The sequence below is a fragment of the Arthrobacter sp. K41 genome (assembly GCF_059089645.1).
Genome location: NZ_JBNHEW010000010.1, coordinates 1 through 83,496, shown reverse-complemented (window position 1 = coordinate 83,496; position 83,496 = coordinate 1). Strand labels below are relative to the sequence as shown.

Below are 83,496 nucleotides of genomic sequence, written 5' to 3'. Positions count from 1 at the left end.
TCCGCTGCGGCGAACCAAGCTCCACCGGATCCTCATCGGTGAGGTATGCCAGCTCCGAGTGCGCGGCGAGGTCGATACCCCGCATCTCGTCCTCCGGCTTGATCCGCAGGCCAACGATGCGGTCCAGGATCTTCGCCAGGATCCGCGTGATGCCGAAGGAGTAGGCGAGCACCGTCACAGTCGCCAGCGACTGGACACCGAGGAGTTCGACGCCGCCGCCATAGAAGAGTCCGTTCACTCCGTTGGGTGCTGCGTCAGTAGCAAACAAGCCAATCAGCAGGGTGCCGAGTATTCCGCCCACCAGGTGCACGCCGACGACGTCGAGCGAATCGTCATAGCCCAGGCGGAACTTCAGTTCGATCGCAAGGGAGCAGACGGCCCCGGCAATGGCGCCGATGGCCACCGCCCCAAGGGGACTGACAGCGCCACAGGCAGGCGTAATGGCCACCAGGGCGGAGATCAGGCCGGACGCCGCGCCCATGCTGGTAGCTGCGCCGCGGCGCAGGCGTTCAACCAGGGCCCAGGCAAGGAGGCCGGCAGAAGCCGCGACGGCGGTGTTCAGGAAAACCACGGACGCGGACTGGCCTGCAGAAAGCGCGGAACCGGCGTTGAAGCCGAACCAGCCCACCCACAGCAGCCCGGCTCCGATGAGCACCAGAGGTCGGCTGTGCGGCTTGGCGTGCTCTACCTTCGGCCACCCTGAACTCTTGCCCAGGACCAATGCCAAGGCAAGGGCGGCGGCGCCGGCGTTCATGTGGACTGCGGTACCGCCGGCGAAGTCGATGGCCTTGATGCCGTTCGCGATCCAGCCGCCGGTCACACTGCCGTCGGCCGAGGAGAAGGCGAACACCCAGTGCGCGATGGGGAAGTAGACGATGGTGGCCCAGATGCCGGCGAACAGCATCCAGGCGCCGAACTTCATGCGGCCGGCGGCTGCCCCTGCCACCAGAGCGGTGGTGACGCACGCGAAGAAAAGCTGGAACGCGGCAAAGAGGACCACCGGGATGGAAGCGCCCTCATCCGCCGGGAGCAGTTGCGCCATGCCGGGGAACTCGGTGACGTCACCAATCAGTCCCAGGCCACCTACCGAGTTTCCGAAAGCCATCGAATAACCGAAAAGCGCCCAGAGGACAGCCACCAGGCTGGCGCCGCCGAAGCACATCATCATCATGTTGAGAATGCGGCGCGACCCCACCATGCCCCCGTAGAACAGGGCCAGGGTGGGGATCATCATGCAGACCAGCGCCGAGCTGGCCAGAATCCAAGCGACATTTCCCGAATCCATGGGAACCCCTTTCGTGATGCGAAGAGAGAACGGAAGTTGCCGTCAGAGCCGCCCCGGAGGAGGGACGCGGGTCCGGTACCACGTGTAGCGGAGGGGCGGCTATTGCCGTCGTGCTCCAACTGTATGGCGGCCATTTTTGGGCAGGTTTCCTGCGCGTTAAATGGTCGTTTCAGTCATTCACCTGGCAGTTTCAGGAGTCACGGTGCTTGCAGGTGCTGCGCCGGCCGTTTCCGAGATGGCCCGGACTATGCTGGGGAAAACCCAGACAGTCCCGCCGCGCCGATAGCCTCCCCGCCACCAAGGAAAAGGAAGTATCCGTGAAAAACGAGCAGCCACCCGGACAGCCAATCCCAGCCACTGAGACAGCGGAGGCAGAAAAGGGGACTGAAGGCGCCCAGGAACTGCGGGTCGGGGTGGTGGGCATCGGCTGGGCGGGCCAGCAGCACCTTATGGCCTACGCTTCGCTGCCGGGCGTGAGGATCGTGTCGCTGGCAGGGATGGAGCAGGAACTCCGCGGTTCGCTGCAGGCCGAGTACTCCATTCCGAACGCCTTTGCGGACTGGGAGGAGATGCTGGAGCACGGCGGCCTGGACGCGATCAGCGTGGCAGTGCCCACCTTCCTGCACGCACCTATCACCGTCGCCGCACTGGAACGCGGACTCCACGTGCTCAGCGAGAAACCCATCGCACGCAACGCGGCTGAGGGCCGGGCAATGGTTGACGCGGCGCGGAAGGCGGGGCGCGTCCTGGACGTCGCCTTCAACCACCGCCGCCGCGGCGACATCCAGGCACTCAAGGGCGTGATTGACGACGGCGGCCTGGGGCGGCCGTACTATGCCAAGGCATCCTGGCTGCGCCGTTCGGGCATCCCGACGCTGGGCAGCTGGTTCACCAACCCGGAGCTCGCCGGCGGCGGACCGCTGGCGGACATCGGCGTGCACGCGCTCGATTACGCCCTGCACCTTCTCGGCGAACCCAAAGTAGTGGCCGTGTCCGCCGCGACCCACTCAGAACTGGGTCCGCAGGGGCGGGGCGGCGGAAGCAAGTACTCCGCGTTGGCTTCCAGCCACGCTTTCGAAGTGGAAGACTTCGCGTCCGCTTTCCTCCGCCTTGAGGGCGGCGGGACACTGCTGATTGAGGCGAGCTGGGCCACCTATCGCGAAACCGATGACCTGTTGGACTTCACGGTGTACGGGACCGACGGCGGGGCCGAGCTCAAAGTGCAGGGGGCACCTTTCCCGCCCGTCGGCCAGCTGCGGGTGTTCACGGAAAAGGACGGTGAAAGCGCCGATTACGTGCCGCCGGTGCTGCCCGGCCGCGCCCATGACGGAGTGGTGGAGGATTTTGTGGCAGCCGTGCGCGGCGGGCAAGCAGTCTGGGAGGAGCATGACGGCTCCCTGGCGCTCTACCGGGCACAGATCATCGACGCGTGCTACCAGTCCGCGCTGGAGCAGAGGGAGGTTCGTCTCTAATGAACGGCAAACTGAAAATCCGGGTGTGGAACGAGGGCGTCCACGAGGCCAACAACGAGCCGTCCCACATCGGTGAGATCTACCCTGACGGCATCCACGGCGCCATCGCCGCCGGTCTCCGCTCCTACTACCCGGAAGCAGATATTACGACGGCGGTCCTCGCCACCGACGATGAGCACGGCCTCGACGAGGAGGTGCTTGCGGAAACGGACGTCCTGCTCTGGTGGGGGCATATCGCCCATCACGAGGTGAGCGACGCCGTCGTCGAACGCGTCCACCGGCACGTGCTCGGCGGGATGGGGCTGATCGTGCTCCACTCGGGTCACTTTGCGAAGGTGTTCACCAGGCTGCTGGGCACCAGCTGCTCACTGGCCTGGCGCAACGACGGCGAGCGGGAGCTCGTGTGGACGGTAAAGCCGTCGCACCCCATCGCAGAGGGGGTGGACAGCCCCATTGTCATCCCGGAGCAGGAGATGTACGGCGAGCTGTTCGACATCCCGGACCCGGACGACCTGATCTTCATCAGCTCCTTCGCCGGCGGTGAAGTGTTCCGGTCCGGCGTCACCTTCACCCGCGGTAAGGGCCGCATCTTTTACTTCAGTCCCGGCGACCAGGAATACCCGGTGTACCACCACCCGCAGATCCAGCGGGTCCTGGCGAACGGCGTGCAGTGGGCGGCCCAGCCCGGCCTGCACCGTTCGGCTCCGGAAGTGACCAACCCCGCACGGGACTGGTTCGAGGAGGCATGAGGTTCCAAACCGTGCTGCCCGGCAGCTCCTAAAATAGCGAAGCATGACTATTCCCCCGGAAGTTGATACCCCGGAAATCCTGGTGGACGTGGAGGTCCTGGACCGGAACATTGACCGGATGGCCCAGGCAGTCCGGGCCAAGGGCCTTGCCTTGCGGCCGCATGCCAAGACCCACAAAATCCCGGAGATAGCGGCGCGCCAACTCGCTGCCGGTGCAGTGGGGCTGACAGTGGCAACCATCGGCGAAGCGGAAGTTTTCGCATCGGCCGGGGTTGCAGGACATCTTCATCGCCTACCCCTTGTGGCTGTCGCAGGGAAAGGCCGCCCGGCTGGCGCGCCTGGCGGAAAAGGTTACGGTCGCCGTCGGCGTGGACTCCCCGGCTGGCGCCGCCGCGCTGGGAGCCGCCCTGGGACACGTCGCGGAGAACGTCAGCGTGCTGGCGGAGATCGACAGCGGCCACCACCGCAGCGGGGTGGTGCCGGAAGCCGCGGCTGCGGTGGCGGTGGCAGCCTCCGGCGCCGGCCTGCGGGTAGCGGGTGTGTTCACCTTCCCGGGCCACAGCTACGCCCCGGGAATGCCGGCCGAGGCTGCGGCGCAGGAGCAGGCAGCCCTGAGGCGGGCGGCAGAGGCACTTGCCGAAGCCGGGTTCGAGGCGCAGGTCCGCAGCGGTGGATCCACCCCCACAGCGCTGCTCACGGAAGAGTCCGCTGCCACCGAGGTGCGTCCCGGCGTCTATGTTTTTGGTGACGCCCAGCAATTTGAGCTTGGCCGGTGCGCCCTGGAAGACATCGCCCTTACCGTCGCCGCCACCGTGGTCAGCCACCATGACACTCCGGCGGGAGCCCCTGCGCGCTTCATTATTGACGCCGGCAGCAAGATCCTGGGCAGTGACCGTCCATCCTGGGCAACTGGATTTGGCCGGCTGATCGATCACCCCGATGCCCGCATCACTGCCCTCTCGGAGCACCACGCCACCGTGGAATGGTACGGCCGCTGGGCACCACCGCCCATCGGCACCCGGCTGAGGGCCATCCCCAACCATGTGTGCCTGGCGATCAACCTCGTGGATGAGGTCGCCGTCGTAAAGCAAGGACAACTCGTAGGCCGGTGGAGTGTGGCTGCCAGGGGCAGGAACCGATGAGGGGTTCCCGCTAGATCAGCCCCTGGGCCAGCATCGCGTCGGCCACTTTGACGAACCCGCCGATGTTGGCGCCGAGCACGTAGTTGCCCGGGTCACCGTACTCCTCCGCGGTGGACGCGCAGCGGTGGTGGATGCCCACCATGATTTCGGTAAGCCGCTCCTCCGTATGCTCAAAGGACCAGGAGTCACGGCTGGCGTTCTGCTGCATCTCCAGGGCCGATGTCGCCACGCCGCCCGCGTTGGCCGCCTTGCCCGGACCGAACAGCACACCGGATTCCTGGAACACTGCCACGGCGCCCCGGGTGGACGGCATGTTCGCACCCTCGCCGAGGGCGAGGAGCCCGTTGCGGACCAGCCGGGCGGCAGCATCGCCGTCGAGCTCGTTCTGGGTGGCGCAGGGCAACGCCACGGTGGCGTTTACGTCCCAGACTGTGCCGCCTTCGACGTAGGAGGTGCCGCCGCGGCGTTCGGCGTAGTCCTTCAGGCGGCCTCGTTCCACCTCCTTCACCTCGCGGAGCAGGGCCACGTCAATGCCGGCCTCATCCACCACATAACCGGACGAGTCCGAGCAGGCCACCACTGTGGCACCCAGCGCCTGAGCCTTGGCAATCGCGTTGATGGCCACGTTGCCGGAGCCGGAGACCACAACTCGCTGGCCATCAAAGGACGTGCCCCGCGTCTTCAGCATCTCCTGGGTGAAGATCACGGTGCCAAAACCCGTGGCTTCGGGCCTGACCAGCGAGCCGCCCCAGGAGATGCCCTTGCCCGTGAGCACACCGGACTCGTAGCGGTTGGTGATGCGCTTGTACTGGCCGAAAAGGTAGCCGATTTCGCGTCCGCCCACCCCGATGTCGCCGGCAGGAACGTCTGTGTATTCGCCGATATGGCGGTAAAGCTCGGTCATGAAGGATTGGCAGAACCGCATGACTTCGCCGTCGCTGCGGCCGCGGGGGTCAAAGTCGGAACCGCCCTTGCCGCCGCCGATCGGCATGCCGGTGAGCGCGTTCTTAAAGATCTGCTCAAAGCCAAGGAATTTAACAATGCCAAGGTAGACGGAGGGGTGGAACCGCAGGCCGCCTTTGTACGGTCCCAGGGCGGAACTGAACTCCACCCGGAAGCCGCGGTTGATCTGCACGCGTCCCGCATCGTCAGTCCATGGGACGCGGAAGATAATCTGCCGTTCCGGTTCGCAGAGCCGCTCCAGGATGGCCGCTTCAAGAAATTCGGGGTGCCTGTCGTGGACCGGCCCCAGGCTTTCGAATACCTCTGTAATGGCTTGGTGGAATTCCGCCTCGCCGGGGTTACGGGCCAGGACCGTGTCCCTGATGGCCTCCAACCGTGCGTCCATGAACTATTCCTTACTGGGCCTGGTACGGGACGGCGAAGCGAGGCAGCGCTGTCCCGGTCTGGGTTTCGACTTATCCGATTACGACTTGAGCCCGTTAGGAGAGCACCCGAGCCCACGGCTAATCTCCATAATGTGATCATAAAATTCCGCTTTATGAAACCCGCAGCGGTTGGGCCTGAAGGCGAGGGCGGGTTCTGATGCCGCACATATGCCTCCTCCTCTCCGGCGCCGCACTGCTGGTTAATGGCCTCGCCCTGCTGGGGCACCTGCCGCGCCGCGACGCGGCCGTGCTGAGCCTGGTGGTGGGCTCCATCCAACTGGTGCTGGCCGTCGTTTTCCTGGCTGAAGGCGGCCCTGCCGCCACTTTGCCCACCGCAGCGGGTATGTTCCTGTTCGGCCTGACGTACGTCTACGTGGGTTTGGACGTCCTGCTGAACCTGGGCTCGAAGGGATTGGGGTGGTTCTGCGGCATGGTTGCGTTTGTCGGGCTGCTGCTGGCCGTTTCCTGGCGTGGGACTGATCCCTTGCTGGCCGTATTGTGGCTGGCGTGGGCAGTTCTCTGGGCCTTGATGTTCGGATCAATGGCTTTGGAGCTGGGACGCCTGGAGCCGCTCATCGGGTGGGCCTTGGTCCTGGCCAGCCCGGCGACTGCCACGGTCCCCGCTTTCCTTGGCCTGGCGGGGATCTGGCCCCAAACCGTTGAGGCGGCCTGGCTGGCAGCGGTTGTCCTGGTAGCGCTCTTTGCATCCGCATTGGTTCTGGCGCGTCGTGGAGCCGCTGCCCCGCTCGCGCACAGTGCCGCCCGCCGTGGCATACTGCCGTAACCAGTGCCTGCCGGATCAGCCGGCCGGATTGCGGAAGGGGTTAAGCAATGCAGGAATCCGTCGGCGTGGACGAAACGGCGCGGCAGCACGTCGTCCGCGCACTTGCAGGAGCGCCCCTCACCGCAGGAGCTGACTTCGAGCAGCGGTTCCACCGGCACTTTCCTGACCTCTGCCGCCTTTTCCACTCGCTGTACGGCTCCCGCGCCGACTGGCTGGACCAGCTAACGGCGCTGGTCCTGCAAAGCGCCCGCTCCTGGCAGGAACGTCCGGAGGAGCTGAAGGTCCTCGACGCCGAACGGGAGGCCAAAAGCGGCTGGTTCCTGTCCAACGACATGCTGGGCGGGGTCTGCTACGTGGACCGGTATGCGGAAAGCCTGGAAGGAGTCCGCGCCCGCATCCCGTACTTCAAGGAACTCGGGCTCACTTACCTGCACCTCATGCCGCTGTTCCTGGCCCCCGAGCCGCACTCGGACGGCGGCTACGCGGTCTCCAGCTACCGCGACGTGAACCCGAAGCTGGGAACGATGGAACAGCTGCGGTCACTGGCCGCCGAGCTGAGGGCGAACGGCATCAGCCTGGTAGTGGACTTCATCTTCAACCACACCTCCGACGAACACGAGTGGGCCAGGCGCGCCGCAGCCGGCGATCCGGAATACAGCGGCTACTACTGGATCTTCCCGGACCGGACCATGCCGGACGCCTACGAGCAGAACGTGCGTGAAATTTTTCCCGAGAACCACCCGGGATCCTTCATCCAGATGGAGGACGGGCGCTGGGTCTGGGCCACCTTCCACACCTACCAGTGGGACCTGAACTACGCCAACCCCGCGGTCTTCCGCGCCATGGCCGGCGAGATGCTGTTCCTGGCCAACCAGGGCGTGGACATCCTGCGCATGGATGCCGTGGCCTTCATCTGGAAACAGCTCGGCACGCCGTGCGAAAACCTCCCGGAAGCCCACACCTTGCTCCAGGCCTTCAACGCGGTGTGCAGGCTGGCTGCCCCGTCGCTGCTGTTCAAGTCCGAGGCGATCGTCCATCCGGATGAGGTGGCGCTCTACATCGACCCCGCTGAGTGCCAGATCTCCTACAACCCGCTGCAGATGGCCCTGATCTGGGAATCCCTGGCTACCCGCGACGTCTCACTGCTGGCACAGGCACTGGAGCGCCGCCACAACATCCCCGAGGGCACGTCCTGGGTGAACTACGTCCGCAGCCACGATGACATCGGCTGGACATTCGCCGACGAGGACGCCGCAGAACTGGGCATCAACGGCTACGACCACCGCCGCTTCCTGAATTCCTTCTACGTCAACCGCTTCCCCGGCAGCTTCGCCCGCGGGGTTCCTTTCCAGGACAACCCCAAAACCGGTGACTGCAGGATTTCGGGTACGACGGCGTCGCTGTGCGGCATGGAGGTCAGCCCGGCTGAGGCGGTGGAGCGGATCCTCCTGGCCCACTCGATTGCCTTCAGCACAGGCGGGATCCCCCTGCTGTACCTGGGCGACGAGGTGGGCCAGGTCAACGACTACGGTTACGACCGGGAGGAGGGCCACGAAGCTGACAGCCGTTGGGTCCACCGGCCCCGCTTCCCCGAAGAGCAATACGAGCACCGGTTGGACCCGTCCACTCCGGAAGGTGCCATCTACGCCGGCATGAAACGCATGATAGAGGTCCGGGCAGCCACTCCTGAGCTGGCCGGCACCCGGCTGATCGACTTCGCCACCAACAACCGCTCCGTCCTGGCCTACCAGCGGCCCGGCGGGCCTACCCTGATTCTGGCACTTGCCAACTTCAGCGATGTGCCGCAGACCCTGCCGCCAGAAACCTTCGCACGTTACTCAGCTGCCGCCGTCGACCTCCTCTCCGAGGCCGTGCTGCAGCTGGACGAAGGCGTCACGCTCCTGCCACGGCAATACGTCTGGCTGCGCGTCACCTCCATCTGAGCGCCTCCCCAACAGGCCCTGGCGTTTTGACGCTCAAAAACGACACTTAGCGCTGCCAGTTGGGTCTGCAGGTGCGGGCCGTGAAACCATACGGATCATGCCTCAAAAGATTGCGTACCAGGGTGAGCCCGGCGCCAACTCCAATATCGCCTGCCAGCAGATGTTCCCCGGACTGGAAAGCGTGCCGTGCGCGAGCTTTGAGGACGCCTTCGAACTGGTGTCCGGCGGCGAGGCGGACTTGGCCATGATCCCCATTGAGAATTCGATCGCCGGCAGGGTGGCGGACATCCACGTTCTGCTGCCCCAGTCCAACCTGCAGATTGTGGGCGAGTTCTTCCTGCCCATCCACTTCGACCTGCTGGGCATCCCGGGCAGCACCATCGGAGACGCCACTGAAGTCCACAGCCATATCCATGCCCTTGGCCAGTGCCGCCGCCTCATCCGGAAGCACGGGCTCAAGCCTGTCATCGCCGGTGACACCGCCGGTTCCGCGCGCGAAGTCAGCGAGTGGAACGATCCCCGCAAGCTCTCCCTCGCTCCCCCGCTGGCCGCCCAGATCTACGGCCTGGAAGTGCTGGCCTCACGGGTGGAGGACGATCCCTCCAACACCACCCGGTTTGTGGTCCTTGCCCGGGAAACGGAACTGCCGGGACGGGACGAACTGCCCGGGCCGGCAGTCACCAGCTTTGTGTTCCGTGTCCGGAATGTCCCTTCCGCCCTGTACAAAGCTCTGGGCGGGTTCGCCACGAACGGCGTGAACATGACCCGGCTCGAAAGCTACATGGTGGGCAACGAGTTCGCGGCCACCATGTTCATGGCCGACGTTGAAGGACACCCCGAGGACCTGCCCCTGAAGCTGGCCCTCGAGGAACTGGACTTTTTCACCACCGAGGTGCGCGTCCTCGGCGTGTATGCGGCCGCCGAGTACAGGACACGTCAGACCGTCAGCGGCTGATCTGCTGTGTGGCGCGGCTTCAGCAGGGGCGCGAAAAATTCGCCCAGCTCAACCGTTGCCGACAGCGGCAGCACGTTCGCCACGTACTGGTCCGGCCGCACCACTACCACCACGCCGCCGCGGTCCAGGCCGCGCAGTTCGAAGATGTCGGCGGCCGGATCCGTGGCGTACACCTTTTCGTAGTCGGTCAGCTTGAACGGGCCCACCTGCGGCTTGAACACCGCGGGAACTGCGCCAATGTCCACGGCGGTGTGCGGCTGCTGGTAAATCACCTTCACGTCGAACCAGGCGTCAGGATCAGCGTCCGACGGCGTTACGGCCAGCGGCGATTCCGGCGAGTCCGCGAGCCACCCGGCAAAGTCAGCCACACCTGTTGCCTCCCCCGCCGGCGCGGCGTCGGCGAAGACATAGATCCGCCACCTGCCGTCCGCCGTGGCGTGGTGGCCCAGGTGGATCGGGTTGGTGTCACCCACCCGTACAACGGGAGCGGACTTGAAGCGCTTGCCTACTGGGAAGCCGGTGGCCAGCTCTTGGTGGTGTGCGGTGCCCACCAGCATGGACGGCGCGTATTGGGTCATGAATCCGGCAGGGAATTCGGCGGTGCGGACGTAGAAGTCCTCCAGGTCCGAGGGGTTTTCGAACTCTTCGGGCTTCTTGGCCATCATGGCGGACCACTCTTTGTCGAAGTCGATGAGGTTCCTGGCCACCACCTGCCTCTCCTGGGAGTAGGTGGCCAACAGGCTTTCGGGGCTGCGGCCTTCAAGGACGTGACCCAGCTTCCAGGCAATGTTGAAACCGTCCTGCATGGAGACGTTCATGCCCTGGCCGGCCTTGGCACTGTGGGTGTGGCAGGCATCCCCGGTGATGAACACCCGCGGGGTGCGGGTGCCGCGGCCCTCCGGCAGGACATCGTCGAACCTGTCGGTAAGGCGGTGGCCAACCTCGTACACGCTGTGCCAGGCGACGTTGCGGACATCCAGGGTGTAGGGGTGCAAAATGGCGTTGGCCTTGGCGATGATCTCCTCAATGGTGGTGTTGCGCACCGCGTGGTGAGTGGCGGGGTCTACCTGTCCCAGGTCCACGTACATGCGGAACAGGTGCCCGCCTTCCCGGGGGATCAGCAGGATGCTGCCCTCGGCGCCCTGGATGGCGCACTTGGTGCGGATGTCCGGGAAATCGGTGACGGCGAGGGCGTCCATGACGCCCCAGGCGTGGTTGGCGGCGTCACCGGCGAGCGTACAGCCGATGGCCTGGCGCACCTTGCTGCGCGCGCCGTCGGCTCCCACCACGTATTTGGCCCGCACGATCCGCTCCTGCCCCTCGTTGGGACCGGCTGTCTGGAGGAGGGTCACGGCGACCGGGTAGTCGCCGCCGTCGGTGACCTCCAAACCTTGGAATTCGTAGCCGTAGTCGGGTTTCATCCGCGTAGGTGAATTGGCCATGACCTCGGCGAAGTAGTCCAGCACACGGGCCTGGTTGACGATGAGGTGCGGGAACTCGCTGATGCCCATCTCGTCGTCAATGGTGCGGGCGGTCCGGATGATGTTGGAGTGGTGGGCCGGGTCCGGCTTCCAGAAGGCCATCTCGGTGATCCGGTAGGCCTCGGCGATAATACGCTCGGCGAAACCGAAGGCCTGGAATGTTTCCACACTGCGGGCCTGGATGCCATCGGCCTGGCCGATTGCGAGCCGGCCGGGACGGCGCTCGATGATACGAGTGGTGATGTTCGGAAACTGGGAGAGCTGTGCGGCGGCGAGCATTCCTGCCGGGCCGGTCCCGACGATCAGCACGTCCACTTCGTCCGGAAGCCCGGCGGGGCGGTCGATGCCGACGCCGGCGGCGGGCTTTATCCGCGGGTCTCCGGATACATAACCGTGGTGGTGAAACTGCACGAAATTCCTCACTTCATTGTGCGGCTGTTCGGCCGGAAGGTTGTTCGATAATGGAATTTGTATTTCCATATGAGAAAAGCTGCTGCCGACCAACACTGTACGCCACGTGTGATGTGGACGACAAGGAAGCTAAAACGAGGCAGGGCGAAGGGGGTTGACGGGCCGCTCTTGGGAAGCGATAGTGATCGTATACGATTTCGTACTGATCAAGGAGACGTTTTGAAGCAGGTCCATGGGGACACCTTGGCAGCAGCACGGAAAGTGATCGCCGTCCATATCAACTACCCCAGCCGCGCCGCCCAGCGGGGGCGGACTCCGGCCCAGCCGTCCTACTTCCTCAAGCCCCCAAGTTCTTTGGCCGTGACCGGCAGCACAGTAGAACGTCCTGCCGGCTGCGAGCTCCTTGGCTACGAGGGTGAGATTGCCCTGATCATCGGCAAGGCTGCGCGCAGGGTAGGAATCGAGGACGCCTGGAGCCACGTCGGGGCCGTTACCGCCTCCAATGACCTCGGTGTCTATGACCTGCGCTGGGCGGACAAGGGCTCGAACCTCCGTTCCAAGGGCGGCGACGGCTTCACCCCGGTGGGCCCGGCACTGATCCCGGCAGACGCCGTCGACCCCGCCCAACTGCGCATCCGCACCTGGCACAACGGCGAGCTGGTTCAAGACGACTCCACCGAGGACCTACTCTTCCCGTTCGCCCGCCTGGTGGCGGACCTGTCCCAGCTGCTCACCCTCGAAGAGGGCGACATCATACTCACCGGCACCCCCGCCGGCGCTTCCGTGGCCAAACCGGGAGACGTCCTGGAGGTGGAGGTCTCCGCAGGGGACCTCACCACAGGCCGCCTGGTCACCCGGGTGGAGGAAGGCACGACGCCGTTCGCGGACTTTGGTGCCGGCCCCAAGATTGATGACGTGCAGCGGGAAGAGGCGTACGGTTCCCGCGAAGCTGCAGGACTTCCTGCACCCGCCAGTGTTCTGACTCCGGAACTGAAGGCCAAGCTCGAGAGCGTCGCCACCGCCACCCTGTCTTCCCAGCTGCGCAAGCGCGGACTGAACAACGTGAGCATCGACGGCCTGCAGGCCACCCGGCCGGACCGGCGCGTGGTGGGCCTGGCCCGGACCCTGCGTTACGTGCCCAACCGCGAGGACCTCTTCAAGACCTACGGCGGCGGGTTCAACGCCCAAAAGAAGGCCATCGACTCCGTCAAAGAAGGCGAAATCCTGGTCATGGAAGCCCGCGGCGAAAAAGGCACCGGAACCGTGGGCGACATCCTCGCCCTCCGAGCTCAGGTCCGTGGCGCCGCGGCCATCATCACCGACGGCGGCGTCCGGGACTACACCGCCGTCGCCGGGCTGGACATGCCCACGTACTTCGCCAACCCGCACCCCGCGGTGCTGGGCCGCCGCCACATCCCCTGGGATACGGACATCACCATCGCCTGCGGCGGCGCAACGGTTCAGCCCGGTGACATCATCGTGGCTGACTCGGACGGCATCCTGGTGATCCCACCGGCGATGGCGGAGGAACTGGTGGATGACTGCATCCAGCAGGAAAAGGAAGAAACCTTCATCTTCGAGATGGTCCGGCAGGGCCACAGCGTGGACGGCCTGTACCCGATGAACGCGGACTGGCAGGCCAGATATAAGGAATGGGAAGCACTCAACCTTCCAGCGGAACAGGCATCTGATGACTGAAGCAGCGCTGACCCGCCTTCCGGTGGCCGCCGTCGGCAGCAAATCCCAACAGGCCTACGAAGCAGTGAAGGCCCGCATCGTGGAAGGAACGTACACCCCTGGGTACCGCCTGGTCCTGGGCAGCATCGCCAAGGACCTCGGCTTCAGTGTGGTTCCGGTCCGAGAGGCCATCCGCCGCTTAGAGGCCGAAGGGCTGGTGACGTTCGAACGGAACGTCGGTGCAACCGTAGCCGGCATCGACCCCACGGAGTACCTCTACACGATGCAGACCCTGAGCATCGTGGAAGGGGCCGCCACTGCGCTGTCCGCCCCGTTGATCGATGCAGAGGCCATCGCCCGTGCCCGTGCGGTGAACGAGGAGATGCGGGAGTGCCTGGACCACTTCGACCCTGTCCGGTTCACCCAGCTGAACCGGGACTTCCACAGCGTCCTGTTCGAGCAATGCCCCAACCCGCACATCCTGGACCTGGTGCACCGCGGCTGGAACCGGCTGGCAGCAATACGGTCCTCCACCTTCCGCTTCGTTCCCGGCCGTGCGCATGACTCGGTGGACGAGCACGAGGCCCTGCTGAAGCTCATCGAAACCGGCGCCGACGCCGACACCATCGAAAAGGCGGCGAGGCTCCACCGCTCCGCCACCCTGGACGCCTACCTTGCCCAAACCAAACACATTTAGGACTTCAATGATGACGACCTCAACAGAGACCTCCAAGCACTACGTTCCTGAAGACCTTCCCACCCATATCCAGCACTACATCAACGGCCAGTTCGTTGACTCCGTGGGCGGTAAGACCTTCGACGTCCTGGGCCCTGTCTCCAACCGGAACTACGCCACTGCCGCGGCCGGCCAAAAAGAGGACATCGACCTCGCCGTCGCCGCCGCCCGCGAAGCCTTCGTCAACGGCCCATGGCCGAAGATGAAGCCCCGCGAACGGGCCCGCGTCCTGAACCGGATCGCTGACGCCGTCGAAGCGCAGGAAGCACGTCTGGCTGAACTGGAAACTTTCGATACCGGCCTGCCGATCACCCAGGCCAAGGGCCAAGCCCTGCGCGCGGCCGAGAACTTCCGCTTCTTCGCGGACCTGATCGTGGCCCAGTTCGACGACGCCATGAAGGTCCCCGGCTCGCAGATCAACTACGTCAACCGCAAGCCGATCGGCGTGGCCGGCCTGATCACGCCGTGGAACACCCCGTTCATGCTGGAGTCCTGGAAGCTCGCCCCGGCGCTGGCCACCGGCAACACCGTGGTCCTCAAGCCCGCCGAGTTCACCCCGCTGTCCGCCTCGCTGTGGGCCACGATCTTCAAGGACGCGGGACTGCCCGACGGCGTCTTCAACCTGGTCAACGGTCTCGGCGAGGAAGCAGGCGACGCGCTGGTCAAGCACCCGGACGTGCCGCTGATCTCCTTCACCGGCGAGACCACCACCGGCCAGACGATCTTCCGGAACGCGGCTGAGAACCTCAAGGGCCTGTCAATGGAGCTCGGCGGGAAGTCCCCTTGCGTGGTGTTCGCTGACGCAGACCTGGACGCCGCGATCGATTCGGCCCTGTTCGGGGTCTTTTCACTCAACGGCGAACGCTGCACCGCCGGTTCCCGCATCCTGGTCGAACGCGCCATTTACGACGAGTTCTGCGAGAAGTATGCCGCCCGCGCCAAGAACATCGTGGTGGGTGATCCGCACGACCCCAAGACCCAGGTGGGCGCCCTGGTCCACCCGGAGCACTACGAAAAGGTGGCCTCCTACGTGGAAATTGGCAAGTCCGAAGGCCGGCTCCTGGCCGGCGGCGGCCGCCCCGAGCACCTGCCCGAAGGCAACTACATCGCACCCACCGTGTTCGCCGACGTCTCCCCCGAGGCCCGGATCTTCCAGGAGGAAATCTTCGGACCGGTCGTCGCCATCACCTCGTTCGAAACCGACGACGAGGCCCTGGCTCTCGCGAACAACACCAAGTACGGCCTGGCCGCCTACATCTGGACCCAGAACCTGACCCGGGCGCACAACTTCTCGCAGAACGTCGAAGCAGGCATGGTGTGGCTGAACAGCCACAACGTCCGCGACCTTCGCACCCCGTTTGGCGGCGTCAAAGCCTCAGGCCTGGGCCACGAGGGCGGCTACCGCTCCATCGACTTCTACACCGACCAGCAGGCCGTCCACATCACCCTCGGCACCGTCCACACCCCAAAGTTCGGCAGCATCGAAGCCTCCGCCGCCAACGAAGGCTAACCACCCAACCAGGCCCTGGCAGCCCAAGTAGCTCACATTTGTTGTCGTTTTGAGGCTCCAAAACGACACCTACTGCGAGTCAGTTGGGTCCCCACAAACCTACTTTCGAAGAAGAGAGACCATCATGACCAGCTTTGTTCCCACCCCTTCTGTTACGGCCCCGGATATCGTCCGTTGTGCCTATATGGAGATCGTGGTCACGGACCTCGCCAAGTCCCGCGAGTTCTACGTGGACGTCCTGGGCCTCCACGTCACCGAAGAAGACGAGAACAACATCTACCTGCGTTCCCTGGAGGAGTTCATCCACCACAACCTGGTGCTGCGCAAAGGACCCGTCGCCGCCGTCGCAGCCTTCGCCTACCGGGTGAAGTCCCCCGCCGAGGTGGACGCCGCCGAGGCCTACTACAAGGAGCTCGGCTGCCGGACCAAACGCCGCAAGGACGGGTTCACCAAGGGCATCGGTGACTCCGTCCGGGTCGAGGACCCGCTGGGCTTCCCGTACGAGTTTTTCTACCACGTGCAGCACGTGGAACGCCTCACCCAGCGCTACGACCTCTACTCGGCCGGCGAATTGGTCCGCCTGGACCACTTCAACCAGGTCACCCCCGACGTCCCCCGGGGCCGGGCGTACCTGGAGGACCTCGGCTTCCGGGTCTCGGAGGACATCAAGGATTCCGACGGCGTCACCTACGCCGCGTGGATGCACCGCAAGCAGACGGTCCACGACACCGCCCTGACCGGCGGCAACGGCCCGCGGATGCACCACGTCGCGTTCGCCACGCACGAGAAGCACAACATCATCCAGATCTGCGACAAGATGGGCGCACTGCGCATCAGCGACCGGATCGAGCGTGGCCCGGGTCGGCACGGGGTGTCCAACGCGTTCTACCTCTACATCCTGGACCCGGACGGGCACCGCATTGAGATCTACACCCAGGACTACTACACCGGCGACCCCGACAACCCCACCATCACCTGGGACGTCCACGACAACCAGCGCCGCGACTGGTGGGGCAACCCCGTCGTCCCGTCCTGGTACACCGAAGCCTCCCTCGTCCTGGACTTGGACGGCAACCCCCAACCGGTCATTGAACGCGAGGAAAAGTCCGAAATGGCCGTGACCGTGGGTGCCGACGGCTTCTCCTACACCCGCAAGGACGCTTCGCCGGACGGGGACCGGACCGGTTTCAAGCTGGGGGCGCAGCTGTAGCCATGCTCGATGCCCAGACGATTGAGGCCATCGCGGACGAACTGCTGGAAGCCGGCCGCACCCGCACCCCCGTCCCCCGTTTGACAGCCCGGTACCCGGAGATGACCGTGGAGGACTCCTACGCCGTCCAGCAGTTGTGGCGCCGCCGCAACGAAGAGGCTGGCCGGGTCCTGGTGGGCCGCAAGATCGGCCTCACGTCCAAGGCCATGCAGGACGCCACCGGCATCACCGAACCGGACTACGGGGCTATCTTCGATGACATGGTGCTGGAATCCGGCTGCTCCGTGGAGTGGGACAAGTACACCCATCCGCGGGTGGAGGTTGAGCTCGCCTTTGTCCTCAAGGACGGGCTCAAGGGGCCCGGCGTCACCATTTTCGATGTCCTGAAAGCCACCGACTATGTGGTCCCGGCCCTCGAGATCCTCGATTCGCGGATCGAGATGGAGGGCCGGACCATCGTGGACACCATCTCCGACAACGCCGCGATGGGCGCCATGGTGATCGGCGGGAACCCGGTGAAGCCGGACGCCGTGGACCTCCGCTGGGTCTCGGCCATCCTCTACAAGAACCAGACCGTGGAGGAAACCGGCGTCGCAGCGGGGGTCCTGGACCACCCGGCCAACGGCGTCCACTGGCTGGCGAACAAAATTGCCGCGCACGGGGACTCGCTCAAAGCCGGGGACATCATCCTCGCCGGATCCTTCACCCGCCCGCTCTGGGTCTACAAGGGTGACACCGTCCACGCCGACTACGGACCCCTCGGGAGTGTCACATGCCGCTTCGAATAGAACCCACCTTCCGCGACGCCCTCGCTGAGCAAAAGCAAAAGGGTCAGGCAGGCCGTCCGCTGGCCGGGATGTGGGTCTGCTCCGGCAGCCCACTCATTGCAGAACTGTGCGCCGGATCCGGGCTGGACTGGCTGCTGGTGGACGCGGAGCACTCCCCTAATGGGCTGGAATCCATCCTCGCCCAGCTCCAGGCCACCCATGGTTACCCGGTCCACACCCTCGTGCGGCCGCCGGTCAACGACACCGTGATCATCAAGCAATACCTGGACCTCGGCGTGCAGAACCTGCTCATCCCCATGATCAACTCGGTGGCCGAGGCAGAAGCCGCTGTCGCGGCCACCCGCTACCCGCCCGAAGGCATCCGCGGCGTTGGTTCCGCCCTTGCCCGGGCCGCCCGCTGGAACCGGGTCCCTGGCTACCTCGCCCGAGCGAATGAGACCATCAGCGTCACGGTCCAGATTGAGTCGACGACGGCGGTGGACGCGGTCGAGGACATCCTGAAGGTCGACGGCGTGGACGCCATCTTCGTTGGCCCGTCGGACCTTGCCGCATCCATGGGCCTGCTGGGACAGCAGGAACACCCCGAGGTGCGTGCCGCCGTCGAACACTGCCTATCTGCTGCCAAAGCCGCGGGCAAACCTGCCGGCGTCAACGCCTTCAACCCCGACACCGCCCGCCACTACCTTGCCAACGGCGCCAGGTTCATCCTGGTGGGCGCCGACGTCGCGCTCCTCGCCCGAGGCTCCGAGGCCCTCGCCGCCCAATACATCCAGCAAGCCGACGGCGGCACCCCCGCCAGCTACTGAGCGACCGCCTTTGGCAAAGAAGCAACCCGCATTCATGGACAGTAATGCCCCCACCATCGGGGGTGGGGGCATTACTTGTGTGGTTGTGCCGCGTTCAGCTAGCCGATCAGGGTGCTGATGAGCCGGAAAGACAGGGCGAAGATGGCGATGAGGCCGATGGCTCCGAAAAGGTTTTGCCACCACTTGTTGCGGAGGTCGCCCATGACGGCGGTTTTGTTGGCCATGGTGACGATCAGGACTCCGAGCAGGGGTGCGATGAGGACTGTGAGGGACTGAGCGATGACGATCAGGCCGACGGGTGAGGACTGGAATGAGAGGGTGATGATCAGGCCGAAGGCAAGGATCGCTGCGGTAAAAATGCGCGCTGCGGGGGATCCTGCTTTGGCACCGCGTCCGATGGCGTCGGAGAGCATGGTACCGCCTGCGGTGGCGTTGGCGATCATGGAGGAGAACGCTGCTCCGGAAAGTCCCAGGGCGAAGAGCATGGCCCCGGTGGGGCCGGCCAGCGGGGTGAAGATGGAGGCGAGGGCGTTGATGGTCCCGGCCTCGGCCCCGGTCTTTCCCAGTACGGCGGCGGCGACCATGATGACCAGGGCGGTCATGATGCCGGGGGCGACGATGCCGGGGATGGTGTCAACGAGGGTGATGTCCTTGTAGTCGGCGCGGGTGCGGCGGTGTTCCTTGATGCCGTAGGAGGTGTAGAAGGCGGCGTTGATGGAGAAGTTGGTGCCTACGAGGGCAATGATGAGGAGTTCGCTTCCGGCAGGCAGGCTTGGGACCATTCCTTCGAGGGACCGGTACCAGTCGGGCTGCGCGACGACGGTGCTGGCGATGAAGGCGATGCCCATCAGGACAACGATGACCAGGAGTGCTTTTTCGACGATGCCGTAGACGTTTTTGAAAGCCAGGACGATCGCGACGGCGATGGTGCAGACAACGGTCCACAGGACCGGGGAGCCGCCGAAGATCAGTGACAGGCCGAGGCCGGATCCGACGGCGTTGCCGACGGAGAACATGAGGGTGATACCGAAGACGCCAAAGCCTGCGAGCAGGCCGACCCATTTGCCGAGGTGGTCCTTGATCGAGGAGATCAAAGAGACGGGGGTGGCGATGCCGAGCCGGACGCTCATGTCCGTGAAGAAGATCATCAGGATCGTTGAGACTGCGATGACCCAGACGAGGCTGTAGTCGAACCGGCTTCCGGCCTGCACGGCGGTGGTGAGGTTTCCGGGGCCGAACTGCCAGGCTCCGACGACGAAGGCCGGGCCCATCAGGGCAAGGTACTGCAGGAAAGTCCGGTGCTTCTTCGCGGCCGCGGGGGCCTGGTTTCCTTGCTGGGTTGCCATCTGTTCTTCCCTGGTTTCCTGGTGGGTGATGGTCTTATTCTGCTGCTCGCGCATCGGCGAGTCCTCCTTATACAGCGACACTGCTGGGGGCGTCATTGGCCCGGGACGGAGAGTGAAAGTTAGGGCACGGGTGGCGGGCCAGGGGCACGCCACCCGTGAGGACCCGTAAGGGTGGAATCAGGCGCTGACGGTGACCTTGCCGATGTTGGCGGCAGCGAAGGCTTCGGCAATTTCGGTTTCGGCGCCCTCGGGCAGGGGCAGGAGCGGGGTGCGCACCGTGGCGTGGTCAAGAATGCCGCGGTTCACCAGGCCCCACTTCAAGGCGACGGTGCCTTCCATGTGGGACCCGCGGTGGTAAACGTTCTTTGTCACGGGGAGCAGGCGCTCATGGATGGCGTGGGCACGCTTGTAGTCCTGCGCCTTGCCGGCTTCGATCAGTTCGACGAGCAGTTCGGGGGCGATGTTGCCGTAGCCGACGAGCAGACCGTCGACATCGAACATCGTTGGCAGCAGGTATTCGTCGTGGCAGGACAGCACCTGCAGTTCGGGGTACGCGGCGCGCAGTGCGGGGATCTCCGTGTACCACCGGCGCATGTTCCGGACACCGTTCTTCGTGGCAAAGACGCCCTCCTGGCCAGCGATCTCCAGCTGAGTGTCCAGGTTGTAGCTCGCCTTGGTGTTGTCCGGGTACTGGAACAGGATCAGCGGCAGACCGGACTCTTCATAGATCTCCTTGTAGCGCGTCTGCGGCGCGCCGTCCTGGTATCCGAAACGCAGCCACCCGTGCGAGGGGTAGACCAGACCGGCTGACGCGCCGGCCTCGACAGCTTTCTTTGCCTCTAGGGCCGCGGTCTTGTTGCCCTCCTTGGTGATGCCCGCCACGACCGGCACGCGGCCGTCGGTGGAGGCAACGAACGCGCGGATAACGTCAAGCTGCTCCTCTTCAGTAAGGAACGTGCCTTCGCCCGCGTGCCCCAGGACGACGAGGCTCTTAACGCCTTCAATCGAACCGAGCCACGAGCCAAGACGCTGGATCGCCGGGTAGTCGATAGCGCCATCTTCGGTGAACGGGGTGATAGGTGCGGGGCTGAGTCCGCGGAGATCGAGTGTCATTGCAGCTACCTCTTGTCTTCATTGATGGTCGGCAGTCCCGCTGTCATGAGAACGTTTGCGGGAACGTTTTCAAGTTTGCACGTGTCGCAGCTCACTGTCAAGAGAACGTTTGCAAGTCAGGAGGATTAGAGTGTCTGTTACACCCTTGCTGAAGAGGAGAACCCTTATGGATCCGGCCGCCACCGGCACTGTCGTCACGCTGAAGGACGTCGCAGCGGCCAGTGGCGTGAGCATTTCCACGGCCAGCCGCGCCCTGGATGAAAGGACCACGTCTCGCTCAGCAGCTGCAGCGAACGTCCGGAAAGTGGCCGAGGAGCTCGGTTACCGGAGGAACTCCTTCGCCTCCAGCCTGCGCCGCGGCGAAACCCGCACCCTGGGCGTCCTTGTCCCCCGCTTGAGCGACACCGTCATGGCCTTGATGTTCGAAGAACTCGAGAAAGCCGCATCCTCCCGCGGCTACTTCGCCATGGTTGCCACCAGCGGAGATGACCCTGACGAGGAACGCAGCGCAGCCGAAACCCTGCTCGACCGCAACGTGGACGGATTGATCCTGGCCACGGCCCGGCTCGACGACAAACTCCCCCGGCTCCTGCGTGAACGCCGGGTAGCGCATGCATTGGTACTGCGCACCGACGGCATCAGCCCATCCGCCCTCGGAGACGACGAAGTGGGCGGCTACCTCGCCGTGCGCCACCTCATCGACCTCGGACACCGCGAGATCGCTGTCGTCACCGGCCCTGACTTCACATCCTCCGGGAAAGCCCGTCTCGCCGGCGCCCGCAGAGCCATGGAAGAAGCCGGCATCAAACCGGCCGACAAATGGCTCATCGCCGCAGGCTACGGCATCGAAAACGGCTACACCGCCGGCGAAACACTCCTTAGCGCTGGCCATCGTCCCACAGCGGTCTTCGCGGCCAACGACAACATCGCCATGGGCGTGATGGCGGCAGCACACCGCAACGGCATCACCATCCCCGAAGACCTCGCACTGGTCGGGTACAACGACACACCCCTTTCGGCGCGGCTGCCCACACCCCTAAGCTCCGTCCACGTTCCCCTGGACCAGATCGCCGCCACCGCCATCGACCTCATCGTCAACCCCGCAACCGAACCCCTCATTCGGCGATCCATGCCTACCCTCATCCCCCGCCAATCCAGCGGAACACCCAAGCACTAGTCCACTTCCCTGCCTGCGCCGTCGATCTGCAGGATCTAGTTCCGACGAGTTTGGTGACCTCGTAAGTGTGGCCGGCCGCACGGAGTCGCTGTATGAGCACGTTGCCGAGTGCAGTGGCCGGTGTCAGTGACCCCTTCGCGGTTGGCAGCCGGTCACTGTCGAGGGCTAGAGCGAGTGCAGTCTCCCCTGCCATGACGGCGGTGGCGGCATAGCCGGGATCACCGGGGCCGGCAGCAATTGCCTGGTAACGGTGCCCGTCTTCGGTGCGGGCGGTTACCTGGGAGTGGAACCAGCCTGCGCGCTGCGTGCTGATGCTCGGACCTGCACCTGGTGCCGGCAGCCAGCGGTCGAGCACCCACCGGGTGGGCGGGAACGCCATCGCGCCCGTAAATGCCCGGAGCCCCAGTGCTATTGCCTTGGCGGCAACCGCTCCTGCCCGTCCTCCGGCCACCCCCATCACCTCGCCGTACTGAAGGGAGCGGCCGTAGGCCCAGCCCTGCAATGCGTTGCTGCGGCGCACCATCCGGGTGTTGAACGGGGCCATGATGAAAGGCGCGGTCCAGGTGCCGTCATCGCAACGGCGCACAGGACCCGCGTCAGGAGGCTGTTGTATCTCCGGCTCCCGTGCCCGGTCAGGGCTTAGAGCGAAGGGGTCTGCGGCCAATGACCTCAGGGCGGGGCTCGATCGCATCGCGTCGAGCTGCCCGCGCATCGACTCGAGCGTGCCTCCGCTGATGCCGGCCTTGGCCCTAGCAACTAGTTGAACCTGGAGCAGGCCGCCAGCGCCGTCGGCTTCTGCCGCCTGATGAAGCAGCAGTACGGCGAGGTCGGACGGCACGGAGTCATAGCCGCAGGAGTGCACAATCCTGGCCCCGCTCGTCTTGGCCAGGGCGTCGTAGCGATCGATCGCCTCCCGGATGAAGGACACCTCACCGGCGAGGTCGGCGTAGTGAGTACCGGCCCGTGCGCATGCCTCCACGACGGGTAGTCCGTGTTTCGCGTATGGACCGACGGTTGTGAACAGCACACGGGTGCCCGCGGCGAGGGCCGCGATAGTGTCCCCGGCCTCCGAGTCAGCTTCAATAAGGGCCCATCCGTGCGCCGCTTCCGGCAACTGCGACCGAACCGCCTCAAGCCTGGGTTTGGACCGGCCCGCGAGTCCGACCCGCATACCTGCCGGTGCATGCTCTGCGACGTAGGCGGCGATCAGCCGGCCAACGAACCCTGTCGCTCCATAGAGAACGAGGTCATGTTCCCGAGGTAAGTTTTCCATAACTGCAGCCTTTCACGGCGGCAACTCCAGGCCGACACCCGGCTCCTTGCTTGAGTCCCCGCAACGGGGACAATTCTCGTAGTTTATCCACGGCTACTGCTGCCAAGGAGCTACCCCAACGGCTCCTATTCCCCGCCGTAGATAGCCCGAATTGACCCCAATCATGAACGGGTCGAAACCGCCGCCGATTCCGGCCGCGTTGTCAGTAAGCACTTGTTTGCCTGACCGAGACAGCCTGACAGAAGGTCCATTATCGACGCTTCTATGTCTGTCAAGCGGGCGGGAAACGGGTGCGGACGCGGACCAAGTTGTCGCCTGGGGCGGCTTAGGTGACCACGAGCCGCCCCACCCACCAAATTCCTCAGCAAAGGACTTTCAACATGAACGACGCAATCCGCATCTCCAGCCCCGCCGACATCCTCGGTTTCATCCCGCACTCCCTCGGGTTCGTACCGCGGGAATCCTTTGTGTTCCTAACCCTGCGGGGCAAGACGCTGGGCGCCACACTGCGGGTCGACGCCCCCGCGTTCGCGGAACCCGCCGGTTTCGCCCGCTCCCTGGTGGACTACCTCGCACTGGACACTCAGGCCACGGCGGTGCTGCTGGCCATCTACACGGCCAGCACCCCCCGCCCGGACAGCCCCGCCCCTTCCACGACCACGTCGAGGGCGTCATCGAGGCACTGGACAGCGCAGGTACCCCGCTGCAGGACGCGTGGCTGGTCACCCCGTCACACTGGCAGAACCTGCTGTGCGACAGCGACGCCGGGTGCTGCCCGCCCGAATCACTGGAAACCATCACCGACAAGCAACTGAACGCGGAACTGGTGTTCCGTGGCAGCAGCTACCAAAAGACGCCCGGCACCAGCTACGCACCGTTCGCAGGCCCGGCAGACAGGGAACGCTCCCACCCCCGCAACCCAGTCGGGGTCAACGTTGGCGCGAAAAAGCGGCCTATGTGGGGCTATATGCATCCTGCTGGTCGGCAAGGGCTCGTGACCGCCTGTAGAAAGTCGCCCGGGACATTCCCAGGTCCCTGGCAACCTGCGCCGCGGGCTCGCCACCTTTAACCAGGCGGACAGCATTCTGAATCTGGCTATCAGTGACCCGGCGGGGTCGGCCGCCAAGGCCGAGGCCAGCCTCGCGACGCTTGTTAATGGAGTCCGTGACACGTTCGCGCTTGATCTCGTGCTCCATCTGCGCGAGGGCGGCCATGATCGTGTACAACATTGCGCCCATCGGTGTTGCGGTGTCGACGTCGCCACCGCCCAGGTTCAGCACCCGCAGACCGGCGCCCCTGCCGCGGAGTTCATCGGCGAAGGCGAGCATGTTTTGGGTGGATCGACCGAGCCGGTCCAAAGTCGTGATGACGAGAGTGTCACCCTGGATGAGCGCGTCGAGTGCCCGATCGAACTGTGGTCGCGAAGCACGCGCCCCGGAGACTCCCTGGTCGATGTATAGGTTATCGGGTCGAACGCCGCGGCGAGTAGATCTGCCTGTTGCCGGCCGGTGGACTGCTGCCGTGTCGAAACGCGTGCATAGCCAATAAGTTTCGACACGCCTGCCTCCGAATGTGTCTCGTAACTAATGATTAGTATGCCGATTCCACCAAGGGGTTTCGAGACATAGTTATGAGAATGGCCTGGTGCTGGGAAAGCCATGTGATTCCACAGGAACCAGAACCTGCGAACGCTTTGCTTTCCTCAGCCTTGGGACGCCCCGCATCTCAAGGGTTTTGAGACGGTAGGAACTTGGAGTTTGGGTCGGGCAGCGCCTCGCGCCTCCCCTAACCACGATCAACCTGCAAAACCCTTCGGGGGAAGGTGTCGGTGTCGAGGGCAAGACGGTCGTTCCTGGCGGCGGGATATGCCTTCTTCGCAGGTGGGCTCGCAGCAGGGATGGACATCAGCGAAAAATGGGAATTGGCGGGTGTCCCGTCTACAGTCCGTTCTGGAAGCATCCAACTTAGAGCTACAGCACGTCTAGCTCATGCAAGTCGGGTTACTACTCGAGAATTTAGTTACAGGATGATTTTGTAATATGAAAGAGATGCAGACTTTTCCGTCGTACTTCCGTTTCTTCCGCGCAGCTTGGGCCCTGTGGGTGATGGCGTTTATTTTTGCGGCAGGGATATTTTTCTCCACCTTCTCATTGACTGGTGGCTCGAACGGTTTCGAAATCGGCATCTTACTCGCCGCCGGCATCCTCGGGGGCGGCTTAATTCGGGGACTCGTCCGAGAAAGTTGGGTCACCATAATTTTTGTCCTCACTGTCGTCGCGGCAGGCTTCCTTCTTGCGCAGTTTCCTGCGCCTTGGTCTAAGCTCTGGCCAGTGGTAGTTCCCGCAAGCGCAATTGGCGTGATGGTCGGTAACATCATTCGCCTCGGACTACTTCACAGTAAACAGAGGACGCCCCGGGACGTGTGGGTTGTCAGTGGTGTCGAGGTGCCGCCGACCGAGACAGCGAAGGCATCGTCACTGGCGGCGCTTTCGTCTTGGGACAGCGCTGAGGCGGGGCGTTTCTTTGTCGGACGTAGTGATCGATTGTTTGAGGCTATGGGAAGTCCTGCGACGGGTTTCATCGTGCACTGCACGGCTAATTCTCAAGACGAGAGTGCGTGGCGGGTGTTGGGCTTAATGAAGGGGAAAGCAGAGTCTGAGATTTTCATTCCTACGGGTCCTGCGTTCGCACCTAGCGGCGTTGTCGTCGATCTGGACACAGCAAGTTCCGCTTTGCGGGGATTTTTCCACTACCGGGGCCCTGATCCGGAGCTTTCCTGGACCTCAGGAAATACAGTACTTGATCTGAAATTCGGCTAGGCCCTGACGAGCGGCCCTTTGCTATACCCGGACCGGTGACGCGAGTATATCCGCAGTGAGGTTGCGTTTTGATGCGCGGAAGCCGTTCAAGCGACTGACCATGACTGCCATTCGACCGCGAACCCACGGTGCTCGTTGAACGGTGAGAGAATGCTGGGCCTCAAGATCGACGTCAAACTCGACTCACTTTTGAGATGCCGTGAGAGCGTCCTGCATTAGTGTCCGTAAGTCGACCGGCTAACGGGCACATCTCGATTGCGCCTTCGTGCGCTGATCACAACATGAGGGCGAGCGGCAAGGGAGGATGTAGGAATGAGTTCACAAATGCCGGTTGCCGTCCGAGCCGCGGCCTCATGGCGGAGGCGTCGCTGGTTGAAGAGTCGTTACCGCAGCATTCGGTATGACGCGCGATTCGCCGACGGACGCGAGGAGCACGGCGTCGATTTGAACGCCGTGCTTCAAGGATCCCGCTTCCCCGCGGACTACTGGTCCACGCGGAACGGCGCGGACCTGGCCTGCCCAGAAGAAGGCACCGGGCTATGGGTGGACTATCCCTATGGTCGGCCGCTCTAGCGAGCCAAAATAAAGAACCAGTGCCCGGTGAAGTATCCCCTTACGGGCACTTAAAACCTTCTACTGGCCGAGGCGACGTGTCTCATACTCAGGCGTCTCAAATCCCTAGGGATACGAGCCAATTAACTAGATCTTGACGTCGCACTTGCATTTTGCAAGTATGAGCCGCATGAGCCTTTTCATCACCTGCCCGGTCGAGAGCGTTCAGCGCTCGACAGCCTTCTATACCGCCCTCGGCTGGACCCTCAACCCGGAAATGTCCGATCACAACGTGTCATGCTTCGCGATCGCGCCCGAGCAGTACGTCATGCTCGGCAGCCGCGAAATGTATGCGAGCGTCGGCGGCGCCGAGGAGCTCGTCGGCGGACCCGACACCCCCTCGAAGGTCACGGTCTCATTCGACCTCGGCAGCCGTCAGGCGGTCGACGAGCTCGTCGAACGCGCCGGTGCCGCCGGCGGGCGGATCGGTGATACCGACGATTACCCCTTCATGTACCAGCGCCAGTTCGACGACCCCGACGGCTACCACTACTCGCCGTTTTGGATGAAGCCGGACGACGATCCGACCGAGTGAGCGATCTCGCCGCGGCCCTCGATATCGTTGGAGCGCGGTGGGCCTTGCTCATCGTGGAGCGGCTGCTCAACGGGCCGCAGCGCTACGGCGACCTGCAGCGCGACCTCGGAGTGCCGACGAACATACTCGCGACCCGCCTGCGCGAGCTTGAGACCGCCGGTGTACTGTCCCGCCTGCCCCTCCGGCACAACACCCGGGCCTACGCGCTGACCGATCGCGGGCTCGCCTTGCGTGAGGCGATCATCGCGCTAGGACGCTGGGGCAGCGATGAGGCCTAGGCGTGGCGCGGAATCGCGATACGCTCCGACGAGTTGGCTGGGCTCTGCCCCTGCAACATTTTGGTGGGCTGGATCTATAGAGGCGTAAAGGGTGTTGAGCTGACGGGAGAGGATTCGGGCAAGGTAGCGCTTGAGGGATCTTCGAATTTCCCGGTAGCCACGGCCTTCTTGAGTGCGTTTGGCAACGTACTCCCGCGTTTCGGGATGGTGGATCATTCTCGTCATGGTGATGATGTGCAGGGCACGATTGAGTCGCCTGTCACCGCCTCTGTTGAGCCTGTGCCGGACAGTGTTACCACTTGAGGCCGGCAGGGGATTCACCCCTGCCAGTGACACGAAGGCAGCTACGCTGCGAACCCTTCCTGGATGCGACCAAGCTGTCAGGACGGCAGCGACTGAAACGGCCCCGGCGCCCACCATCTCCAGCAGCGGGGCGGCGGGACTTTGCTGTATCAGCTCAGTCATGCGTTTCTGATTAGCAGCCAGCTGAGTGGTCACTTCGAGAACGCGGCGCGCCAACCGAATCGCTTCCTCCCGCGCAATCGCTAGTTCCATCTGCTCCTGCCTTTCCCGCCATCTGGTGATCGTGTTGATCTGGGCGGGGACCAGAGGTTTACGGGCATCGATTCCAAGATCATGTGCCCGGAGGAGGGCAATAAGTGCATTGACATTCATTGTTCGTTCCCGCGTCAGTTGATCCCGGGCTGCACTCAGGATCCTGAGCCCGGCACGGGTTCCTTCATCCCGTCGCGGAACCCGTAGTTGGGACTCCTCCAAGCCCAGGACAGCGGCTCCGATGGCTGTGGCGTCCAATGGGTCCGATTTGCCCAGCCCTCGACGGCCTCGGGCGTTCATACGTGGAGCTTCGGCGACGTTGTCACCGGCGTCGGTTATTGCCCTGGTCAGACGGGCTCCATACGAGCCGATACCCTCAACAGCCCACGAACGGGCGGGTCTGCGCAACGATAGTCAACGCGGCCACCCTCCTTTCTTTCGAATGGACAAGACAAGTCGCAGCACGACCGGCGCCGGACCTGAGAAGAGTCACTTCGAGGCAAAACTGTGATGAGCCACAACCTCAGAGGCTGGGCAAGCTTCTAATCAAGCCACCGACGTGGGAAAGATCAACGCCGACCGCTCCACCGAGCGCGGACAAATCGGGGGAAACGCACCCTCAAGGGCAATTGTTTTTTCGAGTCACGCGCCGGGCAGAACGACCGGCATCAACACTGCCAGCTAGTCCCAGACCAGCCACGTAAAGATTCACAGGCGTTAAAGGGGGCGAGTAGAAGTAGAGGACCGTCCCAGTCAGTCTTTTAGTGTTTGCGCAGTTGAGCAAACGCAGTCATAACTCGGCCGATACAGCAATACCAGCAACCCGCTCGGCTGCAACAAACACGTCCGATCACCGAAGGAGTAAAGACCGCCCGCTCAACTGCAGTCAGTCAAGCAGCGCTACGCCGAACTCAGCGACGACGGCCCGCAATTCCCTGAGGTAGCGCTGCGCTTGGTCGGTAAGTGGAATCGCGGCGTGGCCGATCCAGCCGATCTCGATGCGTTCGTCGACGTCGAGCGGGATGGCGACGATCTCCGGGTCGAGCTGCCCGCTGATGATGCCTGTCGAGATCGTGTAGCCGTGGAGCCCGATCATGAGGTTGAAGATCGTGGCACGGTCAGAGACCCGGATCTCCTGCTTACTGGACAAGGTGGAGAGAATCTCCTCGGCGAAGTAAAAAGAGTTGTTCGCACCTTGATCGAAGGTTAGCCGCGGCAAGCCGGCGAGATCGGCGAGAGTCGCACGCTCTTTTGAGGCGAGCGGGTTGTTCCGTGAAATGAAAATGTGCGGTTTGGCGAGGAAAAGCGGAGTGAACGCGAGCCCGGATTCCCGGAGTAGCTTGTCGATGATCTTCCGGTTGAAATCGTTCCGGTAGAGAATGCCTATTTCGCTGCGGAGCGTCCGCACGTCCTCGATGATGTCCCAGGTGCGGGACTCACGCAGCGAGAACTCGTATTCGGCCACCTCAGTGGCCTTGACCATCCGGACGAAGGCGTCCACCGCGAACGAGTAGTGCTGCGTTGACACCCCGAGCAGACGTCGCGTCGGTGGCCTACCAAGGTAGCGCTGCTCGAGGAGAGCGAACTGCTCGACGACCTGCCTCGCATAGCCGAGGAACTCGACCCCGTCGGCGGTGAGGGTGACCCCGCGGGCGGAGCGAACCAGGAGCGCACGGCCCACCCGGGCCTCAAGGTCCTTCATCGCTGCGGACATTGTCGGCTGCGCTACGTAGAGAAGATCGGCAGCCGCGGAGATCGACCCCTCAGCTGCAACTTCTATGAAGTAGCGGAGCTGCTGCAGGGTAAGTCCGCTCGAAAGCTGGGGCATAGGAAAATTCTATATCAGTGCATAGAAACCCCTAGTTACTCGATATCCCTGGAAGGCTGCAACATGGATACATCCCCTTCTGAAAGGCCGTGTCCGGCCCATCAACGGATTGGCAGCGCATGGCAGACAACTTCACCTTCAGCATCACCACTACCCCCTTCAACGAGGACTACTCCCCGTCGGAAGGCTCCCGGGTCACGACGAATTTCGCCAACCTGGCACGGGGCGAGCACCGCCAGGAGAACCTCCGCAACGCCTTGGCCATGATGCGGCGGCGCTTCAACGATCTCGCAGGCTGGGACAACCCAGACCGGGACCGTTACACGCTCGAGCTTGAGATAGTCTCCGTGCAGATACAGTTCACTGCGGAAGGCACGGATCAGCATTTCCCGCTGTTCGAGGTTCTCGACATCCAGATCGTCGACCAGCTGAACGGGGTCCGCCACCACGGGATCGTCGGGAACAACTTCTCCTCCTACGTCCGTGACTTCGACTTCAGCGTCGTACTGCCAGCGGCAGCAGGAGACTCAGGCAAGCCCACCGTTCCCGAGGACTTCGGCGATCTTCACGGCAAACTGTTCCAGCACTTCCTCGATTCCCCGGCATGCCAGGAACGCTTCCCGCAGCCGCCAGTGGTGTGCATCAGCGTCTCCACAACCAAGACGTACCGGCGAACGGGGAACCGTCACCCGGTCCTGGGCGTCGAGTACCAGCAGGACGAGTTCTCGCTGACGGACGCGTACTTCGGAAAGATGGGGCTGCAGGTTCGCTACTTCATGCCACGCGGCAGCGTTGCGCCGCTAGCCTTCTATTTCCGCGGCGACCTGCTCAACGACTACTCCAACCTGCAGCTCATCGGCACGATCAGCACCATGGAGACGTTCCAGAAGATCTACCGCCCGGAGATCTACAACGCGAACTCCGCCGCCGGCCCCGTCTACCAGCCGAGCCTGGGAGAGCAGGATTACTCGCGGACCCAGATCGCTTACGACCGCGTCGAGCGCAGTCAGCTCGCGATCACGCAGGCGAAGTACACGGAGGAGCACTTCATCACGCCCCACAAGGATCTATTGGACCAGTGGACCGCCAAATACCCCGCTCTCGCAAATTGACCCACGGAGAATCGTCAATCATGAACACACTTTTGCCCACCACCGTTGTCGGAAGCCTGCCGAAACCATCGTGGCTCGCACAGCCGGAGACTCTTTGGTCCCCGTGGAAGCTGGAGGGAGATGCGCTGCTGGAGGGCAAGCAGGATGCGCTGCGCATTGCCATCCACGAGCAGAGCCGACGCGGCATCGACATCGTCAGCGACGGCGAGCAGACCCGCCAGCATTTCGTCACGACCTTCATCGAGCATCTCAGCGGGGTCGACTTTGAACAGCGCAAGACCGTGCGCATCCGCGACCGCTACGACGCGAGCGTGCCCACCGTCGTCGGAGCGGTGCGCCGCGAGCGGCCGGTATTCGTCGGAGACGCTGAGTTCCTCCGCGCAACCACCGACCAGCCGATCAAATGGACTCTTCCCGGTCCAATGACCATGGTGGACACGCTCTACGATGACCACTACAAGAGTCGCGAGAAGCTGGCCTGGGAGTTCGCTGCGATCCTGAACCAGGAGGCAAAGGAACTGGAGGCGGCCGGCGTGGACATCATCCAGTTCGACGAGCCCGCGTTCAACGTCTTCCTCGATGAGGTCAAGGACTGGGGCGTGGCTGCGCTTGAGAGAGCGGCAGAAGGGCTGCGTGCGGAGACCGCCGTGCATATCTGCTACGGCTACGGGATCAAGGCGAATACTGACTGGAAGGCGACGCTCGGCTCACAGTGGCGGCAGTACGAGGAATCGTTCCCGCTGCTGCAGAGCTCCAGCATCGACATCATCTCGCTGGAATGCCAGAAATCCCACGTGCCCATGGACCTCATCGAGCTCCTCCGCGGCAAGAAAGTCATGCTCGGGGCAATCGACGTCGCAAGCGAGACCATCGAGACCCCGGAGGACGTCGCCAACACCCTCCGCAAGGCCCTGCAGTTCGTTGATGCGGACAAGCTCATCCCCAGCTCTAACTGCGGCATGGCACCGTTCCCCCGGGACGTCGCACTGGCCAAGCTGAGTGCTCTCAGCGCAGGGACGAACATCATTCGCGAGGAACTCGACCGCTCTACACCCAGGGTGTCATAACGATGTTTCACGCCTACCCCGCAGACACTTGGCTCGAAGCTCCGAAGCAAAGCTTCCCGCCCTCCCTCTCGGCCGACGAATTCAAAGCACTGTTCCGTGGCCACCCAGGAGGAGTCGCCGTCATCACGGCTGATGCCGGCGAAGGACCGGTGGCACTGACGGTATCGTCGGTCGTGTCAGTGAGTGCGGAACCTCCGTTGCTGATTTTCTCGGTGTCGGCACTGTCCTCTGCGTCCGAGGTGCTTTCGCGCGCCGAAACCGTCGTCGTGCACCTGCTGGACGCGCACGACGTCCACCTGGCGAAGTTTGGAGCGACCCCCGGCGCCGACCGCTTTGACCAGACGCACCGCTGGTCGGCCCTTGCAACCGGCGAAGCGGTGTATGACGATGTCCGCGCTTGGTTGCGCTGCGCCGTCATCAATCGCATGGAGATGGGGACCTCCACAATCATCGCCGTTCACGCCCTGGAGTCCCGCGTGATGCGTGACGTCCAAGCGGGCGAACCCGGCGACGCTCTGGTCTACCACAACCGTTCATGGCACCGTCTGGGCGAAGATTCCAAGCTTGAAGGCTGAGCGCCGCGCCAAAAACGCCAGGCAGCAAGCCGAACGGTTCACGACGGCGGGAGCGCAACTCCCGCCGTCGTCCTCGTCAACATCGGAGCGTCCATGGACTTCCTGAATGGCTCGGATGCAACCCTGTTCTACACGCATGCGACGCTTCGGTTCGCCCTCGAGAAGCTCCCACCGAAAGCTTTATTACGGCGTAATTGTCCAGAGTTCTTTGGACAATTAACGACGGTCACACCTCCCGCCAGGCTGCAGCTCTTCAGAATCATCAGGAGATTCAAAAATGACTACATCCCCATATACCCCAGCTGCCGCACTCAGTGCCGGACTTGGTAATCAAGCAGACGAAGCACAGGTCCTGGTCGAGAAGCGCTGGAATGTGCAGTTGCTTGGGCTACTAATGGTCCTGACTTTTGGGACTGGGATTGTCGATGCAGTCGGTTATCTCGCCCTTGACCACGTCTTCATCGGAAACATGACGGGGAACGTGGTGATACTGGGCATGGCCATGGCGGGAGCAGATGGCCTTCCAGTGCTAGGTCCTCTGACAGCGATGGTGTGTTTCTCAATCGGCGCCGCGGTGACCGGGCTGGTACTGAGAAAACGATCTGCGGAATGGCGCCTGCCAATCACGGTGCTGCTGCTTGTCGCAGGGCTCCTTCTTTGCTCCGTCGGGGCCCTAGCCTCCCTGGTCGGTAATAGCCTTTCCACCGATGTCCGAGTGATCATCTCTTCATTGGCGGCAGCTGCTATGGGAATTCAGGCCTGTGTAGCCCGAAAGCTCGCGGTCCGGGAAATGACAACCGTGGTCGTCACCTCCACCCTAACCGCGTTGTCGGGTGAGCTTTTCCTCGTAAGGGGGCACAAGGGATTGCTGAACAGGAGAAGTGCTGCGATTGTTGTGCTTCTTCTTGGTGCGGCTCTTGGCGCGCTGCTTGCCGGCGCCGGAGCCGGCCCTGCTTTGATCGTTTCCGGAGCCCTGATAGTTGTTGTGGCATTGCTGGGGCAATGGGGAGCCCGGATTCATCGTTTCCGTCTATCTACCTGAGCCGAGGCGCCGAAGAGGCAAAGAACGGGTAAAACCTGGCAGACCGGCGGAATATCCTCCGCTTAGAGCACACCCCAACCTGACACAGGGGCCCCTTGTTAGGCCCATATATAAGGGACTTCCATCCCGAGTGCGCTGAGAGGCTGGGTACCGCCGCCGCCCACAGCCGGGGACAATTCTCATGGGTTACCCACCACTACTGCCGCTCCGGGAGCTAATCCAGGGGCTCCCAATATCCAGCCGTGGATAACCCGAATTCACCCCATATATGGACGGAACAGAGTTACCCAGTGCAGCTTGTCGGAGCCTCGCCAAGCTGACGGAATATCCGTTATCAGCATTTGAAATAGGTGGGGAGTAGTAAGAAAGTGACCCTGGCACGATCGAAAGCCCACTGGCTTCTGGCGTCTTGAACAGGCACAGAAGAGACCATGGCAGGAAGGCCAAGCTGTCGAGGTGTTTGGCCGGGAATTCCGGTTGCGCTGGAATCTAGACCTTGAAGACGATGTGATCAAGTTGCCGCAGTACCTGCGCTACGCCAAGGTGGAGTGAAACCTCTCCCCTGCCGGCGCTGACGATATGCCGCAGCCCGAAGCGCCGAGAGCCTGTCGGATGGTCCACCCTCAGCGTTTCGTCGACTCCGCAAAGCTTAGAGGGACAAGCTCGCAGAGGGAGGCTACGGGGAACTTACTTCTCTTCCACCGCTGCGATAACTGCGGCCGTGACAGCGGGGGCGACCCGTGGATCCAGCGGGCTGGGGACGATGTAGTCCGCTGACAGGTCCTCCGCCGCGAGTTTGGCGATGGCGTAGGCGGCTGCGAGCTTCATGGCGGGGGTGATGCGGCGGGCCCCCGCGTCCAGGGCGCCGCGGAAGATGCCGGGGAAGGCCAGCACGTTGTTGATCTGGTTCGGGAAGTCACTGCGGCCGGTGGCCACCACGGCGGCATACTTTACGGCGACCTCGGGCAGCACTTCGGGGTCCGGGTTGGAGAGGGCGAACACGATGGCGTCCTGGTTCATCAGGGCAAGGTGCTCCTCGTCCAGCTTCGAGGAGGAGACGCCAATGAAAACATCAGCGCCGGCCAACGCCTCGGCCGGTCCGCCCGTGACGCCGCGGGGGTTGCTCCGGCCGGCGACGTCGGCCTTTTTACTGGTGGTGTCCGCGGCCAGGTCCGCACGGCCGCTGCTGATGACACCCCTTGAATCCAGCAGCACGACATCGGTGATGCCCGCAGCCAACAGGATTTCGGCGACGGCGATGCCTGCGGCACCCGCGCCGGAAACCACCACCCGCAGGCCTTCGAGGGCACGGCCGGTGACCTTGGCGGCGTTGGTCAGCGCGGCGAGGGCAACAACGGCGGTGCCGTGCTGGTCATCGTGCATCACGGGGCAGTCCAGGGCCTCGATGAGCTTTTCCTCCAGCTCGAAGCAGCGGGGTGCCGAGATGTCCTCGAGGTTAACTGCGCCGAAGCTGGGGCGCAGGCGGACGAGGGTTTCCACGATTTCGTCCACGTCCGTGGTGTTGAGCACCAGCGGAATGGAGTCAAGGTCGCCGAAGGTCTTGAACAGCGCGGACTTGCCCTCCATAACCGGCAGCGAGGCGCTGGCTCCGATGTTGCCCAAACCCAGGACCGCGGTGCCGTCACTTACTACGACCACCAGGCGCTCGGCCCAAGTAAGGGTGCGGGCGAGTTCGGGCTTGGCGTGGATGGCCCGGCTGACTTCAGCCACTCCGGGGGTGTAGGCGATGGACAGGTCGCGCTTGTTGGACAGCGGCACCGTGCTGGTGATGGAGAGCTTGCCGCCCTGGTGGGCGTCGAAGATCTCGGTTTCGCTCAGCGCGGTGGCTGCGCAAATATCAGTGGCTGCAATTGCGTCAATGGACACGTCGTTGTCTCCTGGTGCTCGCCGTGCAAGCACGGCACATGGGGCCCGAGCCCGGGCGGGCTAAGGGTAATGGAAGGGGTTTGTGGCTTGCTTAGTGATTGAGCGGGACGGGGAGGAGTTCCTGGAGTTCTTTGAGGGTGTAGCCGAAGGTTTCGCGGACCGTGACGCCGTCGGGTCCGGTGAGGAACACTGCCTTGTCGGTGTAGACGCGGGTGACGCAGCCGACGCCGGTGAGCGGGTAGGTGCAGGCTTCCACGATCTTGGAGGCGCCTTCGCGCGTGAGCAGGGTCATCATCACGAAGACGTCCTTGGCGCCGGTGGCCAGGTCCATGGCACCGCCGACGGCGGGAATGGCACCGGGTGCCCCGGTATGCCAGTTCGCGAGGTCACCGGTGGCCGAGACCTGGAACGCGCCGAGCACGCAGATGTCCAGGTGCCCGCCGCGCATCATCCCGAACGAGTCGGCGTGGTGGAAATACGAGGCGCCCGGGAGTTCGGTGACGGGGATCTTGCCGGCGTTGATGAGGTCGCCGTCGATCAGGTCCTCCTTGGCTTCGGGGCCCATGCCGAGCATCCCGTTCTCCGTGTGGAGCGTGATGTTCTGGTCCTCGGTGAGGTAGTTGGAGACCAGGGTTGGTTGGCCGATGCCGAGGTTCACAAAGGATCCCGGGGCGATGTCCTTGGCCACGAGCCGGGCGAGGTCGTCCCGGCCCAGCGGCGTGGTTGAGGTTTGAAGGGACGTTGCAATGCTCATCTCAAGCCACCTTCTCGGTTGTGCCGGCGGCGTTGCCGGCCGTGGGGACGCGGACGATGGTGCTGACGTAGATTCCGGGAGTGACGACGTTTTCCGGGTCCAGCCCACCGGTGGGCACAATCTCCGAAACCTGGACCACCGTGTGCTTAGCGGCAGCGGCCATGATCGGGCCGAAGTTGCGGGCGGTCTTGCGGTAGACGAGGTTGCCCTTGCCGTCGGCCTTGAGCGCCTTGATCAGGGCGACGTCGGCGTGGATGGGGGTCTCGAACACCTGGCCCCGGCCGTCGATGACGCGGGTTTCCTTGCCCTCGGCCAGCATGGTCCCGTAGCCGGTGGGGGTGAAGAACCCGCCGATCCCGGCCCCGGCAGCCCGGATCCGCTCGGCAAGGTTGCCCTGCGGCACCAGTTCCAACTCGATCTCCCCGGCCTTGTACTTGGCATCGAAGTGCCAGGAGTCGGACTGCCGCGGGAAGGAACAAATCATCTTCTTCACCCGGCCTTCCTTGATCAGCAGCGCCAGGCCCTGGTCGCCCTGCCCGGCATTGTTGTTCACCACGGTCAGGCCGGAAGCGCCGCAGTCCATCAACGCATCGATCAGTTCGAACGGCTGCCCGGCGTTGCCGAACCCGCCGATCATCACGGTGGAGCCGTCCTTGATCCCGGCCACGGCCTCCTGGACCGAGTCTACGAAGTTCAACATGGCTTAGGCCTTTCCTGTGCTGTTCCCGGAGGAGGCGGTCACGTTTTCGAGGACGACGGCCAGGCCCTGTCCGACGCCGATGCAGATAGCCGCGACACCCCACCGCTCGCCCGAGGCCTGCAGGGACCGGGCGAGGGTGCCCAGGATGCGGGTTCCGGAAGCGCCGAGCGGGTGGCCCATGGCAATGGCCCCGCCGTGCCGGTTTACGATCGTGGGGTCGATGCCCCAGGCGTTGATGCAGGCCAGGGACTGCGCGGCAAAGGCTTCGTTAAGTTCGACGGCGCCCACTTGGTCCCAGCCGATGCCCGCCTTCGCGAGGGCCTTGTTCGCCGCTTCCACCGGGGCAAACCCGAAGTACTGGGGGTCATTGCCGTGCGCGCCGCGGCCCGCGATCCGGGCGAGCGGCTCCAGCCCCAGCAGCCCGGCGGCCCTTTCACTGCCGATCCAGGCCGCGGAGGCGCCGTCGGACAGTGGGGACGCATTCCCGGCCGTGACCGTGCCGCCCACCTCGGCACCTTCCGGTTCGTTACGGAACACCGTCTTCAACGCGGCGAGCTTCTCAGGCGTGGAACCGGGACGGATGCCCTCGTCCCGCACCAGGTCCGTGCCCGGCACCGGGGCCACGAGGTTGTCGTAGAACCCCTCGTCCCAGGCGGCGGCGGACAGGTTGTGCGACTCCGCGGCGAACTGGTCCTGCTGCGCGCGGGTGACACCGTACTTCTCGCGCAGACGCTCGGTGGCCTCACCCAGGGAGATGGTCCACTCCTTCGGCATCGCCTTGTTCACCAGACGCCAACCCAAAGTAGTGGAAGCCAGAGTCATGTCCCCGGCCGGGTACGGCTTCTCCGTCTTGGGCAGCACCCACGGGGCTCGGGACATCGACTCAGCGCCGCCCACCAGCACCAAATCAGCGTCGCCTGCGTTGATCTGCCGCGAGGCGATAATCGCCGCATCCAGCGAGGAGCCGCAGAGCCGGTTCACGGTGGTGCCGGGAATGGACACCGGCAAACCGGCCAGCAGGGTGCCCATTCGGGCGATGTTGCGGTTCTCTTCACCTGCGCCGTTGGCGTTGCCGAACACCACCTCGTCGATCCGGTCGGGGTCAAGGGCGGGGGCGCGCTTCACGGATTCCTTGATGACGTGCGCGGCCAGGTCATCCGGGCGGACGGCGGCGAGGCCGGAGCCGAACTTGCCGAACGGGGTGCGCACGGCGTCGTACACAAAAGCCTGATTCATGTGGTTGTGTCCATTCCGGTGTTATCCATTTCATGGAACATCTGCTGTGCTGTCTTGAAGGCCCCGTCCTCGAGGTCCCAGGCAGCGTCGCCACTAAGGATCATTTGGAACTGGTCGGGCCTTAGCCAACGCTGGCGTGACGCTGGGGTTACGGCAATTTTGCTCACGGAGCGTTTTTTACGACTGAGGCGTCTTCAGCGTCCACCATTGGGAGGTTGTCCTTGAAGCTGTCGACGGCCATGGAGCGACGCCGCAATGCGAGAGCGGTGAGGAACCCCCCTACAGACATAAAGGTAAGGAGCCAGAAAAACGAGGACTCAAGCCCGGCTGCCTTGAATGACAGGGCGACCAGCTCTGTCGTACCGCCGAACAGTGCGAGTGCAATGGAGTGGGACAAGCCAACGCCCAGGACACGCAGGTGGGGCGGGAAGACGCCGGAGAAAACCGTCTGTTGGACCGCCCCGTGCATTCCGACAAACAGAATGACAGCCGCTGCTCCGACTGCGACGGATATGGCCGTGCCCGTGTTCGACATCAGCAGGTAGGCGGGCAGGATAAAGAGAACAGTGCCTGCTATCCCTGCGCAGTAGAGGGTGGACGGCCCGACTCGGTCACCCAGGGCCCCCCAGAAAAAGGAGGACGTCGCGAAGACAGTTAAAACAAACAGCATCGCGTAAGAGACCTGGCGGGGATCGATGCCAAGCGAGTTGATTCCGTACTTTTGTGCGTACGTGGTGAAGGTGAGCATCGTGGGGACGGTCAGTGCCACTGTGGAGAAAACCAGCAAGACAGAGGTTCGGTGGGCCTTACCGAATAGTTCCCGAAGGCCGCCGGGCCTGTGCGTTTCGGGGCTTTCTGCGGCGCGTTGTGCTGCGTGGACGAAAACGGGTGACTCAACCATCCGTCGCCGCAGGTACAAGACAACCACGGCCCCGATCAATCCAATGCAGAAGGGGATGCGCCAGCCGTACTCTGCCATCTGAGCTGGGCTGAGAAGGTTCTGCAGTAGCAGGAGCAGCAAGAACCCGCTGATCTGTCCTCCGAGGGAGGCGATGATGAAGATGCTCGAGAAGCGCCCGCGCCGCCCGGGCGGCGCTATTTCACGCAGTGTTGCCGCTACCGTGCCAAACTCACCGCCGTAGGCCAGTCCTTGGAGCACGCGGGCAATTAGAAGGATGACTGACGCGAGCACCCCGACCTGAGCATATGTGGGAGTTACGGCCAGCAGCAGGGTACCGACGGTGATAAGTGCCACAGAGATGGTTAGGGCCGGCTTACGGCCGTAGCGATCACCGATTTTGCCAAAGAACAGGGCTCCGAGCGGACGCACCAAGTAACCGACGCCGAACACGGCCGCTGATTGCAGAAGGGCGGAGGTGGTGTCGTTGGCGTTGAACATCTGAGGGGCGAAGTACACCGCAAAGGTGGCGTAGACCATCCAATCGAAGTACTCGATTGCTGTGCCGGCCGTGGCGGCAATTACCGCGTTCCGGCGATCACGCGGAGTGAGGGTTGCGGGGCGGGAAATGCTGGGAACTGTGCCCATGATGGCTCCTAATTTCCTTAGAACTTAGTTGTTCGGAATGAGGTTATGCGCTTCGCAGACCGAGTCCGGCCCATGCGGTATGGGCTGGAACTCATCGGTCCTGTAATTTCTCAGCCGCTGTGCCGGCCCAATTGAGCAAATTCTGGTTTTGTCATCCGCCCATGGCGTTTAACGCACCGACCGGCGGCCAGGACGTCCACGACGGCACCGGCGTGGCTGTAATCCGGGACGGCAAAAGCGGCGTCAACCACTGCTGCCGTCCCGGCCTGGCGAACTTCACGGAGGGCTATAACTGGCAGCCTTTCAGTTACGGCGAAGGCTGGGACATCTTGCTGGGTGAATGCAAATAAGGGGCGTCTCTCCCGCGAAAACTTGGGCGCTGTTAAGCAAGCGTTGCGGCGGCGTCACGGTGAACGTATCAGCGGGAGCGTTGGGCTCGCATCGTTGGGTCAGACTGGGCGGGACGCCAGCCGCAATGAGACGAGAAATTGCGGGCGCACCCAGGCCGGCATTACCAGCCCGATGGAGGCCGCCACAGAGGCGCTGGCACCGGCGATGTCCGCACCTCGCAGGCCTTCCCTTGTCATGCCGTGCCCAGATCCTTGCGGTTTAGGATCTTATTTAGCCGGTCCAACTTGTTCTTGGGACCAGTTCATCAGCGAAGGGCAATAGCCGAGCGCGCGCGTATCGTGACGCACGTCTCGCCCTGCCAGCGCCGATTCCGTGTCGATGCTGTGCAGGGCGACCCTGGCAGCGCCTTAGGCGTCAATCCCCACAAGGACGACACCCAGGGTTGCAGGGCTGTCCGTGCGGTTCCGCCAGGCGTGCCTGGTGCCGTTCTGCACCACGACGTCGTTCTCCTCCAATGTCACCTCGCCGGTGTCTGTCTCAAGTACAACCTGCCCCTTGACGACCCAAACATAGTCGACCGTTTGCGTGCGGTGGAATCCCGGCGCATCCGGCTCCATGCGTTCGGCGATACCTACCGCGTGCTTGGCGAACTCTTGGCCGGCGAGGACCGGATCGTACTCCGCAGAGAAGTACACAGAGTCCGGCGGCAGCGTCAGCAGCATGAACACCGTTCCGCCGGGGTCAGGATGCGTTGAGATGGTCGTCAGCGCGGCATCTTCTCCCTTCTTGGGGATCTTACCTCCGTGGGTTGTTCCCCAAAGTACGGATGTCTCAAATCCGGGTGTGTGCTGGAAGGAGTAAGCTCTGGGCTGGTCATAATCGGGGTTGATGCCGGACTTTCCGTCTTCTCCATTGACGACGACGACTCGCTTGCTCATGTCGCACCTTTCCTTGTTGTGGGGCAGTTGGGTGGCAATGCTTACTAGATGGTGACGACGACGTTCGTGAACCCGCCCTGGTCACGGTCCCGCGCGGCCTCGACGGCGTCGTTGACGTGTTCCAGGTCAAACCGGCGGTGTTCGTAGGTACTGAGATCGAGGGTCCCCGCCGCGATCATACTTGCCATCTCCTCACCCTCCGCGGTACTGAACCAGGCGCTGCCAAGGTAGCTGATCTGGCTGCACATGAGCCAGATCGGGTCGAGGTCGATGGTCTTGTCCATGCCACCAATGGTTACGATGCGTCCTCCGCGGGCAACGGAGTTGAATGCCTCCAACGTCACCGAAGGAGGCGTGCCCGGCCCGAGCGCCTCAATCATCACCTTCGGGCCAGTGCCGTTGGTTTGGTCCTTTGCCCACTGAGTGCAGGGGCCGTCCAGCGTGGAGTGGATAACAATCCGTCGAGGGTCCAATGCTCGGAGGCGCTCGAGCAGTTCGCGGTTTCGTGCGACGGCTAGAATTTTCGGGACCCCCATGGCCAGCGCACAGAGCACGGCACCGACGCCAAGGGTTCCGGTGGCTCCGTTGACGAGCACTGTCGTGGCACAACTGGCTTGCCCGCGGCGCAAGGCTCCATAGCTGGTGCCAAGATAGCCGAAGTGGCTCGCGTCCTCGTGGCTGACCTCATCGGGGAGACGGACGATGCTGTGAACCGGGGCGATCATGTATTCGGCGAAACCGCCTGAAGGGTAACGCTGGAACACGTCTTGTGACCCGGGCCCAAAGCCGAAGTACCCCCCGAAGGTGAACGCGGCACATTCGACCAGGTTGCCGGCGCTGCACTGCGCACAGGAACCGCAGCCGCGGGCAGGATTGACGTACACCCGCTGCCCGACTTCAAGTCCGGTCACATGGGGTCCGATCGCCTCGACCACCCCCGTCGGATCCAGACCAAAGATCGCAGGCAGTTCAGGAAGGGGAAGGAAGGGGAACCACTCGGAGTAGTGGTGGGTGACGTTCTTCAGGTTAGGCACAACGCCGCATGCGCGCACTCGAACGAGCACATCACTGCCGGTCGGTTGCGGGACAGGAATCGTGTCAATGCTGAACGGTGTTGCGACCTTGTGCAGTCGCGCAGCCCTCATGGTCGTGCTCATGTCACTCCTTTGTGTCGGTAAGTCAGTTGTTGTTTACGTTTTTCGCTGGCGGGAGGCTGGGGTGTGCTGCCACGGCGCTGCACACTCCCACTGATGGACCCTGGGCCCACGTGGACCTCCAAATCAAGGACTGCCGGACAGGATTCCCGTACCGGGCTGGGGAACTTCGCTTTCGTCCAAGCGTGTGCCAAGCAGGTCTTCGAGTGCTGTTTGCAGTTGCGTCTTTGCGTCTGCGGGCATCGTTTTCACCCGCCACGCAACGACTCCGTCCGGGCGAACCAGGATCGCTCCGTTCTCGTCGATTTCGCGGATACGCTGCCACGAAAAGTAGAGATCCTGGGCCTGGCAGGAACCAATAACCCTCGCTTCAAGCCACGGATATGAAAGAGCTTCAACCGCGTCGATCCACGCGGTACCTGAAAGTCCCGTAATGAGGGTGAATTTTCCGTACCCCACCAAATCGAGGGAGGAAATGCGATGGCCGGCGTCATCGACCAACCAGGCATGAGGCAGTTTCGCACCTGGCCGGGTGGTGTGCTGGGCGAACAAATCACTGTCCGACGCCCAGACCTCCGCGGGACCGCCGTCGGGAAGGACAGCGCCAGAGGTATACCGCTGGTTCATCTCCACTCCCAGCGCGTTCCACTCATAGTTCTTCAGATCGATGGCAGCGGCGAGTTTCTGGCGTGCCGCAACTCCGGCCGGCTCAGGCGACGCAAGCTCTTCCAACGCCAACGAGCCGCCACTCAACACGCCCTTGAGTGGCTCGAATTCGCGCCTGGAGTTGTTGGCGCGTTTGACGATCTGTTGGCCAACCGGGGCTCGTTCCTCCGTATAGGAGGACAAGAGCGACGGGTTCGCTGTGCCCTTGAGTACGTAGGCGAGCTTCCAGGCCAAATTAAAGGCATCTTGGATGCACGTATTGGCACCCAAGCCGTTGGAGGGTGGATGCCGGTGCATGGCGTCGCCACCGCACAGGATCCGTCCGCGCTGATATTCATTGGCGTAGGCCTCATTGACATACCACGGTCCAACAGAGGTGATCTCAGGTTCGAAATCCGGATCTCCGACGTACGCCCGGATACGCTCCCGCGCGGTTTCGAAGCTGAGGTCCGGCTTGCCGTGACTCACGTCAAAACCCCACCCTGCGATCCATAGATCCCACGGGCGCACAGACCTGAGAAGGCCAAGCCCGATTTCACCGACAGCGGCATCCTGATTCACAATCCAGGTCAGTGTTGCAGGTCGGTGCGCGATGTGCTTGGACAGGTCACCGCGGAACTGCGCGTACACCGTCCCGGCCCGACCCAACGTCCCATCCACCGTCAGCCCGGCATCCACCGCTACCTGCGAACGAGCGCCGTCTGCACCGATGAGATAGCGGGCACGGAATTCCCGCGTTTTACCGCTCGGCCGGTGTTCGATAAGGGCAGTTACCCCCTCATCATCCTGTACGGCGGACAGGTAAAGAGAGTTAAACTCGAAGGTGGCACCGCGCTGGGCCGCGGCGTTGACGATGATCGGTTCCAGCAACGACTGAGGTATATCCACAACCGAACTGGGACTGGCCTGCACGTAATCACCCAGCCGGTCAGATCCTGTACCGAAACTGCTGATACGGGCGATCTCAGCGCCGGTGAGGCTCGTCATGAACTTCGTTTCACCCATCAACGCGGCCGGAGTTGCCTGGGCCAGAACCTCGTGTTCGACGCCAAGGCTCCGGAAAACCTCCATCGTCCGCAAGTTCATGAAATGAGCGCGCGGAGTGTCAGAGAGCCAATTTGATCTGCTGATCGCGGTCGCACGTATCCCGTAAGTCGCAAGAGCCAGCGCGGTGGCCGCCCCCATTGGGCCTGTTCCGACAATCAACACATCGGCATCGAAGTCCGGATCGCTCTGTGTCACGGGTTCCGCCCTTCGGTGAGGTTCGCGACGTTGCGCTCTCCTGCTGGAGGGAAATCAGTATTCCCGTCAGCACTAAGTAGCGCGCTTGTGACGCTACTGGGGTGGTGAATCACAGTGTCCTGCTTTCCTTAGATATGAACCACTTTGTTCATGAACGGGTTTGGATGAATTGAGTAGGCGAACCGTCAGGTAGAGGACTTGGCGCTTCAGCCGTGGCGGTCCGTCGGATGCATCGCCGTCGAGGCGTGCAGTTCTTTCCGGAGGATCCTGAGCTTTCGGGACAGACGTCTTTCGGTCCTGACCAAACTCCAGGAACAGCCATCGGTTACTCGTTTCTGACAGACCAATATGGTCCACATCACTTTGCTATCGATAGCACATCATCTTTGCAGTTATTTTGTCAACCTTTACGTTTGAACAGGTATGTTTCGGAGGCCCGCAGGATGCGCAACTTCCCAGTCTGCAAATGTGAATGAACGCAGCCCGTCAGGGCCAGGCTGATAGCCGACCTTGGCCTGTCGCAGGGGATGATCGCGTGGTCCGGCAGGGAGCCGCAAAGTTGCAGGTGCTGTCGAACGTTTTAGTGCACGCCATGGTCGTGGAGTTGGACCAGTGTTCTGTGCACGTCGTCCTGCAGGAATAACCGTCGCCCTCGACCGCCGCTGAGGACTACCCAGAGGACCGCTGCGTCGGCGGCTACGGCGTCGACTACGCCGGACTGCTGTCCTTGCCCGGAGACGAACAGGGTGACAATATCGCCTCGTTTCAGTTCTGACCAGTGGGCAGGGATTCGTGACTGGTTGCCTCCGGGCCTAAAGGCTGCTTCCCGAGGGCCGCCAAGCGTCCCGGGCCAAGGGCATTTCACTGCTGGTTCCACGATTTGCCTTCCCTCCAGGAAAGGTTTCGGGGCCCGAGGAGTGATTCTCCGCGTGTGCACCCGTTCATGGATGAAGGGAAGTCGTCGTGCCACCAGCCTTCCCAGGCATTGGACGTCAAGTGGCCGGTGGGGAACGCGGGCCGGACATCCCGGGTAATCGAAGGTGGGGCCGTGGGCTGCCCTGAGTTAAGAAGGAGAAGGGCCTTCAAGAGACGCATTGTGCTGCCTTCCATGCTTGGAGTTGAACGTCGTTGTTCGAAGAGGAGCCGGATGGGATCTGGCGGCAGGCGGCTTTTTCTAGCCCTGACTCTCGGGCACCCGCACGATGAGTCCGTCGATCTCGTCGCACATGCTGATCTGACAGCTGAGACGGCTGGTGGGCCGACGCTCCGCGCTGGTCACTTCCAGCATTTCGTCTTCGTCTTCGCTGGGCACCGGCAGTCCCGTGGTGAAATCTTCATCCACGTAAACGTGACACGTGGCGCACATCAGGGAACCACCGCATTCGCCCACGATCCCGGGCACACTGTTGGAGATAGCCGCCCGCATTACATTCACCCCCGAATCAACGTCAAGCGTCACGTCTTCGCCTTCGGTTTGGATATAGGTGATCTTAGGCATCGTTGCCTCCTCTGTTGTTTGAACTTTCCCGGGCCACTTCTGCCAGGGATTTAACTGTGCCGTGACTGGTCGCGGCGTCAGTCATTACGCTCCCACGCGCACGACAAGTGTGACCATGGCAACTTCCCAACCACTGCCATAGCAAAAATCAATGACGCAGCTCACAGCCGGCAAGCCATTAAGCGATATCCGGGATTGCCCCCGAGTGGGTAGCGGGAGAAATGAGTAACGTGCCTCTAGGCAAGGGTGCCCAATAATGCTATCGTTAGCATTGCGCGGTTGCCGGTGTCCGATAGCAACGCACCCGCGTAGCCGCAGACCTGCTCCCACTGGAGCGCATGACGTCCATCCTTTTGGTCGGAGCACATGCACAAAGGTCCAAGGGTCCGACTCCGACTGCTGGCCTACTCACCGAACTGAAGGATGTAATTGTGTGTCCGATATTTGGGTCGTTCACCGTGGATGACACGGCAAGCTCCCTCGCCCACAACTTGTCAATGGTTGGGGACGAAGTCGCTGAATCGATAGCCGGAATAGATCGCGAGCAACTGGCTGCTTTGACCGCCGAGGTTGAACTCGCAGGCAGGATCTTCGTTGCTGGAGCCGGCCGCAGCGGCCTGGTTCTGCGCATGGCAGCTATGAGACTGATGCATTTGGGTCATACTGTGCACGTCGCCGGCGACACCACGACACCGGCAATCTCTTCGGGTGACCTGCTCCTGGTGGCCTCGGGTTCCGGAACCACCTCGGGCGTGGTCAAAGCCGCGGAGACTGCAGCTTCAGTTGGAGCGCGGATCGCTGGATTCACCGCCAGCCCGGAGTCACCGTTGGCTGGACTGTCTGATGCGGTGGTGATCATCCCCGCTGCGCAGAAAACCGATCACGCATCCAGCCTTTCCCGCCAATACTCCGGAAGCCTCTTCGAACAAGCTCTGTTCCTCGCCACGGAATCGGTTTTCCAGACCCTCTGGGACAACACGGACGAACCGGCGGAGCGGCTCTGGCTGAGGCACGCAAACCTCGAATAGCCCGCCTCAACTTTCCACCCACCCCTACAGAAAGAAACAACATCATGAAACTTCAAGTTGCTATGGACGTTCTTACCACCGAAGCGGCCCTCGAACTGGCCGGCCAAGTCGCAGAACACGTGGACATCATCGAACTCGGAACCCCCTTGATCAAGGCTGCCGGCCTCTCCGCCGTCACCGCGGTCAAAAAGGCCCACCCGGACAAGATCGTCTTCGCAGATATGAAGACCATGGACGCAGGAGAACTCGAAGCCGACATCGCCTTCAAAGCCGGCGCCGACCTGGTTACCGTGCTCGGCAGCGCCGACGACTCTACTATCGCCGGTGCAGTCAAGGCAGCCAAAGCCCATAACAAGGGCATCGTCGTTGACCTCATCGGCGTGGCAGACAAGGTTACGCGGGCAAAGGAAGTCCGCGCATTGGGTGCGAAGTTCGTAGAGATGCACGCTGGCCTGGACGAGCAAGCCAAGCCCGGCTTCGACCTGAACGGTCTCCTCCGCGCCGGCGCAGAAGCGCGCGTTCCGTTCTCAGTGGCGGGCGGCGTGAAGCTCGCCACCATCGAAGCGGTGCAGAAGGCCGGCGCCGATGTCGCCGTCGCCGGGGGCGCCATCTACGGTGCAGCCGACCCAGCGCTGGCGGCCAAGCAGCTCCGGGCCGCCATCAACTCCTAAAGCTGTGGGCCTGCGCCTTTTGGGGCTGCAGCCAAAATTTTGAACCTGTACTGCCCGTGGAGAAACATCACCGCGGGCAGTACAAGTTCGGTGCTGAATTCGACCTAAAGAACACAACGGCCCTGGACGAGGGGATGGCACATGGGAAACCTAACCCACGGGAGGGGACAGTACATCGTGCATAGTCCGACCACAGACTGCCTAGAAGTAGTGGTCACCGAGCCAGGCCGTCTTTACGAGTTGCTCGACGACGCCGAGGCCGCCCTGCGGCAGGTAGCGAGGCCGCACTGCTATTCCGGCATTCTGGTCACCCGCCACACTCCCAGCCGGTACACCCTCGCCCTTAGCGATGCGGTTCCCTACGGCGAGACCCGCGAGCAGATCCTCTCCTGACCGCCCGGCCTGCCTCCGCACTACCCTGTCGAAAGTTAGAAGCCACCATGTCACTTACCTACGTTGATGCACGTGTGAGGCCCGGGCATAAGTCCGGAGTCAATCCGCTCCGCGATCCGCGGGATCGTCGGTTGGCCCGGATTGCCGGTCCGTCCTCGTTGGTGCTCTTTGGTGTCACGGGGGATCTTGCCAGGAAGAAGCTAATGCCAGCGGTGTATGACCTGGCGAACCGGGGGTTGTTGCCGCCGAGTTTCGCGCTGGTGGGGTTCGGGCGCCGGGCGTGGAGTGATGAGGATTTCGCTGCTGAGGTGAAGGCCTCCGTGCAGGCCTACGCGCGCACGCCTTTTGATGAGGCGGTGTGGAACCAGTTGTCGGAGGGCATCCGCTTTGTCCAGGGCGAGTTCGACGACGACGGCGCGTTTGAGCGTCTTGGCGAGACCATCAAGGAACTCGACGACGTCCGCGGCACCCGCGGCAACCATGCGTTCTATTTGTCGATCCCGCCCAAGGCGTTCGAGCAGGTCTGCCGGCAGCTGTCCAAGCACGGCCTGGCCCAGGCCGAGGGCGACAAGTGGCGCCGCGTGGTGATCGAGAAGCCCTTCGGGCACGACCTCGAATCCGCCCGGAAGCTGAACGGCATCGTGGAATCCGTGTTCCCGCAGGATGCCGTGTTCCGGATCGACCACTACCTGGGCAAGGAAACGGTCCAGAACATCCTGGCGCTGCGCTTCGCGAACCAGCTGTTCGAGCCATTGTGGAACGCCAACTACGTGGACCACGTCCAGATCACCATGGCCGAAGACATCGGCACCGGCGGCCGGGCAGGGTACTACGACGGCGTGGGCGCGGCACGGGACGTGATCCAGAACCACCTGCTCCAGCTGCTGGCCTTGACCGCGATGGAGGAACCCATCTCCTTCAACGCCGATGACCTGCGCGCCGAAAAGGAAAAAGTCCTCGCCGCCGTCAAGCTCCCAGGGGACCTGTCCACCCGCTCCGCGCGCGGGCAATTCACCGGCGGCTGGCAGGGCGGCGAACAGGTCCAGGGCTACCTGGAAGAAGAAGGCATCCCGGCCAATTCCACCACCGAAACGTTCGCAGCCATCCGGGTGGACATCCACACCCGCCGCTGGGCCGGTGTCCCGTTCTACCTGCGCGCGGGCAAGCGCCTGGGCCGGCGCGTGACCGAGATCGCCGTGGTGTTCAAGCACGCACCCAACCTTCTCTTCCGTGATCACGGGGAGGATGACTTCGGCCAGAACGCCGTGGTGATCCGGGTCCAGCCCGATGAAGGCGCGACCATCAGGTTCGGTTCCAAGGTGCCGGGCACGCAGATAGAAGTCCGCGACGTGACCATGGACTTCGGCTACGGCCACTCCTTCACCGAATCGTCCCCGGAAGCCTACGAGCGGCTGATCCTGGACGTGCTCCTGGGCGAACCGCCGTTGTTCCCGCGGCATGAGGAAGTGGAGCTGTCCTGGAAGATCCTTGACCCGTTCGAGGACTACTGGGCCACTCTGGACGAACAGCCCGAACCCTACGCCCCCGGCTCCTGGGGCCCGGCCAGTGCCGATGAGCTGCTGGCCCGTGACGGACGAACCTGGAGAAGGCCATGATTGTAGACCTGCCGGACACCACCACCTCCAACGTGTCCAAGAAATTGATGGCCCTGCGCGAACAGGGCGGCGTCATCGCCCTGGGCCGGGTCCTCACCCTCGTGGTGGTCACCAAATCCGGGCTCGAGGAAGAGGCCATCGAGGCCGCCAACGATGCCAGCCGGGAACACCCCTGCCGGATCATCGTCCTGGCCGACGCCGGAGCCGACGCCGAAGACCGGCTCGACGCCCAGATCCGGGTCGGCGGAGACGCCGGCGCCTCGGAAGTGATCGTGCTGCGCGGCTACGGCCAACTCGCCCACGAAAGCGAATCCCTGGTGGCCGCGCTGCTGCTCCCGGACGCGCCGATTGTGGCCTGGTGGCCGAATGGCGCCCCGGAGAACGCCTCCGAAACCTCGGTAGGGCGGATCGCGCACCGCCGGATCACCGACTCGGCCAACGAACCGGACCCCCAGGCGGCCCTGGAAACAATCCGGTCTACCTACCGGGCCGGGGACACGGATCTGGCCTGGACCCGGCTCACCCACTGGCGCATCCAGCTCGCCGCCGCCCTGGACCAGATCGACACCTCCCCCGTGACCGCCGTCGCCGTCAGTGGAGCAGTGGACTCCCCCAGCACCCGTCTCCTCGTTGCGTGGCTCACCTTGTCCTTGGGCGCTCCGGTATCCATCCAGGCGGAGCACCCGAGGATGGGCATCAGTAGCGTTCGGCTCTTTCGTGAGAGCGGAGATGTCCACTTGTCCCGGCCCGATCACTCGACCGCGGAGTTGACCCAGCCCGGCCAGCCGGTACAGCGCATCTCGCTTCCACGCCGCAGCCTCCGCGACTGCCTCGCCGAAGAACTCCGCCGCCTCGACCCGGACGAAGTATTCGGCGACACGCTCCGGGCGCTCCCTGCCGTTTCCAGCTCCCGGTAGCGGGAGCCGGTCAATGTGTCGGGATTCGTTTTGGTCTTCGTGATATGTGTCCGGTGGCGTATAGACGTCCCACCCGTTCTTCCCTAGCGTGACCTGACTCGGCCGCCTTGTTTCCTGCAGGCCGAAAAGCGGGTCTGACCGCCGCGCCAGAAATAGGGCCGATTGGTCGCTGCTACGAACTGCGGCTCCGTCCATAACCACCGGTTATTCCAGCGGCCATGGACGGAGCTATGTCACCCTGCAGCTGAAGTGCCGGAGGCGAGGGTCCGGCAAGCGTTGACCAGAACCGTGTCCAACTCTGGCTCCGCAGCGCTAAGCAGCTGCCGCGCTGCCCGCCGCAGGACGTTTTGCTGCTGTGTGTTCAGATACTCCACTGGGGAGAGCCCGTCGACACGGGCCAGCATCAGGGCAGGAAGGAGCTTGGCTGTCCTTTCCAACACCTCGGAGCCGGGTTCCCAGGTCACATGATTTGTGTAGGAAGCGGTGAGGGAACGCGCCGACTCCAGGAGCAGGGATGCCTGGTCAGGAAGAACAAGTGTCTTAATGACCAAGTGGTTGATCACAAACGCCAGGTCGAATGCGGGGTCGCCATACCAAGCACATTCTGCATCGATTAGTACCGGCCCCTTTGGACCCAACAACACGTTCTTCGGGCTGACATCCCCGTGCACGACGGCGAAATGTGTGCTCGTAGTCCGTTCGATGATCTCATCGAATTGTGGAGTCAGGTCGTGGTGACGACGTGCCGTTGCCAGCAGGTAGGGATCGATGCGAAGAGTATGGAAATTCTCACCGGTAGCAAACCTGTCTGCAAGCTCAGGATCGCCGGCGCTTGCCGAATGCAGTCGGCCGATCAGGTCTCCCACCGTGGCAGCTTCCTCCACCTGAATATCGCCCGAAAGCAGCTGAGATTTCCAGACTGGGTGCTGCTCAACGGGAAGATAGCTCATGGCGAAGAGGCCCCGCTGCTGATCATGGGCCAAGGGGACGGGGACGTGCCCGGGAATGACTGACGAAGCGAACTGCAGCCATTCCCATTCCACTGCGTTCCGACTGACCGGGGCCCGCCAATCGCCGGCGACCTTGAGCTTCTCCAAAGCGCCTTTGACGCACACAGCACCCTGGTTCAGGTCGACCCGCCACAGTTCAGAGGACACACCGCCGGTCAGCGGCGTCCATGCCGGGTCCTCGTTTGGGGAGGCAAGTCCATGTTCTACGAGGAAATCGCGTGCTGTTTGTGGAACTGTGTAGCTGGCAGGCATCATCATGCTCCCGCGAAAGTGGATGCCCCGGAAGCCTTGTGTCGTGGGTAAGCACCCATCCCGGCGAACTCCAGGGCAGGATCTTCAGCGATGCGCAGCAACTGGTTGTACTTGGAGAGCCTGTCGGAGCAGCGAACTGATCCAATTTTGATCTGGCCGGCCCCCGTCCCAACGGCCAAATCGCTGATGAAGGGATCCTCCGTCTCTCCGGATCGGGCCGATACAACCGGAATGTAGCCACTAGCCCGCGCCGTCTTGATAACGTCCAGAGTGCCGCTGAGCGTGCCGTTCTGGTTGACCTTCACCAAGACACCGTTGGCCGCTCCGAGACTGATGCCGCGCTGAAGCCGTTCAACATTGGTTGTGAAAAAGTCATCGCCGATGAGGTTTACGCGTTCGCCGAGCAAACGGGTCAGCTTTTGCCATCCCTCCCAGTCTTCTTCGTCCAGGGCATCCTCGATGGAGGCGACGGGGAAGTCCGTAACCCAGTCCGAAACGATCTGGATCATTTCCTCGCCACTGACGCGGCGGCCTTCACGTGCCAGATGGTAGTCACCGCGCTCAGGATCCCATAGCGAGTGTGCGGCCACGTCGATCGCGATAACGATGTCTTCCCCGGGAGTCAGTCCGGCTCGTTCTATAGACTCGACCATCAGTTCCAGAGCAGCCCGGCCTGTTTCCAGTCCAGGGCTCAGTCCTCCTTCGTCTGCAAGCAGGGTGGTCAAACCCCGTGCAGTCATGGCGGCAGTGGCGGAAGCCCGGACGCGGCTCACCATTTCGATGGCTTCCTCAGTGGAGGCCGCAGAGGCCGGCACGGCAAGGAAGTCCTGAACATCCATCCCGCGTCCTGCATGCAACCCTCCGCTGAGGATATTGACCATCGGCATAGGAAGTGTGGGTTTCTGGGTCCCGGCTAGCTGTGCCACCCAATGATGGAGCGGCGTGTGCTGGCTTTGGGCGGCGGCGCGGCATGTAGCGAGCGAAACACCGAGGATCGCGTTAGCTCCCAGCCGTTTCAGCTGGGGCGTCCCGTCAAGCTTGAGTAGAAGCTCATCGACAGATCCCTGGTCCTGAACATCCAGGCCTTTGACAGCGTCGGCAATCTCTTCGTTGACATTGCCAACCGCCGTCCTGACCCCCAGACCGGCGTATTCCTCGGTACCGTCGCGGAGCTCCCAGGCTTCGCTGGTGCCAGTGGAAGCTCCCGAAGGAACGGCTGCGCGTCCAACTGCTCCGTCTTCTGTTTCGACGTCAACCTCTACTGTCGGCCGCCCCCTCGAATCATGGATCTGGCGTGCGTGTACACGGGCAATTTTCGTCATCGGATCTCCTCCGTAGTAATCAGCTGTGTCGCTGGTGCGTTGCATGGGTAGAGCGGTTTCTCACCGCTAAGTACTCGAATGACTTCCTCGGCGGCTTTGGTGCGGAGCTCCGCAACAGAGGCGTCAGAAGCGAAGGCTATATGCGGGGTGATCACAACACTCGAATGGGCGAGCAAGGCGGGATCCACGTTCGGCTCCTCCTCAAGCACGTCCAGAGCCGCAGCTGCGATCCGGCCATTGTCGAGCGCCTCAACCAGCGCCTTCGTATCGACGAGGCCGCCGCGGCTGACGTTGACGAGAAGGGCATCGTTCCTCATGGCCGCAAGTTCTGCCGGCCCAATCAGGTGACGGGTTTCGGGTGTCAGTGGAGCGTGCAGTATGACGACGTCGGAGACAGCCAGGAGTTCAGTCAAGGCAAGAGACTCAGTGTCGCCGCCCTCAATGGGGCCTCTGCTCGTGACCACGACCCGGCAACCAAACGCTTTCAGCTTGCGTACGGTGGCCCGTCCGATGCGCCCGTAGCCGATCACGCCAACGGTCATCGAACTGAGCCGCCGGAGCTTGGCGCCTGCCGGATTCCAGTTTCCGGCGCGCACATCCCGATCGAAAGCAGCAATTCCCCTCGTCCAGTCGAGTACGAATCCGACAGCGTGGTCGGAGACCTCCTCCAGACAATAGTCCGGGACATTGGTGACGTACGCACCCCGTTGGGATGCGGCCGCAACGTCAATGTTGTCCAGCCCGACCCCCAGCCGGGCAACGGCCTGCAGCCCATCGGGTGCCTGGATCGCGGCGGCTGAAACTTGGGCCCAACAGGTCATGATGGCCACTGGGTTATGCGTTTCGACTAAGGCCTGGATTTCGTCCGGTGTCCCCGGCTTCGCCGGGCCCGCAACAAAGTCGAACCCGGCGTCCTCAATGATCTTTCGTTCGATGAGATCGTCCGGCCATGCGCGGTCGGTCAGAAGCACAACTCCTTTATTGGTGTGCATAACGAAGCTACTTTCTATAAGACTGCTGGTGCCAAGGGGGTCTAAGAGCTACTACAGGGATGTGCGTGCAGCCAGAGCAGGCCCCACGACAGTCACTGATTGAACGCCGAGCCCTTCTACGGAGGCTTCAAGTACGTCACCGGGGCGAAGGTACCGCCCGTAGTGCGAGCCAAAACCTGCAGGCGAGCCGGTACAAACGATGTCCCCGGGCTCCAGGCGTGTGTGGTGTGAAATATGGGCAATGAGCTCGGCAATGCTGAAAAGCATGTCGCTGCTGTCGCCGGACTGCATGGTGTCCCCGTTCAGCTTTAGCTGGAGCTTGAGCCCGCCCGGGTTGTGTAAGTGGGCGGCCGGGACCATCCAGGGACCCAGGGGTAGCCAACCCGGCTGGCCCTTACTGGCCAACCAGTCGGTGCCCAATGCGGGAACATCGTTCCGGAAAACAGAGGAGCGGGCGGTGAGATCGTTCGCTACACAGAATCCCGCGACTACGTCCATGGCCTGGTCAGGCCTGAGTTGCCAGCCCGTTCGTCCGATGACGGCGGCGATCTCCACCTCCCAATCCAAGGTTGTCAGCTGTTCGGGCAGCACCAGTGTGTGCTGTGGTCCGGCTACGCGGACGGCACCGGTCATCGCTACGTAGGGCGCCCCTGTTGCGCGGCGGACGCGACATGTGTATTCGTGGGCCCTACGGACGCTCTCGGCATCAAGGTCACCGGCGCTGTCGAGGGCTGCTTCGAGCAGTTGACCGCGGTAGTTGCCAATGGCGCAGTACGTTTGGCCGCCGGTGACAGGGGCGACAAGTGCATCAGGATCGAGTTGCTTTCCCGCGCTGTCTAGCCGGACCACGGTTGCAGGGTCTTCGAGCAGCGCCAAGATCATGGTCCCCCACGCGGACCATGCGCTGACGACCGAGGTAAGAGACTCGGGCAATTCTGCAAGGAATTCCCGCAATTCGATGAACCGGGCACCGTCGGTGATCACCGCTGTTTCGCACCCGTCTCCGGTGGCCACAGCGGCAAGTACCGGCCGTTCCAGTCCACCGCCGTCGGCCGTCACGACTGACCCTCACGAGGCGACGTGCTGCCTCGCTCGACCAGGAATCCGCCTACCCGGGAGATGTAAGGCGTGTCTGGTTCGTTGCCACCGAGCCGCCCTAACAGCCACATGGCACAGGCTGTTGCAACCTCATGCACAGGAAGACCCATGGTTGTGAGGCCCGGTCCCCACCAGGAGAAGCCAGGCTCGTCTCCGAATCCAACAACCGACAAATCGCTCGGGACGCTAATTCGATGAGCCGCGAGCTCCAGCAATACCCCTTGCGTGGCGCGTACCGTGGCGGTCACAACGGCAGACGGAGGGTCGCTTCGCTTAAGGAGTTCTGCAATCGCGGTGCTGGCGGCCTCCTGCGAGTCAGGGGGCATGTGAATGACAAGGTCAGGCACATGGGCCTCCCCCATTGCCTCCAGGTAGCCCTCGAGCCGGTCGCGGCTGGTTGAAAGGTTTGGTGCTCCGCCGAAGTAGGCAATCCGCGTATGGCCTAAGCGACGCAGGTGCTCGGTTGCCGTGCGAAGGACCTCGCGATCATCGATGCCGAACCAGTGATCACCCAAAGAGGCGTGTTTCCTCAAGAGCTGCACGTGCGGAACCTGGCGCAACAGCCGGACAGTGTCCGGATGCGGATTCGGCGTCGGTACGTGAATTACTCCTGCAACCCGAGCGGCAACCATTCCTTTCACCTTTGCCAGCTCACTGTTCCGGTCATCGCCTGTCTCTGACAGCATCACCTGATAGCCCTGTTCACCCATGGACTGCGTCAGGGCATGAGCTGCGGTGCTGTAGAAACTGTTGCGTATGTCCGGAACCACCAAACCGACCACGGTGCTGGGGGCGCCGCGCATCATTCGGGCGGCCTGATTGCCGATGTAACCCAGTTCGGCTGCCTTCTGCTCTACACGAAACCGGGTCTGTGCGCTTATCCGGGAGTCATTGGCCAGGGCGCGTCCTACAGTTGAGACCGAAAGGCTCAACTGCTCGGCAATATCGCGGGTCGTCACTGCTTGCTGCATCGGCATGTGCTAACGATAGCACTGTAGCGAACTTGTGCCTAGCGTCAGTTGTCGTCCGCCGAGTGCACGGCTGTTTTTTCGTTCGGCAGGGCCTTGACTTCTTGCTCCCTAACTGGTGTGCTATCGATAGCAGGAAGAGGTCTTCGTGCCTCCGAGGCCCTAGAGAAAGCGTACCCGTGGAGTGAGGAAACCAATAAAGCTTCGGGCCGTTGCCAAAGGGCCGTCGGGTTCCGGTCCCGAAGAGGAGATCGCCATCCATGGCGGCGAGAGCGAGACAAGCGACCGCCCCCGATGTTTGCTTGGGGCCCCGGCTCTTGGCACGCGCCGAGATCCGCTGGATGAAGCCTGATTGGGCTTCATTGAGCAGTTCGTTTCACCGAATGTGTCATGACACAGCAAATCATTTAAGGATAGGAAGATTCTGTATGCGTATCGCGAATCAGGCCGGCCGTGCCGTCCTCGTGCAGGCCACCGGCTGCATCGACATCGCCGAGGCCAGTGAAGGAAAATTCAGCAGCAACCTTCCGGACCTATACGAAGACTGGGCTGCCTTTCGCGCCTGGGCTCAAGACGTGCCAGAGGCCGCCTCTGCCCCGCTCGATCCTGCCCGCCTGGGGCCCGTAAGCCCGCAGCCCAGGCAGACCTTTGCCATCGGCCTGAACTACCGGAAGCACGCCGAAGAGGCCGGGTGGGATCTGCCCGATGTGCCAATGGTGTTCACCAAGTTCCCGAGCGCGGTCACCGGGCCGGGAGCGGACATCGAACTCACCGGACCCACCGTGGACTGGGAAATTGAGCTCGTAGTCGTCATCGGTGAGAAGGCCCACCGTGTCCGGGAACAGGACGCCTGGGCGCACGTGGCGGGCCTGACAATCGGCCAGGACATCTCGGACCGAACTACCCAGAAACGTCCTAAAGGTTCGCCACAGTTCTCCTTGGGTAAGTCACATCCGGGATATGCCCCCATTGGCGGTGAACTGGTCAGCCCCGATGCGTTCGAAAATCCGAATGCCATCGGGCTTGGTTGCGCAATCAATGGCACGACTGAGCAGGATGGGAGCACGGATGACCTTGTCTTCTCTATCCCCCGCCTCATTGCTTACCTTTCTGACATGCTGCCCCTGCTCCCGGGGGACCTGATCTTTACCGGGACGCCCTCAGGAATTGGCTCCACCAGAAAGCCGCCTAAGTTCCTCCAGCCCGGTGACAAGCTCACTTCATGGGTTGAAGGGATCGGGGAAATGACCAACACGTTTGTGTCCGGCCCAGGTGTCCGGGAATAACGCAACACAAGGCCCCGGGAGGCGGATTACGTCATCGGCCTTCCGGGGCGCGCTCTTTCTCACTGGCTGAGGAGCGTTGAAAGGCGTGCTGGAAGTACAGCGACGCGCAATGTAGCCGGTCACCAGCTTTGACTGGTTTACGGCGGGGGCGGTTAGGAAGGCCGACATTTCCTGAAGCCGGCCGGGAACCTCGGCGTCGTGCATTACAGACGTTCGCGCTTGCGAAGACCAATTGAGTCCTGGGGGATCTTCTCTCCGACGGGGGCGGAACGACATAGTCCAAGGGGAGCTCGACAAAGAATGAGGCCCGGGTCCTGGTTGAAGTTCATCCGGGACCCGGGTCTTCTACGTGCGTGCTTTTTGTCAGTAAGCGCCAAACAACAGGGTCCCTGTCGCCTGCGACCTCTAATGTGGATGCCGCAAGATTTCCTGTCGGCGGCAGGGCCGGTGAGATGTACTTGAAGGGCGCGCTTCCTGGGACGGACTTTATCGGGCAGGGCACTTGCTTTTAGGCGGGTGTTGGTAGAGGAAAAGTCGAGCATTCTTGCCCTCCCTCCCTATGGACGTCCGCGGAGCCATCGCTACCTGCAAAAGTGATCGCCTTGGGCCGAACCTCGCCATAGGCTCACGTACCCCGACTAGTCAAGTTGGACGGAAGCTGTCCTGTCTCCACACAGACGAAAAAAGTGTGGACCGACTCAGGGTCGGTCCACACTCTTTTGGTTCACGGGTATGGATAATCGCAGAATCAAACGGGTGAAAGCTGGCTCGAATGCTGTTTAAGATCGAAGCTGTCATCGGCCGCCTGCTCAGCGCTAAGCGGGATGCCGCGGGACAGGAGTCGGCGCGCGGAGAGGTGGTCTGCGGGGCTGTTTACTGACTCCACTGCCGTAAGCGTTTCACCGGAGAAGCAGAATACAGAAAACTTACCGCTGTCCGGGTATCCACGAGTTACCGTGCGGTCAGGGGCCGCAGCTATACCGGCAATTTGGAGTTTGTGCTTGCCTTGGACGCTCCAGAACCACGGCAGCTCTGAGTAAGCTGTCTGTCTTCCGGTGAGGGTTTTGGCTAGGGCCGCAGCCTGGTCGTTGGCGTTCTGGACGGATTCCAGCCGGGTTCTGGTGCCGGTGTGGGCATTCGGAAATGCCGCACAATCCCCGATGGCCCAAACATGCTCGTCGTTGGTTCGCAGATAGTCGTCCACGACCACCCCGTTGTCCACTGTCAGCCCCGCAGCGGCGGCAAGGTCGGTATTGGGCAGAACCCCGACGCCCACCAGCACAAGGTCAGCAGGGTACAGCTGACCCGAGGTCCCGACGGCGCCCGTGACGCGGGAGCTGTCCTGGGTGAAAGACTGAATGCCTTCGCCGAGTTTCAACTCGATGCCCGCGGTTTCGTGGATGTTTGTGAAATATGCGGACATTGGCTCGGACAGCGCACGTGCCATCACTCGGGGAGCAAATTCAAGGACCGTGACTTCCAAACCCCTGGCCCGGGCCGAGGCAGCAAATTCGAGCCCGATGAATCCGGCGCCCACGACCACGGCTCGTTGTGCGGTTGAAATCTCCTGATGGAGTTTTCCTGCGTCGGACAGGGTACGGAGATAGTGAACTCCCTCCGGGCGCCCCAGTGTCGCGTCAAGGGTGCGGTTGCGGGCACCTGTAGCCAGTACCAAGTCCGTGTAACTTAAGGTTGTTCCGTCAGCGAGGGTGACAGCCTTTGCGCGCGGTTCGATGGTCTCAACGGTGTTCCCAGGCCAGTACTCTACGCCTTTTTCCTCGAAAAACTTTTCACCGCGTATTGGCAAGGGAGCGGGCGCAGCCCCGGCCTTCAAGAAGTCCTTGGACAACGGAGGGCGTTGGTAGGGAACGCCTGGTTCGTCTCCGAGTACGGAGATACGGCCTGCAAATCCTTCACTGCGCAAAGAGTCAGCGAGCTGGGTGCCGGCGTGGCCGGCACCGACAATCACAATATGTTCCATGGTTATGCCTGGCTCTCGGGTTCGTGCGCAGTGCTGCTGCTGATGAGTGTTATTAACATGATCGATGCGACCCTCAGTTGTCCCAGACGACGGGCAGCGATAGGAGGCCACGGAATACCCAGCCGCCGAAGCGGACCTCACGGGTCTCATCGAGCCGCAGGTTGCGGAGGTTGCCGAACAGGCGGGGGTACGCAGCCTGGCCAATGGACGCGCGAGCTACCCAAGCCCCGGCGCAGAAGTGCGGGCCGGCACCGAATGCAACGTGATGGGCTGGGGATCGGTGGATATCAAAGACGTCGGGTCGCTCATAGACCTGGCCGTCCCGGTTACCGGATGCCACAACCAGCCCGACATCGTCACCGGGGCTGAGCTGTACGCCGGCGATTTCAATGGGAGCTGCCACCTGACGCGGGTACATGCCGATCGGGGCGACCCAGCGCACTGCTTCCTCGAATACCTTCTTCCACAATGCTGGATCGGCCATCACGTCCGCCCGTTGTGATGGATTGGTCAGAAGGCCGTAGGTGCCCACCGACAGTGCATCGCGTGGTTCGTTGATTCCGCCGCCAATGAGGACCTTGATGTTTCCCTTGATCTGCTCCAGGGTGAGCGGATCCTTCGCGTGCATCATGGAGGAGACTACCGAGGGGTCGGGATGATCTCGAAGAAATGTCATCGACTCGGCAAGTGCTGCGTCAATCTCGGCGGTTGCCCGGTCGCAGCGCTCCCAGACTTCGGGGTCATCAGCATAGTTACTGGAGCCGGCGATAATGGCATCGCACCACTCGATAAGCTTTGGGCCTTCAATACCCTGAAGCCCCAGGAAACTCGCAAGGTTCATGGCTGCCAAGGGTGACGACAGGTCGCTGACCAGGTCGGCAGACCCGGCATCCTTGAAAGTGCCGAGAACGGTTTCAGCGTTTTTCTCGAACAGTGGGGCCCAATGCTCTTTAATGGTGCGGGGCTTCAGGGGTGCTTCCAAAACAATCCGCTGGCGAAGATGTTCATGGCCGTCTTTGCGCATAATGACCTCACCCATCGCGCGTTCAGCGACAGTCGACGTCTGATTGTTGGTGAAGACTGCAGTATTCCGTTCGACCTCAATGATGTCCTGCTGACGGGTAATGAAGTAGCGGTTCGCGGCCGGAACCCAGGCAACCGGCTGATGCTCCCGGAGATATTCGTATACCGGATACGGATCCTCCCAGAGATCGCTTAGCTGGACATCATTGATGGAGAGAGTCATAGGAAAACTTTCTGTTCAGTGGCACTTCGCCGTGCCATCGATAGCACCGTTGCTCCTTGAATCGTGACACCAATCGCTGGCAAGGTGAAGACCAATTCCCTAACCACAGATATAGAAGGTTCTTATGGCTACCCCGAACATCTCATTGCGCCAACTCGCTTACCTGGTGGCAGTGGCCGAGCAAGGATCCATGACGGCCGCAGCGGAACTTACTCACGTCTCCCAAGCCACTATTTCCTTAGGAATAAACGACCTCGAACGCCGGCTTGGAGCCCAGGTCCTGCTACGACGGCCCGGCCAAGGGGTCTCGCTAACGAGCGCCGGGGAAGACGTCGTCCGCGATGCAAGGCGGGTCCTATCTGCAGTGGATGATCTGTTTGCCAGCGCCCGGTCACCCGAATACAAGATCAGGGGACAGGTTTCACTTGGCTGTTTCAGTACCCTCGCGCCCTTTTACCTGCCCCCGCTCCTGGCCTCATTCGCCACGCTTCACCCTGCGGTTAGCCTGGATGTCATGGAGGGCTCACAAGTGGACCTCCGACGCGCCTTGATGGACGGCACCTGCGAACTGGCGCTGACCTATGACACCGACCTTGGCCCAGGCATCGCTCACAGCACTATCGTTTCCGGGCACCCCCAGGTTCTGCTTCCGGCCGATCACCCGCTCGCGCAACAGCATGAGGTTGACCTACGAGACCTCCGCGACGAACGCCTCATCCTTTTCTCTCTCGAACCCACACCTTCCAACAACCTCAAACTCCTCCGTGACCGCGGCATGGAGGCAGATATCTTCTACCGCTCTCCCAGCATCGAAGTGGTCCGCTCGATGGTCGCTCACGGCCTCGGGTACACCGTGGTCGTTCAGCACTGGCCAGCTGACCTATCAGTTGACGGGCTGCCACTTGCGAGCAGGGCAATCAGCGGCGAAACCCCGAAGTTCCGGGTAGTGGCGGCATGGAATGAAACTACCCCCCTTACGCCACGTGGCGCTGCTGTCGTGGAGGGCCTGCGACAGGTGGCAGCGGACCGGGACGGTCGCGTTCAACAGCCCGGTCCTCGTGCCGGGATTTCCCGGGAGGCTTGACGCGCAGGCCCTCCCCGAGGCATGCTAACGATAGCAAAGGGGTGTCCTCCCGTCCGACGTCGTTTGCAAAGCGAAGTTCTTAGGCGAGCGTCACGGTTGAAAACAATGAAGGATGCAGGACGCTCCGCGCCCACTTTGCTTTGTAGAAATACAGCGGGGCAGGACGAGTGCCGCTTAGATTTTGCGGTCAATGTCATTCGATATCCAGACAAAGCGGCGCGCTGGCAGTGCGCCCCCTCGCGGAGCTTGCTCCAGTCCAATGATTCAGTAAAGACCCAGCCATAGGAGAAATGCCATGGAGAAAACTGCACAAGCCAAGCGCGAACTTCCGTCGTTGGAGGGCCGCATTTCGCCTGAGAGCCTCGCCCACATTGTTTTCCGCACCAACCAGCTCGATCGCATGATCGAATGGCACAGCACAGTCTTTGGAGCCTACGTTGTGTTCGGAAACGAACGCCTTGCCTTCCTCACTTACGACGACGAACACCACCGCATCGCCCTCGTCGCAACTCAAGATTTTGAGCCGCGGCCCGAAAAAGTCACCGTCGGTTTCTATCACGCCGCGTTTACCTACCCGGACCTTGGTACCCTCCTTGCGACATACCGCAGGCTCCTGGACTCCGGAATCACGCCTTGGCGCTCGATCTTGCATGGGCCGACCGTGTCCTTCTACTACAAGGACCCGGATGGAAACGACTTCGAACTGCAAGTGGATGTTTTCAAAACGGCTGAAGAAGCAACCGAGTGGATGCAGGGCCCGGTTTACGCGAACGACCCGATTGGTACCGAGTTTGACCCTGCCGAGATGATTGCACGCTACGAAGCCGGCGAACCGGAAGAGACTCTTATGCGCCGCTTTGATGATCCAATCAACCCTTAAGACTGTGTCTCCCCAGACGGGGTCCGTTTTGAAAGACTTACGGTCCGGTCTGATCCTTGACGCACATTCCGTTGGATATCGGACTCCCATACCGCCCAAGACTAGGACACACCGTGAACGACTCAACGCTGGCAAGAGTTCAACAGCTTTCTACCCGCCAGACGGCGAACCCCGAAGAATCCAGCTCGTGCAGGGAACTCGTGCACCGCTTCTACTCTGCGATTGACAGCGGCAAAGCGACACACGGCATGGAGGTAGTCGGCGATGACGCCGTCTTCTCACTACACGGGAAAATACACAATCAAAATGAGATTCAGGAATTTCTTGCAGCTCGAGAGTCGAAGAAGGACAGACACACCGCACACGTCATAACCAACGACAGCGCTTACCGCGCCGAGAACGGTGACATCGTGCTGGTGGGAACGCTGCTGTTGTACACGCGCGGGGACACCGGGTACCAGGTACAAGGCATCTACCAGACCGAACACGTGAGCCGCCAGACTCCCCTTGGTTGGCGGCTTGTGGGCCGTGAAGCGACTCCGCTTCATCCCGCAGAGACTTCCTAAACCGAAAAAGCTTCACGGGGCCGGTAGTGCGAGACTCGTCAATGATGTCCCGCACTCCCGGCTTGCGGCGTTTTATAGTTCGCAGCTTAGAACGCTCCCCTAGCGCCAGGGACCGAGGACAGCCGACCCGTCGCCACCCAGTGCTCGGTCAGCAGGTTTGAAAGCGCCGCCAGCAGCCTGGCGACAGAGGCGCGCTGCAACTCCTCATATTCCTGGCTGGCGCAAGCCAAGGCGCGGGGGACGGGTATCGTCCCGGAACCCCATCAAATTGGAGTACAACCAGACCTAACGTCGGAGCGGCCTGACGTGGGAGGACTCGGCCTGTGGGGTGGAGCTCTGGGTTGTTCTCCGACGTCCGACCAGTTACATCAGGTGACATGGCCGCCCACTGCCCGAAATGGACTTCATAAGATGTGCAACTCCATGGGCTTTCCGTGTTTTCGAACTTCCGGCGACTGTCAGGGTGGATTCTGAGAACATCATGGAGCCACTGTCAGGGAAGCGGAATTTCGCTCTATTCTGATACCAGCGCGTGAGAGCGGCGCGTGCCCTCTCCGAGCAATGCAAATCAGGACGACCGCCCGAACCGAGTAAGCCACCACTATCGGGGTGGCCACCCGAGGCCGGCTTCGAGCGGTCTTGCCGCAAAGGATCTTTATCGGTTGAGGGATGCCTTGGGTCGACTCACAACCACCTCATCGTCACGGAGGCCTTTCTTCATAAGGGCAGTTGCGCTGTTGTGCGCAGTTCTTCGGCTGTCGCAGTGCCGAATCCGAAGAACTCGAGGTAAGCGGGGATCATCTCGAACAGCATGTCGCTGCCCACCTGAACTGTGCATCCCTTCTGCTTGGCGGCCTGCAGGAATGGGGTCATTCCGGCCTTCAGCACGACGTCCCCGACATACGAGCCGGGCGTGATCCGGTCGATGTCGACAGGCATGGGGTCACCGTCCCTCATGCCGAGCGGGGTGGCGTTGACGATCAGGTCGTAGCCCTCCGGATCTTTTGACCCCATGGCGATCTGCACGTCAGGGTAGTGCGCGCTGATGCGCTGGGCGAGCGCGTCGGAGGCACCTGTATCGGGGTCGAACAAGCCGATGCCGGCAAGTCCGAGGCCGGCCAGTGAGGCGGCGATCGGCGAGCCCACGCCGCCGTTGCCGACGACCAGGGCCCGCTTGCCGTGAGGGTCGAATCCTTTGCGCAGGGCGCCGCGGACGAAGCCTGCTCCGTCGAACTGCTCGGCCAGCAGTGATCCGTCATCTCGCCTGAGGACGGCATTGGTGGCACCGGCGATCTGGGCAGTTGGGCTGACCTCGTCAACGAGGTTCATGGTGACCACCTTGTGCGGCATGGTGACAAGCGCACCTCGGATGTTGGTTAGCGTGAAGACGGAGCGGAAGAAGTCGGGGTAGTCCTCCGGTTTGATCCCCATGGGGACGACGACTGCATCGATCGCGTGCGTTTCAAACCATGGGTTGCAGATCAGAGACGACTTGAACGTGTGGGTGGGATATCCCAGGTGCGCGATGAGCGTCGTCGTTCCGCTGATCATCGGGTTCGCCCGTTTGCGCGGTGCACCCAGCTCCGTCACTGGAACATCTGTCCAGGAGCAGAGTTGGTCGCCGTGCTCAGCCCAGTACTCGTCCCACTGTGCGAGCTTGACAGGGTCGCGCTCGAGGCCTCGCTTGCGCAGCCTGTCCTGCAAGATATCGGGAGCCACGCGGACCTGGACGACTTCGATGACAAGAAGCCGGCCAGTTCCTGGCCCTCCTTCGGGCCACGGTCGGCACCTATGACGAGGGCCCCTTCGGCTGTGGGTGCGCTGACGACGGCATCGCCGATTCCGCCGCTTGATCCGGTCACCAGAACGACTCGGTCTGCTCGTTTCATCTTTCTAGGTCCTTACTTGAGGTGTTTCCCAAAGGGTGTGCCATGGCTCCGGGCGCGGCTGCTTCAGTGGTGTCGCTCCGTGTCCTGACCTGCTGCTGCACTGGTGAAGCCCGGGTTCTCTGCCATCCCCGGTCCAGAGTGGCGCGTGCCCGTGCTGATTAGCTGTTGCCGCTGGTGGCGTGGCTTGCCCATTGCCGGCCTTCTTGTTCTTCTGTCGGCAGTCCGGAGGCGGCGAGGATCCGGTCAAGCAGCCGCTGGGTGTGAACGGCGTCGCGGCCGGAGGTCAGTGGCTGGGCCCTGTCGGCGACCCGGTCCAGGAAGTGGTGGACTGCTGCTGAGAAGCCGAGCGTATCGGTTGCTGTGGCCCAGCCGTAGGCCTCGGCGCTGAGCTCCCGTGAGGTGGTGACTCCCTGGACAGTGGTCGAGACCGTTTCCGGTGCCCTGACTTCCACGGTCTTGCCGGCGCCGTAGGCGTCGAGTTTTTCACTCCAGGCACCTGCTGTCCGGGCTGCCATGAGCACTCCGGTGTTGCCTGTGCTGAAGCGGATCATGGCTGCGACGCCGTCTTCTTCCCAGGGGTCATCACCGGCTGCGTGTGCGGCCACGTCCACGGGCTCGCCGCCGCAGTACCAGCGGAGCAGGTCGACCATATGGATGGCGTTCTCGAACGTTGCGCGGTATTCCGATCCCGGGCGGTTCTTTTGCGCGACGCAGAAGGTAGCGCCTTTGTCGCCAAACAGCTCACGGCCGGCGGTGTAGACGGGGGCATAGCGGCGATTGAAGTCGACCATCAGGATGCGGCCGCGTTCATCGGCCAAGTCCGCGAGGCGTTCTGCCTCCTCAGTGGCCGGGGCCAGGGGCTTTTCGCAGAAGACGTCGACGTCGCGGCTCAGGCACAGTTGGACCGCGTGGGCATGCTCGGAGCGGGGTGTGAGGACGAAGACTGCGTCCAGGTCCTGCGCACCCAGCATGTCCTCGACCGACTTGTAGGCGGAGCCGAAGCCCCAGCGTCGGACCAGGCTGCCCGGATCCTCACGGCGGGACACCAGGGCGGCCAGCTCAACGTCATCGCGCTGTACGAGTGTGGGCAATTGGGCAATGGTAGCGATGTTTCCTGCGCCGATGACGCCGACGCGGAGGCGGTTGGTGTTCATCGAGCATTCCTTACCTGAGCGGGATCAGAGAGCATGGCGCGCAGGACGTCGGCTGATTCCCTAAATCCGTCCTCGGGCTTGGGAAGGTCTTGCCGGTGCCAGCGGTATTCAAGTTCGATGCTGAGCACGTCGTCGTAGCCGTGCTGCACCAGCCCGGCGAGAATTTGGGGCCAGGGAACGACGCCGCTTCCCACGACGCGGGACCGTACGGCCCGCTCGGAAGCGTTAACCCGGGCCGTTTCGGTTGCGCGGAACGCTGCGTTGGGATCGGTGAAGACAAGGTCCTTCACGTGCACGTGGCCGATCAGGTCGCCTTGGACAGCGAGGGCCTGTTCAAACTTTTCGTCGTGGGTGAAAGTCAGGTTCGCCTGATCGTACAGAACGCGGATGGCCGGGTGGGCGACTTCGCGGACCAGGGCTGCAGTTTCGGCCGCGGACTGGGTCATTGTGCCGAAGTGGTTCTCAACGCACAGCCGTACGCCTGCCTGTTCAGCTTCGGGTGCAAGGGTTTGCAGCGCGTCCACGAGCTTTGCCCACCGCCGGGCATGGTCGGAGTCTCCGGCATGCCAGGATCCGGCGTAGACGCGGACCCGGTCGGCCCCGACCACGTGCGCGGTTTCAATGGCGCCGCGGAATTCATCGACCGCGCCGCGCCACTCTGCGTCATCGAGTGCGTTGATGGCTGTGGTGTAGGGCGTAAGGCCTACGATCGGGATGCCTTCGCTGTCGGCAGCCTTTAGTGCCTCCATCGCGGCGTGCCGGTCTCCCAGAGGCAACCCTGACAGGTAGTCGTCCTGGTAGATGACTTCAGCGGCGTCGAGGCCGGCAGCTTTGAAGAGCGCTAGTGCCTGGGGAACCGTGTGGTCCGGGGTTCCGAGTGTGTGACCTGCAAGCCGCATTATTGGTCGTCCTTTCTGGAAGTGTTTGGAGCCGCTGTCCAGTCCGCAGGACCGACCAGCCGGGGTGGGGAGGGGACGCGGGACCGGTCGACGATCTCCATCAGCAGGCCCCAGGGGGTAAGGAAGTAGGTCCAGCGGTTGCCGGCTACGCGCGGGCTGTCGCCTGCGACTTCTTTGCGCTCACCGAGCACCCGCACCCCAGGTGTTTCCTGGAGCACGGCGACCGCTTCGTCGACGTCGTCCACGACGAAGCACAGGTGGTGTCCGCCGGCATCGCAATGCCGTGGCGGGGTTTCGCGCCGCTCAGCGCTGCTCCACTCGAAGAGTTCAATATTGAGGTTCGGGGGCAGGCGCAGCATGGCCAGCGTGAGTTTCGCATCTGCCGGGACTTCGAAGTTTGTGGGCATGAATTCTTCGTCGGGACCCCGCTCTGAGCGGTACAGTTCCTCGGCCCCGAGCACGTCGACGAAGAACCGGATACCCTCCTCGAGGTGGGGGACGGTGAGGCCGACGTGGTCCGTGTGCTGGAGCCCCGGCAGCCGCCGCAGTGTTCCTGCCGGGGCGCCGTTAGTCTCCGCGGTCATTTGCGTGGTCCCGAGGTGGAGGCACGGACCAGAAGTTCAGGTTCGAGGACGATGTGGTCCACGGAGCCGTCGATGTTCTGCTTCTCGGCCAGTTCTATGGCGATGTGTCCCATGTCGGCGATGGGTTGCCGGATGGTCGTGAGGGGAGGGTTGAACCGGGCCCCCAAAGCCAGACCGTCGAAACCGATGACCGACACGTCCTCCGGTACGCGCACGCCGCTTCGGCCGAGGGCCGAGATTACCGCAAATGCCACCATGTCATTTGCCGCGATGATGGCGGTCGGCGGATTCTCCATCTCGAGGAAATGTTCGGCCCCGCGCGTGCCGGCATCCAGATCTGACCCGCTGTCCAGCACCACAGGTGCGCTGCCGCTCTCAGCGGACAGCTCCAGATACGCGTCCATCCGGTCCTGGGCGGTGTGCGTTCCGGCGATGCCGGAAACGTAGCCGATCGACGTGTGCCCCAGAGAATGCAGGTGGTCCAGCGCGAGCATGATTCCGCGGCGGCTGTCGACGGTGACAGTTGGGACCGCATCGTCGCCTTCAACCCGGTCGATCACCACCACCTTGTGGCCAAAAGCGAAGCGTTTCAGCGCCTCGGTATCGACCTTCGTGGAGGGGGCGACGATACCGAAGGGGGCATACATGGCCTGCATGGCGGTGAAGTACCCGTCGGTCTTGGCAGGGTCACCATTGGTGACGCAGAGCAGCAGCTGGTAGCCGCGCTCGTCCGCCGCCTGCGTCATCGTCTTGGCAAGTTCTGCAAAGAACGGGTTGGTGATGTCAGGGACGATCAGCGGGATGAAGGTGCTGGTCTTTCGGCGAAGCGCCTGGGCGAGTGGACTCATTGTGTAGCCCAGCCCCTCAGCGACCCGGAGGATGTGCTCGCGGGTTTCAATTTTCACCGCTTCCGGGCGGGAGAATGCCCGGGAGACCGTGGACCGGTGGACACCGGCGGCCTTCGCAACGACGTCGATACTCAGATCAGGCATGTTCTCTTCCTCCGTGCTGGTCGTCATAGGCCTGCCAAATGGGGCGCATGACGTCTTCGATCTGGGCCAGTGTAGGCAAGCCCTGGAATCCATCTTCCAGCGTCTGGGCGACCCGCCGCACGAACGGATCGTAGAGAGGGTCGCTGTCCACGTCGATCCTGGCGCTCTCCGTGGTCCCATCGGCTGCGGTGAAAGTAGCAGAACCATCAGAGTTAACCGAGGCGTATCCTGCCTCACCAACAGACGTATAACTGCAGTAACGCTTCAACGGCGAACCCGGGAATGCGTAGCCAACCTCCACGATGGCTTCCCGTCCCTCGGGCGTAGTGAGGATGAGACTGGCGTGGTCCTCCACATCTCCCCCGTGCAACGTTGACGAAAGCCGGGCCTGCACACGAACCGAGGTCTCGTCACAGCCCTGCAGGAACAGGTCCACGAAGTGTGGACCCAGGTTCGCCAGGCACCCTCCGCCCGCCTTGGCCGGATCCAGCATCCACGCATTGCCGTTATCGACATAGCGGGAGGGCGGTCCGGCAATAAAAGAGATTCGCTGATACGTTGGCCTGCCAGCCTTGGCGAGCCACCGATCGGCGGGACCGCCCCGCTGGATCAGCGGGACGGTAGCGGGCACACCGGCTGCATCGGCGGCTTTGCGCACCGCAGTAAGTTCGGCAAGGGACGTTCCCAGCGGCTTTTCCACCACAAACGGAATCCCACGCTCGATCAGGGCATGACACTTCTCGGCCATCCCATAATGGGGGCCAAAAACGTAGGCCAGCCCAATATCGGGAAGGTCAACCAGCTTCCGCCAGTCAGCTTCCACCGGAGCTCCCCAGCCATCGGCAAGCCCCCGGACGAGGGACACGTCCTCGTCACTGACACCGACAACCTGATGCACTTCGGCAATCGCTTGGACGTACAGCGGAACGTGCCAATGGGAAGCACCAAGAATGATCGTGCGTGGACCACTCATCTGCCAGCCCCTTTGCTAAGTATGAGATCGATTGCTGAGATCGGTTGCAATAACAGTATGGATGGTGGGAGAGTTTGTCAACGACACTTCAACAGTGGCCCAGGTAACAAGGAGCATCGTCCCGCCTGGGCCCCGAGAAAGGCCAGCCATGTACAAGAAACTTCGCACCCTGCAGACCATCGACGCATCAGGCGCCGTCCTCATCGTCCGCCTCGAGAACGCTGAGGTCGCAGAACGTGTTGCCGAAGCTGCCATCGCCGGAGGCTTCCGTGCCCTTGAAATCACGCTCTCGATCCCTGGAGCCGTCGATGTAATCCGCCGGCTTTCGGTTAGGCATAGCTCGAATGGCGTAGCGATCGGAGCTGGAACGGTGCTGGACGAGCACTCGGCCTACGAGTGCATCCGCGCCGGGGCTGAGTTCCTCGTCAGTCCCCAGCTGAACCCGGCAATGATCCGGACAGCAAACCGGCACCAGATACCCACCATCAGCGGGGCCTACACGCCGACTGAGCTTGTTAACTCCGCCGAGGCGGGCGCTGACATCCTCAAGCTCTTCCCCACCGAGGCTGGCGGCATCCCCTATGCCAAGTCCGTGCTCGCCCCGCTTGCCCATCTGCCTATCATGCCGGCAGGCGGGGTAACCGTAGAGAACGTAGGCGAATGGTTCGCGGCGGGCGTGGCAGGTGTCGGCGTCGGCAGCTACGTGACCAAAGCATGGCAGCCCGATGGCGACTTTACCCGCGTCACCAAAGCCGCCGAGGAGTTCCTGTCAGCAGTGGCAGAGGCCCGCCGATGACAGTCCCCAGCGTCTATATTGTTATTGGCCCGGCCGGCTCAGGGAAAACGACGGTCGCGCAAAAAACAGCAAAAGAACATAACGCGGCATACCTGGACAAGGACCGGGTATGCGGACGCTTCGTCGAGTTCGCGCTGAAGGCGACCGGACACGACCCCACCGACCGGGAGTCCAACGACTACTATCGCGACAACCTCCTGCCCCTCGAGTACGAAACACTCATGGACGTGGCCGGGGCCAACCTGCGCCTGGACCGGTCCGTCGTGCTCGATGCCCCTTTCGGAGCCTACTTCGACGAACCGGACTTCCTGACGCGTGCGGCAGAAAAGTTCAACTGGCCACCGTCTGTGACCACGGTAGTGCGGGTGAGGGTCCCCCAGGACCTTCTGCGGGACCGGATTGCCCGCCGCGGCCTGGAACGGGACCAGTGGAAACTTTCCCACTGGGAGGAATACTGGTCCGTCTACGGGAGCTTGGAATGCGCGTGGTCGGGAGCCCGGTTCGTGGACTACAACAACGAGACACCCCTTCCGGCGGAGGGGTGATGGCTGAACCAGCAGACCGGCCCGGTTCGGCCAGTTCTACGCCAGCCGCTCTTGCAGCCCGCAGCATGAACGGGCCACACCACTCCTAATCCGGCCGAGGCCGCGCGTCTGCCTCCCGAGGACAAAGCGTGTGCCCTCCCTTAGAGACGGCAAAGCCAGAAGCTGCGACGTGGCTCACAAAAAACGTTGACAAGCCTTGTTTGTCGCCCGTAGTGTTTGTTGCAACCGATCTCTGCAACCGATCTCAGCAATCGATCTTATTGGCTCCGGTGAAAAGCCGGAGGACTGATTGCCTCTGGTTCAATCCCTAACCCCTCCTCAGCAAACGTGAAAGTATGGAGAGTTCAATGAAGACCTCAAAAGATGCGCTCGACAGCTCGGGCCCTTCTGAATTTCCGGAAGTGCCGGAGCCGCCCCGGCGCTCCGTCAACATGGTGGCAGGCACGATCGGCCACTTTGTGGAGTGGTACGACTGGTACATCTACGGGTTGCTGGCAGCGGTGTTCGCGGGACAGATATTCCCAAGCGAGAACCCGTTCGCGTCCCTTGTCGCAGCGCTGCTCACCTACGCGGTCGGTTTCGTTGTACGCCCGCTCAGCGGAATTATCATTTCGCCGCTGGCCGACCGCTACGGCCGCCGGCTCATCCTGACGCTGTCCATCTCCGGGATGGCGCTCGGCTCTCTGATCATCGGCCTCACCCCTTCATTCGCGACGATCGGCTACGCAGCACCTGTTCTCTTTCTGGTTGCACGCATCCTCCAGGGAATCTCGGCCGGCACCGAGCAGCAGAGCGCCATCGCGTTCATGGTCGAACACGCTCCCGCGAACCGGAGAGGCCTGTTCGGCTCGTTCTCCAACATGGCAAGCGGCCTCGCGACCCTCGCCGCGACCGGTTCGGCCGCAATCGTGACATCATCCTTTGCTCCCGCCGAACTCGCAGCCTGGGGGTGGCGCATCCCCTTCGTTGTGGGCGGCGTCCTCGGCGTCGCCGGTCTCATCCTGCGGGCCCGCTCGGATGAGACCCCTGAGTTTGAGGCAGCTGCCCTCGTCGATCAAAAGTCCGCCTGGGCGCGCCTGAAGGACCTGCTCCGCGAACACCCGAAGGCCCTGCTCCAGGCAGCGGCACTCTCTGCCCCGGCCGTGGCCTACTACACCTGGGCCACGTTCCTCCCCACCTACGCCAAGCTGACCACGGGCCGGGACCTGTCCTCCACCCTGGCCGGGAGCGTTATCGGGCTGGCCTTGCTCGTGGTCATCGTGCCGGTCTGTGGATACCTTTCGGACCGCCTCGGCCGCCGCAAGATCTTCCCCATCATCGGCGCCATCGGCATGATCGTACTCTTCTACCCACTGCTCCTGCTGCTGAACCAGCCAGGCTTCTGGGTATACGTTCTGGTTTCGGCATCCGGGTGGGTAGTTCTCGGTATTTGGCAGGCCGTTTACCCGACAATCCAGGCAGAGCTCTTTCCGGCCTCAGTCCGGGTAGCAGGCATCGGTTTCGCGCACCAGATCGTCATCGCCGTCTTCGGTGGCACCGCACCACTTATCGCCGCTGCATTCGTCGGCGCCGGACAGCCCATGTTCGTTGCGTACTACATGATCGCCATTGTCACCCTCTCCCTCATCGTCTACTTCACGCTCCCCGAGACCGGCAGCAAGGGCCCGCGTGCCACCGTCGCACCGGCAGACCCCGAAGTGCTGGAAGGAGAGCACCTGCTCTTCGATGCTCCACGCGGCGGGACCCAGACGAAGAATTCCAAGCCGTAGACCTACATCTCCTCCGCAACACTGCACATGAGGAAAGCCCTCGACCCGCTCCGGTCGAGGGCTTTCCCCTTCCCGGCCGTGGCCGACTCCAAGATGAAGCACACCCCAACCTCGCACAAGAGCATAGGCTCGGGCCCCAGAAATAGGAACGTAAAGTGGTCCACTGCGAGGCTTTAAGGTCCGACGCCGCCCACAGTCAGGGACGATTCTGATGGGTTATCCACCGCTACTGCTGCTCTGGGAGCTAATCCAGGGGCTCCCAATATCCAGCTGTGGATAACCCGAATTGCCCCCAACTGTGGACGGAACAGGGTCGCCGAGCGCAGCTTGTCCGAGCCTCGCCGGGTTGACGGAAACGCTTTTGAGGGCGAGGTGAGCCCGAGGAAGCACGCCTCGTGACCGAATTCGCTGGGATAGCAGTCCGCGCCGCCTTCGACGGATAGATGGGCCGAACTTACCGACGCCGGTCACCAGACGACGTTCGGCGAAATCTACCAGCGGGTCCGCGGACAACTCGGTACCACCGCTGGAATCACTCGAATACGCGGTTAGCTGTAAAGGCTCATCGCTGGACGCAGATACTGCTTCCGACTCCGATCCGGGTAGCTCACCCTGTTAGCCTTCCACTAGTGTGAAGGTTGGTGCAGATCTGGTCACGATCGAAGGAGCGGGCATGCGTATAGGTGAATTGGAACAAAGGTCCGGAGTGCCGGCTCGGATGCTCCGTTACTACGAGGAGCAGGGCCTGGTGACACCGCGCCGCCTCGACAACGGTTACCGGGAGTATGACGAATACCTTGTTGACCGCGTGGCGAAAATCCGCGGGCTCATCGACTCGGGTATCCCGACCAGGATCATCGGCAACATCCTGCCGTGCCTGAACCAGCCGCAGACCGTCGTCGTCGACGACGCTGACCCGGAACTCCTGGAAATTCTGCGGCAGGAGCGGGACCGGATGACGCACAAGATCGACGTCCTTTCGCAGAACCGGGATGCCATCACCCGCTACGTCCAGGCCCTGGAGGCCGCCGCCGGCAGCAAGAGCAGCATCGTCACCGAACGCCAGCCGGCGTAGCAGCGGGCGCACGATTTGACCTTCCCACTAGTGAGAAGGTTGCACGATGGGTAGATGACCTCCTCCTCCTCTTCAAAACTAATCCTCGGCCTGCAGCTCGGTAATGGGTACGGCGCCCACGGGTCGGCCTGGCGCGCCGCGGGCGTGGACCCGGCCAATTACGCCGACTTCGACGCGCAGGTGCGCTACGCCCAGGCCGCCGAACGGGGCAAGTTCGCGTTCCTGTTCCTGCCTGACTTCCTGGCCTATAAAGCAGATGGCGTGCAGGAGGCGCCGATGCTCACCCTGGAACCCATGCTGACCCTGGCAGCCATAGCCCGCGCGACCGAGCGCATCGGTCTGGTAGCGACCGGTTCGACGACCTTCAACGAGCCCTACAACCTCGCTCGCCAGTTCAAGGCCCTGGATGTGATGAGTCATGGCCGGGCCGGGTGGAACGCTGTGACGACCAGCGACCCTGCGTCCGCCGCGAACTTCGGGCAGGAGATCGCGGCCCGGCCGCAGCGTTACCAGCGGGCGCACGAGACCATCCAGATCACACAAGCTCTCTGGGGTAGCTGGCAGCAGGATGCCTGGATCAGGGACACGACGAACGCCCGGTTCATCGATCCGGAGAAGATCGAGGCCATCAACCTGCAGGGCAAATATGTCGCGTCTCGCGGTCCGCTGCCCATACCGCCGTCGGAGCAGGGCCAACCTGTGGTCTTCTCAGCCGGCGGAGGCGCGAACGGCCTCGAGATCGCCGGTCGGTACGCCAGCGCCGTCATCGGCGCAGTATTCACCATCGAGGACGCGCGCGCCCAGCGCGAAGCCGTCCGGGATGCAGCGCGCAGGGCCGGACGCAACCCTGACGAGGTGAAATTCATCGCCGGAGTGATGCCAGCCATCGCCGCCACCAAACGCGCGGCACTGGACCGCCGCGTAGCCCTCGGCGACCAAGCCGCCCCCGCCCTCGTCCCCTATCTCGGCTCCATGCTGGGACTGACTCTCGATGCGAGCCAGATCGACGAGCCACTCAGGCCCGCCCAGCTGGCAGCAGCCCGACCCAGCCCTTTCGATCCCCGCTCCCCACGGGCACTGGAGGTCGCCCGCGAAGGATGGACCCTCCGCGATATCCTCGCCCACGGGGTCATCGACTACCACCCCACCCCCGTCGGTCCGGCATCCGTCACCGCGGACCACATGCAGGAATGGTTCGAGGCAGGCGCCTGCGACGGCTTCTGGGTGTCCATCGACGTCTACGAGGACGGTATCGACACCTTCGTCGACCAGGTTGTTCCCCTGCTGCAGGAGCGCGGTCTCTTCCACGACGACTACGAAGGCACCACCCTCCGTGATCACCTCGGCGCCCCCGCCCAGTACGGCCTGGACACTCGACTCGCGGATAACGCCGAATGACGACAACCACCGACAACCCCAGCCACAATCAGAGCCACATCATTGACCAGGGTCTCTTCCGTGGCACCGTGGGACGTTACGCGTCGGGCATCACGATCATCACCGGTCACGATGACCAGGGGCCGATCGGGTTCACCTGCCAGTCGTTCTACAGTGTCTCCGTCGACCCGCCGGTCGTGTCCTTCAGCGTCATGAAAACCTCCACCACCTACCCGAGGATCCGCGACGCCGGAACCTTCACGGTCAACATCCTCTCGCGCGACCAGGAAGCAGTATCCAACCAGTTCGCCCGACGAGGCACGGACAAATGGGCCAACATCCGATGGAGCCCCACAACACAGGGCAACCCGGTCCTGGATGAAAGCCTGGCCTGGCTCGACTGCACAATCTGGGCCGAGCACGACGCCGGCGACCATCTCATCGTGCTCGGACGCGTTATCGAACTAGGAACATCTCCTAAAGAACACCCTGATCCCCTGGTGTACTTCCAAGGCCAATACCGGGCCCTCCGCGAGCTCGACCCTGCCTGATGCGTGTGTAGGTCGTTGTATCGGTGGGTCGCTTACCTTCGTCCTCGTCCGGTATATGACACCTCCGATTTGACCTTCACACTAGTGGCAATGTTGATGATGAGAGGACAGACATTGCACTAGGGAGACACATGAAGATCGGTATCATCGGCGCGGGCTCGATCGGCTCGACCATCGCCCGGCGCCTCAGCCGTCACGGACACGACGTATCGATCGCGAACTCACGCGGCCCGGAGACGATCGCTGCCGCAGCCTTGAGCACCGGCGCGCGAGCCGTCACGGCTTCCGAAGCGGCCACTGATGTCGATGTCCTCATCGTGTCGGTCCCGATGAACCGCAACGAGGACATCGCAACCCACGTCCGGCGCGCACCCGAGACCGCCGTCGTCATCGACACGTCCAACTACTATCCGGCCCGCGACGGCATCGTCCCCGCCTTCGTCGACGGGCAACCCGAAAGCATCTGGCTGTCCGAACTGTTCGGCCGCCCCGTCACCAAAGCCTGGAACGCCATCACATCCCAGTCCTTCGATGCCAAGGCCACCGATGCCGGCACTGCAGGCCGAGTCGCCATCCCGGTGGCATCCGATCACGACGACCACCGGAACCTCGCGATGTCACTGGTCGAACAGACCGGCTTCGACGCTGTCGACGCCGGCGTCCTCGCCGAGTCCTGGTGCCAGCAGCCCGGCGCCCCCGTCTACTGCACGGACCGTAGACGGGAAGAGATGCCGGCCTTCCTGGCAGCCGCCCAGAAGGAGCGCGTCCCCCAGCGACGGGATCTGGCCATGGACGCCATCGGCGGGTACATCGATGCCGGCGGCAGCCCGGACGGCAAGTTCCTCGTCGCCATCAACCGTGCCTGCTACAGCTGACGCTACGACCCCACAACTCCCCCCCACGTACCAACGCGCACCTACTGATGCGCGCTCACACGCAAGCCAGGATGAATACCGAATGACTTCTCACGAAGCAACAGCAACACAAGAGACCGGCGCTAACGGATCACGGTCCGACAGTGCAGGCCCGACGCAGAAACCATCATGGGCGGGCGTGGCCTCACTGAGTGTGGGCGTATTCGCCCTCGTGATGGCCGAATTCCTGCCGGCAAGCCTGCTCTCCCGGGTTGCCGCGGATCTGGGAGTGACAGAGGGTGTGGCCGGTCAATCCGTCGCCATCACCGCCATCGTCGCAGCCATTTCCGGCATCACCATCCCTGTCGTGCTCTCGCGTATGGACCGCCGGCACCTGATGATCATCCTCTCGGCGCTGGCCGTCGTATCCGATGTGCTGGTGGCGATCGCGCCGACCTACCCGATCCTTCAGGCCGCCCGCGTCCTGCTCGGCATCGCGATCGGTGGTTTCTGGGCGCTGGCGATCTCCATCACAGCGCGCCTGGTTCCGGCATCGAAACTCGGTCTGGGTTTGACGATCGTGAACGTGGGCGTGACCCTGGCTACCGTCGCAGCCGTCCCGCTCGGCACGTTGCTCGGTGAGATCTGGGGTTGGCGTGCGGTGTTCGCTCTGGCCGCGGGCGTTGGCATCATCGCCATGGTCATGCAATTCTTCGCCCTGCCTTCGATGGTGACCGGCCCCTCGAGCGGATTCCGGCCCCTGGTACAGACACTGCGCTCCCGCATGGTTCTGCTCTGCCTGTTCACCATGGCTTTGATGGGTGCCGGTCACTTCGCCGGCTTCACCTACATCCGTCCTGCAGCTGCCGAGGTCGGCGGACTCGATCCCGAGCAGCTCGCTGTCCTGTTGCTGGTGTACGGCCTGGGCATTGTGGGCGGCAATCTGATCGCCGGACCTCTCGCCGACCGCACGCTGCGCATCGCGACACTGGTCTTCCCGCTCGTCCTCGGCCTGGCGATGATCGCCTTCGTGTACATGGGCAGCAGCACCGTTCTGCTCTTCGTCGCAGCCGCGCTCTGGGGAGCCGGCTTCGGTGCTCTGCCCACAGTCATCTCGACCTGGCTCGCGCGAGCCGAACCGAGCCGCCTGGAAAGCATCGGCGGACTCCAGACAGGTGTGTTCCAGGTCGCGGTCGCCCTCGGCGCGTTCCTCGGCGGGCTCCTCGTCGACGGTGCCGGCGTACAGACCGCCCTGTCCTCGGCGGCCTCGCCTCCGTGCTCGGCGGCCTGATCCTGGTGGCAGTCAAACCCCAAACGCTCGCCTAAAACAGGATGACTGGCCGACCGAACTTCTCTCCGCTGGTTACGCCCCGCCGCACACCAGGCACCGGAGATTTCCCGCCAAGACGACGACCCAACGAAAGGTTGGCGCTGAGCCGATTTGACCTTCACATTAGTGTGAATGTGGAGACTGAAATACCGACAAGCTCTCCGATGGAGCGGTGCTTTGTCCAGGCGGTAATCCTGTGGATTCCGACCCGAACCGATGAATCCTACGAGCACCTTGGAGTCAACAGCTTATGAGTAGTGACACGCATCTCGCCCCTGCAACAGGGCCGGCCGGCATCATCGCCGATCCCCAGGGAGCGGTTACCGGCCCGAACACGACCAACTCGGCACCAACGAAACGATTGTCTCCGGGAGAGGTCCTGACGATCTCCGTCCTGGTCTTCTCGGCGTTCGTGGCGTTCCTGTCCGAGATGGTGGTCGGGGTGGCGCTGCCACAGATCATGGACGACCTGAACATCACGGCTACGACCGGGCAGTGGCTCACCACCGGCTACGCCCTCACCCTCGCGGTGATCATCCCGACCACCGGGTACATCATGCAGCGGTTCCAGCTCCGGACAATCTTCATTGTCAGCGTCGGTCTGTTCACCCTCGGCACCCTGATCGCGGCAGTTGCCCCCGGCTTCGCGCTGCTGCTCACCGGCCGGATTGTGCAGGCCCTCGGTACGGCGGTGTTGGTCCCGCTGCTGATGACGACGTCGATGGGTCTCGTTGCGCCGTCTCGTCGTGGACAGATGATGGCGTTAGTCACGGCGGTGTCTGCCGTCGCACCCGCCCTCGGTCCCGCCTTCTCCGGCCTCGTGATGTCGCAGCTGACCTGGCGGTGGCTGTTCATCATCATCTTGCCTCTGTCGGTCCTCGGCCTCCTCATCGGGGCAATCAAGATGCCGAACCTCACTACGCCGCGGCGAATCGGATTCGACACGCTGTCGCTGGTGCTCTCCGCGATCGGATTCGGCGCGTTGGTGTACGGACTAGCGAGTGCCGGCGAATCCAGCGGCGGTCACTTCTCAACAGCGTTCTGGATCGCGATCCCGCTGGGCGTGGCGGGAATCGCAGCATTCGTGTTGCGTCAGCTCCGATTGCAGCGCCGTGACGCGGCCGTTCTGGACATGCGGATCTTCATGCATGCCGGGTTCGCACGACCCGTTATCGTCTTTTCGTTCCTGGTGATGGGCGCCTTCAGTCTCGCCACCCTGCTCCCCCTCATCCTGCAGGAATCCCTCGGACTCGGTTCATTGGAGACCGGGCTGCTCATGGTGCCCGGCGGCGCGACGATTGGGATCGTGTCCCTCCTCGTCGGCCGCTACTACGACCGCATCGGAGCCCGGGGGCTTGCTATCCCGGGAGCCATCGTTGTCAGTGCCGGCTGGTGGTTCATGACGACCTTCACCGAGAACACCTCGATGTGGGTGGTCCTGGCAACCTACATGTTCGTCTGCGCCGGCCAAGCGTTCGCCTGGGTCGCTCTCTTCACCATGTCGCTGGGATCGCTTCCTAGTGCTCTCGCTCCGCACGGCAGCGCCGCGCTCAACACTATCCAGCAGCTCGGCGGCGCGGCCGGTTTGGCAGTACTCATCGCGGTTCTCAGCTCGAACGCCGACGGCACCGACGCTACCTCCATCGCAAATGGTGCACGCGCTGCATTCACAGTCGGCACTGTTATCGCAGTCGTCGCCCTCGTGACCGCGGCATTCCTTCCGCGACACACGCGCAACGCGGACGAAGACTGAACGGCCAGCAGGACCTGACCTGTCGGCTATCGGTCGCGTCTGGCAGTGGCGAGATTGACTGGCAATGGATGCATAGAAGGAAACCGGCAACCTGCCACCATCATCAGAACACCCCCATCTGGTCATCCGCAGGACGACAACCGGGTCCGTAAGGCACGCAAGCGCCCAAAGCGAACCCCCTCTGGAGGGCCGCTGAGTTAGCAAAACGGGCTAAGTGGTCGCTACAGCTCAACGACAAATTCATGCTCCCTTTGAAAGCTTGTGACCTACGACCTCATAAAGGACTAGCACATGGGCCAGGAGCTTGTTCAGGTTCGGCCACACCCCAACCTGACGTCAGGTGGCAGCCGACAAGTTGTCAGACTGAAGCGTAATTGCCGCTTTTCTGACACGCACTCAAGAAACTCATAAAGTCCAACCTGACACTTCGGATGGGGTGGGCCAGAGTACCTCCCGGACCAACAGGATGTTGAAGAGCATCCCGTCTACAATGCAACCCGTTCGTCTCATGCCGGGCGTCCTGCAGGCAGCGAAAGAGCACGGGCAGGATGTCAGCCGCGCTGGGCACAACCCGCCATGCCGCCCCGCCGGCGTCCTGGCCTCTTTTGAATGGAGCACCAGAACCGGTTCCGCACCGTCTGCATCCAAAGGGACGGCGCCGTGCGTGCATGCATCTCCTTCGGCTGCGCCAAATATTCTGGTTTACGGGTTCAAGTTCGGCGGTCGAAGGCCTCTGGCATTTTCTGTATCCCAAGTGCTCCGCTGGAAGCCCTCGGAAACGCGAGCCCCGCATGCCCTCCGGCGGTGAGGCTCCCGGGTCGCGGCCGCCGTTACCCCACCCCAGGGGTGGCGGCGGACCGACCGGCATACTGACGCCGGTCCCAGCGGGCAAGCTTCTTGCCCTTGTCACTCCACCGGTTGTTGTCATCGTTGGCGTGGTGCAGGCGGAAGATGAGGACATCAGCACCGGCATCCTCCGCGGCTCAGATGAGCATGGCCTCCCGAACCGTACCGGCCGAACCGGCACCGCCGGGACCTGAAGAGGAGACCCTTCCCGCCGACAAGACGTAGTAGCTGTCCGCGGCCTGCAGGGCAAAGCCGATGTGTTGCTCCACGAGGAGGATGCTCATGCCTTTCCGCTGGGACAACTCGACGATGGTCGCTTCTATTTCGGTGACGATGTTTGGCTGGATTCCCTCGGTGGGTTCGTCAAGGATCAGTAGGCGGGGGTCTGTGATGAGCGCCCGGGCGATGGCGAGCTGCTGCCGCTGGCCGCCCGAAAGCAGCCCTGCCCGGCGTTCCAGTAATGTCTGGAGCGCCGGGAACATGTGCAAAGCTTCCGCCACCCGTTCGGGGCCGTTCCTCCGCCCGTCCGCTACGAGCTGCAGGTTCTCCATGACGGACAGCTGCCCGAATGACTGCTGGCCCTGCGGCACGTAGGCCATTCCCCGGTCTACCCTGCGGTGCGGGCGTAGAGCCGAGATGTCTTCCCCGTCAAGGGTGATGCGTCCCGCGGTCGGCTTGAGAAGCCCGACGACGGCGCGCAGCAGCGTTGTCTTGCCAGCGCCGTTGTGCCCCAGGACAGAGACAACGGCTCCGTCCGGGACGCTCAGGCTGACGTTGGAGATGACTTGGGTACGTCCATAACCGGTCTCCAGATTTTCAACTTCAAGCATCAGTGGCCTCCACTCGCGAGGATCCAAGGTAGACATCCTGCACTTTTTGATCTGCCTGCACCTGGGCAACACTTCCCTCGCTGAGGACCTTGCCCGCTGCAAGCACGGTGACGGACGTTGCGAACTCCCGCACGAAATCCATGTCGTGTTCGACCACCACCGTGATACGGCTGGCCGCTATTCGACGCAACAGCTCCCCGGTTTCGAGGCGCTCGTCCTGGCTCATCCCGGCAATCGGCTCGTCAAGCAGGAGGACGTCCGCGTTTTGCACCAGAAGCATTCCGATCTCCAGCCATTGCTTCTGTCCGTGGGCGAGAATGCCCGCCTGTTTTCCGGCCAATCCCTCCAGCCCGATGATTTCAAGCGCCTCTTCCACCGCCGCATCCACGGTCCTGCGCCGACGGAGCATCCGAAGCGCACCGCGGCCGGCGCCGGCCGCGATGTCCAGGTTCTGGAGTACTGAAAGATTCTCGAACACGCTTGCGGTCTGAAACGTGCGGCCCACCCCCAGCCGTGCGGTCTGGTGTACTTTGCGCCCGAGGATCTCCGTCCCGGTGTGGTTCACTGATCCCGTGGCAGGTACCAGGCCGGTGATCGCGTCGATCACCGTTGTCTTCCCCGCGCCGTTGGGGCCGATCAGGAACCGCAGGTCGCCCTGGATGACATCGAGGCTGACGTTGTCCACGGCCAGGAATCCGTCAAAGGAGACGGACAGGTCGCGGACTTCCAGGTATTTCGGCCGGCCCCGGCGGAGCCCTCCGGCCCGGGGCTCACCATCAGGAAGAAGGGTCGGCGTAGTCATCTGCGGGCCTCCTCAGGGATGGCTGTTCCTTCAGCTTCCGGCGATGGTGCCGCAAACGCTGGCGTTGTTGGTGCCGCGGGCACCAATACAGCCGGACGAATTCTGCGCCGCCTGCCCAGGAGCGCCGGCAATGAGGCCAGCCCGCCGGGCATGAACCCGACCACCAGGACAAACAACAGGCCTTGGAAATACACCCAAAAGGAGGGAAAGGTGGAGGACAGGCCGGACTGGGCGGCGGCGACACCGACAGCACCGAGGACCGGCCCCAGCAACGTGGCACGGCCGCCGATGGCAACACCAATGAGGAAGGCGATGGAAGGGATCACTCCTACGTCTGCCGGCGAGATGATTCCGACGAGCGGGACGAACAGTGCGCCTGCAATGCCTGCCAGGACAGCGGCAATCACGTAGATGACGGTTTTAATGGTTGCCGGATCGTAGCCAAGGAAGCGGACGCGTTCCTCCTGGTCCCGTACCGCAACCAGCAGCTCGCCGAGCCTGCTGTGCATCAGCTGCCGGGCGAGGGCTATGGACAGCAGGAGCACTGACGCCGCAATCATGTACAACATCACCTTGTTGCTCGGGTCCTGCAGGTCATAGCCGAAAAATGACCGGAAGCCGTTCAGCCCGTTCGAGCCGCCAGTGGTGGCCTGTTGACCAATAAGGAACACAGCGAATGCAGCGGCCAGCGCTTGGCTCAGGATTGCGAAGTAGGCACCCTTCACCCGGCGCTTGAAGACCGCCAGACCCAGGACAAGTGCCACCAGCGCCGGGATCAGCACCACCGCAAGCAGAGTTACAGCCGGGCTTCGGAACGGCTCCCACCAGCCGGGCACCTCGCCGTTGCCGTACAGGGACATGAAGTCCGGCACGCCGGAGCCGCCAAAGAGTGACGCGTCGGCAAGCTTCATGTGCATCGCCATGATGTAGGCGCCCAGCCCGAAGAACACCCCCTGGCCAAGGGTCAGCATGCCGCCGCGCCCCCACGCCAGGCCAATGCCCACCGCCACGATAGCGAAGCAAAGGAACTTTCCCAGCAGTCCCAGGCTGAACGCTGGAAGAATCACCGGTGCGACACCCAGGAGCAGGACCGCACCGGCGGCGAACGCCGCCGCAGTACCCAACCGTCCGCGCAGAAGGCCCCTCATGCCAGGCTCCTCGTCTTGAGGCTGAAGATGCCCTGCGGCCGGAGCTGAAGGAACACCACGATCACTATCAGGATCAGGACCTTGCCGATGCTCGCCGTCGTTGAGTACTCGAAGACGGACTGCAGCACGCCAAGGGAAAAAGCGGCGATGACTGCCCCCTTGATTTGGCCAATGCCGCCGGCCACGACCACCAGGAAGGCATCCACGATGTAGTTGGTGCCGAGGTAGGGGCTGGTTGAACCAATGAGGGTGACAGCGACACCGGCTACACCGGCCAGGCCGGACCCGATGAAGAACGTTAGTTGGTCGCTGCGCCGGGTTGAGACACCGCTGGTTTCTGCCAGGTCCCGGTTCAGCACAACAGCCCGGATGCGGCGC

General features: G+C 62.8%; 76 protein-coding genes and 1 pseudogene. 40 read left to right on the top strand and 37 right to left on the bottom strand.

Annotated features, from left to right (window positions below; all coding sequences use genetic code 11):
* A partial coding sequence (locus AC5RTE_RS16980; RefSeq protein ID WP_494042548.1) for an ammonium transporter occupies positions 1-1,285 on the bottom strand: 1,285 nt, incomplete at its 3' end.
* A 347-nt stretch (positions 1,286-1,632) separates the two neighbouring features.
* On the opposite strand from AC5RTE_RS16980, the gene AC5RTE_RS16975 reads away from it, so the two are divergent.
* The 3 genes from AC5RTE_RS16975 to AC5RTE_RS16965 all read left to right on the top strand — a co-directional run bounded on the left by AC5RTE_RS16975 (position 1,633) and on the right by AC5RTE_RS16965 (position 4,648).
* Positions 1,633-2,757, top strand: coding sequence for a Gfo/Idh/MocA family protein (locus AC5RTE_RS16975; RefSeq protein ID WP_494042551.1), 1,125 nt, complete (start codon positions 1,633-1,635; stop codon positions 2,755-2,757).
* Entirely contained in the window at positions 2,757-3,506 is a 750-nt protein-coding gene (locus AC5RTE_RS16970) for a ThuA domain-containing protein (RefSeq protein WP_494042547.1), read from the top strand. The genes AC5RTE_RS16975 and AC5RTE_RS16970 overlap by 1 nt, the downstream gene beginning before the upstream one ends.
* Before the next feature lie 272 nt (positions 3,507-3,778).
* Positions 3,779-4,648: an alanine racemase gene (locus AC5RTE_RS16965; RefSeq protein WP_494042546.1), complete on the top strand. Its 870-nt coding sequence runs from the start codon at positions 3,779-3,781 to the stop codon at positions 4,646-4,648.
* A gap of 10 nt (positions 4,649-4,658) precedes the next feature.
* Here AC5RTE_RS16965 and gdhA read toward each other — a convergent pair whose 3' ends face one another.
* Positions 4,659-5,996 (bottom strand): NADP-specific glutamate dehydrogenase, encoded by a 1,338-nt coding sequence (gdhA, locus tag AC5RTE_RS16960; RefSeq protein WP_494042545.1) that lies wholly within the window; start codon positions 5,994-5,996, stop codon positions 4,659-4,661.
* 197 nt (positions 5,997-6,193) lie between these two features.
* Here gdhA and AC5RTE_RS16955 point away from each other — a divergent pair, with 197 nt between their 5' ends.
* The 3 genes from AC5RTE_RS16955 (at position 6,194) to AC5RTE_RS16945 (ending at position 9,718) form a co-directional block, all read left to right on the top strand.
* Positions 6,194-6,820, top strand: coding sequence for an AmiS/UreI family transporter (locus AC5RTE_RS16955; protein ID WP_494042544.1), 627 nt, complete (start codon positions 6,194-6,196; stop codon positions 6,818-6,820).
* Positions 6,821-6,867: 47 nt separating this feature from the next.
* Positions 6,868-8,763: an amylosucrase gene (locus tag AC5RTE_RS16950; protein WP_494042543.1), complete on the top strand. Its 1,896-nt coding sequence runs from the start codon at positions 6,868-6,870 to the stop codon at positions 8,761-8,763.
* A gap of 97 nt (positions 8,764-8,860) precedes the next feature.
* Entirely contained in the window at positions 8,861-9,718 is an 858-nt protein-coding gene (locus tag AC5RTE_RS16945) for a prephenate dehydratase (RefSeq protein ID WP_494042542.1), read from the top strand.
* Here the strand turns inward: AC5RTE_RS16945 and AC5RTE_RS16940 are convergent.
* Complete coding sequence (locus AC5RTE_RS16940; RefSeq protein ID WP_494042541.1) at positions 9,700-11,610, bottom strand: FAD-binding monooxygenase; 1,911 nt, start codon at positions 11,608-11,610, stop codon at positions 9,700-9,702. The genes AC5RTE_RS16945 and AC5RTE_RS16940 overlap by 19 nt on opposite strands.
* A gap of 219 nt (positions 11,611-11,829) precedes the next feature.
* Between AC5RTE_RS16940 and AC5RTE_RS16935 the strand changes: the two genes are divergently transcribed.
* From AC5RTE_RS16935 to AC5RTE_RS16910, 6 genes are all read left to right on the top strand, one after another.
* A complete protein-coding gene (locus AC5RTE_RS16935) occupies positions 11,830-13,308 on the top strand; it encodes a fumarylacetoacetate hydrolase family protein (protein WP_494042540.1) in 1,479 nt (492 codons plus the stop codon).
* Positions 13,301-13,984: a GntR family transcriptional regulator gene (locus AC5RTE_RS16930; protein WP_494042539.1), complete on the top strand. Its 684-nt coding sequence runs from the start codon at positions 13,301-13,303 to the stop codon at positions 13,982-13,984. The genes AC5RTE_RS16935 and AC5RTE_RS16930 overlap by 8 nt, the downstream gene beginning before the upstream one ends.
* A 10-nt stretch (positions 13,985-13,994) precedes the next feature.
* Positions 13,995-15,533: a 5-carboxymethyl-2-hydroxymuconate semialdehyde dehydrogenase gene (hpaE, locus tag AC5RTE_RS16925; protein ID WP_494042538.1), complete on the top strand. Its 1,539-nt coding sequence runs from the start codon at positions 13,995-13,997 to the stop codon at positions 15,531-15,533.
* 124 nt (positions 15,534-15,657) lie between these two features.
* Complete coding sequence (hpaD, locus tag AC5RTE_RS16920) at positions 15,658-16,743, top strand: 3,4-dihydroxyphenylacetate 2,3-dioxygenase (protein WP_494042537.1); 1,086 nt, start codon at positions 15,658-15,660, stop codon at positions 16,741-16,743.
* 2 nt (positions 16,744-16,745) lie between these two features.
* Complete coding sequence (gene hpaH / locus AC5RTE_RS16915; RefSeq protein ID WP_494042536.1) at positions 16,746-17,531, top strand: 2-oxo-hept-4-ene-1,7-dioate hydratase; 786 nt, start codon at positions 16,746-16,748, stop codon at positions 17,529-17,531.
* Positions 17,516-18,337 (top strand): HpcH/HpaI aldolase family protein, encoded by an 822-nt coding sequence (locus tag AC5RTE_RS16910; protein ID WP_494042535.1) that lies wholly within the window; start codon positions 17,516-17,518, stop codon positions 18,335-18,337. The genes hpaH and AC5RTE_RS16910 overlap by 16 nt, the downstream gene beginning before the upstream one ends.
* A gap of 98 nt (positions 18,338-18,435) precedes the next feature.
* Here AC5RTE_RS16910 and AC5RTE_RS16905 read toward each other — a convergent pair whose 3' ends face one another.
* The gene (locus AC5RTE_RS16905; protein WP_494042534.1) at positions 18,436-19,779 is read right to left on the bottom strand and encodes an Nramp family divalent metal transporter; all 1,344 of its coding nucleotides are present in this window, start codon (positions 19,777-19,779) and stop codon (positions 18,436-18,438) included.
* Between the two features lie 81 nt (positions 19,780-19,860).
* Positions 19,861-20,796, bottom strand: a complete 936-nt coding sequence (locus AC5RTE_RS16900) for a dihydrodipicolinate synthase family protein (protein WP_494042533.1) — start codon at positions 20,794-20,796, stop codon at positions 19,861-19,863.
* Positions 20,797-20,962: 166 nt separating this feature from the next.
* Between AC5RTE_RS16900 and AC5RTE_RS16895 the strand changes: the two genes are divergently transcribed.
* Positions 20,963-21,973, top strand: a complete 1,011-nt coding sequence (locus AC5RTE_RS16895; RefSeq protein ID WP_494042532.1) for a LacI family DNA-binding transcriptional regulator — start codon at positions 20,963-20,965, stop codon at positions 21,971-21,973.
* Here the strand turns inward: AC5RTE_RS16895 and AC5RTE_RS16890 are convergent.
* Positions 21,936-23,246, bottom strand: coding sequence for a saccharopine dehydrogenase family protein (locus AC5RTE_RS16890; RefSeq protein ID WP_494042531.1), 1,311 nt, complete (start codon positions 23,244-23,246; stop codon positions 21,936-21,938). The genes AC5RTE_RS16895 and AC5RTE_RS16890 overlap by 38 nt on opposite strands.
* 380 nt (positions 23,247-23,626) lie before the next feature.
* Between AC5RTE_RS16890 and AC5RTE_RS16885 the strand changes: the two genes are divergently transcribed.
* A complete protein-coding gene (locus tag AC5RTE_RS16885) occupies positions 23,627-24,061 on the top strand; it encodes a DUF4192 family protein (RefSeq protein WP_494042530.1) in 435 nt (144 codons plus the stop codon).
* A gap of 138 nt (positions 24,062-24,199) precedes the next feature.
* Here the strand turns inward: AC5RTE_RS16885 and AC5RTE_RS16880 are convergent.
* A pseudogene (locus tag AC5RTE_RS16880) lies at positions 24,200-24,804 on the bottom strand (recombinase family protein).
* A gap of 481 nt (positions 24,805-25,285) precedes the next feature.
* On the opposite strand from AC5RTE_RS16880, the gene AC5RTE_RS16875 reads away from it, so the two are divergent.
* The 3 genes from AC5RTE_RS16875 (at position 25,286) to AC5RTE_RS16865 (ending at position 27,490) form a co-directional block, all read left to right on the top strand.
* The gene (locus AC5RTE_RS16875) at positions 25,286-26,065 is read left to right on the top strand and encodes a hypothetical protein (protein ID WP_494042529.1); all 780 of its coding nucleotides are present in this window, start codon (positions 25,286-25,288) and stop codon (positions 26,063-26,065) included.
* A 742-nt stretch (positions 26,066-26,807) separates the two neighbouring features.
* A complete protein-coding gene (locus AC5RTE_RS16870) occupies positions 26,808-27,212 on the top strand; it encodes a VOC family protein (RefSeq protein ID WP_494042528.1) in 405 nt (134 codons plus the stop codon).
* Positions 27,209-27,490: a winged helix-turn-helix transcriptional regulator gene (locus AC5RTE_RS16865; RefSeq protein ID WP_493969088.1), complete on the top strand. Its 282-nt coding sequence runs from the start codon at positions 27,209-27,211 to the stop codon at positions 27,488-27,490. The genes AC5RTE_RS16870 and AC5RTE_RS16865 overlap by 4 nt, the downstream gene beginning before the upstream one ends.
* On the opposite strand, the gene AC5RTE_RS16860 is transcribed toward AC5RTE_RS16865, so the two are convergent.
* A complete protein-coding gene (locus AC5RTE_RS16860; protein ID WP_494042527.1) occupies positions 27,461-28,453 on the bottom strand; it encodes a transposase in 993 nt (330 codons plus the stop codon). The two genes, AC5RTE_RS16865 and AC5RTE_RS16860, sit on opposite strands and share 30 nt — an antisense overlap.
* A 478-nt stretch (positions 28,454-28,931) precedes the next feature.
* Positions 28,932-29,873, bottom strand: a complete 942-nt coding sequence (locus tag AC5RTE_RS16855) for a LysR family transcriptional regulator (protein ID WP_494042526.1) — start codon at positions 29,871-29,873, stop codon at positions 28,932-28,934.
* 119 nt (positions 29,874-29,992) lie between these two features.
* Between AC5RTE_RS16855 and AC5RTE_RS16850 the strand changes: the two genes are divergently transcribed.
* The 4 genes from AC5RTE_RS16850 (at position 29,993) to AC5RTE_RS16835 (ending at position 33,669) form a co-directional block, all read left to right on the top strand.
* Positions 29,993-30,985, top strand: coding sequence for a DUF1852 domain-containing protein (locus AC5RTE_RS16850; RefSeq protein ID WP_494042525.1), 993 nt, complete (start codon positions 29,993-29,995; stop codon positions 30,983-30,985).
* A 20-nt stretch (positions 30,986-31,005) separates the two neighbouring features.
* Entirely contained in the window at positions 31,006-32,052 is a 1,047-nt protein-coding gene (locus AC5RTE_RS16845; protein ID WP_494042524.1) for a methionine synthase, read from the top strand.
* A gap of 2 nt (positions 32,053-32,054) precedes the next feature.
* On the top strand, positions 32,055-32,627 hold the full coding sequence (locus tag AC5RTE_RS16840; RefSeq protein WP_494042523.1) for a flavin reductase family protein: 573 nt from the start codon (positions 32,055-32,057) through the stop codon (positions 32,625-32,627).
* A gap of 277 nt (positions 32,628-32,904) precedes the next feature.
* Complete coding sequence (locus tag AC5RTE_RS16835) at positions 32,905-33,669, top strand: DUF1275 family protein (RefSeq protein ID WP_494042522.1); 765 nt, start codon at positions 32,905-32,907, stop codon at positions 33,667-33,669.
* A gap of 687 nt (positions 33,670-34,356) precedes the next feature.
* On the opposite strand, the gene AC5RTE_RS16830 is transcribed toward AC5RTE_RS16835, so the two are convergent.
* From AC5RTE_RS16830 to AC5RTE_RS16805, 6 genes are all read right to left on the bottom strand, one after another.
* Positions 34,357-35,556, bottom strand: coding sequence for an NAD(P)-dependent malic enzyme (locus AC5RTE_RS16830; protein ID WP_494042521.1), 1,200 nt, complete (start codon positions 35,554-35,556; stop codon positions 34,357-34,359).
* Between the two features lie 91 nt (positions 35,557-35,647).
* Positions 35,648-36,310 carry a 3-oxoacid CoA-transferase subunit B gene (locus tag AC5RTE_RS16825; protein ID WP_494042520.1) on the bottom strand — a complete coding sequence of 221 codons (663 nt, stop codon included), beginning with the start codon at positions 36,308-36,310 and terminating at the stop codon, positions 35,648-35,650.
* Position 36,311: 1 nt separating this feature from the next.
* Positions 36,312-37,010 (bottom strand): 3-oxoacid CoA-transferase subunit A, encoded by a 699-nt coding sequence (locus tag AC5RTE_RS16820; protein WP_494042519.1) that lies wholly within the window; start codon positions 37,008-37,010, stop codon positions 36,312-36,314.
* Positions 37,011-37,013: 3 nt separating this feature from the next.
* Positions 37,014-38,246 (bottom strand): thiolase family protein, encoded by a 1,233-nt coding sequence (locus tag AC5RTE_RS16815; RefSeq protein WP_494042518.1) that lies wholly within the window; start codon positions 38,244-38,246, stop codon positions 37,014-37,016.
* A complete protein-coding gene (locus AC5RTE_RS16810; protein WP_494042517.1) occupies positions 38,243-38,413 on the bottom strand; it encodes a hypothetical protein in 171 nt (56 codons plus the stop codon). Before AC5RTE_RS16810 ends, AC5RTE_RS16815 begins: the two co-directional genes overlap by 4 nt.
* Positions 38,410-39,792: an MFS transporter gene (locus AC5RTE_RS16805; protein ID WP_494042516.1), complete on the bottom strand. Its 1,383-nt coding sequence runs from the start codon at positions 39,790-39,792 to the stop codon at positions 38,410-38,412. Before AC5RTE_RS16805 ends, AC5RTE_RS16810 begins: the two co-directional genes overlap by 4 nt.
* 161 nt (positions 39,793-39,953) lie before the next feature.
* Between AC5RTE_RS16805 and AC5RTE_RS16800 the strand changes: the two genes are divergently transcribed.
* The gene (locus tag AC5RTE_RS16800; protein WP_494042515.1) at positions 39,954-40,142 is read left to right on the top strand and encodes a hypothetical protein; all 189 of its coding nucleotides are present in this window, start codon (positions 39,954-39,956) and stop codon (positions 40,140-40,142) included.
* A gap of 99 nt (positions 40,143-40,241) precedes the next feature.
* Here the strand turns inward: AC5RTE_RS16800 and AC5RTE_RS16795 are convergent, their stop codons facing one another.
* From AC5RTE_RS16795 to AC5RTE_RS16775, 5 genes are all read right to left on the bottom strand, one after another.
* On the bottom strand, positions 40,242-40,379 hold the full coding sequence (locus AC5RTE_RS16795; RefSeq protein WP_494042514.1) for a hypothetical protein: 138 nt from the start codon (positions 40,377-40,379) through the stop codon (positions 40,242-40,244).
* A 171-nt stretch (positions 40,380-40,550) separates the two neighbouring features.
* On the bottom strand, positions 40,551-41,081 hold the full coding sequence (locus AC5RTE_RS16790; protein ID WP_494042513.1) for a cupin domain-containing protein: 531 nt from the start codon (positions 41,079-41,081) through the stop codon (positions 40,551-40,553).
* Positions 41,082-41,125: 44 nt separating this feature from the next.
* Positions 41,126-42,238 carry an alcohol dehydrogenase catalytic domain-containing protein gene (locus AC5RTE_RS16785; protein ID WP_494042512.1) on the bottom strand — a complete coding sequence of 371 codons (1,113 nt, stop codon included), beginning with the start codon at positions 42,236-42,238 and terminating at the stop codon, positions 41,126-41,128.
* Positions 42,239-42,361: 123 nt separating this feature from the next.
* Positions 42,362-44,143, bottom strand: coding sequence for an FAD-dependent monooxygenase (locus tag AC5RTE_RS16780; RefSeq protein WP_494042511.1), 1,782 nt, complete (start codon positions 44,141-44,143; stop codon positions 42,362-42,364).
* Between the two features lie 1,174 nt (positions 44,144-45,317).
* Positions 45,318-45,641, bottom strand: coding sequence for a 2Fe-2S iron-sulfur cluster-binding protein (locus AC5RTE_RS16775; protein ID WP_494042510.1), 324 nt, complete (start codon positions 45,639-45,641; stop codon positions 45,318-45,320).
* 497 nt (positions 45,642-46,138) lie between these two features.
* Between AC5RTE_RS16775 and hxlB the strand changes: the two genes are divergently transcribed.
* The 5 genes from hxlB to AC5RTE_RS16750 all read left to right on the top strand — a co-directional run bounded on the left by hxlB (position 46,139) and on the right by AC5RTE_RS16750 (position 50,266).
* Positions 46,139-46,669, top strand: coding sequence for a 6-phospho-3-hexuloisomerase (hxlB, locus tag AC5RTE_RS16770; RefSeq protein ID WP_494042550.1), 531 nt, complete (start codon positions 46,139-46,141; stop codon positions 46,667-46,669).
* 44 nt (positions 46,670-46,713) lie between these two features.
* Positions 46,714-47,340, top strand: coding sequence for a 3-hexulose-6-phosphate synthase (gene hxlA / locus AC5RTE_RS16765; RefSeq protein ID WP_494042509.1), 627 nt, complete (start codon positions 46,714-46,716; stop codon positions 47,338-47,340).
* 141 nt (positions 47,341-47,481) lie between these two features.
* The gene (locus AC5RTE_RS16760; RefSeq protein ID WP_494042508.1) at positions 47,482-47,733 is read left to right on the top strand and encodes a hypothetical protein; all 252 of its coding nucleotides are present in this window, start codon (positions 47,482-47,484) and stop codon (positions 47,731-47,733) included.
* A gap of 47 nt (positions 47,734-47,780) precedes the next feature.
* Positions 47,781-49,349, top strand: coding sequence for a glucose-6-phosphate dehydrogenase (gene zwf, locus AC5RTE_RS16755; protein ID WP_494042507.1), 1,569 nt, complete (start codon positions 47,781-47,783; stop codon positions 49,347-49,349).
* Positions 49,346-50,266 carry a glucose-6-phosphate dehydrogenase assembly protein OpcA gene (locus AC5RTE_RS16750; RefSeq protein ID WP_494042506.1) on the top strand — a complete coding sequence of 307 codons (921 nt, stop codon included), beginning with the start codon at positions 49,346-49,348 and terminating at the stop codon, positions 50,264-50,266. Before zwf ends, AC5RTE_RS16750 begins: the two co-directional genes overlap by 4 nt.
* Before the next feature lie 233 nt (positions 50,267-50,499).
* On the opposite strand, the gene AC5RTE_RS16745 is transcribed toward AC5RTE_RS16750, so the two are convergent.
* The 5 genes from AC5RTE_RS16745 to AC5RTE_RS16725 all read right to left on the bottom strand — a co-directional run bounded on the left by AC5RTE_RS16745 (position 50,500) and on the right by AC5RTE_RS16725 (position 55,917).
* Positions 50,500-51,528: a phosphotransferase family protein gene (locus tag AC5RTE_RS16745; protein ID WP_494042505.1), complete on the bottom strand. Its 1,029-nt coding sequence runs from the start codon at positions 51,526-51,528 to the stop codon at positions 50,500-50,502.
* Positions 51,529-51,530: 2 nt separating this feature from the next.
* Positions 51,531-52,850, bottom strand: coding sequence for a phosphopyruvate hydratase (gene eno / locus AC5RTE_RS16740; protein WP_494042504.1), 1,320 nt, complete (start codon positions 52,848-52,850; stop codon positions 51,531-51,533).
* On the bottom strand, positions 52,847-53,821 hold the full coding sequence (locus AC5RTE_RS16735; protein ID WP_494042503.1) for a C-terminal binding protein: 975 nt from the start codon (positions 53,819-53,821) through the stop codon (positions 52,847-52,849). Before AC5RTE_RS16735 ends, eno begins: the two co-directional genes overlap by 4 nt.
* Positions 53,822-53,893: 72 nt before the next feature.
* Entirely contained in the window at positions 53,894-54,901 is a 1,008-nt protein-coding gene (locus tag AC5RTE_RS16730) for a fumarylacetoacetate hydrolase family protein (protein WP_494042502.1), read from the bottom strand.
* Positions 54,898-55,917: a LacI family DNA-binding transcriptional regulator gene (locus AC5RTE_RS16725; protein ID WP_494042501.1), complete on the bottom strand. Its 1,020-nt coding sequence runs from the start codon at positions 55,915-55,917 to the stop codon at positions 54,898-54,900. Before AC5RTE_RS16725 ends, AC5RTE_RS16730 begins: the two co-directional genes overlap by 4 nt.
* Before the next feature lie 419 nt (positions 55,918-56,336).
* Here AC5RTE_RS16725 and AC5RTE_RS16720 point away from each other — a divergent pair, with 419 nt between their 5' ends.
* Entirely contained in the window at positions 56,337-57,194 is an 858-nt protein-coding gene (locus AC5RTE_RS16720; RefSeq protein WP_494042500.1) for a fumarylacetoacetate hydrolase family protein, read from the top strand.
* Between the two features lie 748 nt (positions 57,195-57,942).
* Here the strand turns inward: AC5RTE_RS16720 and AC5RTE_RS16715 are convergent.
* Both AC5RTE_RS16715 and AC5RTE_RS16710 read right to left on the bottom strand, forming a co-directional pair.
* Positions 57,943-59,175 (bottom strand): NAD(P)/FAD-dependent oxidoreductase, encoded by a 1,233-nt coding sequence (locus tag AC5RTE_RS16715; RefSeq protein WP_494042499.1) that lies wholly within the window; start codon positions 59,173-59,175, stop codon positions 57,943-57,945.
* Positions 59,176-59,248: 73 nt separating this feature from the next.
* Positions 59,249-60,421: a cytochrome P450 gene (locus tag AC5RTE_RS16710; RefSeq protein WP_494042498.1), complete on the bottom strand. Its 1,173-nt coding sequence runs from the start codon at positions 60,419-60,421 to the stop codon at positions 59,249-59,251.
* Positions 60,422-60,545: 124 nt separating this feature from the next.
* Here AC5RTE_RS16710 and AC5RTE_RS16705 point away from each other — a divergent pair, with 124 nt between their 5' ends.
* The 3 genes from AC5RTE_RS16705 (at position 60,546) to AC5RTE_RS16695 (ending at position 62,951) form a co-directional block, all read left to right on the top strand.
* Positions 60,546-61,505 (top strand): LysR family transcriptional regulator, encoded by a 960-nt coding sequence (locus AC5RTE_RS16705; protein ID WP_494042497.1) that lies wholly within the window; start codon positions 60,546-60,548, stop codon positions 61,503-61,505.
* A 295-nt stretch (positions 61,506-61,800) separates the two neighbouring features.
* On the top strand, positions 61,801-62,385 hold the full coding sequence (locus AC5RTE_RS16700; RefSeq protein ID WP_494042496.1) for a VOC family protein: 585 nt from the start codon (positions 61,801-61,803) through the stop codon (positions 62,383-62,385).
* 113 nt (positions 62,386-62,498) lie between these two features.
* Positions 62,499-62,951, top strand: a complete 453-nt coding sequence (locus tag AC5RTE_RS16695; protein WP_494042495.1) for a hypothetical protein — start codon at positions 62,499-62,501, stop codon at positions 62,949-62,951.
* Positions 62,952-63,668: 717 nt separating this feature from the next.
* On the opposite strand, the gene AC5RTE_RS16690 is transcribed toward AC5RTE_RS16695, so the two are convergent.
* From AC5RTE_RS16690 to AC5RTE_RS16665, 6 genes are all read right to left on the bottom strand, one after another.
* Positions 63,669-64,670: a shikimate dehydrogenase family protein gene (locus tag AC5RTE_RS16690; RefSeq protein ID WP_493974045.1), complete on the bottom strand. Its 1,002-nt coding sequence runs from the start codon at positions 64,668-64,670 to the stop codon at positions 63,669-63,671.
* A 328-nt stretch (positions 64,671-64,998) separates the two neighbouring features.
* Complete coding sequence (locus AC5RTE_RS16685; protein WP_494042494.1) at positions 64,999-65,994, bottom strand: Gfo/Idh/MocA family protein; 996 nt, start codon at positions 65,992-65,994, stop codon at positions 64,999-65,001.
* Positions 65,991-66,893, bottom strand: coding sequence for a sugar phosphate isomerase/epimerase family protein (locus AC5RTE_RS16680; protein WP_494042493.1), 903 nt, complete (start codon positions 66,891-66,893; stop codon positions 65,991-65,993). Before AC5RTE_RS16680 ends, AC5RTE_RS16685 begins: the two co-directional genes overlap by 4 nt.
* Entirely contained in the window at positions 66,893-67,477 is a 585-nt protein-coding gene (locus AC5RTE_RS16675) for a VOC family protein (RefSeq protein ID WP_494042492.1), read from the bottom strand. The genes AC5RTE_RS16680 and AC5RTE_RS16675 overlap by 1 nt, the downstream gene beginning before the upstream one ends.
* Entirely contained in the window at positions 67,474-68,469 is a 996-nt protein-coding gene (locus AC5RTE_RS16670) for a LacI family DNA-binding transcriptional regulator (protein WP_494042491.1), read from the bottom strand. The genes AC5RTE_RS16675 and AC5RTE_RS16670 overlap by 4 nt, the downstream gene beginning before the upstream one ends.
* Complete coding sequence (locus AC5RTE_RS16665) at positions 68,462-69,442, bottom strand: Gfo/Idh/MocA family protein (protein ID WP_494042490.1); 981 nt, start codon at positions 69,440-69,442, stop codon at positions 68,462-68,464. The genes AC5RTE_RS16670 and AC5RTE_RS16665 overlap by 8 nt, the downstream gene beginning before the upstream one ends.
* A gap of 148 nt (positions 69,443-69,590) precedes the next feature.
* On the opposite strand from AC5RTE_RS16665, the gene AC5RTE_RS16660 reads away from it, so the two are divergent.
* From AC5RTE_RS16660 to AC5RTE_RS16620, 9 genes are all read left to right on the top strand, one after another.
* Positions 69,591-70,238: a bifunctional 4-hydroxy-2-oxoglutarate aldolase/2-dehydro-3-deoxy-phosphogluconate aldolase gene (locus tag AC5RTE_RS16660; protein ID WP_494042489.1), complete on the top strand. Its 648-nt coding sequence runs from the start codon at positions 69,591-69,593 to the stop codon at positions 70,236-70,238.
* Positions 70,235-70,783, top strand: coding sequence for a P-loop nucleotide/nucleoside kinase family protein (locus AC5RTE_RS16655; protein ID WP_494042488.1), 549 nt, complete (start codon positions 70,235-70,237; stop codon positions 70,781-70,783). The genes AC5RTE_RS16660 and AC5RTE_RS16655 overlap by 4 nt, the downstream gene beginning before the upstream one ends.
* A gap of 347 nt (positions 70,784-71,130) precedes the next feature.
* Entirely contained in the window at positions 71,131-72,552 is a 1,422-nt protein-coding gene (locus AC5RTE_RS16650) for an MFS transporter (protein ID WP_494042487.1), read from the top strand.
* Positions 72,553-73,225: 673 nt separating this feature from the next.
* Positions 73,226-73,627, top strand: coding sequence for a MerR family transcriptional regulator (locus AC5RTE_RS16645; RefSeq protein ID WP_104137551.1), 402 nt, complete (start codon positions 73,226-73,228; stop codon positions 73,625-73,627).
* A 54-nt stretch (positions 73,628-73,681) separates the two neighbouring features.
* Complete coding sequence (locus AC5RTE_RS16640) at positions 73,682-75,025, top strand: NtaA/DmoA family FMN-dependent monooxygenase (protein ID WP_494042486.1); 1,344 nt, start codon at positions 73,682-73,684, stop codon at positions 75,023-75,025.
* The gene (locus tag AC5RTE_RS16635; protein ID WP_494042485.1) at positions 75,022-75,555 is read left to right on the top strand and encodes a flavin reductase family protein; all 534 of its coding nucleotides are present in this window, start codon (positions 75,022-75,024) and stop codon (positions 75,553-75,555) included. The genes AC5RTE_RS16640 and AC5RTE_RS16635 overlap by 4 nt, the downstream gene beginning before the upstream one ends.
* Positions 75,556-75,668: 113 nt before the next feature.
* Positions 75,669-76,430: an NADPH-dependent F420 reductase gene (locus tag AC5RTE_RS16630; RefSeq protein WP_494042549.1), complete on the top strand. Its 762-nt coding sequence runs from the start codon at positions 75,669-75,671 to the stop codon at positions 76,428-76,430.
* Positions 76,431-76,512: 82 nt separating this feature from the next.
* Positions 76,513-77,700, top strand: coding sequence for an MFS transporter (locus AC5RTE_RS16625; protein ID WP_494042484.1), 1,188 nt, complete (start codon positions 76,513-76,515; stop codon positions 77,698-77,700).
* A gap of 289 nt (positions 77,701-77,989) precedes the next feature.
* Positions 77,990-79,492 (top strand): DHA2 family efflux MFS transporter permease subunit, encoded by a 1,503-nt coding sequence (locus tag AC5RTE_RS16620; protein ID WP_494042483.1) that lies wholly within the window; start codon positions 77,990-77,992, stop codon positions 79,490-79,492.
* Between the two features lie 983 nt (positions 79,493-80,475).
* On the opposite strand, the gene urtE is transcribed toward AC5RTE_RS16620, so the two are convergent.
* From urtE to AC5RTE_RS16600, 4 genes are all read right to left on the bottom strand, one after another.
* Complete coding sequence (gene urtE, locus AC5RTE_RS16615) at positions 80,476-81,168, bottom strand: urea ABC transporter ATP-binding subunit UrtE (RefSeq protein ID WP_494042482.1); 693 nt, start codon at positions 81,166-81,168, stop codon at positions 80,476-80,478.
* Positions 81,161-81,970, bottom strand: coding sequence for an urea ABC transporter ATP-binding protein UrtD (urtD, locus tag AC5RTE_RS16610; RefSeq protein ID WP_494042481.1), 810 nt, complete (start codon positions 81,968-81,970; stop codon positions 81,161-81,163). Before urtD ends, urtE begins: the two co-directional genes overlap by 8 nt.
* Positions 81,967-83,118, bottom strand: coding sequence for an urea ABC transporter permease subunit UrtC (urtC, locus tag AC5RTE_RS16605; protein ID WP_494042480.1), 1,152 nt, complete (start codon positions 83,116-83,118; stop codon positions 81,967-81,969). The genes urtD and urtC overlap by 4 nt, the downstream gene beginning before the upstream one ends.
* Positions 83,115-83,496 (bottom strand): ABC transporter permease subunit (locus AC5RTE_RS16600; RefSeq protein WP_494042479.1); only part of this gene is annotated, 382 nt, incomplete at its 5' end. The genes urtC and AC5RTE_RS16600, both read right to left, overlap by 4 nt.

Coding starts and splice junctions, on each gene's coding strand:
- eno (WP_494042504.1), bottom strand. CDS start 52,850: ATGACGAAAATTGCCCGTGTACACGCACGCCAGATCCATGATTCGAGG.
- AC5RTE_RS16650 (WP_494042487.1), top strand. CDS start 71,131: ATGAAGACCTCAAAAGATGCGCTCGACAGCTCGGGCCCTTCTGAATTT.
- AC5RTE_RS16685 (WP_494042494.1), bottom strand. CDS start 65,994: ATGAACACCAACCGCCTCCGCGTCGGCGTCATCGGCGCAGGAAACATC.
- hxlB (WP_494042550.1), top strand. CDS start 46,139: ATGGTTGGGGACGAAGTCGCTGAATCGATAGCCGGAATAGATCGCGAG.
- AC5RTE_RS16905 (WP_494042534.1), bottom strand. CDS start 19,779: ATGACGCCCCCAGCAGTGTCGCTGTATAAGGAGGACTCGCCGATGCGC.
- AC5RTE_RS16890 (WP_494042531.1), bottom strand. CDS start 23,246: ATGGAAAACTTACCTCGGGAACATGACCTCGTTCTCTATGGAGCGACA.
- urtE (WP_494042482.1), bottom strand. CDS start 81,168: ATGCTTGAAGTTGAAAATCTGGAGACCGGTTATGGACGTACCCAAGTC.
- AC5RTE_RS16750 (WP_494042506.1), top strand. CDS start 49,346: ATGATTGTAGACCTGCCGGACACCACCACCTCCAACGTGTCCAAGAAA.
- AC5RTE_RS16665 (WP_494042490.1), bottom strand. CDS start 69,442: ATGAGTGGTCCACGCACGATCATTCTTGGTGCTTCCCATTGGCACGTT.
- AC5RTE_RS16705 (WP_494042497.1), top strand. CDS start 60,546: ATGGCTACCCCGAACATCTCATTGCGCCAACTCGCTTACCTGGTGGCA.
- AC5RTE_RS16760 (WP_494042508.1), top strand. CDS start 47,482: ATGGGAAACCTAACCCACGGGAGGGGACAGTACATCGTGCATAGTCCG.
- AC5RTE_RS16840 (WP_494042523.1), top strand. CDS start 32,055: ATGTTTCACGCCTACCCCGCAGACACTTGGCTCGAAGCTCCGAAGCAA.
- AC5RTE_RS16785 (WP_494042512.1), bottom strand. CDS start 42,238: ATGAGCACGACCATGAGGGCTGCGCGACTGCACAAGGTCGCAACACCG.
- AC5RTE_RS16720 (WP_494042500.1), top strand. CDS start 56,337: ATGCGTATCGCGAATCAGGCCGGCCGTGCCGTCCTCGTGCAGGCCACC.
- AC5RTE_RS16845 (WP_494042524.1), top strand. CDS start 31,006: ATGAACACACTTTTGCCCACCACCGTTGTCGGAAGCCTGCCGAAACCA.
- AC5RTE_RS16870 (WP_494042528.1), top strand. CDS start 26,808: ATGAGCCTTTTCATCACCTGCCCGGTCGAGAGCGTTCAGCGCTCGACA.
- AC5RTE_RS16795 (WP_494042514.1), bottom strand. CDS start 40,379: ATGACAAGGGAAGGCCTGCGAGGTGCGGACATCGCCGGTGCCAGCGCC.
- AC5RTE_RS16855 (WP_494042526.1), bottom strand. CDS start 29,873: ATGCCCCAGCTTTCGAGCGGACTTACCCTGCAGCAGCTCCGCTACTTC.
- AC5RTE_RS16790 (WP_494042513.1), bottom strand. CDS start 41,081: ATGAGCAAGCGAGTCGTCGTCGTCAATGGAGAAGACGGAAAGTCCGGC.
- AC5RTE_RS16850 (WP_494042525.1), top strand. CDS start 29,993: ATGGCAGACAACTTCACCTTCAGCATCACCACTACCCCCTTCAACGAG.
- urtD (WP_494042481.1), bottom strand. CDS start 81,970: ATGACTACGCCGACCCTTCTTCCTGATGGTGAGCCCCGGGCCGGAGGG.
- AC5RTE_RS16930 (WP_494042539.1), top strand. CDS start 13,301: ATGACTGAAGCAGCGCTGACCCGCCTTCCGGTGGCCGCCGTCGGCAGC.
- AC5RTE_RS16670 (WP_494042491.1), bottom strand. CDS start 68,469: ATGCCTGATCTGAGTATCGACGTCGTTGCGAAGGCCGCCGGTGTCCAC.
- AC5RTE_RS16950 (WP_494042543.1), top strand. CDS start 6,868: ATGCAGGAATCCGTCGGCGTGGACGAAACGGCGCGGCAGCACGTCGTC.
- AC5RTE_RS16825 (WP_494042520.1), bottom strand. CDS start 36,310: ATGAGCATTGCAACGTCCCTTCAAACCTCAACCACGCCGCTGGGCCGG.
- AC5RTE_RS16640 (WP_494042486.1), top strand. CDS start 73,682: ATGACCTCCTCCTCCTCTTCAAAACTAATCCTCGGCCTGCAGCTCGGT.
- AC5RTE_RS16625 (WP_494042484.1), top strand. CDS start 76,513: ATGACTTCTCACGAAGCAACAGCAACACAAGAGACCGGCGCTAACGGA.
- gdhA (WP_494042545.1), bottom strand. CDS start 5,996: ATGGACGCACGGTTGGAGGCCATCAGGGACACGGTCCTGGCCCGTAAC.
- AC5RTE_RS16895 (WP_494042532.1), top strand. CDS start 20,963: ATGGATCCGGCCGCCACCGGCACTGTCGTCACGCTGAAGGACGTCGCA.
- AC5RTE_RS16800 (WP_494042515.1), top strand. CDS start 39,954: ATGGCGTTTAACGCACCGACCGGCGGCCAGGACGTCCACGACGGCACC.
- AC5RTE_RS16955 (WP_494042544.1), top strand. CDS start 6,194: ATGCCGCACATATGCCTCCTCCTCTCCGGCGCCGCACTGCTGGTTAAT.
- hpaH (WP_494042536.1), top strand. CDS start 16,746: ATGCTCGATGCCCAGACGATTGAGGCCATCGCGGACGAACTGCTGGAA.
- AC5RTE_RS16805 (WP_494042516.1), bottom strand. CDS start 39,792: ATGGGCACAGTTCCCAGCATTTCCCGCCCCGCAACCCTCACTCCGCGT.
- hpaD (WP_494042537.1), top strand. CDS start 15,658: ATGACCAGCTTTGTTCCCACCCCTTCTGTTACGGCCCCGGATATCGTC.
- AC5RTE_RS16715 (WP_494042499.1), bottom strand. CDS start 59,175: ATGGAACATATTGTGATTGTCGGTGCCGGCCACGCCGGCACCCAGCTC.
- AC5RTE_RS16945 (WP_494042542.1), top strand. CDS start 8,861: ATGCCTCAAAAGATTGCGTACCAGGGTGAGCCCGGCGCCAACTCCAAT.
- zwf (WP_494042507.1), top strand. CDS start 47,781: ATGTCACTTACCTACGTTGATGCACGTGTGAGGCCCGGGCATAAGTCC.
- AC5RTE_RS16710 (WP_494042498.1), bottom strand. CDS start 60,421: ATGACTCTCTCCATCAATGATGTCCAGCTAAGCGATCTCTGGGAGGAT.
- AC5RTE_RS16900 (WP_494042533.1), bottom strand. CDS start 20,796: ATGACACTCGATCTCCGCGGACTCAGCCCCGCACCTATCACCCCGTTC.
- AC5RTE_RS16970 (WP_494042547.1), top strand. CDS start 2,757: ATGAACGGCAAACTGAAAATCCGGGTGTGGAACGAGGGCGTCCACGAG.
- AC5RTE_RS16835 (WP_494042522.1), top strand. CDS start 32,905: ATGACTACATCCCCATATACCCCAGCTGCCGCACTCAGTGCCGGACTT.
- AC5RTE_RS16700 (WP_494042496.1), top strand. CDS start 61,801: ATGGAGAAAACTGCACAAGCCAAGCGCGAACTTCCGTCGTTGGAGGGC.
- AC5RTE_RS16725 (WP_494042501.1), bottom strand. CDS start 55,917: ATGCCGATGCAGCAAGCAGTGACGACCCGCGATATTGCCGAGCAGTTG.
- hxlA (WP_494042509.1), top strand. CDS start 46,714: ATGAAACTTCAAGTTGCTATGGACGTTCTTACCACCGAAGCGGCCCTC.
- AC5RTE_RS16620 (WP_494042483.1), top strand. CDS start 77,990: ATGAGTAGTGACACGCATCTCGCCCCTGCAACAGGGCCGGCCGGCATC.
- AC5RTE_RS16775 (WP_494042510.1), bottom strand. CDS start 45,641: ATGCCTAAGATCACCTATATCCAAACCGAAGGCGAAGACGTGACGCTT.
- AC5RTE_RS16875 (WP_494042529.1), top strand. CDS start 25,286: ATGAAAGAGATGCAGACTTTTCCGTCGTACTTCCGTTTCTTCCGCGCA.
- AC5RTE_RS16820 (WP_494042519.1), bottom strand. CDS start 37,010: ATGTTGAACTTCGTAGACTCGGTCCAGGAGGCCGTGGCCGGGATCAAG.
- AC5RTE_RS16645 (WP_104137551.1), top strand. CDS start 73,226: ATGCGTATAGGTGAATTGGAACAAAGGTCCGGAGTGCCGGCTCGGATG.
- AC5RTE_RS16675 (WP_494042492.1), bottom strand. CDS start 67,477: ATGACCGCGGAGACTAACGGCGCCCCGGCAGGAACACTGCGGCGGCTG.
- AC5RTE_RS16885 (WP_494042530.1), top strand. CDS start 23,627: ATGAACGACGCAATCCGCATCTCCAGCCCCGCCGACATCCTCGGTTTC.
- AC5RTE_RS16910 (WP_494042535.1), top strand. CDS start 17,516: ATGCCGCTTCGAATAGAACCCACCTTCCGCGACGCCCTCGCTGAGCAA.
- AC5RTE_RS16815 (WP_494042518.1), bottom strand. CDS start 38,246: ATGAATCAGGCTTTTGTGTACGACGCCGTGCGCACCCCGTTCGGCAAG.
- AC5RTE_RS16680 (WP_494042493.1), bottom strand. CDS start 66,893: ATGCGGCTTGCAGGTCACACACTCGGAACCCCGGACCACACGGTTCCC.
- AC5RTE_RS16660 (WP_494042489.1), top strand. CDS start 69,591: ATGTACAAGAAACTTCGCACCCTGCAGACCATCGACGCATCAGGCGCC.
- hpaE (WP_494042538.1), top strand. CDS start 13,995: ATGACGACCTCAACAGAGACCTCCAAGCACTACGTTCCTGAAGACCTT.
- urtC (WP_494042480.1), bottom strand. CDS start 83,118: ATGAGGGGCCTTCTGCGCGGACGGTTGGGTACTGCGGCGGCGTTCGCC.
- AC5RTE_RS16655 (WP_494042488.1), top strand. CDS start 70,235: ATGACAGTCCCCAGCGTCTATATTGTTATTGGCCCGGCCGGCTCAGGG.
- AC5RTE_RS16745 (WP_494042505.1), bottom strand. CDS start 51,528: ATGCCTGCCAGCTACACAGTTCCACAAACAGCACGCGATTTCCTCGTA.
- AC5RTE_RS16635 (WP_494042485.1), top strand. CDS start 75,022: ATGACGACAACCACCGACAACCCCAGCCACAATCAGAGCCACATCATT.